Source organism: Petroclostridium sp. X23 (assembly GCF_030013905.1).
Classification (GTDB): Bacteria; Bacillota; Clostridia; order SK-Y3; family SK-Y3; genus X23.
Genome location: NZ_CP124862.1, coordinates 4,325,357 through 4,440,699, shown reverse-complemented (window position 1 = coordinate 4,440,699; position 115,343 = coordinate 4,325,357). Strand labels below are relative to the sequence as shown.

104 protein-coding genes, 2 pseudogenes and 1 riboswitch (2 of these 107 running past the window's edge) are annotated in these 115,343 nt (G+C 37.6%); of the genes and pseudogenes, 17 read left to right on the top strand and 89 right to left on the bottom strand.

The annotated features are described in order from the left end of the window. The 14 genes from QKW49_RS20795 to QKW49_RS20730 form a co-directional block, all read right to left on the bottom strand. Positions 1-878, bottom strand: the 5' portion of a protein-coding gene (locus QKW49_RS20795) for a TAXI family TRAP transporter solute-binding subunit (protein WP_282864555.1). 166 nt of this gene lie to the left of the window's left edge; the window shows 878 of its 1,044 coding nt (coding positions 1-878); its start codon is at positions 876-878; its stop codon lies beyond the left edge, outside the window. A 26-nt stretch (positions 879-904) separates the two neighbouring features. Continuing rightward, a complete protein-coding gene (locus QKW49_RS20790) occupies positions 905-1,621 on the bottom strand; it encodes a GntR family transcriptional regulator (protein WP_282864554.1) in 717 nt (238 codons plus the stop codon). 15 nt (positions 1,622-1,636) lie between these two features. Then, positions 1,637-3,127: an argininosuccinate lyase gene (argH, locus tag QKW49_RS20785; protein WP_282864553.1), complete on the bottom strand. Its 1,491-nt coding sequence runs from the start codon at positions 3,125-3,127 to the stop codon at positions 1,637-1,639. A 62-nt stretch (positions 3,128-3,189) separates the two neighbouring features. Next, the gene (locus QKW49_RS20780; protein ID WP_282864552.1) at positions 3,190-4,260 is read right to left on the bottom strand and encodes an NAD/NADP-dependent octopine/nopaline dehydrogenase family protein; all 1,071 of its coding nucleotides are present in this window, start codon (positions 4,258-4,260) and stop codon (positions 3,190-3,192) included. A gap of 1,279 nt (positions 4,261-5,539) precedes the next feature. Then, positions 5,540-6,199 carry an ABC-2 transporter permease gene (locus tag QKW49_RS20775; protein ID WP_282864551.1) on the bottom strand — a complete coding sequence of 220 codons (660 nt, stop codon included), beginning with the start codon at positions 6,197-6,199 and terminating at the stop codon, positions 5,540-5,542. Beyond that, the gene (locus QKW49_RS20770) at positions 6,192-7,061 is read right to left on the bottom strand and encodes an ABC transporter ATP-binding protein (RefSeq protein ID WP_282864550.1); all 870 of its coding nucleotides are present in this window, start codon (positions 7,059-7,061) and stop codon (positions 6,192-6,194) included. Before QKW49_RS20770 ends, QKW49_RS20775 begins: the two co-directional genes overlap by 8 nt. Positions 7,062-7,063: 2 nt before the next feature. Next, the gene (locus QKW49_RS20765) at positions 7,064-7,438 is read right to left on the bottom strand and encodes a GntR family transcriptional regulator (RefSeq protein ID WP_282864549.1); all 375 of its coding nucleotides are present in this window, start codon (positions 7,436-7,438) and stop codon (positions 7,064-7,066) included. Positions 7,439-7,578: 140 nt separating this feature from the next. After that, positions 7,579-7,995: a bacteriohemerythrin gene (locus QKW49_RS20760; RefSeq protein WP_282864548.1), complete on the bottom strand. Its 417-nt coding sequence runs from the start codon at positions 7,993-7,995 to the stop codon at positions 7,579-7,581. 26 nt (positions 7,996-8,021) lie between these two features. Next, on the bottom strand, positions 8,022-11,255 hold the full coding sequence (locus QKW49_RS20755; RefSeq protein WP_282864547.1) for an SNF2 helicase associated domain-containing protein: 3,234 nt from the start codon (positions 11,253-11,255) through the stop codon (positions 8,022-8,024). A 383-nt stretch (positions 11,256-11,638) separates the two neighbouring features. Then, positions 11,639-12,424 (bottom strand): SDR family oxidoreductase, encoded by a 786-nt coding sequence (locus QKW49_RS20750; RefSeq protein WP_282864546.1) that lies wholly within the window; start codon positions 12,422-12,424, stop codon positions 11,639-11,641. A 158-nt stretch (positions 12,425-12,582) separates the two neighbouring features. Next, positions 12,583-13,557 carry a transketolase C-terminal domain-containing protein gene (locus QKW49_RS20745; RefSeq protein ID WP_282864545.1) on the bottom strand — a complete coding sequence of 325 codons (975 nt, stop codon included), beginning with the start codon at positions 13,555-13,557 and terminating at the stop codon, positions 12,583-12,585. A gap of 2 nt (positions 13,558-13,559) precedes the next feature. Beyond that, positions 13,560-14,429: a transketolase gene (locus QKW49_RS20740; protein WP_282864543.1), complete on the bottom strand. Its 870-nt coding sequence runs from the start codon at positions 14,427-14,429 to the stop codon at positions 13,560-13,562. 32 nt (positions 14,430-14,461) lie between these two features. Next, a complete protein-coding gene (locus QKW49_RS20735; protein ID WP_282864542.1) occupies positions 14,462-15,520 on the bottom strand; it encodes an alcohol dehydrogenase catalytic domain-containing protein in 1,059 nt (352 codons plus the stop codon). Positions 15,521-15,569: 49 nt separating this feature from the next. After that, complete coding sequence (locus tag QKW49_RS20730) at positions 15,570-17,003, bottom strand: MFS transporter (protein ID WP_282864541.1); 1,434 nt, start codon at positions 17,001-17,003, stop codon at positions 15,570-15,572. Between the two features lie 372 nt (positions 17,004-17,375). Between QKW49_RS20730 and QKW49_RS20725 the strand changes: the two genes are divergently transcribed. Beyond that, positions 17,376-18,263 carry an AraC family transcriptional regulator gene (locus QKW49_RS20725; protein WP_282864540.1) on the top strand — a complete coding sequence of 296 codons (888 nt, stop codon included), beginning with the start codon at positions 17,376-17,378 and terminating at the stop codon, positions 18,261-18,263. A gap of 41 nt (positions 18,264-18,304) precedes the next feature. Here QKW49_RS20725 and nadC read toward each other — a convergent pair whose 3' ends face one another. Genes nadC through nadA form a run of 3 tightly spaced genes read right to left on the bottom strand, consistent with a single transcriptional unit; the run spans position 18,305 to position 21,658 of the window. Next, the gene (gene nadC / locus QKW49_RS20720; RefSeq protein WP_282864539.1) at positions 18,305-19,138 is read right to left on the bottom strand and encodes a carboxylating nicotinate-nucleotide diphosphorylase; all 834 of its coding nucleotides are present in this window, start codon (positions 19,136-19,138) and stop codon (positions 18,305-18,307) included. Then, positions 19,132-20,691, bottom strand: coding sequence for an L-aspartate oxidase (nadB, locus tag QKW49_RS20715; RefSeq protein WP_282864538.1), 1,560 nt, complete (start codon positions 20,689-20,691; stop codon positions 19,132-19,134). Before nadB ends, nadC begins: the two co-directional genes overlap by 7 nt. 13 nt (positions 20,692-20,704) lie before the next feature. Then, the gene (gene nadA, locus QKW49_RS20710) at positions 20,705-21,658 is read right to left on the bottom strand and encodes a quinolinate synthase NadA (RefSeq protein WP_282868202.1); all 954 of its coding nucleotides are present in this window, start codon (positions 21,656-21,658) and stop codon (positions 20,705-20,707) included. Positions 21,659-21,802: 144 nt separating this feature from the next. Here nadA and QKW49_RS20705 point away from each other — a divergent pair, with 144 nt between their 5' ends. Continuing rightward, entirely contained in the window at positions 21,803-21,994 is a 192-nt protein-coding gene (locus QKW49_RS20705) for a hypothetical protein (RefSeq protein ID WP_282864537.1), read from the top strand. 41 nt (positions 21,995-22,035) lie between these two features. Then, positions 22,036-23,259 (top strand): alcohol dehydrogenase catalytic domain-containing protein, encoded by a 1,224-nt coding sequence (locus QKW49_RS20700; RefSeq protein ID WP_282864536.1) that lies wholly within the window; start codon positions 22,036-22,038, stop codon positions 23,257-23,259. 73 nt (positions 23,260-23,332) lie between these two features. On the opposite strand, the gene thiT is transcribed toward QKW49_RS20700, so the two are convergent. Next, the gene (gene thiT / locus QKW49_RS20695) at positions 23,333-23,980 is read right to left on the bottom strand and encodes an energy-coupled thiamine transporter ThiT (RefSeq protein ID WP_282864535.1); all 648 of its coding nucleotides are present in this window, start codon (positions 23,978-23,980) and stop codon (positions 23,333-23,335) included. 232 nt (positions 23,981-24,212) lie between these two features. Beyond that, entirely contained in the window at positions 24,213-25,373 is a 1,161-nt protein-coding gene (locus QKW49_RS20690; RefSeq protein WP_282864534.1) for an SAM-dependent methyltransferase, read from the bottom strand. Positions 25,374-25,607: 234 nt separating this feature from the next. Here QKW49_RS20690 and QKW49_RS20685 point away from each other — a divergent pair, with 234 nt between their 5' ends. Next, positions 25,608-27,233 (top strand): diguanylate cyclase, encoded by a 1,626-nt coding sequence (locus QKW49_RS20685; protein WP_282864533.1) that lies wholly within the window; start codon positions 25,608-25,610, stop codon positions 27,231-27,233. 37 nt (positions 27,234-27,270) lie between these two features. Here QKW49_RS20685 and QKW49_RS20680 read toward each other — a convergent pair whose 3' ends face one another. The 21 genes from QKW49_RS20680 to QKW49_RS20580 form a co-directional block, all read right to left on the bottom strand. Continuing rightward, positions 27,271-27,705, bottom strand: a complete 435-nt coding sequence (locus QKW49_RS20680) for an Hsp20/alpha crystallin family protein (protein WP_282864532.1) — start codon at positions 27,703-27,705, stop codon at positions 27,271-27,273. A 189-nt stretch (positions 27,706-27,894) separates the two neighbouring features. Further along, positions 27,895-28,815 (bottom strand): AEC family transporter, encoded by a 921-nt coding sequence (locus QKW49_RS20675; protein WP_282864531.1) that lies wholly within the window; start codon positions 28,813-28,815, stop codon positions 27,895-27,897. Between the two features lie 90 nt (positions 28,816-28,905). Next, entirely contained in the window at positions 28,906-30,165 is a 1,260-nt protein-coding gene (gene purD / locus QKW49_RS20670) for a phosphoribosylamine--glycine ligase (protein ID WP_282864530.1), read from the bottom strand. Between the two features lie 433 nt (positions 30,166-30,598). Beyond that, entirely contained in the window at positions 30,599-32,143 is a 1,545-nt protein-coding gene (gene purH, locus QKW49_RS20665; RefSeq protein WP_282864529.1) for a bifunctional phosphoribosylaminoimidazolecarboxamide formyltransferase/IMP cyclohydrolase, read from the bottom strand. Between the two features lie 181 nt (positions 32,144-32,324). Further along, on the bottom strand, positions 32,325-32,948 hold the full coding sequence (gene purN, locus QKW49_RS20660) for a phosphoribosylglycinamide formyltransferase (RefSeq protein WP_282864528.1): 624 nt from the start codon (positions 32,946-32,948) through the stop codon (positions 32,325-32,327). Next, the gene (gene purM / locus QKW49_RS20655; RefSeq protein WP_282864527.1) at positions 32,942-33,979 is read right to left on the bottom strand and encodes a phosphoribosylformylglycinamidine cyclo-ligase; all 1,038 of its coding nucleotides are present in this window, start codon (positions 33,977-33,979) and stop codon (positions 32,942-32,944) included. The genes purN and purM overlap by 7 nt, the downstream gene beginning before the upstream one ends. After that, positions 33,976-35,418 carry an amidophosphoribosyltransferase gene (gene purF / locus QKW49_RS20650; protein WP_282864526.1) on the bottom strand — a complete coding sequence of 481 codons (1,443 nt, stop codon included), beginning with the start codon at positions 35,416-35,418 and terminating at the stop codon, positions 33,976-33,978. Before purF ends, purM begins: the two co-directional genes overlap by 4 nt. A gap of 118 nt (positions 35,419-35,536) precedes the next feature. Further along, the gene (purC, locus tag QKW49_RS20645; protein ID WP_282864525.1) at positions 35,537-36,244 is read right to left on the bottom strand and encodes a phosphoribosylaminoimidazolesuccinocarboxamide synthase; all 708 of its coding nucleotides are present in this window, start codon (positions 36,242-36,244) and stop codon (positions 35,537-35,539) included. After that, complete coding sequence (gene purE, locus QKW49_RS20640; RefSeq protein ID WP_282864524.1) at positions 36,241-36,753, bottom strand: 5-(carboxyamino)imidazole ribonucleotide mutase; 513 nt, start codon at positions 36,751-36,753, stop codon at positions 36,241-36,243. The genes purC and purE overlap by 4 nt, the downstream gene beginning before the upstream one ends. A gap of 219 nt (positions 36,754-36,972) precedes the next feature. Beyond that, positions 36,973-38,385 (bottom strand): NCS2 family permease, encoded by a 1,413-nt coding sequence (locus QKW49_RS20635; protein WP_282864523.1) that lies wholly within the window; start codon positions 38,383-38,385, stop codon positions 36,973-36,975. 307 nt (positions 38,386-38,692) lie between these two features. Further along, a riboswitch (purine riboswitch) is annotated at positions 38,693-38,794 on the bottom strand. A 98-nt stretch (positions 38,795-38,892) separates the two neighbouring features. Continuing rightward, positions 38,893-39,864 (bottom strand): ABC transporter permease, encoded by a 972-nt coding sequence (locus tag QKW49_RS20630; protein WP_282864522.1) that lies wholly within the window; start codon positions 39,862-39,864, stop codon positions 38,893-38,895. Between the two features lie 131 nt (positions 39,865-39,995). Continuing rightward, complete coding sequence (locus QKW49_RS20625) at positions 39,996-40,820, bottom strand: N-acyl homoserine lactonase family protein (RefSeq protein ID WP_282864521.1); 825 nt, start codon at positions 40,818-40,820, stop codon at positions 39,996-39,998. Between the two features lie 4 nt (positions 40,821-40,824). Continuing rightward, on the bottom strand, positions 40,825-41,787 hold the full coding sequence (locus QKW49_RS20620; RefSeq protein WP_282864520.1) for an ABC transporter permease: 963 nt from the start codon (positions 41,785-41,787) through the stop codon (positions 40,825-40,827). Further along, on the bottom strand, positions 41,784-43,295 hold the full coding sequence (locus QKW49_RS20615; RefSeq protein WP_282864519.1) for a sugar ABC transporter ATP-binding protein: 1,512 nt from the start codon (positions 43,293-43,295) through the stop codon (positions 41,784-41,786). The genes QKW49_RS20620 and QKW49_RS20615 overlap by 4 nt, the downstream gene beginning before the upstream one ends. 61 nt (positions 43,296-43,356) lie before the next feature. Beyond that, on the bottom strand, positions 43,357-44,454 hold the full coding sequence (locus tag QKW49_RS20610) for an ABC transporter substrate-binding protein (RefSeq protein ID WP_282864518.1): 1,098 nt from the start codon (positions 44,452-44,454) through the stop codon (positions 43,357-43,359). A gap of 196 nt (positions 44,455-44,650) precedes the next feature. Further along, the gene (locus QKW49_RS20605; RefSeq protein ID WP_282864517.1) at positions 44,651-45,586 is read right to left on the bottom strand and encodes a phosphoglycerate dehydrogenase; all 936 of its coding nucleotides are present in this window, start codon (positions 45,584-45,586) and stop codon (positions 44,651-44,653) included. Positions 45,587-45,635: 49 nt separating this feature from the next. Further along, the gene (locus QKW49_RS20600; protein ID WP_282864516.1) at positions 45,636-47,093 is read right to left on the bottom strand and encodes an FGGY family carbohydrate kinase; all 1,458 of its coding nucleotides are present in this window, start codon (positions 47,091-47,093) and stop codon (positions 45,636-45,638) included. Between the two features lie 255 nt (positions 47,094-47,348). Further along, positions 47,349-48,023, bottom strand: coding sequence for a GntR family transcriptional regulator (locus tag QKW49_RS20595; RefSeq protein WP_282864515.1), 675 nt, complete (start codon positions 48,021-48,023; stop codon positions 47,349-47,351). A 536-nt stretch (positions 48,024-48,559) separates the two neighbouring features. Continuing rightward, entirely contained in the window at positions 48,560-50,095 is a 1,536-nt protein-coding gene (gene guaA / locus QKW49_RS20590) for a glutamine-hydrolyzing GMP synthase (RefSeq protein WP_282864514.1), read from the bottom strand. A gap of 108 nt (positions 50,096-50,203) precedes the next feature. Beyond that, on the bottom strand, positions 50,204-51,937 hold the full coding sequence (locus QKW49_RS20585; RefSeq protein ID WP_282864513.1) for a B12-binding domain-containing radical SAM protein: 1,734 nt from the start codon (positions 51,935-51,937) through the stop codon (positions 50,204-50,206). A gap of 131 nt (positions 51,938-52,068) precedes the next feature. Further along, complete coding sequence (locus QKW49_RS20580; protein ID WP_282864512.1) at positions 52,069-53,139, bottom strand: branched-chain amino acid aminotransferase; 1,071 nt, start codon at positions 53,137-53,139, stop codon at positions 52,069-52,071. Positions 53,140-53,601: 462 nt separating this feature from the next. Here QKW49_RS20580 and QKW49_RS20575 point away from each other — a divergent pair, with 462 nt between their 5' ends. Beyond that, on the top strand, positions 53,602-55,461 hold the full coding sequence (locus QKW49_RS20575) for an IS1634 family transposase (protein WP_282864511.1): 1,860 nt from the start codon (positions 53,602-53,604) through the stop codon (positions 55,459-55,461). Between the two features lie 371 nt (positions 55,462-55,832). Then, positions 55,833-57,665, top strand: a complete 1,833-nt coding sequence (gene pepF, locus QKW49_RS20570; RefSeq protein WP_282864510.1) for an oligoendopeptidase F — start codon at positions 55,833-55,835, stop codon at positions 57,663-57,665. A 320-nt stretch (positions 57,666-57,985) separates the two neighbouring features. On the opposite strand, the gene QKW49_RS20565 is transcribed toward pepF, so the two are convergent. The 17 genes from QKW49_RS20565 to QKW49_RS20485 form a co-directional block, all read right to left on the bottom strand. Continuing rightward, positions 57,986-58,204 (bottom strand): zinc-ribbon domain-containing protein, encoded by a 219-nt coding sequence (locus tag QKW49_RS20565; RefSeq protein WP_282864509.1) that lies wholly within the window; start codon positions 58,202-58,204, stop codon positions 57,986-57,988. A 172-nt stretch (positions 58,205-58,376) separates the two neighbouring features. Then, on the bottom strand, positions 58,377-58,667 hold the full coding sequence (gene yhbY / locus QKW49_RS20560) for a ribosome assembly RNA-binding protein YhbY (RefSeq protein ID WP_282864508.1): 291 nt from the start codon (positions 58,665-58,667) through the stop codon (positions 58,377-58,379). A 101-nt stretch (positions 58,668-58,768) separates the two neighbouring features. Beyond that, positions 58,769-58,954, bottom strand: a complete 186-nt coding sequence (locus QKW49_RS20555) for a hypothetical protein (protein WP_282864507.1) — start codon at positions 58,952-58,954, stop codon at positions 58,769-58,771. Positions 58,955-59,051: 97 nt separating this feature from the next. Next, entirely contained in the window at positions 59,052-60,329 is a 1,278-nt protein-coding gene (obgE, locus tag QKW49_RS20550) for a GTPase ObgE (RefSeq protein ID WP_282864506.1), read from the bottom strand. Positions 60,330-60,511: 182 nt separating this feature from the next. After that, on the bottom strand, positions 60,512-60,808 hold the full coding sequence (gene rpmA, locus QKW49_RS20545; RefSeq protein ID WP_282864505.1) for a 50S ribosomal protein L27: 297 nt from the start codon (positions 60,806-60,808) through the stop codon (positions 60,512-60,514). Positions 60,809-60,810: 2 nt separating this feature from the next. Then, on the bottom strand, positions 60,811-61,155 hold the full coding sequence (locus QKW49_RS20540; protein WP_282864504.1) for a ribosomal-processing cysteine protease Prp: 345 nt from the start codon (positions 61,153-61,155) through the stop codon (positions 60,811-60,813). 11 nt (positions 61,156-61,166) lie between these two features. Further along, positions 61,167-61,478, bottom strand: coding sequence for a 50S ribosomal protein L21 (gene rplU, locus QKW49_RS20535; protein ID WP_282864502.1), 312 nt, complete (start codon positions 61,476-61,478; stop codon positions 61,167-61,169). An 84-nt stretch (positions 61,479-61,562) separates the two neighbouring features. Beyond that, positions 61,563-63,068: an Rne/Rng family ribonuclease gene (locus QKW49_RS20530; protein ID WP_282864501.1), complete on the bottom strand. Its 1,506-nt coding sequence runs from the start codon at positions 63,066-63,068 to the stop codon at positions 61,563-61,565. 37 nt (positions 63,069-63,105) lie between these two features. After that, positions 63,106-63,771 carry a TIGR03936 family radical SAM-associated protein gene (locus QKW49_RS20525; protein ID WP_282868201.1) on the bottom strand — a complete coding sequence of 222 codons (666 nt, stop codon included), beginning with the start codon at positions 63,769-63,771 and terminating at the stop codon, positions 63,106-63,108. A 1-nt stretch (position 63,772) separates the two neighbouring features. After that, positions 63,773-65,614, bottom strand: coding sequence for a TIGR03960 family B12-binding radical SAM protein (locus tag QKW49_RS20520; RefSeq protein ID WP_282864500.1), 1,842 nt, complete (start codon positions 65,612-65,614; stop codon positions 63,773-63,775). A gap of 71 nt (positions 65,615-65,685) precedes the next feature. Then, positions 65,686-66,471: a site-2 protease family protein gene (locus tag QKW49_RS20515; protein ID WP_349239050.1), complete on the bottom strand. Its 786-nt coding sequence runs from the start codon at positions 66,469-66,471 to the stop codon at positions 65,686-65,688. Between the two features lie 117 nt (positions 66,472-66,588). Beyond that, entirely contained in the window at positions 66,589-67,488 is a 900-nt protein-coding gene (locus QKW49_RS20510; RefSeq protein ID WP_282864498.1) for a M23 family metallopeptidase, read from the bottom strand. Positions 67,489-68,031: 543 nt separating this feature from the next. Beyond that, positions 68,032-70,167: a heavy metal translocating P-type ATPase gene (locus QKW49_RS20505; protein WP_349239049.1), complete on the bottom strand. Its 2,136-nt coding sequence runs from the start codon at positions 70,165-70,167 to the stop codon at positions 68,032-68,034. Between the two features lie 6 nt (positions 70,168-70,173). Then, positions 70,174-70,536, bottom strand: coding sequence for a metalloregulator ArsR/SmtB family transcription factor (locus QKW49_RS20500; protein WP_282864496.1), 363 nt, complete (start codon positions 70,534-70,536; stop codon positions 70,174-70,176). A gap of 196 nt (positions 70,537-70,732) precedes the next feature. Further along, positions 70,733-70,993 (bottom strand): hypothetical protein, encoded by a 261-nt coding sequence (locus QKW49_RS20495; RefSeq protein WP_282864495.1) that lies wholly within the window; start codon positions 70,991-70,993, stop codon positions 70,733-70,735. 76 nt (positions 70,994-71,069) lie between these two features. After that, on the bottom strand, positions 71,070-73,745 hold the full coding sequence (locus tag QKW49_RS20490; RefSeq protein ID WP_282864494.1) for an EAL domain-containing protein: 2,676 nt from the start codon (positions 73,743-73,745) through the stop codon (positions 71,070-71,072). Between the two features lie 265 nt (positions 73,746-74,010). Continuing rightward, the gene (locus QKW49_RS20485) at positions 74,011-74,769 is read right to left on the bottom strand and encodes a FadR/GntR family transcriptional regulator (RefSeq protein WP_282864493.1); all 759 of its coding nucleotides are present in this window, start codon (positions 74,767-74,769) and stop codon (positions 74,011-74,013) included. Positions 74,770-75,369: 600 nt separating this feature from the next. On the opposite strand from QKW49_RS20485, the gene QKW49_RS20480 reads away from it, so the two are divergent. Next, entirely contained in the window at positions 75,370-76,149 is a 780-nt protein-coding gene (locus QKW49_RS20480) for a FadR/GntR family transcriptional regulator (protein WP_282864492.1), read from the top strand. A gap of 197 nt (positions 76,150-76,346) precedes the next feature. Here the strand turns inward: QKW49_RS20480 and QKW49_RS20475 are convergent, their stop codons facing one another. From QKW49_RS20475 to QKW49_RS20460, 4 genes and pseudogenes are all read right to left on the bottom strand, one after another. Next, complete coding sequence (locus QKW49_RS20475; protein WP_282864491.1) at positions 76,347-76,757, bottom strand: VOC family protein; 411 nt, start codon at positions 76,755-76,757, stop codon at positions 76,347-76,349. Then, positions 76,750-77,079: a sodium ion-translocating decarboxylase subunit beta gene (locus QKW49_RS20470; protein ID WP_282864490.1), complete on the bottom strand. Its 330-nt coding sequence runs from the start codon at positions 77,077-77,079 to the stop codon at positions 76,750-76,752. Before QKW49_RS20470 ends, QKW49_RS20475 begins: the two co-directional genes overlap by 8 nt. A gap of 106 nt (positions 77,080-77,185) precedes the next feature. Continuing rightward, positions 77,186-77,290: pseudogene (locus tag QKW49_RS20465) on the bottom strand (pyridoxamine 5'-phosphate oxidase); the annotation flags it as partial. A gap of 49 nt (positions 77,291-77,339) precedes the next feature. Then, the gene (locus tag QKW49_RS20460) at positions 77,340-77,825 is read right to left on the bottom strand and encodes a hypothetical protein (protein ID WP_282864489.1); all 486 of its coding nucleotides are present in this window, start codon (positions 77,823-77,825) and stop codon (positions 77,340-77,342) included. A gap of 803 nt (positions 77,826-78,628) precedes the next feature. On the opposite strand from QKW49_RS20460, the pseudogene QKW49_RS20455 reads away from it, so the two are divergent. After that, positions 78,629-79,252 (top strand): annotated as a pseudogene (locus tag QKW49_RS20455) (ABC transporter ATP-binding protein); the annotation flags it as partial. 207 nt (positions 79,253-79,459) lie between these two features. Here QKW49_RS20455 and QKW49_RS20450 read toward each other — a convergent pair. Both QKW49_RS20450 and QKW49_RS20445 read right to left on the bottom strand, forming a co-directional pair. Then, the gene (locus tag QKW49_RS20450) at positions 79,460-80,209 is read right to left on the bottom strand and encodes a peptidylprolyl isomerase (RefSeq protein ID WP_282864488.1); all 750 of its coding nucleotides are present in this window, start codon (positions 80,207-80,209) and stop codon (positions 79,460-79,462) included. Positions 80,210-80,281: 72 nt separating this feature from the next. Beyond that, a complete protein-coding gene (locus QKW49_RS20445; protein WP_282864487.1) occupies positions 80,282-82,120 on the bottom strand; it encodes a WG repeat-containing protein in 1,839 nt (612 codons plus the stop codon). Positions 82,121-82,441: 321 nt separating this feature from the next. Here QKW49_RS20445 and QKW49_RS20440 point away from each other — a divergent pair, with 321 nt between their 5' ends. Beyond that, a complete protein-coding gene (locus QKW49_RS20440) occupies positions 82,442-82,771 on the top strand; it encodes a hypothetical protein (RefSeq protein ID WP_282864486.1) in 330 nt (109 codons plus the stop codon). A 7-nt stretch (positions 82,772-82,778) separates the two neighbouring features. Here the strand turns inward: QKW49_RS20440 and QKW49_RS20435 are convergent, their stop codons facing one another. Continuing rightward, the gene (locus QKW49_RS20435) at positions 82,779-83,033 is read right to left on the bottom strand and encodes an aspartyl-phosphate phosphatase Spo0E family protein (RefSeq protein WP_282864485.1); all 255 of its coding nucleotides are present in this window, start codon (positions 83,031-83,033) and stop codon (positions 82,779-82,781) included. 202 nt (positions 83,034-83,235) lie between these two features. Between QKW49_RS20435 and QKW49_RS20430 the strand changes: the two genes are divergently transcribed. Further along, positions 83,236-83,598: a helix-turn-helix transcriptional regulator gene (locus QKW49_RS20430; protein ID WP_282864484.1), complete on the top strand. Its 363-nt coding sequence runs from the start codon at positions 83,236-83,238 to the stop codon at positions 83,596-83,598. A gap of 12 nt (positions 83,599-83,610) precedes the next feature. On the opposite strand, the gene QKW49_RS20425 is transcribed toward QKW49_RS20430, so the two are convergent. The 11 genes from QKW49_RS20425 to QKW49_RS20375 form a co-directional block, all read right to left on the bottom strand. Beyond that, positions 83,611-84,810 carry an MFS transporter gene (locus QKW49_RS20425; RefSeq protein ID WP_282864483.1) on the bottom strand — a complete coding sequence of 400 codons (1,200 nt, stop codon included), beginning with the start codon at positions 84,808-84,810 and terminating at the stop codon, positions 83,611-83,613. Positions 84,811-85,105: 295 nt separating this feature from the next. Next, positions 85,106-85,486, bottom strand: a complete 381-nt coding sequence (locus QKW49_RS20420; protein ID WP_282864482.1) for a hypothetical protein — start codon at positions 85,484-85,486, stop codon at positions 85,106-85,108. A 251-nt stretch (positions 85,487-85,737) separates the two neighbouring features. After that, positions 85,738-86,820, bottom strand: a complete 1,083-nt coding sequence (locus QKW49_RS20415; protein WP_282864481.1) for a PIN/TRAM domain-containing protein — start codon at positions 86,818-86,820, stop codon at positions 85,738-85,740. A 67-nt stretch (positions 86,821-86,887) separates the two neighbouring features. Next, complete coding sequence (locus tag QKW49_RS20410; protein ID WP_282864480.1) at positions 86,888-87,376, bottom strand: CarD family transcriptional regulator; 489 nt, start codon at positions 87,374-87,376, stop codon at positions 86,888-86,890. A 261-nt stretch (positions 87,377-87,637) separates the two neighbouring features. Continuing rightward, the gene (gene hydF, locus QKW49_RS20405) at positions 87,638-88,864 is read right to left on the bottom strand and encodes a [FeFe] hydrogenase H-cluster maturation GTPase HydF (protein ID WP_282868200.1); all 1,227 of its coding nucleotides are present in this window, start codon (positions 88,862-88,864) and stop codon (positions 87,638-87,640) included. A 23-nt stretch (positions 88,865-88,887) separates the two neighbouring features. Then, entirely contained in the window at positions 88,888-90,285 is a 1,398-nt protein-coding gene (locus tag QKW49_RS20400) for an aspartate ammonia-lyase (protein ID WP_282864479.1), read from the bottom strand. Between the two features lie 84 nt (positions 90,286-90,369). Further along, entirely contained in the window at positions 90,370-91,380 is a 1,011-nt protein-coding gene (hydE, locus tag QKW49_RS20395; RefSeq protein ID WP_282864478.1) for a [FeFe] hydrogenase H-cluster radical SAM maturase HydE, read from the bottom strand. Positions 91,381-91,485: 105 nt separating this feature from the next. Continuing rightward, positions 91,486-92,844: a [FeFe] hydrogenase H-cluster radical SAM maturase HydG gene (hydG, locus tag QKW49_RS20390; RefSeq protein ID WP_282868199.1), complete on the bottom strand. Its 1,359-nt coding sequence runs from the start codon at positions 92,842-92,844 to the stop codon at positions 91,486-91,488. 264 nt (positions 92,845-93,108) lie between these two features. After that, on the bottom strand, positions 93,109-93,909 hold the full coding sequence (locus QKW49_RS20385; RefSeq protein ID WP_282864477.1) for a hypothetical protein: 801 nt from the start codon (positions 93,907-93,909) through the stop codon (positions 93,109-93,111). Continuing rightward, complete coding sequence (locus tag QKW49_RS20380) at positions 93,909-94,880, bottom strand: hypothetical protein (RefSeq protein WP_282864476.1); 972 nt, start codon at positions 94,878-94,880, stop codon at positions 93,909-93,911. The genes QKW49_RS20385 and QKW49_RS20380 overlap by 1 nt, the downstream gene beginning before the upstream one ends. Before the next feature lie 153 nt (positions 94,881-95,033). Beyond that, positions 95,034-96,098 (bottom strand): GGDEF domain-containing protein, encoded by a 1,065-nt coding sequence (locus tag QKW49_RS20375; protein ID WP_282864475.1) that lies wholly within the window; start codon positions 96,096-96,098, stop codon positions 95,034-95,036. A 463-nt stretch (positions 96,099-96,561) separates the two neighbouring features. Here QKW49_RS20375 and QKW49_RS20370 point away from each other — a divergent pair, with 463 nt between their 5' ends. The 5 genes from QKW49_RS20370 to QKW49_RS20350 are packed head-to-tail and all read left to right on the top strand — an operon-like array spanning position 96,562 to position 99,860. Continuing rightward, positions 96,562-96,888: a (2Fe-2S)-binding protein gene (locus QKW49_RS20370; protein WP_282864474.1), complete on the top strand. Its 327-nt coding sequence runs from the start codon at positions 96,562-96,564 to the stop codon at positions 96,886-96,888. Next, positions 96,875-97,924 (top strand): NAD(P)/FAD-dependent oxidoreductase, encoded by a 1,050-nt coding sequence (locus QKW49_RS20365; RefSeq protein ID WP_282864473.1) that lies wholly within the window; start codon positions 96,875-96,877, stop codon positions 97,922-97,924. Before QKW49_RS20370 ends, QKW49_RS20365 begins: the two co-directional genes overlap by 14 nt. After that, a complete protein-coding gene (locus QKW49_RS20360; RefSeq protein ID WP_282864472.1) occupies positions 97,921-98,418 on the top strand; it encodes a 4Fe-4S binding protein in 498 nt (165 codons plus the stop codon). Before QKW49_RS20365 ends, QKW49_RS20360 begins: the two co-directional genes overlap by 4 nt. A gap of 13 nt (positions 98,419-98,431) precedes the next feature. Continuing rightward, entirely contained in the window at positions 98,432-98,704 is a 273-nt protein-coding gene (locus QKW49_RS20355) for a (2Fe-2S)-binding protein (protein WP_282864471.1), read from the top strand. Beyond that, positions 98,697-99,860 (top strand): FAD-dependent oxidoreductase, encoded by a 1,164-nt coding sequence (locus QKW49_RS20350; RefSeq protein ID WP_282864470.1) that lies wholly within the window; start codon positions 98,697-98,699, stop codon positions 99,858-99,860. The genes QKW49_RS20355 and QKW49_RS20350 overlap by 8 nt, the downstream gene beginning before the upstream one ends. Positions 99,861-99,904: 44 nt before the next feature. Here QKW49_RS20350 and QKW49_RS20345 read toward each other — a convergent pair whose 3' ends face one another. From QKW49_RS20345 to rpoZ, 3 genes are all read right to left on the bottom strand, one after another. After that, positions 99,905-100,093 carry a zinc-ribbon domain-containing protein gene (locus tag QKW49_RS20345; RefSeq protein ID WP_282864469.1) on the bottom strand — a complete coding sequence of 63 codons (189 nt, stop codon included), beginning with the start codon at positions 100,091-100,093 and terminating at the stop codon, positions 99,905-99,907. Positions 100,094-100,328: 235 nt separating this feature from the next. Continuing rightward, on the bottom strand, positions 100,329-100,859 hold the full coding sequence (gene infC, locus QKW49_RS20340) for a translation initiation factor IF-3 (RefSeq protein WP_282864468.1): 531 nt from the start codon (positions 100,857-100,859) through the stop codon (positions 100,329-100,331). Positions 100,860-100,885: 26 nt separating this feature from the next. Next, a complete protein-coding gene (gene rpoZ / locus QKW49_RS20335; RefSeq protein ID WP_282864467.1) occupies positions 100,886-101,113 on the bottom strand; it encodes a DNA-directed RNA polymerase subunit omega in 228 nt (75 codons plus the stop codon). A 539-nt stretch (positions 101,114-101,652) separates the two neighbouring features. On the opposite strand from rpoZ, the gene QKW49_RS20330 reads away from it, so the two are divergent. Then, positions 101,653-102,138 (top strand): hypothetical protein, encoded by a 486-nt coding sequence (locus tag QKW49_RS20330; RefSeq protein WP_282864466.1) that lies wholly within the window; start codon positions 101,653-101,655, stop codon positions 102,136-102,138. Positions 102,139-102,213: 75 nt separating this feature from the next. Here QKW49_RS20330 and QKW49_RS20325 read toward each other — a convergent pair whose 3' ends face one another. The 11 genes from QKW49_RS20325 to QKW49_RS20275 all read right to left on the bottom strand — a co-directional run bounded on the left by QKW49_RS20325 (position 102,214) and on the right by QKW49_RS20275 (position 114,566). Next, the gene (locus tag QKW49_RS20325; protein ID WP_282864465.1) at positions 102,214-102,972 is read right to left on the bottom strand and encodes an amino acid ABC transporter ATP-binding protein; all 759 of its coding nucleotides are present in this window, start codon (positions 102,970-102,972) and stop codon (positions 102,214-102,216) included. A 9-nt stretch (positions 102,973-102,981) separates the two neighbouring features. Beyond that, positions 102,982-103,638 carry an amino acid ABC transporter permease gene (locus tag QKW49_RS20320; protein WP_282864464.1) on the bottom strand — a complete coding sequence of 219 codons (657 nt, stop codon included), beginning with the start codon at positions 103,636-103,638 and terminating at the stop codon, positions 102,982-102,984. A gap of 116 nt (positions 103,639-103,754) precedes the next feature. Beyond that, a complete protein-coding gene (locus tag QKW49_RS20315) occupies positions 103,755-104,531 on the bottom strand; it encodes an amino acid ABC transporter substrate-binding protein (RefSeq protein WP_282864463.1) in 777 nt (258 codons plus the stop codon). 153 nt (positions 104,532-104,684) lie between these two features. Then, entirely contained in the window at positions 104,685-105,986 is a 1,302-nt protein-coding gene (locus QKW49_RS20310; RefSeq protein WP_282864462.1) for a hypothetical protein, read from the bottom strand. A gap of 185 nt (positions 105,987-106,171) precedes the next feature. Beyond that, positions 106,172-106,525, bottom strand: a complete 354-nt coding sequence (locus QKW49_RS20305) for a DUF1667 domain-containing protein (RefSeq protein ID WP_282864461.1) — start codon at positions 106,523-106,525, stop codon at positions 106,172-106,174. Positions 106,526-106,529: 4 nt separating this feature from the next. Beyond that, positions 106,530-107,792, bottom strand: coding sequence for an NAD(P)/FAD-dependent oxidoreductase (locus QKW49_RS20300; RefSeq protein ID WP_282864460.1), 1,263 nt, complete (start codon positions 107,790-107,792; stop codon positions 106,530-106,532). A 15-nt stretch (positions 107,793-107,807) separates the two neighbouring features. Continuing rightward, complete coding sequence (locus QKW49_RS20295; RefSeq protein WP_282864459.1) at positions 107,808-109,247, bottom strand: NAD(P)/FAD-dependent oxidoreductase; 1,440 nt, start codon at positions 109,245-109,247, stop codon at positions 107,808-107,810. A 114-nt stretch (positions 109,248-109,361) separates the two neighbouring features. Beyond that, positions 109,362-110,855, bottom strand: coding sequence for a glycerol kinase GlpK (gene glpK / locus QKW49_RS20290; RefSeq protein WP_282864458.1), 1,494 nt, complete (start codon positions 110,853-110,855; stop codon positions 109,362-109,364). A 77-nt stretch (positions 110,856-110,932) separates the two neighbouring features. Beyond that, the gene (locus tag QKW49_RS20285; RefSeq protein WP_282864457.1) at positions 110,933-112,051 is read right to left on the bottom strand and encodes an ethanolamine utilization protein EutH; all 1,119 of its coding nucleotides are present in this window, start codon (positions 112,049-112,051) and stop codon (positions 110,933-110,935) included. 572 nt (positions 112,052-112,623) lie between these two features. Then, positions 112,624-113,397, bottom strand: coding sequence for a DeoR/GlpR family DNA-binding transcription regulator (locus QKW49_RS20280; RefSeq protein WP_282864456.1), 774 nt, complete (start codon positions 113,395-113,397; stop codon positions 112,624-112,626). Positions 113,398-113,828: 431 nt separating this feature from the next. Beyond that, entirely contained in the window at positions 113,829-114,566 is a 738-nt protein-coding gene (locus QKW49_RS20275) for an RDD family protein (protein WP_282864455.1), read from the bottom strand. Between the two features lie 66 nt (positions 114,567-114,632). Between QKW49_RS20275 and QKW49_RS20270 the strand changes: the two genes are divergently transcribed. Then, a protein-coding gene (locus QKW49_RS20270; RefSeq protein WP_282864454.1) for a stage II sporulation protein M crosses the window boundary here: on the top strand, positions 114,633-115,343 show its 5' portion. The gene runs 240 nt beyond the window's last position; 711 of the gene's 951 nt are visible here — the first part of the coding sequence; the start codon lies at positions 114,633-114,635; its stop codon lies off the right edge, out of view.

Here is a 115,343-nt window from a genome sequence, read left to right as displayed (position 1 = left end):
ACTAAATCATAAACGATATCATCGGTAATATCCTTATCGCAGACTGACATGTTCCAGAATGTAATAACGGGAATATCCCCGGTTTGGTGCTTGTATGTTTTATCCGGAACAACACCCTGTGACCAGTAGGGGTATTCTTTTAGTATTTTTCCCATGTCTTCCTGGGAAAGAGGGATATACTCCACTTCATGTGTTGTTTCCAGGTCGAGCAGCCAGGGTGCCGGAAGACCCGTCACACCAAAATTGGCATCAACGGTACCATCTTTGAGTGCATTTATCTGTGCATCAGAAGGAAGGCTGCTGATAGATTTTGGTTTTATACCCAATACATCCAAAACAGCTCTGCCGGCTAGTTCACTCGTTGCCCCCGGAGCTCCTACACTAATATTTTTACCTTCAAAATCATATACACTTTTAATGCCTTTGTCTTTTAGGGTATATATGTAAAGAACACTGCTATACATGGGAAACATCGCACGAATCTCTTGATATTTTTCACCTTGTGCCCATCCCTCACCTGCAAAAGCTTCTCCTGCAAGCCATGTGGTAGCATACCCTAACTCCATCTCGCCCTTTTCGATAAGTTGGATATTGGTATTCGGACCTCCGGTAACTTCTACACCTACTTCAACATTGTTGACTTTATTGTTGATAATTTTTGACCATCCGCCACCCAGTACATAGTAGGTTCCTCCTGCACTGGAAGTTCCAAGCAGCATGCGTGTCAATTGTCTTGAAGATTTACTTGTATCATCAGCAGCGGGTTTCTGTGATTCATTACTAGGGGAATTATTACTAGGTGATTGAGTATTTGCATTACATCCCATTAGCGATAAAGTGATAAGCAACACCAGAGATATCAGCATAAACTTTTTCATTTTCATCCCTCCAAATAATAATAATTTTAATCCATAATCTGTAATTTGCATTTGTCTGATCTAACCAAACTTTTAGTCAATATAACCGGCCTATCCTGGTTGGTATAACAAATTCTAGATAATAGTAATACGGGTAAAGCAGGGGTAGTCCCAAGTATAACAGCTTCATTTACCGTCAGCAGCACAGGTTCAATGAGCGTTTTGGCCCTTATCAGTTTAATCCCGAATTTGTTTTCGATGATATCATATATTCTTCCACTCAACTCTTCCCTTTCCAGACCCGGAAAAAGAGCACTTTCATAATAGGATTTTTCCAGTAAGGCAGGTTCCTTCTCATCCCTAAGATATCTAAGCCTGTAAAGTTCCGTTAACTTGCTACCCGGTGTTAATCCTAAACTTTGAGCAATTGTGGAGGAGCAATCTATATGATTAATCTGTAACAATCTGTGGCTATTGCCCAATTCTTCAGGGAAATAAGATTTAAAAGACTTAATATAATCTCCCATAAAAGACGGCTCTGCCACATAGGTACCCGAACCTTGCTTTCGTATCAGCAGACCTTGGTGGACAAGATCCGATATTGCCTGACGTATTGTAGAGCGGCTAACTTTGAAATAATCGGAAAGTTCAGGCTCTGAAGGAATCTGATGACCCTTTGGCCATTCCTCATTTTCGATTTTTTCACGTATATACTCTTCGATTTGATAATACAAGGCTATACCTCTTTGCTTTAGTTTATTCATATCATTGCAATCTCCTTAATCAATATTTATTTGATTCACCTCCTTATAAAGCTTGTCATATGATTGCTGCAACTTATTAACCAGATCGCGGTATGTTTCTTTATCTTTAACCAACCGGTTTTCTGAATTATCAATCATACGCTGACATTCTTCCGGAGCAGGTGAACCTAGACTTAACTTATTACATACAGAGTTCGTTGCTTCTAGTACATAATTCAAATGCTCCTGAGTCCATAAAAATTTTTGATCAGTATAGTCCTTAACCGCTGCCTGCACCATATCAATGGTGATATCCGTGGCTGGCAATCCTGAATCTATGCAATTTCCTACGACTTCACCCACAATTTGATGTGCTACTCTGAAAGAAACACCCTCCCTTCTAACTAATTCATCCGCTAATTCGGTCACTGTAGAATAATTGCAATTGGCCCGGGATTTCATAGTTTCTTGCCTTATTCTCATTGTCTTTAGTGTAGCATTAAGCAATTCTAAAATTGCTTCCATTTGTGCCGAAGCATCCCAGAATAAACGAATGCTTTCTGCTGCCAAATCTCTGCAGTGTCCATAAGGAATTCCCTTCATGCAAGTAAAAATAGATACATAAGCGCTGAGTAAGTGAGATGTCTTGCTCTTTATATGCTCCAGTGTAATAGGATTCTTTTTCTGCGGCATAATACTACTGCAAACAGCCATGGAATCATCAACTTCTATGAAGCCAAATTCATCCGTGGTCCAGATGTATAAATCATTGGCAAAGCGATTAATTGTAGAGCCGAATGTTGCATAACCGGAGGAAATCTCCAGAAGATAATCCCTCGATGCAACTGCGTCCAAACTATTCTCAATCGGCCCGGAAAACCCTAATAATAGTGAAGTATAGTGCCTGTCAATATTAAACGATGTACCTGCGAATGCGCCACTTCCCAAAGTGCAATAATTTAAACGTTTATATGCGTTCTCCAATCTCTCATAGTCTCTGCCCACAGCTTCAGCAATGGCTGCAAAGTAATGTGCCAGCGTAATGGGTTGGGCCGGCTGCATATGAGTATATCCTGTCAGTACGGTTTCCTTATGATCCGAAGCGAGCTTTAGCAAAGTGCTTCTTAGCTCCAACATCCTAGAATACATTGGTATAATTGAATCTCTGACATTCATACGGCTTATGGTGGAATGCAGATCATTTCTGCTTCGCCCCGTATGAATTTTTCCTCCTACATCCAACCCTACCTGTGAAATAATATACTGTTCGATATTAAAATAATAATCTTCAAGCTGTGGATCCAGCTCAAAGGCCGTATGTCCCTTATTTTGAAGCGTAAGCAATGATGAAGTCAGCTTCTTTGCATCGTTTACAGAGATTATCCCCTGCTTTTTAATCATTAAAACATGCGCAAGATTTACTTTAATCATATTTTTGAAGGATCTCTTACTATCCTCTAAAATGGCTGGTGCAAATAGATATTTGCAAACCACTTCACTAGGTTTAGCTTTTAATCTTTCTCTCACAATTACGTTTCCTCCCATATCATAATTTTCCTGATCCTGTACATTTCTAGTTTTGATCAGTACTAACCCCGAACTATAGTCAGGATTTCCTCAATACTCATTCCGCTAAGGCCCAAACTCTCTAATGTAGATCCCTCAGCAGTAAAATCCCTTTTCCTAACAACATTTGACATTTGGATCAATAAATCTATGATAGGTGTGGGTACACCTAGTTTTTTCCCAAAATCCGACATAGGTACCAGTCCCATTGGAACATCCTCATCAATAAAGCGGTCCGGAGCTTGGCTGGCACTGGCCGGAAGACCTTGTCCCTGGGGAATTGGCGCATAATGCTTGTTTTGATAACAAATCTCATGAAACTCATCATAAGATATTGTCTCTAGTTCCATTGCTTTCATAATTGCCAGACGCTCAGCGTCCATCTCATACTGGATTCTTACAACGGTTGGAGTTCCCCAGCTATGAAAGTCGGAACTCTTGGATTCCGGGGATTCCACTTTACCAAGGTTAAACAAGTAAAATGCCACATGAGTAGCAGGGTTTACGTTGTTAAAGCCTACACTTAAGCTATCTGAAGACAGATATGCTTCGGGAATAGCCTCCTGGACAATCTTAATAAATTCTTGATTTCTGGTTGCAGGCAGAGCCGCAACCGGTAGAGCAACCTTACGAGCTTTAATCCCTGCATGAGCCGGTTCCAACAATCTAGTCGCATATGGGAAACTTGCTGCTTCACCGATTAGTGGAAGTTCTTTTACCCCGCACTTTCTTAACGTGTTGGAAAACAGAATTGAACTGCCAACATACCCCGGCAGAAGAACAACAGTGTGTTCAGGTTTTATGTATGATGCCATTTCAGAAGCTAATGCCTTGTGAAAATTAGAGGTTATAGCAACAAGAAAGACATCTCCTGCACTCATCGCTTCCTCAAGATTATTAGTCGCACATTGAATAGGTGCAAATCCCTGTACAACCGGTCCACTCATCTTGATTCCACCGTTTTTTGCAATTGCCTCAACTGCTTGCAGATTCTTGTCATAAATTGCAGCAACGTTCTTCCCTCTTAGAACAATGTCACCCGCTAATGACTGACCACCATTACCTGCACCAATGATTACAAAACCCTTTTTCACTTTAACTCACTCCATTCACTTGATATTTTAAACAGCTGATTTATTTAAAGATTTGCTTTGGTTTTTATTCCACATTATGCTAATATTTTAAAACTTTTCAAATTTAATAGAATGTATTATACGATTTATATAGATATAGATAAAGAACTCTAAAGTTAAAGTTATCCTGTCTCCAAATTCCAGGTATCCCTTACAATAATAAGCAAGAAAGTTAATATAATGCGAAGAGAAATAAGTGAATAATTTTATTGCATCAACCTCCCTATTCCCCAGAGTTAAATCTGCAAAAAGAGATATGGCACTGGACGGAAGGTCTTATTGCAAAAGCTTCTGTAAGAAAAGATGTGTAAGAACTTTCAAGTTTAATTAAACAGTTCAAGACATATATTCGAGCACATCTTCACGAATCAAGAAAAAATACATGCTCGAAACTATTTTATAGGTAAAAAACTTTCAAGTTGTAAATATAATAACGCTCCAGCAACTGATATTCCAAATCTAAGAGTTTGTATTGCTTGGGTTTAAGGTTGCTTACGCATGATTATATTTTTACTTTTAGAGTTTTTTATCTATAAATAAGGATATATATAGTCATCCGTACATTTAGTTGTTGGTACAACTTATAATTTTATTATAATTTTAACATTAATGGTTTAAAATGTCAATATTAAATTCGCCCCTTTGTACGAGAAAATCATGAATTCATTCCTTAGCAAAATTCTTTTATAATAAGCAAATTTTATTAAAAATATCATTTCATTATGAAATGTACTGCATTTTTTAATGTGCTCTCCAATTTACAGTATTAAAATTTATAGATAGTATAGCAAGAAGCACAGGGTCAATTCTATTGCTTTTGAAATACTTCAAAAGCAATAGAATTGACCCTGTGCTTCCTGTGCTTTCCAAATCAGACTTTTTCACATCCTGCTATAAATACAATCTGCGAAAAAGAAAATAGATATCTACAATACACACTATTACCAACATATACATCTATATACCCGGAACAACCAAACCTAAATTCTTTATTAATAGTGTGCTCATCAGCAATATTACAACCATAGCATGAAAAATGTGATTACCTCTTTTCACTTTGCTCCCTCCTATACTAAGGAACAGCAAAATAATGACTTCCGATTTTTCAACGGTTATTTTTGTGTCATGCGTCGTTGTCAACCTTTGTCATACGTCAGTATTACCAAAGGTCTCCGCCTAGCCTAACGCAAAAATTCCTCGTTGAAAATTTCGGAATTTATTATTTCACTGTTCCTTAGGTCTAAAACTCTCTATTTTTAAAGATCTTGACCGAGATCATGTATGATATAATCAGCAGCAGTGCCGCTACGCCCAAAAATGATAACCCTATGATTCCGTCCGGCTGGTTTGAAAATATCTTTTGTATTTCGATAAACCATACTTTATCTTTGCTCTGATATATAAAACTTACAAATAGATTGATCCCAAAGAAGAATGCAAAAAACAATATAAAGTTCACTATTCTTGATTTCGTGTATCCTACTTTAAAGAATATCGGAAAATATACCGCATTGAGCAAACTGAAAGCTACAATTGCACCTAAAAGACTTTCTACCGTAATAGGGTATGTTTTTAAGGGTATCTTCAATATAATAATCACTTGCGTCATAATGGCATATGCGACCACTCCCATGATTAAAAAAACCAGCGCGGAAATATACTTGGATAAAACGATACGTGATCTCTTTATGGGCAAGCTAGCGAGCATTACATACGAATTATTCTTATCTTCATAAGCACATGAAGTCAGAATGAGCATATAGGTAAAAGCAACGATTCCTACCGGAAACATGACGGGTCCCATCGCCTGAAATGCGATGATGACAAAAAGTATATATGCAAAACTAAACACCATCTGTTTCTTTTGTACAAGTATATCCTTCATCACCAGACTAAACATTTTTGTCCCTCCTTGTATAATACAACATGATATCTTCCAAAGTAGGTTTTTCAATCATCACTTTTTCTCCCAAAGCTTTCTTGGTCTTTTTTCTATCGGTTACCAAGCCTTCAAATCCGAATTGATTTTCCCGGATACCTATAAAGTGCTTCTTCATATCTTCTTCAAGTACTCCTTTAGGTCCTTTTACCAATCCGTAATTATCTAAAAGAACATCTTTCTCCAAACTAAAGACAATTTCTCCGTCGTGGATCATTGTTACATAGTCAGCAATTTTATCCAAGTCTGATGTGATATGTGTGGAAAAGAGAACACCCTTATGATCATCCTGAATAAATTCGGATAATATTTGTAATAATTCACTTCTAATAACAGGGTCCAGTCCGGAAGTAGGCTCATCCATAATCAATAAGTCTGCGTGATGGGATAAGGCAACTGCTAAAGAAAACTTCATCTTCATCCCTTTAGACAAATCCTTTATCTTTTTAGCTGACGGTACATTAAAGTCTCTAATATACCTATTGAATGCGTCATGATCCCACGCCGTGTATAAAGGCGCTATTACGCGTTTCATTTCAGCTACTGTCAATTCCTCATAAAAAAAGTTCTCATCAAGCACAAACCCTATCCGGTTCTTTACCTCTTGTTCATCTTTAATGTGGTCCATTCCGAAGATTTTAATTTCGCCTTTGTTCTTTTTCAATAAATTTAAAATCAATTTTATTGTTGTACTTTTTCCTGCGCCGTTAGGGCCGATAAACCCCATAATATAACCGCATTCTAACGCAATATCGATATCCTTTAATTGGAAATCTTCGAATTGTTTTCTAAGGTTTTTTACTTCTAAAATAGGTGCTGTCATACTCATACCTCCTCATACAATATTCTCAACATTTCATACATCTCTTCCATGGATATTGAGATCGTTTTCGCAGCTGCCACTGCCTCTGCAAGCTTATCTTCTATGATGCGTATCCTGCTATCCTTCAGCAGTTCTTTATTCTGTGCAGCAACATAGGTTCCCTTTCCAGGTACTGTTGTAATATATCCTTCCTTTTCCAACTCGTCATAGGCTCTTTTTGTTGTAATGACGCTTATTTGGAGTTCTTTCGCCAAATTCCTGATAGATGGAAGCATTGCAGCCTCTGACAGTTCTCCATTAATAATTAGATCTTTTATCTGCATGACGATTTGTTCATATATAGGTTTGTCTGAGGAATTTGATATCACAATATTCAATAAAGTTTCCTCCAATCATATATACTGTATATATACTATATATACAGTATATATGATTCATACTTATTTGTCAACAAAAAACGAACGCTTTTATTTTATCGAAAAATAAAAGCGTTCGTTTTTTAAATATATCAGCCAAATTAATGAATACCCTTGGTATTTAAAAAACCCGTATACTGCATGTCCGTTTTAAGGATATGCGCTGCAATCCAATCGGCAACAAACATTAAAACATCCAGTGTAATCTTTTGCTGATTTCCATCTATATCTTTTTTATAAATTTTCATCAACTTTTCTACAAACATCTTGTGCTCAATTTCATGTACTTCTAAATCCTCATATCCATACTTTCTCAATAAGGCTTCTTCATAATCAAAATGATACACCGTATAGTCTTTTAGCTCACCTAATACTTCCATGATTTCATCATAGTGATCATATCCGTCTTGTAAAGATACTATACTGTTCAATCTAGAACCGATTTCAAACAGCTTCTTATGCTGTTGATCAATTTCTTCAATATTACAGCTAAAACCATCCTTCCATTTAAATAACATTTAGACCCCTCCTTATGACTTTATTTTTATATTTCAAACAACGACTGAATCTCCTCCTGTGTCATTTTAGATAACATGGTTTGTCCCGGTTGGATTACCGCGTCAATGATATCTTTTTTCTTCTGCTGTAAGGCATATATCTTTTCTTCAATAGTACCCTGCGTAATCAATTTGATTACCTGCACCACATTTTTCTGTCCTATCCGATAGGCACGATCGGTTGCTTGTTCTTCTACAGCGGGATTCCACCATGGGTCATAGTGAATGACCGTATCTGCTCCGGTAAGATTCAAGCCGGTACCTCCCGCTTTTAGGGATATCAAAAATACCTTTCCGTTTCCTTCATTAAACTCTCTTACCATTTGCGCTCTTATATATGACTTTGTTGATCCATCCAAATAAAAATAATCAATTCCTTCATCCTCCAAATGCTTTCTAATCATCTCCAGCATGGACGTGAATTGTGAAAACAGAAGAACTCTATGCCCCCCGTCCAACGCATCTTCAATAATTTCTTGAAGTAGGAGCATCTTGCCGCTGCCACCGTTATAATCGTCAATAAACAGTGAAGGATGACAGCAGAGCTGTCTCAGCCTGGTAAGCAGCGCCAAAATTTTAATGCGGCTTTTGTCAAATCCGTTAACAGCAATTTCCTTTGCCGCTTCCTCCCTTGCCTGATGAAGATAGGCAAGATACAGCTTCTTCTGCTCCGGTGTCATATCGGCTGCCATTTTGTTTTCAATCTTTTGCGGAAGTTCCTTTAACACATCCTTTTTCATCCTCCTTAGCACAAAAGGAGCAATGTGCCGTTTAAGTTCTTTTAAAGCATGTTTATCTTTATTGCGTATAATCGGGCTTTCATATTTCTTGCTAAACTTACCATGCGAAAACAAATATCCCGGCATTATAAAATCAAAAATCGACCATATCTCTGTAAGGGAGTTTTCAATCGGTGTCCCTGTGAGTGCAAAATATCCTCTTGCGTTAATTTGTTTTACACATTGCGCATTGAAGGTATTCGGATTTTTAATGTGCTGTGCCTCATCCAAAAAACAATATGCAAAATTCAATTCGCCATACATATCTATATCACGGCGTATAAGCGGGTATGATGTAATCACAAAATCGGCATTTTCTATTTCTTTTAACTGTTGATACCTCTCATTCTGCCCTCCGGATATGATTACAATACTCATTTCAGGGGCAAACTTGCGTATCTCTTCCTGCCAGTTATATACAAGGGATGTTGGCGCAATTACCAACGAAGGTCCCAAGTTTTTTTCCTTTTCAGATAATACAAACGCAATCACCTGCAGCGTTTTCCCCAGGCCCATATCATCGGCCAAAATACCTCCCATACCATAAGCAGCAAGGGTTTTAAGCCATTTAAACCCTGTTTTTTGGTAGTCTCTCAAAATATCTTTGACCACTGTCGGTGTTTCACATTCCATCTCCTGTGGCTGAGCAATATTTCGCACCAACTCCTTGAAAGCAAGACTTCTTTCAACATGACCTAAACCGACATCTTTAAGATAGCTGTCAACATAGGTTGCCCGAAATGCCGGAAGGGCTATCGTCTTTGTGCTCAACTCTTTTTCAGAAATATCCAAATATTCTGCCATCTCTGCTATCCGTGCCAATTCCGGTACGTCCAATGGTATAAAAGAACCATCTTTAAGACGATAATACTTCTTCTTTTTATGAACCGATGCAAATATTTGTACTAGCTCTTCAGAAGTAATATCATCATAGTCAAACGAAAATTCAAGCATACTGGTATTAGAATTTAAACGGATGCCTCCCGAAAAAGCACGAGGGTCTTTCACTTTCATCATTTTAAATGCTTCTGAGTAAAATATCTCTCCATATTCCTGAAGTTGTGGAAGAATAGTATAAATAAACTCGAAAACACTGCTTTCATCTTCAAGATAGACCCTTCCCTGCTCTACTTTAAAGTCCATCTGTTCAAAGAAAACCAATACCTTTCTTTCTTTTTCGATATCTCTTAAAAGTATCTTATCTCTGGTTGCGGATATATGCTCTCCCATAAAAGGATTGATGCTAATATCTCCATAACAGAATTCTACTTTTGCTGAAATACCTTCACCATACTTATCAAATAAAATTTTTATCTGAAGCTCTTCCTTGTATATATTTTCTTCTATCGCTTTATCCATTGTCACCTGAGCAATTTTCCCTATAAATGGAAGTAGCTCTGATACAAATCTTTCTTTTTGATTACCTGTAAAAACAATTCCTCGGTCTTTATTTTTTACAAAACCGTTGAGAAAAGGTTGAAAATACATCCGCTGATGTTCAGATACCCGATATATTATATCTTTAAACAAAAAATATTCTGCATCATCGGTAAGCGCAACCAGCTTATCTTTTTCCCTTAGGTCAAGCAGCAGGTTCTCCTTTTGCTGCGTGAGTTCAAATTCCAGAGGCAGATCCTGCTCACAAACAGCTATCTCTTCTTTCATCTTTCCAAATATAATGGCTTTAAAAGAGCAATCTTTTATAATTCTAAAAAATTTTTTAAGCGATGTAGAAGATAAACATGCCTTTTTCCCTTTAAGTGAACTCTGCCACTGATAGGGTGCAGAAGACATTTCGTTCAGCATCTTTTCATGTTTATATGCGTCAATAAGCAGCTCTAATACTTTTTTATCTTGTTGGGAAAAAACGTGTATAACCGGATCAAAAGCAAAGTTCTTACCAAACTCCAATGAAGTATTATTCAAAATACTGCTTAAAAACTGTTGTATATCTCTCACCACATATAGCCGGTCAATTCCTACGCGCAACGAAATAGAGGACAATATGCCATTGTATTCTCTTTCTAATTCATAGGTGATTTCCAATTTCACCTGGGTCTTTACTGCATTTCCTCTAAACTCCTCGAAGAATTGAAAGATTTCATTACTCATATTCTGGTGTCGGACAACATGTAAAACCCTTCTTTGATGATTTTGCTGAGCGGTTTTCAAAACCGCTATAATATGCTTGCAAGCACGTGCATTCTCTTTAAAAGCCGGACACGTACAATGCACATCAAATATTTCACCACCTCGAGAGAAAAAGACACTGATATCGTATTCTTTACTGCCTATAACCGCGGCATTAATGGTCAAGTCTTGCTCATCGAAATGGAAATGGGCTACCCTTTTGCTCATATAATACATGAGTCCTCTATGATACGTTGTAACATTTCCGGCTAGTTTGTGAAGCATCTGATCCGAAATAGAAAATGGAAACATGTAATCCCTCTTTTTTACTTTATTGCCCTTATGATATGATTATAGCAGAAATTTTAAACAATTGATATAAGGGTAAATGAGTAATTAGTAGGGATACACTTTTTACATTTTTTAAGAAATGTTTTCATATTTAAGGGCTATGTCATAGCTCATTCTGACACAGCCCTTGATATAGATAAAAAACTTTAAAGTTATTATTAGCCAATATGTTAATTCTTGTTTCAATATATCTATTTTATTATCGTAGGGGAGGACGACCCTGTCCACCCGCTGTACTATTACCTTGTCTTCGGGCGGACAGAGTCGTCCTCCCCTACGGAATCTTAAGTGTTAGCGTGATATATAACTTGATAAATTACATGTCTACATTTCGCTATCTATAATTACAAAGTAGTTGTAAATCCTCCGTCGATACTTATGGTCCACCCATTCACATAATCAGATGCCTTGCTTGCTAAATAAACCGCCGTACCCATTAGATCTCCCATCTTCCCCCACCGTCCTGCAGAAATCCGGTTTGTGATCTTGTTATAAAACGCCGGATCGTCACGTAATTCCCTATTTACCTCGGTTGCTAAAAATCCCGGGGCAATCGCATTTGTCTGAATGTTGTAGGCACCCAATTCATTGGCAAAAACACGGGTTAAACCAACAATAGCATGTTTCGCAGTCGTATATGGCGGACACTTTTTATCTGCTGTAAAAGAAAGTGCTGAACCGACATTAATAATTTTACCGCTCTTTTTTTTCATCATTTCCTTAGCAGCCCTGTGGCTGAGATAGTACACTGCATTCAAATCAATATCTATGCATTTTTCCCATGCTTCATCAGGATATTCTGTAAAATCTCCAAATACACTAATGCCTGCATTATTCACTAAAATGTCTATCTTCCCATATTCCTTCATGCAGCCGCTCACAACTGCTTCAATATATTCTTTATCCCTCAGATCACCTTGTATAAAGGCCACTTTTCTACCTTCAGCCTCAATGAGTGTTTTTACTTCCGCAATATCGTCTGTCAGATGTGGAATATAAATATCCGCACCTGCCTTGGCAAAAGCAACTGCATAGGCCATTCCCAATCCCTGATTGGCTCCTGTTACTATAGCTGTTTTACCCTTTAAGCTAAAAAAATCCATATTAAAACTATCAAATTCACTTGCCATTATAAATTCACTCCAATCCTTGGATATATTTTATAGTAGGGGCACCCCGTGGTCGTGGAGAGGTGATATTGATTAACAATTCGGACGACCACAGGGCGCTCCTACAAATGCATTTATCTTACACTATCTATATAGGATAATAACTCATCATTCTAAGATCACTTATCTATATTCAGTAGTTCTTCTACAGACTTTGCGATACCTTCCGGATCCATACCGTAGTACTTGTAAACCTCATCGGGATGACCCAGTACTGCAAATTCATCCGGAAGACCGATCCTTTTAAAATTTCCGCCAAATCCGTTTTCACATAGACATTCAGCCACTGCCGCTCCTAAGCCTCCGTTGATGGAATGTTCTTCAACAGTAACAATAGTCCCTGTCTCCTTTGCACATTTTACAATCATTTCTGTATCAAGAGGCTTAATGGTATGCATGTCTATGACACGTGCACTGATGCCATGTCTTTCTTTCAAGATTTTTGCACCCATCATGGACCAATAAACGCTTGAACCTGCTGAGATCAATGTCAAATCATTTCCCGAAATGGTTTCAATTGCTTTTCCGAATTCAATCTCATAATCATTGTCAGCATAAACGTTTGGTGAACCGCCGCGGTCAATTCGAATCACCATCGGACCTTGAAATCCCATAGACTTACGGATCATTTTTGTACACTGGCCTGCGTCAGCAGGAACAACAATGGTTAAATTCGGAATCGCCCTATAAAGAGCCAGATCGGCAATACAGTTATGGGTAGGGCCGCCCCCTGCAGTAACCCCTGCATGTGTACCTATCAAGCGAACATTTACATCATTATACGCAATATCGGTATGAATCTGGTCTGCGCTTCTTAATGAGAGAAACGGACCAAATACCTGAGCAAATACGATCTCACCGGAAAGTGCCAAACCGGCAGATGCCCCTACTTGGTTAGGCTCTGCAATACCGAAGTTAAAACAGCGGTCAGGATATTTCTGAATGAATTTACCAGCGGAAGACGATGGTGCCACATTGTCCGAATATGTAAATACGAAGTCAAGTCCGTCATCTGCCATTCTCATTAACTCTTCACCATAGGCTTCTCTAGCGTTAGATAACATCTGGTCAAAGTCAAATGTAGTTTGTGCCATAATTATCTCACCTTCCTATTCTTTTCGATGGATTCCAATGCTTCATCCAATTGCTCTTTCGCAATACCGCCGCCATGCCATTTCACATTTCCTTCCATAAAGTCAACACCTTTGCCCTTTACGGTATTTGAAATAATAAAAATGGGTTTTCTGCGAACGTACGGGTCAGCAGGTGGTATTGATTGCAGCGCTTCGCAAACTGAATACATGTCATTACCGTCAATTTCAATCACTTTCCATCCGAAAGTAGAGATTCTGGCAGCAAGATCACCATGATCCATCACCTGCTGTGTGGATCCTGTCATTTGAAGCTGGTTTTTATCTATGATGCACACTAAATTCCCTAATTGATAATGCCCTGCCGCTATAATCGCTTCCCAGTTTGTGCCTTCATCCAGTTCTCCATCACCTATCATGACATAAGTTTGCCAGCTCTTTTTTTGCTTTCTTGCACCCAAGGCCAAACCTAGTGCAATAGGTAATCCATGACCAAGAGAACCTGCGGATGCTTCTATGGCCGGACAATATTTTCTATTGCAATGCATACCGAATTCTGCCGTACCCAAGCTTTCAAAGTGTTCTACCATATAATCCATCGTATACATTCCTAAATCGGAAAAAATGGTGTAAAGCGTTTCCGAACAATGTCCTTTAGATAAAACAAAACGATCGCGGTTTTCCATTTTAGGATTTTTAGGATCATAGTTCATATACTTATAGTAGAGCGCTACTGCCATTTCTACCATAGAAAGCTCTCCGCCAAGATGTCCCATTCCGATACGATAGATAAAATTTAAGAGTTTTTTTCGAACATCTACGCATTTGTCTTCCAACTGATGCACTAGATTTATATCTACATTGTATTCATACATACTGAAACCCTCCTTTGATTTTTACTGATTACTTATTCTCCTTCAAATTCATTGCATCTTATAAGTATCTTCGGATACATTCCGGTAATCTGCATATTAAAGGCTTCCTCTGCATCATCAATGCTGTAAACCTTTGATACGAAGTCATCCAACTGAAATCTTGACATAATTTGCATAGCCCTTGGAAATGCGTAAGGCGCCACATAAAATCCTGTCACAGTGATTTCATTGAAGTAACAATATTGATATAAATTAAAGGGCATTTCAAAATCATTGGGATACATGGCACCATAGATCAGCTTTCCACCCCTTGCGGTGATCTGAGGCAGAGCTCCTACAGCTTTTGGAGAACCGGAGCAATCGATGACTACATCAAAGCCTCTTCCATCGGTAATCTCCATGGATGCCTCTACTACATTTTTTTTTATCGGATTAATGACATGATCGGCACCAAACTTTATAGCTAAATCCCTTCTTTCTGCTATCGGCTCAATAAGTGTCAAAGCAGATGCTCCATACATTTTGATAGCCTGCAATCCCAGAAGGCCGATAGGGCCACCTCCGCAAATAGCAACCCTTTGCCCTATCTTCATTTCAACCTTATCCATCATTCTTACGGCAATAGATACAGGCTCCAGCAAACAACCTTTTTTCAAACTTACATTGTCAGGCAACTTATAGATCTGAGATTCATGCCAAACAATATATTCACTCATACCGGGACGATTGTATTCGCCCCCATTTTCACAAAACTGCTGCTGTCCATTTTGGCAGTAATAACAAGTACCGCAGAATTTCAAAAAGTTCCCGCCAACTCTGTCTCCGACTTTCAGCCCTTTTTTTGTGGCTTTTTTACCTAATTCTACGATCACACCGGATACTTCGTGTCCCAAGCCAAACGGTGCCTCCCACCCGAAAATATTCTCAACCAAATGGGGGTCAGAACCGCAAATTGCACAATAAGCAACTTTTATTTTGACATCCTCGTCTCCTAACACCTGCTCAGGGATATCTACCACTTGGACTTTCCCTCGTGTTTCTTCATTAGGATGTCTCAGACTCCCTATTTTCACTACTGAAACTGATTTCATTGAAACGACCTCCTTTTGTATTAAGTCAAATACGGTAATTATTTAATATTTATTCCGTTATCAGCCCATCTCTGACCGCTATATCATGCTGAATCTGAGCAAGTCTTTTTTCATCCAGATCATAAAAAATCGCAAATATAATAATGGTAGCCACCATAACGACAAAGGGTAGAATAGATGACATAAATCTTATGCCGGCTAAAGCAAAATCTGTTTGCGCCTGATTGGGAACATATTTTACATAATCCAAAATCATTGTTGGCAAAACACCGCCGATGGTCATTGAGAATTTTATACCCAGTCCGATTAATGTCATTACAATCGCGGTAAGCCTTCTTCCTGTATTAAAATCTGCATATTCGACAGGGTCAGTAATGATTGACCAGAGTATACCCATTAAAATACCATAACCAAAAGAACCTATCCCGCGTGAGATCATCATCAATGTAATACTTGCAGGAGATAAAAACCAAAGAATAATTGAACCTAACGCACCAAAGGACAAGCCTAATATAACGGTACCTTTTTTCTTAATTTTCCGGGCAAGAAGCGGAACCAGCGGTACACCCAGTACTGAAGGCAATACGTTCATCATAGAGAACCATGCGACCATATCACTTCTCTGTGCAAAGTATGTCATGTAGTACACGCCTGTGGAAGATTGAACGGTGTTAAAACCGTATACGCCCAAGAATAAAAGAAACATGATTACCCCAGGCTTGTTATGTGTCATCTGATAAAATACATCTTTAATCGTAGCTTTCTTTTCATGGGAAGTTACAGGGATTCTTTCTACGATTGTACTGTAAGAATAGATTAGAAGGGCTATCATAATTGCTGCCATCAACATTGTGGTTGCCATATATCCTTGTGCCAATGTCATAAACTTTGTGAAAAAACCACTGACCAGAGGAATAGCCAATGCAACAACAACCCCTCCTGATTGCGCAAACATCATTCTGGTAGATTGAAGTCTGGTTCTTTCATCCGGGTCGGCAGTCATAACAGATGCCGCAGAGATATACGGCTGAATGATAAATGTATACATCATATTTAATAAATTATATGTTACGTATGCCCAGATCAATTTACCCAAATAACTAACATCAGGTACTGTGTATGTGAGAACCGCAATCACTCCGAATGGAACTGATCCATACAATAAATACGTTCTGTATTTTCCGCGTTTGGGATTCAATCTTTCAACAATCGTACCCATCATCGGGTCATTGACGGCATCCCAAACCCTGGATATCAAGAACATCATCGCCACATCGGCGGCAGCCAAACCATAAACATCGGTGTAGTAGAAGGTAATGTACATCATAATACATTGGAAAACCAAATTCATTGCGAAGTCCACCAAGGAATAACCTATTACTTCCTTTTTAGGCAACTTGTAAAACCCAGGTTCCGGTCCTGATTTTTCCCATTGCTGCGACATAGCTGATGCTTGTTGCTTTTGAATAACCACTTCACTCATTGTTTCACTTCCCCTTCTCCTTATTACCTATTCTCTTGTTAATGGGATTTTTGTAAGCTTACATTCGATACCAGCGCTCGGTATTTGGAATAGATTAACAACATTTTAAATGAATCCGGTTTTTTTCTCAATATTTCAAAAAGACATCCTGCTCTTAACATTTGTCCTTCCTATGTATATGTTAACTATTTAACAGTAATTAGCTGGGTATTTTTTTGTATATTTTCTATGAAAAACTTAAAAATCTGTATGGTTGAAAATTTATATGACATGTATTAAAATGAAATGTATAGAATTATCTCTTCGAGTTATCATTTTCCAGCAAATAATCATCATCAAGTTTTATAATCAAATTATTTAGTGGAGGTGTCTATGTACAAGCAATCTGAAAATCCGTTATATAACCCTTTTCTAACTAAGATACCTATGTCAACCTTTGATATTGTTGTAAATTATACAGAATTACTAAATGATACCTGTGTTGAATTCCCTCATAGTCATAATGACTACGAAATATACTACTCTCTAGAAGGTATTTTGAATTTGAAAATAAAGAACACACCGGTGTCACTTCCCGCAGATCATTTTGTATTGATACCGCCCAGCCTGCAGCATGGCTCGATCTATGAACCTAATACACCAAAAAAATACTTTGTCATAGTATTTAACTTTCATCATCATAATAATAAAACGTCTTCCTTTAAATTTGATAGAAACTTTATAAGTACCCTGCAAAATAGTTTAGAGATGGATGATTTCTATGTCGCTAAAGATAAAAATCAATGCAAACATTTAATTCCTCAGATACAAGATGAATTGGAAACCAAAGAATTCGGATGGCAGCACATGATACGCAACCACTATCTCTCATTTATAGTGAATGCCTTCCGCAACATTATTACTTCTCCGGTTTCATATGAAAGTGAATTTTCAGAACTTAATATAGCTATTGAAATCACTAAATTTATGCACAATAACTATCATAAAAATATTTCACTTAAGGATGTGGCGGATGCAATGTATGTGACACCCAGACATGTCAGCCGTATTTTTAATGAATACTTTGGTACTAGCTTTGGTAAGACACTTTCCATTTATCGTTTAAGCTATGCGAAAAATTATTTATGTGATACAGATTATCCTGTTGAGAAAATTGCTACTCTGGTAGGTTTTGCGTCTCCCCAGAGTTTATATAAACTCTTTAAGGAACGAGAAAAAATGACAATAAAGAAATATCGTGATATGCATAATAAGTCCTAAAAGGGCACAAAACTGACAAGGCTGTGAGCCTTGCCAGTTTTTTATTCAAATCTTAAACTAATGTCCATTGCTTTTACGGTATGTGTTAAAGCACCGATAGAGATTAGGTCCACTCCCGTTGCTGCGACTGCCTGCAAATCCTTATCTCCCATGTTCCCGGAAGCTTCCACCAATGCGTGGCCGGCGATTTTTTCGACGGCTGCTTTCATTGCATCCAAATCCATATTATCCAACATGATAATATCGGCTCCTGCCTCAAGTGCTTCATCAATCTGTGCCATACTTTCCACTTCCACTTCGATTTTTAAAGTATGGGGTGCGTTGCTTCTTGCAGCTGTTACCGCATTTGTAATGCTTCCTGCTGCTTTAATATGATTATCCTTTATCAGAATCCCATCGGATAGATTAAACCGGTGATTGGCACCTCCGCCTGTTTTCACCGCATATTTTTCCAATATTCTCAGTCCTGGCGTGGTCTTCCTGGTATCGGTAATCCTCGCTTTAGTATCTTTAATCACCTCAACGGTATGTGCGGTTTTTGTTGCGATGCCGGACAGCCTTTGTAAAAAATTAAGTGCCACTCGTTCTCCTGTCAATATCCCAACAGCAGAACCCTCAATCTTTGCGATAATATCCCCTGCATTCACCCGGCTGCCATCATTCACCTCAAAGGTTAGTGCAATCTCTTTATCCATTTTCTCAAATACTTTCTTTATTACTTCCAAACCACAGACCACACCGGGTTCTTTTGAGATAAATCTTCCTCTAATCCTCTGTTCTGCCGGTATGGTACTTAATGTAGTAATATCCCCTGTCCCTATATCCTCGAATAATGCCTTAGATATAATTTCATCTATCATGTCCATATTTAACATACTTTTATCCCCTCATAACCAATAGTATCATCTCTATAATGAGCGCCAACACTTTCTTTTCTTGCGGCCGCCGCACTTAATATCTGTCTTGCGATCATAGCCATATTCAAAGCTTCCATATGTTTTACCGATGATAACTTTAAGTGCTGCATTTGCATTAAAATCTCATCGATTGTTTTAATGCCTTCCTTAAGTCCTTTTTGGTTTTTTATAATTCCCCCATGATCGCTCATGGTGTTTTTAATCTTATTGATCACCGCATCTATGTCCGTTTCCCTATCCATGTATTGCGTCTCTATTTCTATCGAAGTGAATGATATGCTGCGGCAACCCGACTGATTAATATGCTGCGCACACCTTCTTGCAAAAACCAGACATTCCAACAGCGAATTACTTGCTAGCCGATTTGCGCCATGCACCCCAGTACAGGCAGCTTCACCGCATGCATATACTCCTTGAATGCTGCTCCTGCCGTTCAAATCTGTTTTTATTCCTCCCATAAAATAATGCTGTACCGGACAAACCGGAATAAACTGCGATGATATATCTATCTCTTGTCTTTTGCATTCGCTGTATATGGTAGGGAATCTCTGCATAAGATATTCCTTTGTTTTAGAAGTAATGTCCAGATATACATAAGGTACTTTGCTGCTGCGAATCTCCCGAAATATTTCTCTGGCCACGATATCTCTCGGCGCTAAATCTCCCATGGGATGCCGGGCACGCATAAAGCATTCCCCTTTTTGATTCCGGAGTATGCCGCCTTCGCCTCTCACCGCTTCGGAAATCAAAAAATGCCTGCCATTTTCAGCACCGAAATACAGCGCCGTAGGATGAAATTGGACAAATTCCATACTATCCAGCTCTGCACCCGCCCGCAGTGCGGCTGCAATTCCATCTCCGGTTGCAGCACTGGGATTGGTGGTGTATTTATATACCTGCCCTATGCCGCCGGAACAGATCACGATATTAGGCGAAACATATAAACGGTATTGTCCGTCATAAACGACAATGCCGGCAGCCTTTCCCTGCTGCGTTACAATATCCGCTAAAAACGTATTTTCTTTATAGGTAATATTCTTTTTCTGTGCTACAGCATTGAAAAGCTTCTCTTCTACTTGCTTACCGGTGGAATCTCCTCCACAGTGAAGAATTCTATTTTTGGAGTGTCCTCCCTCACGGGTGGCATGGAAATCCCCCCGGCTATCGGTATCGAACTTCACTCCGGCAGCCACTAAACGCTCTATTTCTTTCGGTCCCTCACTAACAAGATCCTCAACTGCCTGCTTATTGCATATTCCTGCACCGGCATAAAGGGTATCGTTATAATGAAGCTCCAACTTATCCTCTTTCTTAGTCACCGCAGCGATACCGCCCTGGGCCAAATAGGAATTGCACTGCCGTATATTCTCTTTTGATAGTACTATACAGGAAAATCTTTCGTCAATATTAAGCGCCGTATATAGGCCCGCAATTCCGCTTCCTACAATCACAACGTCATAATATTTTCTATCTATCTCTTCTATGTTACAATGGAACGCGTATCTTCTCAACTGTAACCTCTCCTTATACTTGCAGCATTCTGTTCAAACTTCCATAAGCCTTGCGAATGAGCTCTTGCTCCAGCTTTATTTCATAAGACATATTCTCCAATGAATTCAGTACATCTTTCAGCGTTGTTTTCTTCATATTCGGACAGATCAGCTTTTGCGATAATAGGTAAAATTTCTTCTCGGGATAATGCTTCTGCAGCCAGTGCAGCACACCTTGCTCGGTACCAATAATAAATTCTTTATCTTTGGAGCGGGCGGCATAATCAATGATCTGGGCCGTACTCCCCGCAAAATCCGCTTTCCCCACAACATCCGGCGTACATTCCGGATGAATGAGTACCTTGGCATGAGGCAGCATCTTTCTCGCTGCATCCACTTCCTCTGCTTTAACCCTTTTATGCGTAGTGCAATAGCCGTCAAACAAAATAATCTCTTTATCGGGTATCTGCTGTGCTATATAATTACCTAAATTCTCATCGGGAATAAAAATAATCTTATGCTGTGCTAAGGATTGCACTACCTTCACTGCATTGGATGAAGTACAACATACATCACTAACGGCTTTCACTTCAGCAGAAGAGTTTACATAGCAAACTACCGCGGCATCAGGATGCTGCTGCCTTAGTTTTTCCACATCATCTACCGATACCATGTCCGCCATAGGACACCCTGCATCTCTCGCCGGCAGTAAAACGGTCTTCTCCGGACTGAGTACCTTCGCACTTTCAGCCATAAAATGAACACCACAGAACACGATGACATCGCAATCAATCTCTTTTGCCTTTTTGCTTAAAGCAAAAGAATCTCCAACAAAATCAGCAATATCCTGCACTTCAGAGATTTGATAGTTGTGCGCGAGTATAACCGCATTCTTTTGTTTTTTTAATTGTTTTATTCTATCTATAATATTCTCCATATTCGACTCCTCTGTATAATTACATGTCTTTACACCTGTATATTCTACAATATATTTATCATTTTTTCAATGTTAAATTATCCAATAAACGTCTATTTTCCTATATTTCTGTTAAAAATAACATATAAGTTTTCTAAATTATAATGCTATACGATATATCCAAATAATCTTAGGTTAAATAAAGCAGGTGAAAACATGAATGGCAACAAGTTCTATTTTTATGGCTATGAGCACCATCCGCAAGAAAGGGTTTTAGTTTTTGTATCAGATCAGGCAACATCTTTATATGAAGCATTGAAAGAATTTGAAGAATACGAGATAAAGAATAACAAGAACTATAAGATCATTAAAATCCTTGAAGGTGGTGCTGATTCTGAGGATGTTTAGAATGAACTTATTAGAGAATAAACGAACCGGAGGGGTTTTGAATGAAAGCAGTAATATTTAATGCGTCTATTCCGAAATATATCACTACTATGGCTTTAGGATCTATTCATAAGGACTTTTACCATTCACCAATGTCATGTATAACATATAAGGAAGTGAATGCTCCCAGCTTGCCTAATGATCATTGGGTAAAAATCAGGACTCTATACGGCGGCATCTGCGGAAGTGATTTGAATATGATTTTATTACACGATAGCCCTTCGACATCTCCATTTGTATCTTTTCCCTTTGTGATAGGACATGAAAATCTTGGCATTATCGTGGAAAAAGGTAAAGATGTACAGGGATTCGATATTGGTGATAAAGTAGTCGCCGACCCTCTGCTTTCTTGCGATACAAGAGAAGTCTCTGAGCATTGCACCAATTGCAGGACAGGCCACTATTCATTATGTGAAAACATCACCAAACCTCCTATTTCACCCGGTATTAGCATCGGTTTCTGCAAAGACACAGGCGGAAGCTGGGGAGAATACTATGTAGCCCATCAATCTCATCTTTACAAAGTGCCGGATCATATTACCGACAAAGAAGCGGTTATGGTTGACCCCATTTGCTCAGCGCTTCACCCGGTGATGAACAACTTTCCCGGTAATAATGAAAAAATTCTGGTTGTAGGAAGCGGGGTAATCGGTCTTCTGGTGATCGCATGTATTCGTGCACTAGGCAGTAAATGTGATATTACAATAATGGCAAAACATGCCTTTCAGGGAAAATTAGCAAAAAATCTTGGTGCGAACAGGATTATTTATACAAGAAATCAAGACTATTTTGATGAGTTTAAAAATATTACAAATGCTTCATTATACCAACCAATGCTAGGAAAACGTTTTATGATGGGAGGCTTTGATAAGGTTTTTGATTGCGTTGGCTCTTCCTCTTCTATCGATGAATCTCTCAAATTCACCCGTGCAAGAGGAACGATGATACTGGTAGGATTGGCCAGCTATCCAAAAAAAGTGGATTGGACCCCTGTATGGTTTAAAGAACTAAAACTTACCGGTTCTATGTATTATAATACTGAAACTTTCCAAGATGGAAAAACCAAAACCGCATACCGGATCGCATTGGACCTACTGGCAGATAAGAAGCTGGATATTGAAAATATGGTAACGCACACCTTTGATATTGAAAATTACAGACAGGGAATCAAAACAGCATTGGATAAAAGAAATTGCGAAAGTTTGAAAGTAGTATTTAAGTTTTAGAGTAGTGAGGAGTGGATAGTGGGGAGTGGGGAGTTTTTATATTCTCCCCACTCCTGGCTCCTCACTCCCAACTCTAAATCATTGACGTACGTCTTATCCGATTGATAGTTACATTAAATGCCGGAAGCAAACTTACGATGATACATATCAATAAGTCGGCACCGATAATCAATCCGTTGACTGTCAGCGAATACCAGAGAACATTCATACCTTCCGGTGCATAAGAGCCAAAGAAGATGACCCCCGAAATAAAATGCATAAGAAACCTTCCAAAACCGCCTATCAGAGAACCGATGGCAAGGTTTTTCCCATATACTCCGGCTAAACCCATCGCACCAAACGCAAGAGGATAATCCAGAAATAGCTGTGCCCAATGCACTACATAAGGGTCTTGAATGAGCTGAAGAAAACCATAAGCTATACCGGCGGTAATACCTGCGATTGGCCCAAAGGCAGCGGCAAAGAAAAACATAGGCAGCATACTGGCAGGTGTAACACTACCTCCTTGCGGCCAATGGTACAGCCTGATGTAAGACAACACAAAAGACAGCGCAATGCACAATCCCCCATAAACAATCATGCGGGTATTATCTTTATGTATTTTTTGTTGTCTTTTTAATAATACTATTGCAGTACATCCAACAACCAGCACTCCCAAAATAGCAATGGTAATCAGCTTGAACTCTGCAAACTTTTCAAAAACAGTTATTAAATACTGCATAAATGAACCTCCTTTATTATTTAGACATAACATTGATATTATATCATATGTCTATAATTTAGGAACAGCAAAATAATAACTTCCGCTTTTTCAAAGGTTATTTTTGTGTCATGCGTCGTTGTCAACCTTTGCCATACGTCAGTATTGCCAAAGGTCTCCGCCTAGCCTGACGCAAAAATCCCTCGCTGAAAATTTCGGAAGTTATTATTTCACTGTTCCTAAATTAACTTTTTTATAAAATGTACAATCTATCCAAGGCAGGCGCAACATTCAATGCTTTTACCAGTTGATTATATTCTTCTTTTGCGTTTTTGTTGTCTTGCTGGGTTTTAACAGCGCGTATCATAAGGTTTTTCGGTGTTTCCAGCGGTGAGATATATTCAACAATAGATACTTTGTATCCCAGCGACTCCAGTTTGAGTGCACGAAGTCCATCGGTAAGGATATCCGCCATCCTCGCTTTGAGTACACCGTGTTTTATGATGGATTTAAAAGGCTCATAATCATACTGGCTGAGCAGCTCCCTATGACAGCAAGGTACTGCTATGATTACTTTTGCATTCACTCTAATTCCAAGCGCTAATGCCATATCGGTTGCAGTATCACACGCATGAAGGCTGATGACAATATCAATCCTCTTCTCGGGTACATAGTTCTCAATATTTGTCTGATGGAATTCCATATTGACATAACCCAAATTCTTTGCCATCTTTTTTGAAGCCTTAATCACTGTCTCCGAATAGTCAAGACCTATAAAGTGGCAAGATTTTTTAAGAATATTTTTCATATAAAAATTCAGTACAAATGTGAGGTATGATTTTCCGCATCCACAATCCAATACCGTAATACTCTCATAATCAGCTAATTCATCTACAACCCCTTTCATCAATTCCACAAAATGATCAATCTGATTATATTTTCTGATCATATCGTTTTTTACTTTTCCATCTTTGGTTAGGATGCCTATCTCTTTTAATAATTCATCCGCTTGTCCCACTTTAATAATATAGTCTCTGTTCCCAATATGAGATGCAGCTTCTTGCTTATTTATTTCCTCCTTTATATCATCCTCATATTTTATTTTAACCCCTTTCTGTGTACCGTCAATCAAGATATTTGTTCCTCTTTCTTCATAACGAATATGTACTTCATCATACTTTTCCGATTCTTTACAAATCCATTGTGAAAGCTGAGACGGTATGATTGTTTGATTACTACCACTGTAATTGATTTTTAAAACATCTGTATCTTCCAACATCACTCTAGCAGGAAAATCCTTAGTACCTGACCCAAAAATTATGTTAATGTTTTTAAAATACTGCTGATTATCATTAATGCGCTGCTCCAGCCCCATTAAAAACATTTTTAGCTTTGCAATATTTTGCTTATTCATATCCACCCTCCATGCAAATATAAAGTAATGTTTACTTCTTCCATTATTATATACATAAATGTATTAATAACACAATAATACATCTATTTGATAAAAACCGCTTTACTTTTTATGATATTTTATATTAAAATATATAATTGACAGATTCTAATCCTTTACTCAATATTCTTTTCGTATGGCGAAACTAATAAGACTTGGCAATATAGTTTTAGAATAATGTGGGGTGAATCAATAATGAATATAAAAGGCATGCTCTCAACCTGGAATACGCTGGCGTTCAAAGTCCGCGTTTCATTATTATTCATCGCTATCGTTCCTCTCGGGATCTATCTGGTTATCAATAACTGGCTGCTAAGCCATCATTTATTGGAACTTGAAAATAAAAATATTATTTCAAAGACACATCAGGCTCACCGTGTGTTGGATGCAAAGGCATCAGAACTGTCTAAGCTTTCGATGGACTACGGCATATGGACCGATCTCCATGAAAAAGTGATAAACCCAGATCTTCCTTGGATTAAAGAAAATATAACTACTTGGATTCCTGAAAACTTTGGTATGGATTTGGTAGTGATCGCGAATAAAAACCTGGATATTATAAATGCTTTTGGTACACCGCATAAGAAACTGGATCAATTGCTGGAAAAAGAAATTATTGAACATGTATTTACCAATATAGATAACATACCGGATAACGGAGCTCTTTCAGGTTTTAAAATCTTCCAAAACGAACTATACCTTATTTCTCTTTGTCCCATTTTAAGAAATGACTACTCCGGTCCATATGGCGGCATGGTTGTGATAGGAAAAAAAATCACCCCTGCTTTTCTTGAAGAAATATCCTATCAGTATGGATATGAAATGTTTATGTATGACAGCGCTCATATTGTGTCTTCTCGATTTAATCAGACAAAAGCACAAAGAGCTCTTTCTCTTTTTAAGCAAACCAATGAAAACGTACTTCATATGGATAAAGCTACTATCTTTGGTGTAGATGCTATTAACGATATATCCGGGGTTCCGTCGGGCTACCTCTTCATTATGGAACCTAGAGAACTAAATATCATATTGAAGAATAACTTAATAGCTATATTAGGCTGTATCATTATTATACTCCTTTTAACCATAAGAATTAAAAGATCAATTGTAAACCCAATAAAAGATCTTCAACTTCAAATCTCTAAAATGGGAAAAGAAAACACACTTTCTTATGTAAACATTAAAGGTACAAGCGAAATTGTAAGTCTGGCAGATTCTTTCAATAAAATGATCGATAACCTCCACCGTCACAGGCTAGAGAATGAAAATCTTAGAACGCTCTCAATCACTGATGACCTGACATCATTGTATAACCATCGCTTCTTCTATGAATATTTTGATAGACTAACTTCTAACGGATGTAAAAATATTTGTATTTTATTCTGTGATATCGATCATTTTAAATCGGTAAACGACCATAATGGACATGTTATCGGCGATATCCTCCTTAGAGAAGTAGGAAGGATTATTAAGGCAATTGTAGGACATAAAGCTGTGTTTAGGTATGGCGGAGAAGAATTTGTGATTGTGCTCGATGATTACTTTGTTGACAGTGCGTATAAAAAAGCAGAAATCATCCGTTTGGCTGTTAACAACTCTTCTCTTATACAGAAATATTCTTCTTACTTACCAATCACCATCAGCATTGGGATTGCTGCATATCCATCAGATGCGTCAGATATAGATATGCTTATTGACAAAGCCGATACTGCAATGTATTTTGCCAAACAGAATGGTCGGAATCAGTGTCATATCTATAGACCCTTTATGAGTAAAAGCTTTAAATCCGTGCGGTACGCAAAAAAGCGTATAGAAGTATAGAAGGGTATATGGCAACGCCTATACCCTTCTATACTTTTTAGTTTATATCGATTTTATAGCCTTTTTTCTTGGTTTCACCAGTCTTTGGCAAGATAAGCTTAAGGATACCATTGTCAAATGTTGCTTTTACAGCTTCGTTCTTGACACTTTCAACATAGAAGCTTCTGCTGATCTTTCCGGTCCTTCTTTCTTTTCTGATATAATTTTCTCTTTCTTCATTGATTTCTTCGTTATGGTTTGCGGAGATTGTAAGGTAATCATCTTTTAGTTCTACCTCTATAGACTCCTTATTCACACCAGGAAGCTCAGCTTCAACAACATATTCTTTTTCATTCTCCTTAATATCGGCTCTGATGCCTGATGTTGAAGAAAGGAAAAAATCATTACTGAAAAAATTATCCATAAAATCTCTACCAAAGAAGCTGCTCACTAAGTCTCCATGCCTTTTTCTGAAAGGTACTAAATCAAACATGCTTAAAACCTCCTTAAAAATTAATTTTTATTTCTAATACTATTATAGAATAAAGGTCAAAGATAGTCAAAGTCAAATAATTTTGGTTTCTTCTCAATTTTATTTATATCTGTCAGTTATATTTATTTATATTCATCTTTCTACTTACTTGTCACAACTACAAAAAAATAGTCAGAATTTCAATTCTGACTATAGATTAATTAAAAATAAAAATACAGGTATGGTAATGATACAGCATAATGTTGATAAGAACACGCATTTGGAAGCCATTTCCGCGTCTCCTTTATAGTTCTTGGCCATTACAGCGGCTGACGCTTGTACAGGTGCTGATGCCAAAATCGTAAGAATAGACTTTAGCATAGCGTTAACGGGAGTAAAATATAAGAACGTTAAATATAACAAAGGAAAAAGCAAAACCTTTAACAGAGAGATCATTTGCGTATTTCTGTCTCCCAATATTTCTTTTATATGCAAGCCGTATAGATTTGCACCTATTAACATCAGTCCTAACGGAATCGCGGTGCTTCCCATTCCACTTATAGCTTTTTGTAGAATAGCAGGAGGACGAAGATTTAAAAAGAACATCACTAATCCTAGCATAACAGCTATAATGCCGGGATTTATCAAATTTTTCATGCTTGATAAACTGATTTTTTCTTTTTTATAGATGTTAACTCCTATGGTCCATGTGAATAAGTTCTGAACAACTACATAAATAGATGCATACAGCATGCCTACACGCCCAAACAATGCATTGCACAAAGGATACCCCAAAAATGCCACATTCCCGAAAATGAGACAATATCTCATTGCTTTTTTTTGTCCGTCTTGTTCATGCATCGCTTTTATAATATATTTGCTGGCTATTGATGTGAAGGACATAAATAATAACGCCAGCACGGCCATAATACCAATATTTACGGCATGTTCATCTTCATATTGTATCATCATTGCGTTAAATACCAAAAAAGGCCATGCAATATTTACAATAAATTGACTGATATCTTGGATACCGGTCTCTGATATAATATTTTTTTTCCTCGCAAAATATCCTATGAAAATATACATCATTAAAACAATAATCTCAAAAATAATGCTCGTGTAACTCATTTTTCCTCCGAAAAAAATATTTATTATAATACTACCATAACTTACTATAAATAAAAAGCCCGGATACACATCCGGACTATCATTTGTCAATCATTTAATTCCTATATCGGTTCTATAATGAGCGTCTTTAAAGGTAATCTTGCGTACTCCTTCATAAGCAGTTTTTATCGCTTCATTTAAATTGCTGCCCATAGCTGTTACTCCTAATACTCTGCCACCGGCTGTCAAAATTATATTATCTTTCAGCTTGGTACCTGCGTGAAATACCTTCACTCCAGCAATAGCTTCCGCATCTTCCAGTCCTTGAATGGTATATCCATTCTGGTACTTCTGGGGATATCCTCCCGAAGCCATAACAACGCATACTGCCGCATTGTCTTCCCATTCAACATTGATATCTGAAAGTTTTTCATCTATGACAGCATTAAATATTTCTACCAAGTCGGTTTTTAGCCTTGGCAGCACTACCTGCGTCTCCGGGTCGCCAAACCGTGCATTATACTCCAGTACTTTCGGGCCGTCTTGGGTAAGAATAATACCAAAGTATAAAATTCCTTTAAATTTTCTTCCTTCCTGATTCATCGCCTGTACTGTGGGTTTAAAAATATTCTCCATACAATAGTCGGCAAGCTCAGGAGTATAAATCCTGCTGGGGGAGAATGTTCCCATCCCTCCAGTGTTTAATCCCTGATCATTGTCTAGCGCTCTTTTATGGTCTTGTGCACTTACCATCGGAATAATAGTCGTTCCATCTACAAAAGACAATACCGATACTTCTTGTCCTATAAGGAATTCCTCAATAACAATCCTATTGCCGGCTTCTCCAAATGCCTTATCTTCCATAATTTGATGTACCGCATCGACTGCTTCATCGTAGTTTTGCGCAATAATTACACCTTTTCCAAGCGCAAGCCCCTCTGCTTTCACTACAGTAGGATAGGATGTATTCTTTAAATATTTTACCGCATCTTCACTGTTTTCAAATACTTCATAAGCTGCTGTAGGTATGCCGTATTTCTTCATTAAATCTTTTGAGAATACCTTACTTCCCTCGATGATTGCAGCAGCTTTATTAGGTCCGAATACTCTCAAGCCCTTGGCTTCAAATGCGTCTACTATTCCTGCCGCTAAAGGGTCATCAGGGCCAATGATTGTCATATCTATTTTATGATCTTGCGCAAATTTTACCAAGCTATCGAAATCCATCACCTTTATATCAACACATTCGGCGATTTGTGCTATTCCGCCGTTACCGGGAGCACAATAAACCTTATCCACCTGTGGGTTTTGACTGATTTTCCATACAATCGTATGTTCTCTTCCGCCTCCACCAACTACAAGAATTTTCATAATACACCTCCATTATTGTAGTGAATAGTTAAGAGTGAATAGTGAATAATTGAAATCTTTAATCGTACCATTCACTTTGAAATTTAAATAGCCATAATAAAGGGCAGACCCGTGTGCCGCCCCTCATCAATAATATTTTCTACGTTGCGGACGACCAATGGCCGCCTCTACAACATATTCCTCATTTATATAATATATTAGAACCACACTATAGGAAGTTGTGAAAAAGTGCTTAGTTGATCAGTCGCAAAGCATGGGGACGGACCTACAGCTTCCCTAAAAAACAAGCGCAGCAGTAGGTCCGTCCCCACGCTTCACTCCTTCTGCGTGCTAAATTCGACTTTTTCACAACCTCCTATACATTCATCTGCCTTGACCTGTGAACCGTGAACTGACACTACTATTAATTATTCACTATTTACTATTAATTATTTTAGTGTTTAAAGTGTCTCATCCCCGTAAACACCATCGCGATTCCATATTTATTACATGCATCAATAGATTTTTGATCGTTTATGGAACCACCGGGTTGGATAATAGCGGTAATCCCTGCAGCAGCAGCCGCTTCCACGCAATCTGGAAATGGGAAATATGCATCGGATGCCATTACGGATCCTTTCACCTTATCACCGGCATAATTTATAGCCAGATTCGCAGCTGTAATTCTATTGGTTTGGCCTGGGCCGATACCCACCGACATATTGTCCTTCGCAAGGGCAATACCATTGGATTTTGTATGTTTTACAACCTTCCAGGCAAATATTAAGTCCTTCATTTCCTGCTCGGTGGGTTTTTTCTCAGTAATATACTTTAGATCATCCATATTTAATAATTCATTATTGATTTCCTGAACCAATAGGCCTCCTGCAACCTTTTTCATATCAAAGGTGCCTTTAGGAAGTTTGGCGGAGATATCCTTCAGTTCCAATACCCTGATATTCTTTTTCTGCGTCAAGATCTTTACGGCCTCTTCAGAATACGCAGGCGCAATCACGATCTCTACAAATATCTTGTTAATCTCTTCAGCGGTTTTAGCGTCTATTTCTCTATTTGCAGCTACAATGCCACCGTAAATAGATACCGGGTCAGCTTCATAAGCCTTTATATATGCATCGTATATATTTTCCGCACTTCCTACCCCGCATGGATTTGCATGTTTTACCGCAACAACAGTAGGCTCATCGAATTCTTTTAATAAATCCAGCGCACCATTGGTATCATTGATATTATTATAGGATAATTCTTTGCCATGAAGCTGCTTTGCTGATGTAAGACATCCGATGTTATGCCCGACTTCCTTATAGAATACCGCTTGCTGGTGGGGATTCTCTCCATATCGCATATCCTGCACTTTTTCAAAGGTTAAAGACAGGTTTTGCGGGAAAAGTTCTTCCCCTATTTGCTCTCTTAAGTACTTTGCAATGAGCGTGTCATAATGACTGGTGTGCTCAAAAACTTTATACGCCAATTTAAACTTGGTTTTAGGGGATACTTCTTTACTTTCCTTTAACTCATTGATAACAACCGCATAATCGGCCGGGTCTACGATTACTGCGACATCCTGATAGTTTTTTGCTGCCGCTCTGATCATGGTGGGTCCACCGATATCAATGTTTTCAATTGCATCTTCCAGTTCTACATCTCCTTTTAAGATGGTCTGCTTAAAAGGATATAAATTAATTGCCACGACATCTATTGTCTCAACATCCAGTTCTTTGATCTGATTCATATGTTCCGGGTTGCTTCTCATCGCAAGAATTCCCGCATGAATTTTAGGATGAAGCGTTTTTACCCTTCCGTCCAAACATTCAGGAAAGCCGGTAATATCCGATACATTGATTACTTTTATACCGGCGTCTGCGATTGCCTTTGCGGTTCCTCCGGTAGAGATGATTTCATATCCGAGATTATCAAGTTCTTTTGCAAAGTCGATCACTCCGGTTTTATCTGAAACGCTAATTAGTGCTCTTTTTGCCATTTATAGTCCTCCTTTTTCTTATGGATAGCATACATATCGTTAAGACCACTATCAATATAGTTCATGTAGGGGCGGACGACCCTGTCCGCCCGTTAATACTCTAATTTATATTCGGGCGGACAAGGTCGTCCGCCCCTAATGTACAAATATCGTCTAATTGCCCTATAACTATATTAGGCTTTCAACTAATTACCACGTGCCGTCCCTCAACTCTAATCTTTCCTTCACACAAAAGATTAACGGCTTCCGGCAGTATCTTCCATTCCGCCTCTTCCATCACCCTTTTTTGAAGGATTTCGGGTGTATCATCCTGCCTCACCTCTACGGCCTTTTGCAGTATAATCGCTCCTCCGTCCACAACTTCATTCACGAAATGTACTGTTGCACCTGTGACCTTCACACCATATTCCAGTGCTTTTTCATGTACCTTCATTCCATAATATCCATCACCACAAAATGATGGTATCAGAGAAGGATGCACATTAATGATCTTATTTCTATATGCGGCGATAAGCTTTTCTCCTATAATAGAAAGAAACCCTGCCATCACAATAATATCCACTTTTTTCTGCTGCATGTGTTCTAAAAGAGCTTGGTCATATGCTTCTTTACTATCGAATCCTTTTCTTGGAATAACCGCATAGGAGATATCATGCTTTCTCGCGCGTTCAAGGGCATATCCTCCCTCTCTGTTGGAGACAACCGTTACAATGCGGCCATTGCGAATAGTACCTTCTTCAATCGCATCAATGATTGCTTGAAGATTGGTCCCTCCGCCTGAAACCAGGACTCCTATGTTTAGCATATATCCACCCCATTGTCCCCCTCAATGATTTCTCCGATAATAAATGCATTTTCCTGCTTATCTTTTAAATACTTCAGCATTTCATCCGCTTGGGAAGCTTCCACTGCCATAAGCATTCCGATCCCCATGTTAAAAGTATTGTACATATCTCGTTCAGAGATATTTCCTAAATCTTGAAGCAGTTTAAAAATAGGAAGCACTTCCCAACTTCCTTTATTTATTTTTGCTCTTAAACCATCTGGAAGCATTCTTGGGATATTTTCAATAAACCCGCCTCCTGTAATATGAGATACCGCGTTGACCGAGAACTTCTCAATCAAATCCAAAAGCGTTTTTACATAAATACGTGTAGGTTTTAATAATTCTTCCCCAACTGTGCACCCTAAAGCTTCTATATACCTTGCCAGTTTTTTATCATCTTCATTACCATTTAAATTAAAAAGCTTTCTTACCAGTGAGTAACCATTACTGTGTATTCCTGAAGAAGCAAGCCCTATAAGCACATCACCTTTTTTGGTTCTTGAACCGTCAATGATTTTATTCTTATCAACAATGCCCACAGAAAAGCCTGCCAAATCATATTCGCCATCCGGATAGAATCCCGGCATCTCTGCTGTTTCTCCACCGATAAGCGCACATCCTGCCTGCACACATCCGTCGGCTACGCCTTTAACAATCTGCGCTACTTTCTCAGGTCTGTTTTTCCCAACAGCCACATAATCAAGAAAAAAGAGAGGACGTGCACCGGAACAAGCAATATCATTCACGCACATAGCCACACAATCCTGTCCTACAGTATCATGCTTGTCCATGATAAAGGCAATCTTTAGCTTTGTTCCTACGCCGTCAGTTCCTGATACTAATACCGGTCGGTCATAGTTTAATTTTTCTATTTCAAAAAGTCCGCCAAAACCTCCGATATCGGATAATACCCCCGGAATGAAAGTTTTGGAAACATGCTGTTTCATCAATTTAACAGCCTCATATCCCGCCTCAACATCTACACCGGCAGACTTATAACTCTCACTCATGTTTTTTGCCCCCTTTCAAACTCCATCTTGTCAGCCTCGCCAGGTACCTCCATTGGATATTCTCCGGAAAAACAACCGTTGCAAAATCCGCAGTTTGTACCAACAGCTATATGGGATAATCCCTCTATACTCAGGTAACCCAGGCTATCGGCACCCACCATTTTCCGAATTTCCTCCAGAGAATGTACTGAAGCCACTAACTGTTTCCTAGATGGAATATCCGTGCCAAAATAGCATGGCCATTTGAAAGGCGGTGAGCTCACTCTCATATGGACTTCTTTTGCTCCTGCGTCTTTAAGCATTTGAACAATCCTTCCGCTTGTAGTCCCCCTGACAACAGAATCATCCACCATTACAATCCTTTTGCCTTCCACACTTTTCTTTAAAACGTTCAATTTTATTCTGACACCGGTTTCTCTTTGACTTTGATCGGGTTGTATAAACGTTCTCCCGATATAACGGTTTTTCATTAATCCTTCACCATAAGGGATTCCTGATTCTTCTGCATAACCTATCGCCGCCGAAACCCCCGAATCGGGAACGCCGATTACCAAGTCTGCTTCTACCGGATGCTCTTTCGCTAATATCCTTCCTGCCTGCTTCCGCGCTTCATAAACACTTGCGCCTTCCACAACGCTGTCCGGACGTGCAAAATAAATGAATTCAAAAATACACAGATTCGATTTTCCTATGCAATTTGTCTTTATAGAACGCAGGCCGTCCTGGTCAATCAGTACTACTTCTCCCGGTTCAACATCTCTTATAAACTCCGCGCCAACTGAATCAAGCGCGCATGTCTCGGAAGCAAGGACATATGAATTTCCTATCCTTCCAATGCTCAGAGGACGAATACCGTGCGGATCTCTGGCTCCTATCAGTTTGCGAGGGCTCATCACCACCAATGAATAAGAACCTTTTACTCTGGTCATCATACGCGTTACTGCTTCTTCTATAGAACCGCACTTTACTCTTTCACGGGCGATGAGATAGGCGATCACCTCTGAATCAATCGTGGTTTGAAAAATCGCTCCGTTCTTTTCCAGATCTTCTCTAATCTCAGCAGCATTTACCAGATTTCCGTTATGCGCTACAGTTAAAGTCCCTTTAACATATTTTGTTACCAGTGGCTGAGCATTTTCACGCAAGCTGGCACCGGTAGTAGAATACCTTACATGACCTACTGCAATCTGTCCCTTTAAGTGATTGATCACTACATCATTGAATACCTCAGGTACCAGTCCCATATCTTTATGGTGAATAATGGTTCCATCATCATTTACGGCAATCCCGCAGCTTTCCTGTCCGCGATGCTGAAGTGCATATAAACCGTAGTAAGTAAGACGGGCACAATCAAGGCCATCTTTATCATAGATACCAAAAACACCGCATTCTTCATTTAGTTTATCTAATCTCCAATCAAAATCAACACATTTATTCATGGCTTTTTCCCTCTCCAAATAACCTTGTAAGTTGGGAACCCTGGGTTCGGAATTCACATTTTCTCCCCACTCCCCACTCCCCACTCCCCACTATTCACTGTTCACTATTAATTAGAAATCACTCGCCCATCAATCTCTTTAATACTTCTTTATATGCATCCTCAACATTTCCCAAATCTCTTCTGAATCTATCTTTATCTAACTTTTCTTTTGTATTTGAATCCCAGAAACGGCAAGTATCGGGTGAAATTTCATCAGCTAGTATAATATCGCCTTTGTATCTGCCGAACTCCAGTTTAAAATCTATCAATTCTATTCCCAAGTCTTTTAAATAGTTGGACATTATTTCATTTACTTTAAGAGCGATACCGGATATTTTCTTCAATTCCTCTTCAGTAGCAAGTTCCATTGCATAAACATGATAATCATTAATCATCGGGTCACCTAACTCATCATCTTTATAACAGTATTCAAGTACTGTAGATTTCATCTTGGTCCCTTCCGGCAATCCCAATCTTTTTGACAAACTACCTGCAGCAATATTTCTAACGATGACTTCAATGGGTACAATTTCAACTTTTTTTACGATGGTTTCCCTATCATTGACTTCTTCAACAAAATGGGTAGGAACCCCTTCTTTCTCCAACAGTTTGAACATGTGGTTGGAGATTCTATTATTCATTGCTCCCTTATCTTGTATAGTTCCCTTCTTCAAACCGTTAAATGCGGTAGCATCATCCTTATAATCAACGATATACATATCTTCATGGTCTGTCTTATATACCTTTTTCGCTTTTCCTTCATAAAGCATTTCTAGCTTCTTCATATTTTTGAAACCTCCTCTTTAATTTGTGCATTTTTCTCTTCTACTTGCTTCGCCATTTCTATTTTAAAAGCTTTTAGCTTTGTTTTTAAATCTTCGTATCCGATGGAAAGAATCTGTACTGCAAGAATAGCCGCATTGTCTGCCCCATCTATCGCAACGGTGGCTACCGGAATCCCTTTAGGCATTTGTACAATAGAAAGCAGAGAATCCAATCCGTCCATCGTAGACGATTTAATTGGTAAACCTATGACAGGAAGTGTCGTAAATGCTGCTAAAACCCCCGGCAGATGAGCCGCTTTTCCCGCCGCGCCAATAATTACATCGATGCCGTTTGCCTCCGCATTCTTCGCAAATTCTTCCGCCCTATATGGTGTGCGGTGCGCAGAAATTACATTTACATCTACTTCTACATCAAATTGCTTGAGTACTTTTATGCAATTCTTTAAAATAGGGAAATCGGAATCACTTCCCATTACGATCGCTACTTTCGGTTTTTTTCCTGTGAACATATTACATACCTCCTAATGATTTAAATGATATTAAAGTTTTACTAATTGACAATTGGAAATTGACAATTGAGATTTACTTATCAAAACTCCAAATTTTATATTTCTCAACTCTCAATTTTCAATTCTCTATTTAATACTATAAGCGTTATTGCCATGCACTAGATTAAATGAAGTCCGATAATACCATTATCGGACTTCATTTTGTTGTCATCTTATATCCTAGTGCGGTAAGATTGAGAATCTTAATATAAACAATACTGCCAATACATATACGATAGGATGTACTTCTTTTGCTTTTCCTGCAACAATTTTAGTAACAGGATAAACAATCAATCCCAACGCGATCCCGGTTGCAATGCTGTAAGTAAACGGCATCATCACTACCGTTAAAAATGCCGGTAATGCTTCACTCATATCATCAAAGTCGATATTCTTTATAGCACCCATCATCAGCACACCTACCATAATTAACGCAGGAGCTGTAGCGGCACTAGGCACCAAGCCTACCAGCGGAGCGAAGAATAGTGCGACCAGGAACAGAATTCCTGTAACTACAGAAGTCAAACCTGTTTTTCCGCCTTCTGCAATACCTGCACCACTTTCCACATAAGTAGTTACGGTAGATGTTCCAATGCAAGCACCGATTGTTGTAGCAAAAGCATCTGCCATTAATGCTTTTTCCATTCTGGGTAGTCTGCCCTGTTCATCTAAAAGTCCCGCTTTCTGCCCTGTACCAATCAATGTACCAATCGTGTCAAACATATCCACCAAGCTAAATGAAATAACTACGGTTAACGTAGAGAATATCGCCGCAAGAACACCTCTCCCGTCAAGGCCTAATAAGCCGGGGAAATCCAACGTAAAGAAAGTAGGTTTCAAACTCGGAGGCATGGAGAATATTCCGAAGTTAGCCATATTGGTTACTCCAAAAGGAATGCCCACAACAGTAGTCGCAAGAATACCGATAAGAATAGCGCCTCTTACCTTTAAGATGACCAAAACCCCGATAATAACGAGACCGATCAATGCGACAATTGCACTTCTTGTTGCCATCCCATAGGTCAAATTTGTTGCCTTATCATAAAATTCCGTACTGAAATATTTTGAGAAATCTACTAACTGCACCACTGTAGCAGAGTTCTTCATTACAATATTGGCGTTTACCATACCGATCAATGCGATAAATAAACCAATCCCCGCCGTGATCGCATATTTTAAATTCAATGGAATTGCTTTTACAATTGCTTCCCTTAATCCAATCAATGTGATTAAAATAAATAAAATACCTGAAATAAAGACTGCTGCCAATGCTTGGTTAAAGGTATATCCCATTCCCAGCACAATTGTAAATGCAAAAAACGCGTTTAAACCCATTCCCGGTGCTTGTGCAAATGGAAGATTCGCATAGAGCCCCATAATTAATGTACCGATTGCAGCAGCGATACATGTCGCTACAAATACGCTTGCTTTAATATCATCAGCACCCTCAACACCTAAGATATATAAAGGTGTACTTAAAATGTTCGGGTTAACAAAGATGATATAGGCCATTGTGATAAATGTAGTAATACCAGCAATAATTTCTGTTTTAACGCTTGTGTTGTTTTCTTTTAAACCAAAAAATTTGTCCATAGTAAACAACTGACTCCCTTCTTTTTTAGTCTCTGATTTGTGTTTTCCTTATGTAGTTTGTCCCAAAAGTAAACTTTCAACCGGCTACTCTTTCAAGCAGTAATCACCTCCAACCATTATTTCTAATCCGCAGCAGAATAAAAAAAGACAAATAGATCGTCTGAGTGAAATCTATTTGCCCGCTTGCAACAACTTTATCTATATTAAATAGATGTTGTACATTTTTGTTAGATTACATGGTGTTCAATGGTATTTCCCAAATCCACCAAAATAATCCGAACTTTATACGGATTAGCTATGTTTTAGCTACACTGCCAATTTCACTCATAGTCAAACAATTTACGGTTGTTTGGTAGAGACTCTCGAGCCATATTCTCGAAATTATATGAGCTGGTATACTATTAAATTCACAAAAATATAGTACCAAAAGTAATACCATTTGTCAATGTAAAACCAAAAAAACCTGAACTTTTTTTATAATATTCCATTTAATATTCGGTTAACCATCTATCTTTTGTTCTTTTCTCTCCCATATATTAATACCAACAATATTATAATTAATCCTTGAGCGATTTGACGCCCGGATACAGGAATATTTATAATTGTTAATATACTTCCAATAACAGTCATTATAATTGCTCCTGCTATAGTTCCTATATATCCTCCCGAACCGCCTAAAATAGACGTTCCGCCAACAACAACCGCTGCTATGGAATTCATGGAGTAAATATCCCCTGCGTTTAGGAAACTGGTACCGGTATAACCAATTAGCAAAAGTCCGGTTACAGCCGCCATTATCCCTGAGATAGTATATATTATAATTGTGATAAATGGAACATTTATACCCGAATAGCGAGATGCTATTGTATTGACACCGATTGCATAAACAGACCTTCCAAATATCGTAAATTTAAGTATTAGTACTGCAATGATTGCCAATACAATCCATATAAATAGCGTTCCTGAAATCATTCCGCCAATCTTTCCTGTGCTGATAAACTTAACAAACGGAGCTGTATTCCCTTTTGGCGCACCCTTGCTATAAACAAGCGCAATCCCTTGAATCACACTTCCCACGCCTAAAGTCATCACTAAGGGCGGAATTCGTAAGTAATGAATACCAACCCCGTTTATAAGGCCTGCAATAATACCTATTAATAATACAGCTGCAAAAGCCATTAAAATATTACTATCATTACCATCCATAATTTGTGCACTTACGACATTCGCAAGTGTTATTATAGAAGCAACTGACAGATCTATTCCTCCAGTCAGAATCACCAAAGTCTGTCCAATGGAAACAATACCCAGAAACGAGGCTTGTCTCAATACACTTTCCATATGATTTGGAGCAATAAATCCAGGAGAGATTATCTCAGCAACAATAAGCAATCCTATTAAAATAGCATACACAACAATCCCCGACTTCACATTCATACCCCTAAAAGGAATACGATTCCTTTTCGTTTCTAAATGCATGTTACTTTTCCGCCTTTCCAGTTATCATTTAAAGTTCACGCTTCACTCTTTTGTATAACAAATCCTAATTTCTTTACCTCTAGTTTATCAATAATTAGAATTACTTATAGTACCTGCAAAACATAAATCATTTATCCATAAAAATATGGTGCTTGTTTTAGCGTGGAAAATTGTTCCGAATCATGAGGAAATATTATTTTCGCATTGTATTTCTTTTGCAGAGAATAGAGTTTTCTAATACTCTTGTCAAAGCCTAACGTATCATATACAATTCCGGGACGCGTTGCAGGCGGACCATAGTTTTTACTCATATATACCGCATCGGAAGGAAATATAACCGTACCTTCATCAAGGTGCAACACCAACCCCAATAATTCCGGAGTATGTCCCCCGAGAGTGATGATATCGATACCGGAAGCTAAAGACTGGTCTTCATCAATAAAATTAAATGCTAAGCCTTCAAATTCAAAATTCCCTTTAAAATAGCCACCTCCGGCAAAAGGAACCGTTGAGCAGTGAGTCTCTGTAATTCCATATTCATAATCTTTTCTACTTACTAAAATATTCCGGCCTGCCTTCGTGTTGGAGAAAAATCCAAGTCCTCCCGAGTGGTCCCAGTGCATATGCGATAAAACAATCGTTGATATATCGTCAGGTTTCAAACCTAGCTCTGCCAAACGAGCATCCAAAAACTCTTCCCGCTTTGCGTAATATGGAAAAAGCTTCTGAAGTTCCTTAGGCCTCCTATCCTTTTCATCACCGGGACAAGACCCGGTATCATATAAAATATACCCTTGTTCAGGATGTTTGATAAGAACAGAAAAACACGGAACCCTTATCCACTCTGCCATTGGATGTTTATCCTCTAAACTTCCCGGTTTTGGTACTGCAACATTCCATGCATAATCATTTTCAATGTATCCGTGAGAAAGAATTGTAAATTTGATTCCACTCATATTATCATCTCCTTGTTCTTAACGAGCTAATAGCTAGCGCTGCAATTAGTATAACTCCCTGTAAAATATATTGATAAAAGGAAGAAACTCCTATTAGATTTAAGATATTATTAATAATAACAAGAATAAATACGCCGGCAATACTTCCAATAATGCTTCCTTTTCCTCCTGCGAGACTTGTACCTCCGACCACCACAGTAGTAATAGATTTCATAGTAAAATTCAAACCAACTGTAGGATCTCCCGAATACATTTGTGCAGAGAGAAAAATCCCTGATAAGGCACATAATAATCCTGCTAACGTATAAATCAATACTTTTACTTTATCTATTAATATGCCGGTACTGAATGCTGCATTTTCATTGCCCCCAACAGCATATAAAGCGCGTCCGAACCGTGTATTCTTGATGAGCGTCCATACAAGTGCTGTTACTATAATGGCTACTATGAGTGCTACCGGTATGCCCAGAACATCTCCATCCAAAGCCCTGGCGAATCCCACGTTGATCTTCCCGCCCGGACTCGGTAATATTGCTAATGCGACACCACCTAATATAGCAGATGTAGATAATGTCACAATGATCGGCTGAAGCCTGCCCTTAGTAATAATAATTCCATTAATAAAACCTGCACCGGTTCCTGCTATCAATGCAACAACCAACCCTGGTAGGAATCCCAAAGTACCCGCACCCATCAGTACTGCACAAAGAACATTCGATAAACTAATGATTGCTCCCACCGACAAATCAATTCCACTGGTTAAGATAACCAAAGTCTGAGCGTAAGAAGCAAGAATAAATGGCAAAGCTGTTGTCAGCAGATTTACGAAATTTCCAGTACTGAGGAAATCCCTATCCAGAATGCCGGCGATAATTATTAATATAAAAAGAAATACGTATATAAAGATTATTTGTGAGTTTTGATGTATGAATCTTTTGTAGCTATTTTTACTTAATTCAAGTTTCATAGGTTCCCTCCTGACCCAGCTAATCCAACAGCACCTCGCATTATATTTTCTTCATTTATTTCATCTTTGTTTATCTCCGCTGTAATACGACCTTCATACATGACTAGTACTCTATCACTCATTCCTATCACTTCCATAAGGTCACTTGAATACATGATTACGGTAACGCCTTCTGCTGCTAAATTGCGCATTAATTTATAGAATTCTTGCTTTGTTTCAACATCAATCCCTCTAGTAGGTTCATTAAATAATAGAACTTTCGGTTTTATTGCCAGTCCTTTCCCGAGGACAACTTTTTGTTGATTCCCTCCACTTAGATTGACCACTTGCTGTTCCATATCGGGAGTCTTTATAGAAAGACGCTTAATAATATCATCAGCAAATACGTTTTCTTTTTTCCTCTTTATAAACCCTAAAACCTGCCGCAAGTACAAACTTGCAACAGATGCATTTTCTCTCACCGATAAGGTTAATAAAAGTCCTTGTGTTTTTCTATCTTCAGGTATTAGTGCTATTCCTGAACGTATAGCTTGTATAGGATTCTTAATTCGAACCTCTTTGGAGTTAATAAATATCCGCCCACTATTCTTATGTATTACACCTGCCAGACTATTTAGCAGCTCAGTCTGTCCATGTCCTTGCAACCCGGCGATTCCTAGTACTTCTCCCTTTTTTATATCAAAAGATATATCATAAAGTATGTTCTCTACATTTAAATTACTTATTTCAAACACTTTTTCATTAGCATCTGTATCTAATTTAGGCGGGAAAATAGATTTTAAAGGTCTTCCGACCATTAGTTTTATCAGATCTTCCTGGGTTATTTCCTTCATATTGACCGTAGCTACAAAATGACCATCTTTCAATACAGTAGCTCTGTCCCCTATATGAAAAATTTCTTCAAATCGATGAGAAATAAAAATAATGGTCTTCCCATTCTCGATAAGTGTATTTATGATATCATATAGTTTGGTTACCTCTTCTCTTGCAAGCGCCGAAGTAGGTTCATCCAAAATTATTATTTCGGGGTCTCGTACTAATATTTTTAGAATCTCCACCATTTGTTGTTTTGCGATAGGCAGTGTTCCTACCAAGTCGTCTGGGTCAATATCAATTTTATATCTTACTAGCATTTCTTTAGATTTCTGCCGAATCTCTTTGTTGTCGATAGTCCCCCAACGATTACGAGGCTCATTACTTAGAAATATATTTTGAGCTACTGTCATTTCCGGAAGGACTGTAAGTTCTTGATATACCATTGCAATTCCTGCATTCTGTGCCTCCTGGGGATTTCTGAAACTAACAGGGTCCCCCTTAAGAAGAATAGTTCCTGCATCCGGCTTATATAGTCCTGATAATATTTTTAATATCGTACTTTTTCCCGCACCATTTTCCCCCATCAATATGTGAACTTCTCCTTGCCGGCAAGAAAAGTTGACATTCTGCAAAGCTTTTACACCTATAAAACTTTTACTTATATTCTTCAGCTCTAAGATCGGTTTTTCCATTAGTATCCCCCTAAATATAAACTAAAGAGGGACTAACCCCTCTTTAGTCTCTTTTTATTAATCATTTGCTGAATAATGTTTTAACATCTTCTTCAGAAAGTTTTGTTATGTTCCAATAACTATCCGGAAGATCAGGCTTTACGTAATCATCAAGATTATCCTTTGTTACTACAGGCACATCAAGTACTACATTCTTTTCAATCGTCTTACCTTGCAATGCGTCAATGGCAACATCAAGGGCACTTGCACTAAGATATGTAGGGGAAGAAGGAGCGATACTATCAAAACCTTTATCTACATTTGCCTTCCACAGCTTTAGCATACCGTTATTTGCTTCACCTGACATCGGTACCAATGGACGTCCGGCTGCGATAAAAGCATCTATTGCAGCTTGTGTCATAGCTCCTCCTTGAGACCAGACAGCGTCAATTTGCGGGTAGGCTGATAAAAAGTTTTCTACAGCCGCTTTTCCTTTTGCATAGTCCCAGTCAGCATTTGCTTCACCAAGAATTTTTATATCCGGATACTTAGCAAAAATTTCTTTCGCCCCGTTATAACGCATTTCATTTACCGCCGTGCCGGCAGCACCATTAAGTACAATTATATTTCCTTTGCCACTTAATGCATCGGCTAAGAATTGGCCACCTTTTCTACCAAATTCTACTTCATCTATTCCAACTTTTGCTGTAATATTGTCAGTTTCTACATAATTATCAAAGGAAACAACCTTGATTCCTTTGGACATAGCTTCTTCTACCACAGGCGACAATGCGCTAGGAGATGAAGCAGTAATGATGATCGCATCAACTTTTTTAGTAATTAAGTCTTTTACGTCGGCTATTTGTTTTGAAATATCTCCGTTGGAGTTTGTCATGATTACGTCTTTTATAACTCCTTCAGATTTGAATTTTTCTGCTTCTGCTTTAAATTCAGCTTCCATTTGAACTCTCCAAGAGTTTCCAACTGAGAAGTTACTAAAACCTATGGTGTATGACGTTTTTTCACCACTATCTTTTGTTTCTCCAGCAGCAGCTTCTGTGTTATCTTTCACTTCCTCTTTTGAATCCGGCGCAGTACTTGAGCAACCTGTAAAAACAAGAGACACCAATACGATAAGGGTTAAACATAAAATAAGATAATGCTTTACATTTTTAATCATTAAAATTCCTCCTTATTTTGTAATTAATCATTATTTCTAAAATTTGTATAATGAGAAAAAACTTGCTTTAACAAAAGCTAAACATCTCACCTCCCACAGATAAGTTTAATATTTAACTGCTAAAACCTTCTTTAAATATTCTTGATTGATCACCTCCTTAACGCTAAAAAAGATTAAGGTAGAATTTTTGTAACGCTTATAAGTTCAACATTTCTACAAGATTATTTGTGGAATACAAAGCCATTCTCTCCACCGCCTCAGCAGTAAATGCCCCGGCATGAGGTGTTAAAATGAAATTGTCTAAAGTTAAAAGCTTCTCATCAGGAGATGGGGGTTCCTTCGAAAATACATCCTGTGCAGCAAAAGCTATAACTTTTTCTTTCAAAGCTGTATACAAACTTTCTTCGTCAACCAGTTCCCCTCTTGAGGTGTTGATTAAAATTGCGGAAGGCTTCATCATTTTAAGTGTATCAGTATTGATTATATATTTTGTATCGGTTGTAAGCGGTAGATGCATAGACACTATATCTGATAAAGATAATATTTTATCTAAAGAGTCACAAAGGGTGATTCCATATTTTTCAAGAAACTCAAAATCATTATAATAAGGATCGTATATAAGCACCTCCATGCAAAGGCCTTTTGCACGCTTCGCAACTTCTTTCCCTATCTGCCCTCCGCCAATAATACCTATTGTTTTACCTGTCAGCTCTACACCTGCTATTCTTCCCCAGTTACCGTTTCTGACGCCGGCACCTAGTACGGAAACCCTGCGCGCAGCCTCAAAAATAAGAGCAATCGCAAGCTCTGCTACTGAAATATTATTACTGCCTACAGCATTTTTGACTTTAATATTCAGTTTCTCAGCTGCCTCTAAATCAATATTATCCATACCTACTCCATATTTTGATATTGCTTTCAAATCCTTACAGCTTTCCAATACTCTTTTGGGTAAAGGATCAACTCCAATAATAATACCTTGCACATCTTGACTCGCAATGTCTATAATTTCATCTTCAGTTAATGTTCTTCCTGTTTTATTTTCAACGATTTCGCAACCCAGATTTTGCAAAATCGGGTAAGTCTTTTCTTTATAGTTTTTAAATGATTTAGGAGTAATTAGTATTTTCATAATATAAGACCATCCCTCTCTATTTTATCTAAATCTAATTATATAAATTTTAATTGCAAGTTGGCCGCTGCCTGTAATACATTAAATATTTTTCAAATCTTTTTTGAAAAAACTCCTTAGTGCTGTGGTCCGGCTCACATCTATTTTTCATCAGCGGTTTTATATTTTTAACTGTATCAATTTCTCCCAATACTTTTAGTGCCATATATGCGGAGCCAAGCATTGAAGTATGCAAAAGACCATCTACATAAACCGGCAATCCAAAAATAGAAGAAGCCATCGAAAGCCAGAACGGAGATTTCTCAATCCCTCCGGAAATACTTATATACTTTGGTGGCTGTCCTATAATTGGTACGGTTATTTCATAACAATGCTTCAGATTAAATAGCACACCTTCAAGCGCAGCATAATAAAGGTCATAAATATCATGATTTATTTTTAATTCAGTCATCATTGCAGTCTTTGTATCATCCCAACCAGGACAGCGCTCTCCTGCCAGAAACGGGAGGAAAACCGGTGCATCACCTTTCAAAAGTGCACCTTTTGCACCCTCATCCAATTCCTTCAGAGTAATACCGCCATTAAAACCCAAGATCTTCTTACCTATCCAGTCAATGCAGTTACCGGCACCGGCTGTGGCACTTCCAGTTATCCACATTCCCTCTACACCTACATAACACCATGTAGAAGGGTATTCAGCAAGTACAGGTTTTTCAGTTGAAATTCTCATAGCAGCACTAGTTCCCACTGATAAAGTCATAACATTATCGCTAAATCCTCCTACCGCTATCTGGTTCATACAACCATCCGCACCTGTTACAAGTACAGGCGTCCCCTCTTTAATCCCTAGAATATCTGCCGCTTCTTTTGATAAAGGGGCAGCATATTCGGAGTCCACCAGCTTTGGTAGCATTGAAGCATCAATCCCCGCAAGTTTCAGGGCTTCCTCATCCCAATTGAGTGTATGGAGATTTAAAAAGCCTCCCGCAGAGGTAGTGCTTTTTGAAACAGCAAACTCACCTGTAAGTTTTAAAAAGAGGTATTCAGGCATAGATGCTATAAATGAGACATTTCTTAAATTGCTATTTTCCTTTTGGTGCATATATTTCCAAAGAGTATACGTAACATGAATTGGACAACCTGTGCGCTTGTAAAGCGAGGTAAAAAGCGAATTATCCTTCCTATACTTTTCAGTGGTTGATGATGCTGTTGTATCTGCCCATGTACTTAACCTCGATACAGGTTTTTTATCCTTATCAAGCATTACAAGACTGTGACTCCATATACTGCATGTAGCTACCATATCCACATGATCTATTTTTTTTTGCTCTAATAACTGTTTACCCGTTAAAATAGTTTCCATCATTATCTTATCAGCATCATAAATCACGGTATCACCAGCGTCCGGGGAGTAATTTCTAGGTAATATACCTACTATTCCCTCTCCGCTTTTATAAATCATCGCTTTCGCCGATGCGGTAGATGCCTCTAATACAAGAACAACCATCCATTTAACTCCCCTCAACTTATATATTAGACCTATATCTCTTTTCTATCATAATATAGATAAAAATCTCTAAAAGTAAAAATTAGAGCACGGAAGTAGGAATGCTACTTGGGGACAGTTCGTCTGTGGCATATGCTTTTCATGCTACTGAGGAACTGTCCCCAGGTGGCATTCCGGTAAGATTATTTCTAACTTTACAATTAACTATCTATACATTACAACTAGCTTAAATCTATGGCGTAAAAATAACAAACACTAACGCTCTCCCTTTTTCAACATTTGATAAACATTGTTTTTAGCATTCATTACATGTATCTCTATGCGCTCACGAAGTCCCGTTTCATCTTGTGCCGATAAGGCATCATATATCGCCTCATGCTCTTTAACCCCTTCGATCATTCCTGCTTTATCCTGCCTGCCATAGACATAATATGCATATGCATGTGTTCCCAGGCCATTATATATTTCTACTACTCTCTTATTTCCGGAACATTTAACATAAAGCTTATGAAATTCTTGATCTAAATAATAATTTCGGAAGTATTCATTGACATCTGCGACATTTTCAATCATCTTTTTATGCTCATTCAAATTTTCCAAAAACTTTTCTTTAATATTAGAATTATCTCTAAAGTTTTGTATTGCCTGTTTTATATAATGTGTTTCAATCATAAATCTTATATCCATCAACTCTTCTATTTCTTCCCACTGCACTTTTCTCACTTTCATTCCTTTTCGCGGAATACTTTCCACCAGTCTTTCAATGATCAGTCTGTTTAAAGCTTGTTTAATAGGTGTCTCACTGATCCCGTATCTTTCACATAGTTCTCTAAGTATAATCTTCTGCCCAGGAATAAGAACTCTCTCGGTGATGTCCTTTTTTATTGCTTTGTATGCCACATCTACTAATGTTTGAGTTTGATAGTTCATTGTATTCAGTATTAACCACCTTCCTTTCTGTGTATGTTATTTTTTATTTTAACTAAATAAAGTTTTAGATTTAGAATCTATGATAAGTCGTTCATATTTGAACCTAAAATCTTGCCCTACTTTTAAACCGTTTAATACTTTTTTAAAGAAAATTGGTTTCACAGTATTTGTTTATCAAATTCAATTTACTTAGTTAAAGTTTTAGATTTAAAATTTTAAATTGCATTAATATATATTCTATATATATTTAAAAATTCCTGCAAAAAAAAAAAATTTTTGTGTTTTTTTATAGAAAACTTTTAGATATAGATAAAAAACTCTAAAATTATAAATTGGAGCACGGAAGTAGGAATGTTACTTAGGGACGGTTCGTCTGTGGCATATGATTTTCATGCTACTGGGGAACCGTCCCCAGGTGGCATTCCGGTAACATCATTTCTAACTTTAAGGTTTTTTATCTATAAATAGTGATATATTTAAAGGCCTCGTTTTCTTTGTATACAAAGAAAACGAGGCCTTTTTAATCTAATGTCTATTTATTCCCATTCAATGGTCGCAGGCGGTTTGCTGGTAATGTCATACACCAGCCTGTTTACATGTTTGACTTCATTTACAATTCTATTAGAAATTTTCTCTAAAACATCATAAGGAATCCTCGCCCAATCGGCAGTCATGAAATCGGTAGTAGTTACACCTCTTAATGCTATGGTATAGTCATAGGTACGTTCATCTCCCATAACACCAACGCTCTTCATACCGGTTAATACGGCAAAATACTGATGTATATCTCTCTGCAGTCCTGCTAAAGCTATTTCTTCTCTGAAAATCGCATCCGCTTCTTTTAAGATGTCAAGCTTTTCCTTCGTAATATCCCCGATCACCCTGATGGCAAGACCCGGCCCCGGGAAAGGCTGCCTCCACACAATATGTTCAGGTATGCCTAATTCCAATCCAACCTGCCTTACTTCATCTTTGAAAAGATTTCTTAAAGGCTCGATGATTTCTTTAAAGTCCACATAATCAGGAAGTCCCCCAACATTATGGTGGCTTTTAATCACCGCGGCATCTCCAACGCCGCTTTCTATCACGTCAGGATAAATGGTTCCCTGTACTAGATAATCCACGGTGCCTATCTTTTTCGCTTCTTCTTCAAATACTCTGATGAATTCTTCCCCGATGATTTTCCTTTTTGTTTCAGGATCCGAAACACCGGCAAGCTTATTTAAAAAACGCTCTTCTACATTTACACGTGTCAGATTCATATCAAACTGCTGTGTAAATACCTGTTCTACCTCATCACCTTCGTCTTTTCTCAAAAGGCCATGATCAACAAAGATACATGTCAACTGTTTTCCAACAGCTTTATGAATCATTACCGCCGCTACCGAAGAATCTACGCCGCCAGATAGTGCACACAGCACCTTTTTATCACCGACTTTTTCTTTAATCTCACGGATTGACTGTTGCGCAAAAGAAGACATCTTCCAGTCTCCGGCACATTCACATATATTGTATAAGAAGTTTCTGAGTATTTCTTTTCCCTTTGGCGTATGGACAACTTCCGGATGGAACTGCACCCCATAATAATTCTTTTCTTTATGTTCGATTGCTGCTGCCGGACAATTCTCGGTTTTAGCAGTGATAGCAAAACCTTCAGGCGGAACTTCAACATAATTGGTATGACTCATCCAGCAAACTGTGTTTTCTTCAACATTTTCAAATAATTTACTGCTGCAGTTAAGAGAAATATCCGTTTTACCATATTCCCTTTTTGGAGCCTTGGTTACCTTTCCACCTAAAAGATGTCCCATTAACTGTACTCCGTAACAGATGCCAAGCACTGGTATGCCTAGCTCAAATATTTCTTTACTGCACATTGGCGCATTCTCCGCATAAACACTTGCCGGTCCTCCGGTAAATATGATGCCCTTAGGATTCATACTTTTAATTTTGTCTATGGAAACATGATAAGGAAGCACTTCGCAATATACATTGCACTCCCTTACTCTCCTCGCAATCAATTGGTTATATTGTCCACCGAAATCAAGCACTAAAACAATCTCGTTATTCACGTACATACCTCCATCATAATAAATCAGTTCCATTGCTCACAATAATGAATTATTATATATGATAATGTGGAAAAATAAAAGGGTAATTTTTATTTTATTATCCAATTCCTAAAATTGAGATAAAGAATATGTCTTTCCCGTTGCATAGTCAATTAATATCACAGTAGGACTAAATCCCTTGGTGCCCGCTTGTTTATTTAACACATCGAACTTAAATTGTTCAAACCCTACTTCTTTAATGATTTTTTTAGCAGGCATGCCTGCATATTTTGGTAGATATTTTTGAACATTTTGCTCATTTTTCAAAAACTCAAAGCAGCGTTCTCTAAAACCCGGCTTCTCATCCCTATCGCACCAATAAGGAAGCTGCGCCCCTTTTTGGTTCAATATCAGATCAAACTTTAAATATTGGGTAAATATAGGTACATCCTGTTTAATTTTTTTCTCATAGAATTCATACAATATGTCGTACAGCGCTTTGCGGCTGTGAGACATTTTATTCAACCCTTGCTTTTCAAAATAATCTCCTAATACTTCAAAAAAATGAAACGGCGATGAATAATAGTGATTTAGAATATACCGTAAAGATTCTCTAAAGACCCCTGAATTATGATACTTTTCCAGTACATCTTCTGCGTTTTTAAGTTTTAATATTTCTTTATAACTCAGCCATTTACTTTTCAGTATTTCGTAAGGCGGCAACGCCGTATATTTATACTCATATTCAGCAGATTGCGTCCTGATTTTAGAACCTTTCAGCAACTTTAGAAAGCCTAGCTGCAGCACATGGGGCTGTAGCCGATATACATCATCAAAGGATTGCGCAAAAGACCGATAATCTTCTTCCGGCAATCCGGCTATCAGGTCTAAATGAAGATGTATATTCCCAACTGCTCTAATCTTTTCAACATTCGCAGCTAATTTATCAAAGCTCGTTTTTCTATAGATAGCATGGATGGTGTCTAGATTAGTAGACTGAACTCCAATTTCAAACTGTATCAGTGCTTCAGGGATCGTAGACAAAAACTCAATCATGCTGCCATCAAATAAGTCAGCGGCTACTTCACAATGAAAAGATGTTTCTTTATGATGCTCGGCTAAGAACTGAAATATTTCCATGGTTCTTTTCTTATCGCAATTAAAAGTCCGATCTACAAATTTTACTAGCTTTACGCCATTTTTTATAAGAAACAATAAATCCGACTTTACCCGATCTATGGAAAAATACCGTACCCCATGCACGGTAGATGACAAACAGTAGCTGCAATTAAAAGGGCACCCTCTTGAGGTCTCATAATAAATCAGCTTTCCAGATAGTTGCTCCAAGTCTTTTTGATGATACGGACTGGGGATTTCATCCAAATTTTTTATAAGCGACCTGCATTCATTAACAATAATACTATCTGTTTGATTTCTGTATGCGATGCCTTTGATATCTTCCAATAACTCACGGCCGGAACTTAAATATTGCAGCAATTCTTTTAATGTCTCTTCTCCTTCTCCTATCACAATATAATCTACATGTTCATGCGTACGCAGCACATCTTCGGCGTCGTAAGAAACTTCCGGTCCACCGAAAATAATTATACAATCAGGCTGTACCTTTTTGATCCTATCTGCAATCTCTATAATCATGGAGATATTCCATATGTAACATGAAAAGGCAATGATATCAGCAATATTTTTATAGATACCCGCTGTAATAGCATCAAGCTGGTCATTAATAGTGTATTCCTCCACAGCCAACTCATAATTACTGCTTTTACAATGTTTCTCCAGGTATCTTAACGCCAGCGATGAATGGATGTATTTTGCATTCAGTGTTGTTAACAATACTTTCATCCGGTATTTCTCCTTGTTGGAAATTCTCTTTCCTCATAGTATATCACAAATTATGGGTTAACAAACAAAGACAGGTCCAAGACCTGCCTTTGTTTGTTAACATCTGATGTAATGTATTATCTTAGTGATGATTATTTTACTTCTTCCGTCCATCCAAACTCATCTTTAAGTTCTCCATTTTGGATACCGGTAATCGCATCATATAGTCTTTGAGAAACTTCTCCTATTTTACCTTCATTAACAACGATTATATTTCCATCCCAATTAAACTCTCCAATAGGAGAAATGACTGCTGCAGTTCCGGTTCCAAAGGCTTCTTCCAGAATACCCTTGGCATGAGCATCATACAGTTCTTGGATAGAAATTCTTCTTTCGGTTACCTTTAGTCCCCAAGATCTTAAAAGATCAATAGAAGAATCCCTGGTAATTCCCGCCAGGATACTGCCTTCCAATGATGGCGTTATAATTTCGCCATTGATCTTGAAGAATACGTTCATAGTGCCCACTTCTTCAATGTATTTTCTTTCAACACCATCAAGCCACAGTACCTGCGTATAGCCTTTTTTCTTGGCTTCCATCTGTGCTTTTATACTGGACGCATAGTTGCCCGCAGTTTTCGCAAAGCCTATGCCGCCTTTTACCGCTCTCACATATTCGGTTTCGATATAAATTTTAACCGGATCGATACCTTCCGGATAATATGCTCCAACAGGCGATAGAATAATCATAAACATATATGTATTTGAAGGTCTCACCCCAAGAAACGGATCGGTCGCAATGATAAACGGTCTTACATAAAGAGAAGTTCCTTCCGCTTCCGGAATCCAATCCTTATCCAGGTTTACAATCGCCTTCACCGCTTCAACGCAATCATCTACATTTATTTCAGGAATACATAATCTGTCATTGGAAATATTGATTCTTTCCATATTTTTTTTAGGTCTGAATAAAAGAATCCTTCCATCTTTCGCTTTGTACGCCTTCATTCCTTCAAAGATAGCTTGTCCATAATGAAGCATCATTGTTGCGGGGTCTAACTGCAATGGCGCGTAAGGTACGATTCTTGCGTCATGCCATCCCTTTCCTTCGGTATAATCCATAATAAACATATGGTCTGTAAAATATTGTCCAAACCCTAACTTGTTTTGGTCGGGTTTTTGTTTTGGGGTTTTTACTTTTTCAATTTTAATATCTAAAGACATTTTGGCTGGTCCCTCCTATATATAATTCATATCGTTATGCATTTTGATTTTACAGATGCATTTTACCTACATTATATTTTACTTAAAAAAGCATCAAAATACAATCCCATAATGAAATATTGTATATATTTTATACAAAACAAAGAGATGCCAAAGCAGTGTCTTCTTCTTTAAAATAAATTTTTTTGCTAAATCAATAAAATTTTTACAACTAATTTTTGCACACAATTCGACGATCGACTAGTATTCCTTGTAAGTATTTTTTCCATACTCTTATTTCATATTGTACGTACAATTATGATATAATACGGGTTTTCAACACTTCCTTCAATAGAATATAAACTGATAAAGTCAGGAGATGCTCTAAATATAAGGCTATCCTGATTTTTTTGTTGTCAAATTTTGCATTAAATATGTTGTATGGTGTTGTATTTTATGATATAATAGAAGTGGAGGTGTAATATGAAGCTAAACTATGATAGAAAATCCAAAGATCCAACTTACTTTATCCAGATGGGAATCAGAAATGGGAAAAAAACCACAACAAAAAATGTAAAACGAATCGGAAAGCATTCTGAGTTGCTGGTCATCACCCCTGATCCTCTTGCATATGCAAAAAAGCAGGTGGAAGAATTCAACAAAGAGTACCAGGAAGGGAAAATAGACATGAGTTTCAAGGTTGATTATACTGAGAAACTCTCAGCCACCAAAGATATCTCTTCTAGATCCGCTCTCCTAAATGTTGGATATTTTGTTCTGCAAAATATATATCATGACCTCAAACTGTCGGATTTCTTTAAGGATATAAAAAGCAATTCCAAGATCACTTTTGATTGCAATACCATCAATCGTTTCCTTACATTTGCAAGGATTCTGGATCCTAAATCAAAGTTAGGGACCTTTGACAGGCTTGATTCCTATTACGAAATGCCCTCTTTCGAGTACCAGCATATATTGCGTTTCATGGATTTACTGGAAGAACACTACGACAACTATCTAGAGCATTTGTACACCAACAGTGAAAGTATCATCAAGAAAAACACGTCTGTATGCTATTTTGACTGCACCAATTATTACTTTGAGTCAGAAGATGAAGACGATGAATATGTAGATGAAGCCACCGGCGAGATTTTGAAAGGTCTTCGCAGATATGGTCCTTCCAAAGAACATCGACCCAATCCAATTGTTCAGATGGGATTATTCGTGGACGGAAACGGGATTCCTATATCTATGTGCATCAACTCAGGCTCTGACAATGAGCAGAAATGTGCTGTTCCATTGGAACAGAAAATCACAAAAATGTTTAACAATAAGCAATTCATTTATTGTGCAGATGCAGGGCTTGGCTCATTTAATATACGAAAATTCAATTCCATGGGAGGAAGGGCATTTATAGTAACCCAGTCTGTGAAAAAACTTTCCGACAAACTGCAGAAAGCTGTTTTTAATGATTATGATTATCGGCGCATTTCTGATGATTCTCCTATTACCATCAGCCGCATGAAGGAATTCGACAGATTTAACAAAGAAAACCTGCCTCTTTATAACGATACTGTTTATAAAATCATAGATGCAGACAATGCCATAGATGTTGGTCTGTACGAGGAAAAAATATATAAGAATGGTAAGTCCAGAATGGTAAAATCAAAGGCACTTCTGAAACAGAAAATCATCATCACATTTTCAAGAAAAATGATGGAATACCAAAGACATATAAGAAATGCCCAGATTGAACGGGCTAAAAACATCCTCAACAATAAAAATGTAGAGGATGTAAAAAAAGGACCTCATGATGTCACACGTTTTATCAAGAGGACATCTAAAGGTCAAGACGGTGAAAAAGCTTCTGACTACTATGAAATTGACCATTCCATCATTGATAGAGAAGAAAAATACGATGGCTACTATGCAGTCGCCACAAATCTAGAAGATGATGCTAAATCAATACTTGCGGTAAATTCAAAGCGCTATAAAATTGAGGATTGTTTTCGGGTACTGAAAACCAATTTCAATGCCAGACCAGTTTATCACAGAAATCGCAACCGGATTATCGCACACTTCATGGTCTGCTATACTGCTTTACTGATTTATCGGCTGCTTGAAAACAAACTGGATCAGTATGGAACACATTTCACTACAGATAATATTCTTGACACGCTACGAAACATGAATGTTATGAATACACAGGACGCTTTTTATACAGCAACATACACAGGAAGTCAGGTATGTACGGCATTAAACGGAATATTTAACTTAGGATTAGACAAGAAATTCTATCTACCAAAGGAACTAAACAAAAAAATAAAAAAAATTTTCAATTAACTATTCCATACAACATCTTTAAAATAAGAAAAGAGAAGGAAAGTGGCAATTTAAGCGAGGTTCCTTCTCTAAATTTTTGCGTAACTGTCGAAAACGAGATTTTACTTAAAAAAGCATCAAAATACAATCCCATAATGAAATATTGTATATATTTTATACAAAACAAAGAGATGCCAAAGCAGTGTCTTCTTCTTTAAAATAAATTTTTTTGCTAAATCAATAAAATTTTTACAACTAATTTTTGCACACAATTCGACGATCGACTAGTATTCCTTGTAAGTATTTTTTCCATACTCTTATTTCATATTGTACGTACAATTATGATATAATACTATAATAAAACAATTTTACATCTAAGGAGGCTTACGTAGATGACCCAACACATAACAAATAAATTGCCTAAAAGACAAGAAATTGATGCCCAGTATACATGGAAATTGGAAGATATATACGCAAACAATGCCGAATGGGAAAATGATTTTTCCAAGATTAAAGCGCTCATTCCTGAAATAGCACAATATAAAGATAAATTAGGCGATTCAGCTTTAAAGCTGCTTGAAGCTTTAAAGCTCAGTGATCAATTATCAAGCCTTACCGAAAAAATATTTGTCTATGCACGAATGCGCAGAGATGAGGATAATACTAATCCGGTATACCAGGCGCTTACCGATAGAGCAAAAAGTCTTTCTGTCCAAGTATCCGGTGCATTATCTTTCATCATACCGGAAATGATCTCTATTCCTGAAAAACAGCTCGAGCTGTTTTTAGACAATGAACCAAACTTAAAAGTATATCGTCATTATATTAATGAGATTACGCGTCAAAAGAAACATGTTTTATCGCAAAATGAAGAGGAACTTCTTGCCGCTTCGGGAGAAATCTCCGGAACCGCAAAAGATATATTTACAATGCTAAATAATGCGGATATTAAGTTTCCGATGATAAAAAATGACAAGGGCGAGGAAGTAGAACTAACCAAAGGGAATTTTATCCATTATATGGAGAGCAGTGATAGACGTGTACGAGAAGATGCATTTCACGCTCTATACAGCTCATATATTAAACAAAAAAATACATTGGCCGCATCATTAAATGGCAATGTAAAAAAGAATATCTTTTATTCTACCGTTAGAAAATATCCTTCTGCCTTAGAGGCATCACTAGATTCGGATAATGTATCGGTATCTGTATATGATAATTTAATAGATACCATACATGACCATTTACATTTGCTGCATAGATATGTCGCACTACGAAAAAACGTACTGCAAGTAGACCAGCTTCATATGTATGATTTATACACTCCGCTTGTAAAAGAAATGAATAAACATGTTTTTTATAAAGATGCGCTGGATATTACCCTCAAAGCACTTCAACCTTTGGGAGAAGACTATATCAATGCGCTGAAAATGGGTTATGACCACCGTTGGATTGATGTATATGAAAATGAGGGTAAGACCGGCGGAGCTTACTCATGGGGCGCTTACACAACACATCCTTATGTGCTCCTTAATTACCAGGGAACCCTAAATGATGTCTTTACCCTCGCCCATGAAATGGGACACGCGCTGCACTCATACTATACAAATAAATATCAACCATATATCTACTCCCAATACAAAATATTTGTTGCCGAGGTTGCTTCAACTGTAAATGAATCTTTGCTGATGCAGTATCTATTAAGCAATACAGATAATGCTGATGAAAAAGCATATTTGATAAATCACTACTTGGATGAATTCAGAGGAACTGTATTTAGACAGGTCATGTTTGCAGAGTTCGAGAAAATCATTCATCAAAAATCCGAAAGCGGAGAAGCACTGACACCACAGCTCCTTTGCGAGGTGTACCGGCAGTTGAATATAAAATATTTCGGTGATAACATCGTTATTGATACTGATATAGACATGGAATGGTCCAGAATCCCACATTTCTACAATAGTTTCTATGTGTATAAATATGCTACCGGATTCTCTGCCGCTACTTCTCTATCCAGACAGATTTTAGAAGAAGGACAGCCGGCCGTTGATCGGTACCTGCAGTTTTTAAGCAGCGGTGATTCGGATTATCCTATCGAAATCTTGAAAAAAGCAGGCGTAGACCTATCTACATCACAGCCTATCGTGGACGCGTTGAAGGTATTTGAGGAAATGCTGAATGAGATGGAAAAATTAATCATAAATCCTATAGATAAAGTACTCTAAAATTAGAGCACAGAAGTAGGAATGCTACTTGGGGACGGTTCATCTGTGGCATATGCTTTTCATGCTACCGAGGAACCGTCCCCATGTGGCATTCCGGTAAGATTATTTCTAACCTTATAGTTTTTTATCTATAATAATAATGAACGAGTTTTTGTAGGGGCGGATTCCCTATCCGCCCGAATGAGTTATCTCAGTATTCACGGGCAGATATGGAATCTGCCCCTACATATATAGACATTGCATTTACTACTGACAAAAATATATAAACAAAAAAAGCCATCACAACTTTGCATTGCAATAGCTTCTTGTCAGCACTTTAATTAGAATCTGGAAAACGAGCTGCTTCTTCCTCTATTGTTGCTGAAGCCTCCGCTTGGTCTTCTTGCGCCATCATTTCTCTGAGCTTTCTTTGAACTTCTGCATTCTTTACAGCGTACAGGTTCATTGGTAAAGCCTTTTTCTGCGTAAAACTGCTGCTCACCTTCGGTAAAAACAAAAGTTGCGCCACAGTCTTTGCATGTAAGATTTTTATCAGCCATGATGTCAACCTCCTTCTGAATATTTTAGGACTTCCACGAGAGTAAGGTAGTATATGATGGACATCCTCAAGATTCAAGAAGAGAGGTCATATATACTTCGTTCGTCATGTGGTAACCCACAAGGTTATTATATACTGTTTTTGTAAAAAATACAATATATTTTAAAAAATTTTCATGGTAATTCAATCGTTTTCTTCTCTTTTGATTCTTTGTATAATACAAATTTACTGCCGATTACCTGTACTGGATGAGAGTCAGTTAAACGACTCAACTCTTCACACGCTTCCTTTACATCAATTAAAGCATTATTTAGAACATGGACTTTAATTAATTCTCTTGCTTCCAGTACATCATTAATCTGATCGATAAGATTATCATTAATTCCGCTTTTTCCAATCTGGAAAATGGCAGGAATATTGTTCGCAAGGCTTCTTAAATACGCTCGTTGCTTACTTGTCAGCATTTTATCACCTTCTTTCATGTTTATTATATGTAAAATATAAATTAATACTTTCAATAAAAATATAAAAGAGATAGACTAAAAGTCTATCTCGTACCTGCTCATCATACTTCAACTTCTTTTCTTGTCTTTCTTCTATGCAGCTCATAATTCGGATCGCCCTTTTTCCATCCACTCCTACTCTTCTCTACTACAGCGGCATTCTTTTCATTGACCACAAAATCATTCTTCATCAAACAGAAATAAGCGGAATCCCCGGATTTACAATTGCCACAATTTAAGCATGTCATAGTCTAAACTACTGCCCCTCCAGTTCAATATCAATAATTAATATAGTCATATTTTACTACATAGGACAGCTCTTTGTCTATATATTTAAAAAATTTTTTACGGGACATAATCAAATTCTATCTCATAGATTTTTACAGTATCTCCTTCTTGAATTCCCATATCCTCCAGTTCTTGAATAACGCCTTTTTTCTTGAGCGCCCTTTGAAAATACTGAAGAGACTCTATATCATCAAAATTGGTGGAGCCCGCTACCTTTTGTACCCATTTCCCTTCTACAATGTATGCACCATCCTCCACTCGCACTGTAAATGGCTTTTCTTCTTCAGCTTTATAAACTTTTACCTCATCCTGCTCCGCATCAAAAACAATCGGAGGGGGAAGCTCCTTCAATTTGCTGGAAACATACAGCATAAGCTCTCTGACGCCTTTATTGGTAGCAGCCGAGATGCCAAATACCTTATACCCTCTTGCTTCAATACTTTTCTTGAAGCGTTCGAACAACTCCTCAGCTCCCGGTAAATCCATCTTGTTGGCAGCTATAATTTGCTGCTTAGTTGCCAGTTCTGAATTGTATTTTCTTAGTTCCCTATTAATAGTATCAAAATCCAACAGCGGGTCTCGTCCTTCTATCCCTGATACGTCTACCACATGTACAAGAAGTCTTGTCCGTTCAATATGCCTAAGGAACTCGTGGCCCAGCCCTGTACCTTCATGAGCGCCTTCGATCAGCCCGGGTATATCCGCAAGAACAAAGCTATTACCTTCTCCCAGATCAACGACACCTAGATTAGGATTAAGCGTCGTAAAATGATAATTTGCAATTTTAGGACGTGCCCCGGACACTACTGATAAAACCGTCGACTTTCCTACATTGGGAAATCCAATCAGACCTACATCTGCCAGCACTTTTAGTTCTAGAGTAACCTCTCGCTCTTCACCAGGTTCTCCGCTTTTTGCAAACTTCGGCGCTTGTCTTATGGGTGTGGTAAAATGCACGTTCCCCCATCCACCCTTGCCTCCTTTTGCAGCAACAAACTGCTGGCCGGGTTTTACCAAATCCGCAATAACAAGCTCTGTCACAGCATCTTTAACCACCGTTCCCGGAGGTACCTTTATAATCAAGTCCTCTCCTTTTTTACCGAAAGATTTTTCAGCCTTTCCATCTTCTCCATTTTGCGCATGGTATTTTTTCTTATATCTAAAATCCATCAAAGTACTCATTCCGCCGTCTACAACAAATATGATATCTCCGCCCTTACCTCCGTCTCCACCATCAGGCCCGCCCGCCGGAACATATTTCTCCCGGTGAAAGGATACCGAACCATTTCCGCCATTACCGGCTTTTATGTATATTCTTGCATGATCTACAAACATATGCTTCACCTCAGTTTACTTGTGTTGTCTTAACAGTTTTATTATAATCAATTATCTCATTTATTATTTAAATAGCTCGGAGCTTGGAGCTAAGAATTAAAAAATTATTATTAACTCATAATTCCAAAATCCGAGCTAAAAAAAAATCCCAGATGGTAATCTGAGATTTTTTATTAAAGTTATTACTGTGCTACAGCTTCTTCTACAGGATATACACTTACCTGTTTCTTGTCTTTGCCTTTTCTCTCAAATTTCACTTTACCGTTTACAAGGGCAAACAGTGTATCATCGCTGCCTTTACCTACATTATTTCCAGGATGTATCTTAGTACCTCTCTGTCTTACCAGAATATTTCCAGCTAAAACCGACTGACCGTCAGCTCTTTTTACGCCAAGTCTTTTGGATTCACTATCACGGCCGTTTTTTGTACTACCTACACCTTTTTTATGTGCAAATAACTGAATATTTATCTTAAACATCATTACACCTCCTGTTCAAGAATGCGAATGTACTTCCTATATTGTTCTTCAAATTCTCTCAAAGTCAATAACATCGTTTCAAGAATAATATTTGCTTTTTCCCTTAAATCCGCACTTAGCTCTTGCGGCAAAACACATTCCAAATAAGGTTCTTTCATACTCTCCCGTACTTCAAGTCCTACTTGGATATTTAATACGCGTGTTAAACCTAACACAGCGGATTGGGATACACTTGAAACAGCCGCACATACGATATCGCTACCGACTTTTGCATATCCGGAATGTCCGTATATAATATACTTTACGATATTATTTTTCTTATCTTTAAAAACATCTACATGAATCATTGTTCACACTATTAAGCATTGATTTTTTCAATTTGTACTCTTGTATATGGTTGTCTATGCCCTTGTTTCTTTCTATAACCTTTTTTAGGCTTATACTTGAAAATGATAATTTTCTTATCTTTACCATGGGCTAAAACCTTTGCATCTACACTTGCATTCGCTACCAAAGGAGTTCCGAAGCTGATATCATTTTCTTTAGATACCGCCAAAACTTTATCAAATTTTACTTGACTTCCTTCTTCAGCAACAAGTTTTTCAATAAAGAGAACATCTCCTTCTTGAACCTTATACTGTTTTCCACCTGTTTCAATAATCGCGTACATGAACGTGCACCTCCTCAAACCAGTCTCGCCGAATGCAGGTACGGAAACCGTTTAAAACCCCACCCGTGCGGCTACCGCTATATTTTAGCATATAGCATTAGTATTGTCAACGTCTTTTACAATGATATCATCGCATTTCATTTCTTTACAACTTTGTATAGTAATTTTTTTATTAAACATATCTTCAAGCCTTTTTATATTTCGTTCATCTTCTCCTAACAAAAACGGTACTACCGAAGGATGAATTTGTATCTCTATCATTGGGGCCATCGATTGTGTGCACACTTTGTATATTTCATTTTCAGTCAAACGTGCTACTACCTCCGGCGATAATATTTTGCCTCTTCCGGCGCAATAGGGACAATCTATTTTTAATAGCGTAGAAAGACGTTCTCTTACCTTTTTTCTTGTCATCTCTACCAGTCCCAAATGTGTAATTCCAACTACCGTTGTTTTAGTTTTATCCTTCTTCAGATAGTGTTTAAGGGTCTCTATTACTTTATCCCGATGGTCCTTGCCATGCATATCAATAAAATCGATTATAATAATTCCGCCTATATCTCTTAACCTCAACTGCTTCGCAATTTCTTTGGCTGCGTCCAAGTTTGTCTTCAACACGGTATCTTCCAAATCAATCTCTCCTACATATTTTCCCGTATTCACATCGATAGCAGTTAAAGCTTCTGTTTGGTCTATTACAATATGTCCTCCGCACTTCAACCATACCTTTCTTTCCAGTGCCTTGCTTATTTTTCCTTCCACCTGGTAATATTCAAAAATATCATACTTTTTACTAAAGTATTCGACCCTCCCGGTCAACGAAGGTGACAGCATATCAACTAATTCTACTACATTTGAATACTGGCCTTTGTCATTAATAATAAATTTATCGGTATTCCACGTGAATAAGTCTCGCACCGTACGAAAAAGCAGATTAAAGTCCTTATGAATCATTCTGGGTACCCGGCCGGTTTTTTCTTTATTTTTAATCTTACTCCACAATTTTATAAGAAAATTTAAATCCTGTTTGAAATCAGATAATTCTTTTCCTTCTCCTTCAGTGCGAATAATAAGACCCATATTCTTCCGTTTTATATTTGCCGCTATATTTTTCAGCCGTTGTCTTTCTTCTTCACTGTCTATTTTCTTAGATACGCCTATATAGTCTGCGTTAGGAAGCAATACAAGATAGCGGCCGGGCAAAGTAATGTTGGTAGTAACCCGAGGGCCTTTGGTGCCTATTGGCTCTTTAAGAATCTGAACGGTGATTTCCTCACCGTTCCGGATCACATCCGATATACAAGGTTCTTCACCGCATCCACCTTCATGTACGCTGGTTTCAAATTGATCCGCAGACTCATTACCGGTAATAATATCTTTTACATAAAGAAACGCGTTTTTTTCATATCCGATATCTACAAAAGCGGCCTGCATACCTGGCAGGACACTCATCACTTTCCCCCTGTAGATATTTCCTACCATTCCTTGATGTTCCGGGCTTTCAATGTATAATTCAACTAATTCCCGCTCTTCCATGACAGCCACACGTATTTGGTTTTCCCTTACATCTACAACAATCTCATTTGACACATCATATTCCTCCTACTAAACCCTCCTGTCCCATCATCTATATCTCCGCCCCATTTTCATCCATTATTCGTATACGGTGTACTGTGGCATAGTCAACTTCAAACCCTTCAATATATTTTTTCAATGCTTCCAATACAAGTTCGGGTTTCAAATTGGACGAACTGCCCGCACTTAATCTCATGCTAAGTACAACTTGATCTTGCCTTTCTTCTTCAATCGTGAGCTGGAAGATATCACTACGGATATTCACCATTTTAATTCCCTTTTTTCCTTCTTTTTCTATCATCATTTCATCCATTTTTAATACATCATTAATTTTTTCTTCAAGATGAATGCCCAGCTCTCTTTTCAAATCAACGATTACTCTGTAATCTGCCAGTGCGATCATACCCGCAACCTTGCTTGATTGCTTTTCCAACTCCACCGCCTTTAAAATTGTGATCCCTTCGGGGAGTGCCTGATTCAGCTTTTCTTTCAGTTGTTTCGGGTCCATATCTTTTTCCAGCTCGATATCCATATATTCCGCATCACTTGTGACTCCAACCGACAATGGAAGACCGAAGGACATCATAGGATGTGGATTAAAGCCCTGAGAATACGCAATAGGGATCTCAGCTCTCCGGATTGCACGTTGGAAAGTTCTCATAAAATCCAAATGCGAGATGTATTTGACCTGTTCTTCCCGGTTATATTTCAATCTCATTTTACTCAACGCATACACCCCCTCCGAAAATAGTTGCACCACATCCTGTACAATTCTCACGGCAGTGGGGTGTAACCTCACCCTTTAACGCCCTTTCCGACTCTTTTATTAAGAAATTCTTCGTGACTCCTACATCAATATGGTCCCACGGAAGTATCTCATCATAGGCCCGCTTTCTTGATGTATAGAAATACGGGTCTATACCGCACTCTCTAAATGTCTCCATCCATTTTTCAAAATCAAAGTGCTCGTTCCAGCCATCAAACTTGCATCCTTTTTTCTGCGCCTGTATTAATACCTCTGATAATTTTCTATCGCCTCTGGCAAATACGCCTTCTAAAAAGCTCAATTGAGGTTCGTGCCAATTATATGTTATCTGCCGGCTCTTGATTCTACCCTTCAAATGCTCCTGCTTTTCTCTTAACATGTCCATGGTGTCCTGTGCTTCCCACTGAAAAGGAGTAAACGCCTTTGGAACAAAGGATGAAGTACTTACTGTAACATTCACGCCTTTGTTGCGTTTTTCTTTGGGCACGGAGAAATAAGCATCCAATACTTTATATGCAAGTGCTCCAATTCCTTCCACATCTTCCATCGTCTCTGTAGGTAATCCTATCATAAAATAAAGCTTCACATTATTCCATCCGCCCTCAAATGCCAGGGTTACCGATCTGATCAAGTCTTGCTCGGTAACGCCTTTGTTAATCACATCCCTCATTCTTTGGGTTCCTGCTTCCGGCGCAAAAGTCAAACCGCTTTTTCTTATCTTTTGTACTTTTTGCATCAAGTCCAATGAAAACGAATCCACACGCAGAGAAGGAAGTGCCAAATTCGTCTTATTGTGTTCTGTCAATTTAAGCAATTCCGTCGTTAACTCTTCTAACGCTCTATAGTCACTGGTACTCAATGAAGAAAGAGAGATTTCTTCATAACCGGTACTCTTTTGAAGCGCATCGGCGATCTGTACCAGTTTTTCAGAAGTACGCTCCCTTACAGGACGATAAATAATGCCTGCCTGGCAGAAACGACATCCTCTGGTACACCCTCTGAATATCTCCAGCATAATACGATCATGAACAATCTCCATAAAAGGTACGATAATCTTTTCCGGGAAATAGGCATTATCCAAATCTTTAATAATCCTCTTTCGAATTTTTTCCGGATATTGTTCACTTTTTTTCATGAAACTTGCAACGGTTCCATCCTCGTTATATTCCACTTTGTAAAATTGCGGGACATATACACCTTCTATTCCACTGATTTTCTCCAAAAAGTCCATTCTGCCGCTTCCGGACTTTTTACATTGTATATATAGGTCCATCACTTCATTTAATACTTCTTCCCCTTCACCCATCATAAAGAAATCTATAATATCGGCAAGAGGTTCAGGGTTATAAGCACATGGGCCTCCTGCGCATATGATAGGATGTGCTTCTCCCCTGTCTGAAGAACGAAGCGGCACATCTGCCAAGTCAAGCATATTTACAATGTTTGTATAACTCATTTCATATTGTAAAGTAAATCCTATAAAATCAAATTGATGGATGGCATCTCCACTTTCCAAAGCAAATAAAGGAATATTATTTTCCCTCATTTTTTGCTCCATATCCACCCAAGGCGCAAAAACTCTCTCACAATACACATCATTTCTGTCATTTAACATATGGTATAATATCTTCATCCCCAGATGAGACATGCCTACTTCATATAAATCCGGAAAGCAAAAAGCAAATCTCACATCTACCTGTCCGGGATATTTATGTACGCTATTCCATTCGTTTCCGACATATCTTGTTGGCTTTTGTACCTCCATCAGTATTCTATCACTTATCTTTTGTGGCATTTAAGTAAAATCCTCCTTAAAATAACTCTTCTATTATATTAACCAAATTGCACTATTTTAGCAATAGATGCTTATGTACGATTTTTTATTAATATCTCTTCTATACTGACTTGTGCACCAAGTTCTACTAACCCATCTATTACCTGCGCTTCTGTTAAAGTACCTATAATGTTCATTTTGCTATCTATGACGGTAATCAAATAAAAGTAATTGTAGCTGAAATTTTTTAATAATTTTTGTGCAGGAATATCTGAAATCACTACAAGGTTTTTGGCATTAGAAATTCCCGCTTGTAATAATTTCTCCTTACAGTAAATGATTTCTTTCATAACAGCTAAATTGTTATTATTCTTTTCATTGACGATATTAAAAATTAAAAACAATGAAATCATTAATATGGACGCGTTAAGACCTGTAGCATACAATACATAAATGCCCACAATCAAAGAAAGTACACATATAACTTTAGTTAATTTTATTATAAAATTAAAAGCTTTTATAAATCCCCAATGTAATGTCAGTACCGCTTTCAATATTCTTCCCCCATCTAATGGCAAGGCCGGAACAATATTTGCTGTCCCTATCACAAAATTTGCAAAAATAAAAAAAGTTATATCATCTGTATTCCACAAATAATATACTTTTATAATATAAGCTATGAGTATCATAAGTACGTTGGACAAAGGGCCTGCACATGCAATCATTATTTCATGCTCGGGTTTGCTTATGTAGTTATTTTTTATTTTCAATGTAACACCAAACGGCATCACTTTTATCCCATCAATTTCAACTTTCAAATAATATGCCGCCGCCAAATGACACATCTCATGTATCATAACCACAGCGTATAAAACCATTACTTCTCTCAAATGCTGTGTAATAAATCCAGCAACTAGAACTACACCTACCAACGGTTGAATATATAAGTTTTTTTTTAAATATCTAATATATATTTGCACCTCCTTGTTTTACATTCATTCATCAGTCATATTAGGGTCTAAAGGCAAATCAATATACTGCAGGGGATCTAGAACTTTATCTTTTTTCGATATTTCAAAATGCAAGTGTGCTCCTACTGTTATACCCAAATCACCAACTTTAGCAATAACATCGCCGTTTTTTACTTGTTGGCCTTTTTTCACCAACACCTCGTTGCAGTGGGCATAGAAAGTATATATATCATCTTTATGCTTTAACCGTACATACTTGCCATAGTTATCGTTATAACCTACTTCTTCCACTTCTCCATCTATTGCTGCTACAATGTTTTCGCCCTTCTTACCATCTATATCTATACCGGTATGAAATAAGTCTTTCTGAAACAATGGATGGTTGCGCATACCAAATTTTGATGTGACCACACCATTTAACGGTACAACAATCTTTTGATTTATTTTTACAGCTGTGCTCTGTGCTTCCGCAGGGATTTGTTCTTGCGAATCCAAGTCAAGTTTACCTTCAAGATGCCCGTCTTTTTGATCGGCTGTCTGGGTTAAATTATTCTGCAGCGTATTTATATCTGAATCATTTCCTTGCGAAGATGGGTTATTCATTTCCTTAGGTATATCTTCATCCTTGATGCTTACAGAACCACTGCTATCTTTGGTGCCCAGACTATTAGCAAATGTAGCTACGCTTTTATATGTTTTGTTAAAATCTACTGTATAGACTAAAGCAGACTTGATCTGGCCCATTAACTTATCGGTAATAGGTGAATTGATATTATTCATTCCAAAGATCACTAAAAAAATTATGCAACATACAGCAATCTGTTTCATAATATTTTGGACAAAATCTTCTTCTCTCTTGTCTTTTCTATTTTTCCCATATCTATTGTATTTTGGATAACGTTTTTTTCTGTAAGTACTTTCCACTTGCTCCCACCCCCCAATTATTACATTATATTAGCATTGAAATAAAAATATTACTCATGAATTAAAACCATCTTCCTTAAGCAGTCCACATCCTGTGGATAACTCTGTGGATATCTTGTGAACTTGTTGTGGAATACTGCTTGTCCACAATATATTGTATTTAATTCCCATAAAAAAAACCGGAGTATCTCCGGTAGAATATGTTGATTTAGTGGGGAGTGGGGAGTGGATAGTGAGGAGAATATAAAAAATCTCTAGTACTCACTCCTCCTTTATATATAGATAAAAAACTTTAAAGTTATTATTAACTAGTATGTTAATTCTTGTTCCAATATATCTGTTTTATTATCGTAGGGGTGGACGACCCTGTCCACCCGCTGTACTACTACCTTATCTGCGGGCGGACAGAGTCGTCCGCCCCTACGGAATCTTAACTATTAACGTGATATATAAGCTTGCAAATTACATGTCTACAGTTCGCTAGCTATAGATTTCCTCAATGCTAATATTTATAATGAGCTTTATCTGTATTTATGATAAGTTTTATACCTTTACTCGCATTACCCGCATCGCATTCAAGACAGCTAACAGTGCTACACCTACATCTGCAAATACCGCTTCCCACATCGTAGCTAAGCCTCCTGCACCTAAAAGCAATACAATCGCCTTGACTCCAAAAGCAAAGAGTATATTTTGCCATACAATCATTCTGGTTCTCTTGGCAATTTTAATGGCACTTACCAGTTTAGATGGTTCATCCGTCATTAGAATTACATCAGCTGCTTCAATAGCTGCATCAGAGCCTAAGCCGCCCATGGCAACACCAATATCTGCTCTTGCCAATACCGGTGCATCATTGATGCCATCACCTACAAACACCAGTTTTCCTCTAGATGATTTCTCCTGAGCTAACATCTCCAGCCTTTCAACCTTATGTTGGGGAAGAAGTTCCGCATGTACTTCGTCCAATCCCAATTGCTCGGCTATCTTGATTCCTGCTGATTTACTATCCCCTGTCAGCATTACAAGTTTTTTAACACCCATACTTCTAAGGCCATTCAAAGCCTTCGAGGCATCCTCTTTTATTTTATCAGAAATTACTATATATCCGGCATAATTTTTATCAACAGCAATATGGAGTACGGTTCCTACTTCCTCTACATGATCGTATACGATGCCTTCCATATCCATCATCTTATTGTTTCCGACAAGCACTCTTTTACCACGAACAAATACCTTAATCCCATGACCTGATATTTCCTCATATTCTTCAACTTCAGTTTTATTTATTTCTTTACCGTAAGCTTTTAAAATTGATACTGCTATCGGATGGTTGGAATAGCTCTCTGCAAATGCGGCATACTCCAAAAGTGTTTTTTCCGTAATAGATTCTTTCTTAGGCTTAATCAACGTAACTTTAAATACACCTTCTGTTAATGTTCCTGTTTTATCAAATATCACTGTTTCCACATCATTCAGTGCTTCAAGATAGTTACCGCCCTTGATCAATATACCATTTTTGGAAGCCCCCCCAATCCCGCCGAAAAAGCCTAATGGGATAGAAACAACTAAAGCACATGGACACGAAACTACGAGAAAAATCAACGCTCTATATACCCAATCTGAAAATGTGGCCCCTGGCACTATAAGCGGCGGAACTACAGCCAGTGCAAGAGCTACAAATACTACCACCGGTGTATAATATCTTGCGAACTTTGTTATAAAGTTTTCTGTTGGTGCCTTTTTGCTGCTTGCATTTTGTACTAAATCCAATATCCTTGACACGGTGGACTCACTGAAGACTTTAGTTACTTCAATGGTTAGCAATCCATTCTTATTAATAAATCCAGACAATACCTCGCTGCCTGCTTCTACTTCCCGCGGCACCGATTCCCCTGTCAGAGCAGAGGTATCGAGCATAGAATTCCCCTCTATCACCTTACCATCAAGAGGCACCTTCTCACCGGGCTTCACCACAATTAAATCTCCAATTTTCACCTCATCTGGGGAAACCTTTTTAATATCATTTCCATCTCTTAAATTAGCAAAATCCGGCCGAATGTCCATTAGAGCTTTAATAGACTTTCTCGAACGATTGACAGCTACATCCTGAAAGAACTCACCTATTTGATAGAATAGCATTACCGCGACTCCTTCAGGAAACTCTTTGATTGCAAATGCTCCAACGGTTGCTATACACATCAGAAAATTTTCATCAAATATCTGACCTCGTATGATGTTCTTTGCTGCTTTTAATACTACTTCTCCTCCAACCAATACATAACTTGCAAAGTACAAGACAAATTCAGTCCAGAAAGAGAAGCTGAATATTATTGCGATACCAAACAACATTGCTCCCGCTATAAGTCTTGTAATTTCAGCTTTATCATACTCAACCTCATTTCCCATATCTTTCTGTTCATGTTCTTCAATAACCACTACATGTGGCTCAAGCTTTTTTATGATTACATTAGCATTCGATATGATCTCGTCCATTTTACTTGGACTATCGGTTACGATAGATAATTTTTTAGTTACAAAATTTATATTTGCTACTGTTACACCTTCCAGCCCTTTTACCCTTTCTTCAATTTTCGCTGCACAATTTGCGCAATCTAATCCTTCGAGTATTAACTCTTTCTTTAATTCAACGCTCACACTTGTCCCCCTCTCTTTCATTTCCTATTATTCGGTCACATGCGCTAACCCTTGGTCAAATATGTGCTGGATATGATCATCATCCAATGAATAATAGACTACTTTCCCATCCTTTCTATATTTCACCAATCGTGCTTGCTTCAGCACTCTAAGCTGATGTGAAATTGCTGACTGCGTCATACCTAATAGCGCAGCGATATCGCAAACACACATTTCGGATACAAATAACGCATAAAGTATTCTCACTCTCGTCGTATCGCCAAAAACCTTAAAAAGCTCCGCAAGATCATACAGATTTTCTTCATCGGGCATATTTTGTCTGGCTGTATTTACAACATCCTCATGTATGATATTACAATCACAATAATCAATATAATCTTTATTCATCATATGATCATCCTTCCGTATTTATATGTTTAAATACATGAACATATATTCATATATTTATTGCCATTATACACCATTAACCCCATGCCGTCAATAATATGTGAAAATATATTCATGTATTCAATCCAAATATTAAAAAAGATCTGCCATCCTTTAAAGAAGGAAAACAGACCTTTACACGATGATTACCAATCAGCAGCTAATTATTCGCAAAATTCATTACTGCATCACTGATCATTCCATCAATCATATTATATGATAGGAACCAGGGTTTGGACTTTATATCTATTTTTAATGTTTGTTCTGTCTCATTCCAGATAAAGTATCCGTCAAAGCCTTGTCCCGATACACATCCTCTATCAATATTCGGAAGCGTAATTCCATAATTCTTAGCTGTTTCTCTCAAATTTTTAAATGCTTCCTCAGTAACACCATTATAGCTCATACATTCGTTTGACATGAATCTTCCTACCTCTCATCTATGATTTTAATACCTCCTTATATAATATGGTAAGAATCATAAATGGCCACACATTTTATACTTTCCAATGATTTTTTATTACCTCATCCACTAAGTGTTCCGGTACAGGCTTGCCAAGATAATACCCTTGTAAATTATCACACTTGGATTCTAGCAGGTATTCATACTGCTCATAGGTTTCAATTCCTTCAGCGATGGTTTCGATATTGAGGTTGTGTACAAGTGTGATGATGGAACTTGTTAGACTTTGCTGAACACTTTGACAGTCTATCTCGTCGATAAAGGACTTATCAATCTTCAAAAGATTAATGGGAAGTTTTTTTAAATAACTCAAAGAAGAATACCCTGTGCCAAAATCATCAAGTGCTATTCTAATACCCGCTTCCCTCAATTTCTTTAATATGCCTATCGCCTCATCAGCATTATCGATAAAATGATTCTCTGTGATTTCCAACTCAAGCTTACAAAAAGAGATTTCCGAAAGCTTTACTGCATCTAATACCATATTAATAAACTCTTTATGTCTCAGTTGTATAGGTGAAATATTAACAGATATAATAATGCTTTTTTGATACTTATTCTCAATTTTTTTACATAACCTACAAGCTGTATTTAAAACCCATTGTCCTATCTCAACGATTAAACCGGTTTCCTCCGCAATAGGAATAAAATCTGCCGGACTCATAAAACCGGCTTCAGCACTGTTCCATCGGATTAGTGCTTCAAACCCTCGTAATTGACCGGTTTTTGTTTCATATTGAGGCTGATAGTACAATAGAAATTCATTATTTTCCAATGCCTTTCTCAGCATTCTTTCAATGTTTGTTTTACGTACCAGTTCATCCCTCATTTTATTATTAAAAAAGCAATATGTATTTCTACCTAACTCTTTGGCTTTATACATCGCAGTATCTGCATTTCTTAACAATTCTCCCACAGTTTCTCCGTCATGGGGATATATAGAGATCCCAATACTGGCGGTCAACCTGATAGAATGCCCATCAATCTCAAAGGGCTGACAGAAGATTGTATTGATCCGTTCCATTATAGGCAATACATCTACTTGTACTTGTTGATTGATACTTTGAATAATTATACAAAACTCGTCTCCGCTAAGACGCGAAACGGTATCATACTCTCTTACACAAAATTGAATCCTTTTAGAAGCATCAATCAGAAGTTCGTCACCCACCACATGTCCAAGCGTATCATTGACTTTCTTAAAATTATCCAGATCAATAAAGGCTACAGCAATACTCATTCCCATCCTTTTTGCCATAACGATGGCCGTATTCAACCTATCCTTAAGCAGGGTTCGGTTGGCCAAACCCGTTAAAGGGTCATGGTAAGCCATATGCCTTATGAGCTTTTGGTTTTTCCTTATTTCTGTCATATCATGATTGGTACCGGTAACACCTACAATTCTTCTTTTTCCATCAAAAACCGGTGAAAGGGTAATATCATAATGACGTAAAGTTCCATCCTTCATGGTGTATGCATTTTGAAAATAGCACGGAGAAAGCGTATTACATACTTGCACCCGGGCTTCATTACATTTTTTTACATAGTCACTGTCATCAATCACTTGTGAAATCTTCTTACCTATTGCTTCATGTTCTGAAACACCGAAAACCTCGCAAAACATATGGTTTACAGCCGTAAAAACCCCTTCACCGTCATAACTGTAAATAATATCTTTTGAATTATTAACCAGAATCTTATATCTTTCTTTACTCAGCAGAAGCTGTTCTCTATGCGCCTGTATTTCGTCAAGCTGCTGCCGCAGCTCTTCTTCGGATGCCATTATTTCTTCATATAGCGATGATAGTTCTTCATTCTTGGACTTTAATTCTCTTTCATAAACAGTTCTTTCGGTAATATCCCGGATTACTCCTAAAACACTTACCTGCCTCCCATTGCTATCTATCTCCAATTCTGCAACTGAGTGCATATATCTTTCTTCACCATTATCGGGCCGAATAATTCTAAACTCCACATCGTACTTTTCTTTCTGTTCAATCAATAGCTTCAATGCCTGATCTAACGTTGGCCGGTCCTGCGGATGCACTATTGTTTGTACTGTTTTTAACGGAAGAAACGGTGTTTTTCTCTCTAATCCATATAATTTAAAAGCTTCTTCAGAACCCCATATTTGACCTGACATCAAATCTATTTCCCAATTTCCTACATGGGCTATCGCCTGTGCTCTATTAAGCCTACTCTCACTTTTAGCAAGGCGTTTACTGAGCGTATCCAACTCTTCTACTTGAACCCGTAATTCTTCCTCCGAAGCCGTAATCTCTTCATAAAGCTGCGAAAGCTCATCATTTTTTTCGCACAACTCATTTTCTCTTTGTTTGATATTGGATATATCTATAAACACTGTAATAAAATATTCTTTTTGAGGGGAATACGCATTAATTAGATACCAGCGTTTCAGGACATTGGAGTATTGTTCAATGGATGCAGAGATTCCTTTCAAAGCAACTTTTCCGTAAAAATCGATCCAGTTGAATGGATCACTTTTTATATCCGTAATCACTTCGGTGACACGCTTTCCCACAACAAAATCTCGTTTTAATCCTGTAAATGACTCAAATGCTTTGTTCACTTCTATAAACTCATAATCAATAGGATTCCCGGCAGCGTCGATAATGATTTTATGATATGCAAAAGCATTGATCATATTTTCAATAATAGAATCAAAATCACTATGTAAAAAACCCATCATTTCCTCCCTCCCCAAAAAGCATTATTACTTACTAGCATTCATTCAATAAATGAGATGATTTTTCAAATACTGAGTTTGTTTTTATACAAAATTCTATATAGCAATATTTTTCTACAATATTTTACATCTATATCATATATTAAATACGACTATAAATACAAGAGAAATGTAAAAAATAGAAGCCCTATCATACAGCTTCTATTTTCATTCTCATTTCCTGATTATTCATACCTTGTTCTCTCACCAATAAAGAGACGAGCTTATTTTAATCATCAGATACCTCACCAACATCCAAATATAACCTTTCCCATACTTTGATAGATTCTTTAACTTGATTAATCGCTTTATCCAAATCTTTTTCTTTTAACGCATCTAAAATATTCTTATGAGTATATAACGCGTTGAGTCCATCTTTTTGAGTTTTATGGGTCTTTTCAATAGAAGGAGCAAAAAAGTCCAGTATGAATGCATAAATCTTTTCAACCAATATATTTTTAGCTGCTCTTCCTAACGCATAGTGAAATTCCAAGTCACTTTGCGATAAAATATCAGGGTCTTTAACAGAGTTTGCGATTTTCTGCTCCATATCAAGGTAGACGGCTTCAATTTGTTCGATATCGTCTTCATCAGCATTTTTAATAATTAGACGTATCACTTCAAATTCCAGTATCTCACGAAGTTCGATTAATTCTTTCATATCTGATTTAGTTAGAATAAGCCGGAGTAACAGTGGATCAAAAAGCACTTTATTAGGTGACTCTGCAATATACGTACCATCTCCCTGCTTTATCTCAATGATGCCGAATGCAGCTAATATCTTCATAGCCTCACGAATGGAACCTCGACTTACCTGAAGGCTTTTGGATAAGTCTGTCTCATTTGGCAAACGATCACCGGGCAGCAGTGTCTTATTAAGCATCAATCTTTTAATGGTATTAATCACTAAATCAACGGCAGATTCTTTTTTCTGCGGAATAAAAAAGCTGTCATTGTAATTTATAATTGTAAATTTTTCTTCTTTCACCCATAGTCCTCCATTATATACGGTTTCACTATATATCATTTTATGGCGCAATTAAGGATATATTAAAGATTGTATCATCATTTATCATTCTGTTTGCTCTAGATCATTAACATATTGGGAATATACAAAACAATTTACGGGAACTAATAGAATGCTTTCCCATCCCTCCCTTAAATGTTTGGTACACTAATCCGTATATCTATATAATGTAACGATTTAATAATACTAAAAAGATGTCAGGTCTTGCTATACCAGAAATTAATTATGCTCTTCCCATTAGTGATATATTACCTTCAAACAATTAACATCTAATCATATAACATATGATGTTTAGATGTTATCATATCTTTTATCTATTGTCAACAATAAGCATTTTATATATTTTTTTTGTACATATTGCATATTTAAATTGTTTTTAGATAATTATATTCTAATATTTCATCTTAGTCTTTCAAAATAACAAAAAATCAAATATAATATATTAACTAACAGGTTTTCGTGATATACTTATACGGAATATTATTTTTTAACTCACTTAGAATTTAAAACCAAGAATTTTGTTTAATTGGAATATAGAAATTCATCAGAAGGAGGTTCAATATGAACATACTAGATCCGGAATCACCTAATAGTGATAAATCCAACTTATTTACGCCGCAAAAAAAAGAGTCTGCGGTAGATTTAGTAATCAATAATATTAAAAAGCTTTTATTAACCAAGCACTTAATGCCCGGTGACCGTTTACCAAATGAGCTGGAATTGTCCAAAAATCTTCAAGTCAGCCGTGGTTCTATCCGTGAAGCAATGAAGATTCTATCGGCTTTCGGTATAATAGATATACGCCAAGGAGATGGTACGTACATTGCTGAATCTCCTAATAAAGTACTCTTTGATCCTTTATTGTTTAACCTTATTCTAGCTCAATCTGACTTTAATGAATTGATGGAATTGCGAGAAATTATGGAATTTGAAGTAATTCGGCTGATTATTAAAAATGCGGATGAAGATGCGATAAAACTTATTGAAAATGCTTATCTTGACATGGAAACGAAAATTAATAGTTCTGTAAAAGATCCCGTTGTCTTATCGAAGAGCGATTTAGAGTTTCACTACGCTCTTGGAAAAGCTACAAAGAATAAACTCGTTGAAAAGATTTACACATTTATAATGGACTTTTTTATGCCGTCAATTGAAATCACACATGAAGCTCAAAAGACAGGCTTAAGCGCATTACATACCCATAAGAAAATTTTAGATGCATTAATGGAGAGAGACTTAGAAAAAGCAATTGACTCAATCTTTGAATCTATTAAGGTGTGGCAACAATTATATTCACAAGATGGTATTAATAACATTAATAAAAGTACTGACGAAGTCTGAAGTTTTTCTTAGTTATTTTCTAAATTGCTTCTATGATTTTAACTATGCAGCCAACGGGTAGAAAATATTTTCTATCCATTGGCTTGTTAGTTAAAATTTCATCTACACTGAATCTCTCTACCTTCTATCAACAAGGACGTATTTATGTACCGATTCCCACTCACAACCTATTTCAATTATATTATGTCTTCTAAAGTCTATGCAAGAAATTCAAATAGTTCCAACCTTTCACCATTAGGTCCTTCAAAGAAGATACTGAGTACGCCCTTAAATAGCTTATCATGCTTTGCAGGCTGTTCTGTCTCAAACTTAATTCCTTTAGCTTTTAAATCCTCTACCACATCAAGTAAGTTTTGAACCTCTACCGCTAAGTGCTCAACACATCCGTTATTTCCTTTTTTCATATTCTCTTTATCCGAAGGCTCCAAAAGTTCAATAATCATGCCATTCAAATTAATAAATGCAAGCTTTAGCCAGCCATTATCGGGTTGCTCTAATATCGACTCATAGTCTAATTTAAAACCCAGATTTTCAGTATAAAATTTCTTAGACTTCTCAATATCCGAAGTGAATAGTCCGATATGTGCCAATCCTTTAAAGTTATTCATTACGCTGCCTCCTTATATTATTAGTCATAGATGTTGATCTTTTCAACTTATTAATCAAAACTCTAGATACCATTCCACTTACTGTAAGCAATCCAAATATAATGGTAATTAAATATGATGAAGATTTAGTAGTTATAAAAATAGCTGTAGGACCATCTGCCCCTCCTATAATTCCTATTGAACCCGCTGTATTTTTATCCATTACAAATTTATATTTTAAATAAATGGGTAATAGAAAATCAAACGCTGCACTAATAACAGTGATAATAGCACTTGCAATGGTCAGTACGGTAATTATCTTTGATAACCGCTCTTTGATCAATTATTATTCACCTCCATACCGAATACTCAAAGTTTATTACACGAGCAATGCCCGCCTAATATATTTCTGTACTATTCGTATCTTTAGATTGTACCTATTTTAAAGATCATTCAACACTAAAATCTTCTGATTTAAAATTACTGTAGTATCTGCCTGACTGAGCTGTAAATCTTAAGACAAAATAATGTGGATCGGTGACCCCTTTAGCATATAATGCCTGTAACAGAATTTGTTCTTTAGAATATAAATCCATTCTTTTTTTAACTTTGTATCATCATTGTAAAAAACATAGATCCTAATAATAATAATATTAAATATATCTCTATGTAGTCATTCCTAAGTGTAAAAAAGTACTTTGGTCTAAATGCTGCCAATAAGCATTCACTTCTTTTTAATTCTTCAATATTTAGGTATTTTTTAGTAAAAGTTTCTATTCCTTCTTCGCCGAGCAAACACCTTTCACATAATCTTGCTCTTTTTTCATATTTGAACGCATATCTATGCCAGCTTAAGTCCTTATGTAATATAAGTCCTAATAATAGAATTGAAATTATATGAACAAAGATTTTAATAAATAATGTAGCATCTGCAACGGCAGTTACCGTCATTACTATTCCACTTACTCCAAAAGCCCAATTCCTGAGTTGAAAGCACATATTTTGTTGAAAGTGCATTTTAGAAATATTATGTGCCATGAATTGATGCATATTATCCTTATCTATAAGCTTTTTATCAACAATGTTCATATAATAATCTCCTTCCTATTTATACATACCTTATCAGCATTTATCTTTATTGTTGTAGTGCCCTCAATTACAATAAAAAGCGGTGTAATAAATCCATCCATCAGTTACTATCCTCCTAAAAGTTAATTCCAACATATTCTATTTTATAATATATCTCTGACCAAAATAATCATATCATTATTTACAGGTTATAGTAATGAGAATTTTGTCGAAATATATGAATATGCAATAAATTATCCTTTGGTAAAACAAAAAAATCGTCCTACCCGGACGACTTCTTTATATATGAAAGGTCTTACACCTGTATAAAAGATAAAAAAGGAGGAAAAATGAAAAAAGTTTATCAGTTGTCTTGTTAATATATTATCACTTAAATATAGATATTTTATGAACAAAGTGTAAACAAAAGAGACTCAAATCTCTCCAGAGGAATATATCTTACTTAGAGTTATAAACTTTTTCAATGAGCATGATCAGAAATATCTCTAACTCACCAAGTTGGTTGTATTGCTCATACACCACTTGTCACAATCCATATAATGTAATATAATACATATACTTATATCTAAAATCCAAGATTCCTTAAACATGATATAATGTTAAAAACTCTGTCTATTTATCCCTTTCATTTGTGAAGATCTATTCATCTATTATACATAAATTCTTTTAAATAAAAGCCTGTATTTATTTTTTTTCACATATTTCACCTTAGAGAATATACTGATAAGGAGAACTGCTGCCTTTCGTAGTAGATCTATCCATGATCATCTTTCAATTACTTTGAAGTTTATTTTTATCAGGAAATGGAGTTGATAAATATTTTGAAGGATTCAGTTGTAGAAATTAAAAATGTGACAATGAAATACCACACTCTTGAAGGTGAGATAGATGCGATTAGTAACATTAATTTAGATGTTAAAAAAGGCGAGTTCATTAGTATCGTAGGCCCTAGCGGTTGTGGAAAATCCACTTTGCTCTCTATTGTTGCCGGATTACTCAAGCCTTCATCGGGAAAAGTTTTGGTATATGGTGAAAAAATTAGCGGTACCTCTTCACGAGTTGGATACATGCTTCAAAAAGATTATCTCTTTGAATGGAGGACTATTTTTCAAAATACGCTCCTAGGCTTGGAAGTGCAAGGAAAGCTGAATGATGAAACAAAACAATATGCACGTAGGTTACTGAAGACCTACGGCTTGGGAGAATTTGAAAGTCATTATCCCCAGCAGCTTTCAGGTGGAATGAGACAAAGGGCAGCTCTTATTCGAACACTTGCAATACGACCTGACATACTATTATTGGATGAGGCCTTCTCTGCACTGGACTATCAAACACGATTGGCAGTATCAGACGAAGTATATATGATCCTTAAAAAAGAAAATAAAACAGCTGTTATGGTGACTCACGACATTGCAGAAGCTATGTCTGCATAAATGCTACTTCTATGAGTGATGAAATCATAATATAAATGTAGAGTATTATATTTTTTCAAGATTATCAATCGTTCGTTAGTTAATCTTAGACTTTTTTATTAACTGCTTTAGAATTTTATTTTTAATAAGAAGTACTCAACACGCAACCACTGAAAAGGAGCTAAATGATTAATCATTCAGCTCCTGTCTTATTGCTGTGCATTATGCATTTATTTTTATTTCATATTTTCCTTTAAGCTCATCACATTTTTTCACATATGCTTCATTTTGCTTCATCATGGTTAATTGCTGTACTAATTGGCTGCTTACTTCTTCAAAGGAGCTGGTTCTCCCTTCTTTTTTATCTACAAGCTTAATAATATGATAACCAAACTGGGTTTTTACCGGTTTGCTTACTTCTCCCGGTTTCATTTCAAAGGCTGTTTTTTCGAATTCCGGCACCATTTGTCCTTTTGAAAAGAATCCTAAGTCTCCGCCCTTAGCATTAGACGGACATTTAGAATATTTTTCAGCAGCTTCTTCAAAGGAAAGTCCTTCATTCATTTCATCTATTACTTTTTGTGCTTTCACTTCATCTTCTACCAATATGTGACTGGCTTGCACGCTTTCCGGCTTATTAAACTGGTCTTTGTTTTCATTATAATATTCAACGACATCTCTTTCCGGTACATTGATATCATTCAAAAACCTTGTGATGGCATATTCTTTTAACAGATTCTTCTTTAGCCGATCCATTTCCGTTTTATATTTCTCATCTTGATCTAATCCTTTTTCCAAGGCATCAAAATAGAAAAGTTCCTGATTCACTAATTCCTCAAGTAATCTTTGCTTTCCTTCTTCAGTATAAAACTGGGCTGCTCTTTGAGGATCTATGCTTTTCAATAGCATTTCCACATCATTCTGTGTAATCGCTTTGCCATTCACTGTTGCTAATACTTTGTTATCTACCAATATAAACTCTCCTTTGTACTTTAGTTCATCCCATCATACCAAAAAAAACAGGAATTGTCCAATTCAATTCTCCTAATGAAACGATTTCCACAAGCCGCCTTCGGTATCAATGATCTTCATGATTTCCTCATACGGAATAGTAAATGTGGGAAATCCTGCGGCATAGGGTGCAATCTCATAGGGAGTAAAATAAATCTGCAGCTCATTCTCCAATATGATAAACGGTTGATCAGGCTGTATCCCTTTATAATCTTCCATCCACACTCCCATCTCATCACCCTTTTCTTCAATCTGTTGCTTTATAATTGCGCTCAATCTTCCGGTATAGTCACTATCTTCTTTAAATAGATCTTTCAGTTGATAAAACATTCCGTCTTGGATATTTAAGTGAATATACTCTTTCACCGGCATACCGTGCGCCGCTCCAAAAGGATATTCATAACCGATCATTTCAATATTTAACAGGTCTTTCTTGTAAAATTTTATGTTATAATCCGCTTCATAGCTGTAATCAAGATTGTCACTGTTTTTTATATCCCTATACTGCTCTGGAATAAAGATATCCTTTATCTTTTTATTTACTTCATTTTGCACCGACTTACTTTCCATATTATCCAACTGCGGATAATAAATCAATAAATCCTTATTGGGACGGTATTTTTCTTGTTGAACGATTACCCCATTTTCCAGCAAAACATCTATTTCCGGCTCCCATATGAGCTTTCCTTCTTTATCGTAATAAGAGATTCTGCGGTCTACATCTGCTTTAATAAGGTCTTCGACAAAGAACAAATCTCCAATACCTTTGACCACCGGCATACTTTTTTCTTTCTCACCTTTTGCATTAATAAAAAATGTTGAAATATTATCCTGCGCTGATGCCAATCCATTGTAATAGTCATAGATATAATCATATTTAAACTCCGTAAGAAGCTTACCCTTTTCATCCGCCAGTGCATACTTTGAACCTTTCGCCGGATTGTCTGCGTCTACATACACCCCCACTGCCGCACGATTTTCTCCCAATATGCGTATATCACTGTATTCAGGTTTAATGATAAACTCTCCTTTTTTATTAATCAATCCGCTCTTTTTATCATAGTAATTATCCGAAAGGTTGATTACCGCAAGGCCATTTTCAAATTCATCTCCCCAGGAAAATTGAGGAGGGATGATGATTTCCCCTTGCTCATTTATATATCCGGTTTTGCCACCCTCTTTTTCTTCAAAAGCCATTAAACCATCGCTAAAATTCCCCACAAAATAGTAATCATACCCCTTGATCACGTTACCGTTCAAATCGATAAGTGCATACGGCCCACCATCAAGTTTCACCACTGCCTTGCCATCATTAAACGAATTGGCACGCTCATATTTTGGCTCTATTGCAATCTGTCCATTTTTATCAATATACCCATACAGATATTGTCCATTACCGGTTTGCTTACTAAATACCGCTCTTCCGTCTTTCATATCCTGGATATAATCCTGCGATTCAAAAATGACATGCCCTTTTTCATCTATTACTTTATAACTTTTCCCATCCCCTATAACAGCCCTCTCATCATGGTACCAGTTAATAAAATCACATTGAGGCTGTACCACATATTCGCCGGCTTTATTGATAATCCCTTGAAAATCACCCAATGTAATAATGGCCAAGCCGTTGTCCTGAAAATCCTGTCCTGCATCAAAGATAGGCTCAATAACAAAACCGCCGTTACTATCAATATAACCCCACTTGGTTCCGTTTACAGCCATCCTTGATCCCGGGTACAAGCTAACATCTTCTGCATCTTTTTCTATCTCAGCGGGTTTATTATAGCCTGTTGCAGATTTTGAACATGAGACAGTAAAAAACATTACCATCAAAAGCATTGCTGTCCACATCATAAAGAATTTTTTATTCATTTCTCTTCACTCCAAATCATAATCTTCTACACATTATTTATATTCGCCACTAAATCATTATAATCCTTCTATATATAAAGAACTTCAAAGTCATTATTAACCAATATGTTAATTTCTTGTTTCAATATATCTGTTTTATTATCGTAGGGGTGGACGGCCCTGTCCACCCGCTGTACTATTATCCTATCTGCGGGCGGACAGAGTCGTCCGCCCCTACGAAAACTTACATGATATATCACTTGGCAATTTTTAAGTCTTAATTGGTTATCTGTAAATAATATCTACCTGATAATATCATAATAATGCTAGGAGGTGCATTATATGCGATTAATTGCTAGATTGCCTGTTCAGGACCAAGTCGGTTCTCTTGTCGACTCATTAAGAAACATAGGTTTTGACCGAAAAGATATGATTATTAGTGATATCGGAGAAGAACAAAAATGGAATAATCCGGAAACAGCAGCTGAAGAAATGAGTTTTATAAAATCCGAACGTGACGGCCTATGGGAAATAGGAACGTTTGCAGAAGGGATCAAAGGGCTTAAAGGTAAACAAGGAATTGTTGTTGCAGTAGAGACTCCAAAACATGATGCCGATAAAGTTCGAGCAATTATGGAACAATCCGGAGCCGTAGAAATAATACAAGACTAGTCAGGAATCACGGGTTTGGCCCGTGATTTCCTACCCCCTTAGTTTTAGTAAGTTTCATATACTCATGCAGCAAGCCATCCAATTTCCGGCTAATTTCCAACAGTTCTTCAACCATCTCTGACTTCTCTTTAGATTTGGTCATATCAGTTACCTCACTGCGAACCGCTTCAATTTTTTGCTTAACATCTTCTAATTCTTGATTAACAGCCGTTGTTAACTTCTCTTTAGATTCTTTATTATAAAACAAATGATTTTCTTTCATAAAAAACCTCCATAATATATATTAGCATCCATATTATTAAACAAAATGTTTAATTCACAACCAATTATAACGGATAATTGTACTATTAGTCAATAACAAGTCCGGTGTTTAGTCATTTTGTTTAAATAAATATATTATTTCAGATTTTATGTTATATTAAAAATAGAAAAACTAAAGTTATGAAGATTAGGCAGGGATACGTATGACTTTTGGTAAGCGCTTAAGACAATTGAGAGAACAAATGAATATATCTCAGATAGAACTTGCAAAAGAGCTCAAAATCACCAGCCAAGCTGTCTCACAATACGAATTGGATAAACGTATGCCTGATGCGATTATGATTATAAGACTTGCAAACTTTTTTAATGTATCTGCCGATTATCTATTATGCAGGAATAATATACAGCAAGATTATGTAAAAGAAAACACCAATGATTTTCACTTTAATCCACCGGAAAAGCTGAGTGTCAAAGGATTGCCCGAGGAAGATATTAGTAAAATAGAGGAGTATATATCATTACTCAAGCAAAAACATGCATTGAGAAAAACTCCTCCTTCAAAATGATCTTATAAATTTTTATTCCTTATCCAACCGGATATCTCTTCGAAAAACCGATTTCCCAATCGAAAATGAAAGCATATATATCAGAGAGACACCTATGCTTACTATAATTCCCAATTTATATAGTATTATTATTCCATGGTGATCGATAATCCATCCACCCATGTAGCTTCCGATAACCCCTCCTATCCCTAAGAAAAACGCCGAAGCGAAGGTCTGCGCAAAAGATTTGAGATGCTGAGGTGCAAGAGAATCAATGTAATACACTGCACCTGTAAGGAAAAGAGCAAAAGATGGCCCTTGTAAGGCTTGAATCAGCATTACATGATAAGGCTCGGATGCGATGAAAAACAACACCTGTCTTAAGACAAAAAAGACTGTGGAAGCCAAAATCAGCTTTATAGGGTGATACTTTTTGGTTAGATATCCTGAAAACAAGAATATCGGCACTTCACTTAAAGCCGCTATGGCAAAAGAAATACCCAGTTGTCCCTTCGATCCTCCCAGCGTTTCCATTAGCTTAGGCATGAAAATAAACGCACTTCTATGAGGTATAAAAATTATAATGGCAAAAAGCAAAAAAGCAATATAGTAATAATTCTTTATCAAACTTCCGATATTCAAGCGTGCAAGTGATACGGCAGATACCGGTGTATCTACTTTTATCTGTAAGCATATGAGTATGGTCAATACGGCGAAAATCACAAAGGAAGGGAAAATAATATCTATGGAAAATATATCGGCTATTCTTCCAAAAATATAAACCATGGTTGCAAATCCCAGTGACCCCCATAATCTTACGCCTCCATAGAACGCACCCGGTTCTTTTCTGATCGCCAGTATTACCCAGCTATCCAGCAAAGGTGTCATAGAACTCTCAAAAAAGGTAAGCGTAGCCAATATCAAGCCCGTAACAATCACTGAATGAGCTAACGGTAATGTGCTAAATACACAGGCCGATACTGTAAGTAATAGAATAAAAACTTTTTTAATAGACCGTGTTCTATCACTAACCACCCCCCAGATAGGTTGAGCGAACACCAGCACTAATGAATTAACGGACATAATACTCCCAATCACTGTATTGCTATGCCCTTTACTGCTTAAGTATAGTACAATAAATGGATAATACGCTGCTATCATAGAATAAAAAGACAGCTCCAGTAGTGAAAAACGTAATATCCTCGGATTTATATATTTGATTATTCTTCTCATTTTCCCCCCACAAACTAAACTATCTAAAAGATTTTTATACTATTTTAAAAGATATATAGGAGAATGTGAAAAAGTGGAATTTAGCACACAGAAGGAGTGAAGCATGGGGACGGACCTACTGCTGCGCTTGCTCTTTAGGGAAGCTGTAGGTCCGTCCCCATGCTTTGCGACTGACCAATTAAGCATTTCTTTACATTCCCCTATATATTATATACCATCACGCTCCAAATTCTCCAGTGTTTTATTAAAATAAAAGCGTCTATTTAAATAGACGCTTTTATTTTAATCTGATATGCTATTGTTTAAAATCAAACTCAATCTCATGTTTTAAGATTTCTTCGATGCGCTTTTGCACCTTGTCAATATCGAAGTTGGCCTCTTTCTTGATACTTTTTCTAAGCATAGGCCCGATTTGTTGAATATCATCATGTATATCCCTTAATAGTTCCAAAGCAGCAGTCGCTTCCATTACTTCCTTCGGAATTTCTACCATGTTCGCCAGTATGGAGTTTTCTGTCCTGGAAGCGATCATGGGTGCAGTAACATGATCTATAAAAACACGGGTTCTTCTTCCCGGCCCCCGGTCATCCTCGATAGGCTCCAAAGCTACGATCTTATCAGAACGCACAAATTTACCATAACCTAACGGAACTATAATGTTCTCTCTTGTTTCCATGATTATCATCTCTCTTTATGAAGATTTCTTGACAATATTTTTTCCTGATGATTATTTATTATACTTACTCATGCTTAAACGTATTATCCCCATAAAAAATAACATAGAAAAAAGATAAACAAGGGATAGCCGACGTACTCATTCTTAGCACATCAGCCATCCCTTGCTATTCACCAAATAAAAATAATTCAAAATAATACCGAAGCATTCACTAAAAGAAACTGATATTATTTACGATCTGTTCGCTTAAATTATCCGGCTCTTTCAATCTCAAGCTTTGGTTTTGCAAATATCATTCTTCCCGCAGGCGTTTGAAGTATACTTGTTACCAGTACCGAAATCGACTCTCCCATATGTCTTCTACCGCCGTCAACCACAATCATCGTTCCATCATCGAGGTAAGCAATACCTTGTCCATTTTCTTTCCCATCTTTAACGACCAGCACGGTCATTTCTTCTCCCGGTAACACAACCGGCTTTACAGCATTGGCAAGCTCATTGATATTTAAGACCGGTACTCCTTGAAAACTGGCAACTTTATTCAAATTATAATCATTGGTCATTACCTTTCCATTCATTACTTCCGCCAACTTTAGCAGTTTACTATCTACCTCAGCGATATTGTCAAAATCCTTATCAACAATTTCAACCGAAATCTCTAACTCTTTTTGTATAATATTTAATATATCTAGTCCTCTTCTTCCTCGGTTTCGTTTCAGAGCATCGGAGGAATCAGCAATGTGCTGCAGCTCTCTAAGTACAAATCCGGGTATGATCAGCGGGCCTTCAACAAATCCTGTTTTACATATGTCTGCAATTCTCCCATCGATAATCACACTCGTATCCAATATTTTAGGCTGCGAATCAGTGGTCGAACGCTTAATAATCCCTTTTTTCAAAAACGATAGCGTATCACTCAGTTCGTCCTTCTTTTTCATGGCCACACTCATTCCTAGATACCCCAACATAATATTCGCTGTAACTGAAAGTATAGTTCCTATAACAGGGATAGATAAAATAGGTAACGATATTAAATTCGCTATGAGTAAGCCGGCAATAAGACCTAATGAACCGGATAATATCTCCTGAGACGTCTTCTTTTGAAGTGCACCTTCAATGTGTACTACAATATTCCACAATAACGAAAGAACTTTTGCTCCGCTTATGTAAAATAATGATGCTCCCATCAATCCTCCTCCCAAATAAAGTATTACTGTAGAAACAACATGTGAATTGGGATTAATACTTGTCTGCTTGTAAAACAGGTAAATCAAGCTTATACCAATAGCTCCTCCAACTATTGAAAATATACTCTTGACCGCCTTATTTACCATGCATCCCCCACCTCCTTTAAGGCATATATATCATTATACCAGATATCTGTAAAAAATAAACATTTTTTTAAATTTCTGAACCACTGCATAATCCTTCTATCATCTTCTCTATTTCGTTTTGATTCATTCCCTTAGCCAGTACCAATTCACTTACCAGGATTTGCCTCGCACTATTCAACATCTTCCGTTCTCCGGTGGAAAGTCCTTTTTCCTTATCCCTATAAATCAAATTCTTTACTACCTGCGCAACTTCACGTATATTCCCGCTTTTTATCTTTCCCATATTTTCACGATAGCGTTTGTTCCAATTGGTACACATATCGGTTGTACCGCTTCTAAAAATTTCAATGACTCCTTCTGCCTCTTTGTGATCGATTACTTCACGTATTCCGATACTTTCGATACTGGCCATAGGAATCATGACCTTCATATCGCCAATAGGCATCTTCATAATATAATACTTCTGCCGTTTACCCAATATTTCTTTTTCTTCGATTGATTCAATCACACCGGCACCATGCATTGGGTAAACTATTTTATCCCCGATGTTATACATCCACATAATACCTCCTTGTTTAAAGGATAAGCAATTTATTCCATGTACTTATTTTTGACATATTTACTTATAAGTATACTACAAATACATATTACTGTCAAAAAATTATTATTTTAACATCTTATATATTCTTATGTCAACACTTTTATAAAAATATTTATTTTATTGCAAAAAAAAATCAACCTGAGGACAGATGTTGATTTTTATACGTCTTTAGAAAAATTCAACATCTGTCCTCAGGTTGAGTAGCGTCTTTTCTTTTCAAGGCTCATCTAATATCATTCTTGCCATCGGGAAAGGTTCCAATGCACGCGGCAGAATGCCGTGTACGCAGGCAATCAATACGCCGTAATTCACAACAGGTACATTCTGCTCTTTGGCCAGAGATATTCGGTAAAGCATCTCTCTTTGATTAATCATACATCCGCCGCAATGGACAATAAGCTTATATCTTTTTAAATCCTGCGGAAATCCCGTACCGCTGAACCATTCAAAATTAAGCTCTCCTCCAACCATCTGCCGCAGCCACCTTGGAATCTTCACCGTACCGATATCGTCAGATTGACGATGATGCGTGCATGCCTCAGCAATTAATATATTATCCCCGGGAACCAGTGTCTCTATGGCTTTTGCTCCCCTGGACAACTCTATCAAATCCCCCTTGTGCCGTGCCATAAGTATGGAAAACGATGTAAGAGGGATATCCCGCGGGGTATCTGCCGCTACTTTAAGAAATGCCTGCGAATCCGTAATAACAACAGCAGGCTTTTTACTTAAATGCTCTAATGTTTCTTTTAATTCATGCTCTTTCGTCACTACTGCCATTGCATCATGATCAAGAATATCACGGATTACCTGCTGTTGAGGCAGAATCAGTCTTCCCTTCGGCGCTGCCTTATCTATAGGAACCACCAGCACCGCCAAGTCTCCGGGCTTAATCACTCCGCTCAAAAGAGAAATTTCCTTATCTTCGTAAGGCGCCTTTCTTATAAGTGCATTTTTTAATGCATCTAATCCTAAACCAATTGCTGCCGAAACGATTATCAAATCCACTCCTAGCTGTTTTTCCCACTTATCACGCATAACGTCGGATATCTGAATGCGGTCGGCTTTATTGATTACACCTACAACCGGGATGTTTTTTTCTTTAATACGCTGGATAAGCTGCTGTTCAAAATCTGTGACCCCTATTTCACCATCAATAACTATTAGCGACAATTCCGTACGGTTCAGTACTTCATAGGTACGTTCCACTCTCTTTTTTCCCAGTTCACCTTCATCATCTATTCCCGCAGTATCGATCAGTACAATCGGTCCTAACGGTAAGAGCTCCATCGCTTTTGATACCGGATCGGTTGTTGTTCCCGGTACATCCGAAACCAATGCGATAGGCTGATTGGTTAACGCATTGATAAGACTTGACTTTCCCGCATTACGCCTTCCGAATATGGCGATATGAAGGCGGGATGATGTCGGGGTTGTATTCATACTACTCATGGGTTCCCTCCTTTTTATTTCCCTGCAACTCCCGGTTTTGTGAGCTGATATGGGTTGAGTATTTTATCCAGCTCTTGTTCGGTAAAAATTGCCCACTCACGGACTACCTGCCGGATTGTTTTTCCTTCATTTTGGGCTTGCTGTACAATGAGTGTCGCTTTATCATATCCGATATGGGGAATCAACGCAGCAGCATAAGCAAAGCTTTCTTCCACCAGCTGCCTGCACCGTTCTTGATTCGCTGTGATCCCTCTGATACATTTATCTATAAAAATCTCCGCTGCTCTATATAGTAAGTCTAAAGACCGGAAAAGGTTATCCGCAATAAACGGGACCATCGCATTGAGCTCCAGTTCCCCTCCCTGCGCTCCCATGGTAATGGCATAATCATTGGCCATCACTTGATAGGCTGCCTGTCTCACAGCTTCAGGAATCACGGGATTTACTTTTCCCGGCATGATGGAGGAGCCTGCCTGCATTTCGGGCAGTTGTATCTCTGCTAGGCCGGATATCGGCCCTGATGAAAGCAACCGCAAATCATTTGCGGTTTTTGCCAAATTAACCGCTGCAGCTTTTAACATGCCTGAAACTTCTACAAAAACATCATTATTTTGCGTTGGATCCATCAAATACTCAGCCCGTGCCAGACTTAGCCCCGTGATATCTACCAGTTTTTCTGTCACCGCATATATATATCGACGGTCTGCATTGAGACCGGTCCCTACCGCAGTACCACCCATATTGGTTTGACGCAGCCGCTCTTCTGATTTATATATCCGCCAACGGTCTCTGGCAATGGCTTGTGCATATGCCCCGAATTCCTGCCCCAGCATTACCGGAAGTGCATCTTGGAGTTCTGTCCGTCCTATTTTAATGATCCCGGCAAACTCCTCTTCTTTTTGTTGAAGAGCGGTCTGCAGTTCCGAAAATTTTTCACTAACCAGTTTTAACAGCTTTAATGCGGCAATGCGTACTGCCGTTGGAAATACATCATTGGTAGACTGGCTCATATTCACATGATTGAGCGGATGTACAATAGAATAATCTCCTTTTTTTCCACCTAATATCTCTATGGCACGGTTCGCAATCACTTCATTGGCATTCATATTTGCCGATGTTCCTGCGCCGCCTTGCAGCGCGTCGGTTATAAACTGATCATGCCATTGACTGTTCATAATCTCTTCACAAGCAATTACAATGGCATCGGCAATACTGCTGTTCAATTCATTAACTTCTTTATTCGCCAGCGCGGCAGCTTTTTTCACCGCTGCCAAAGCCTTAATTAACTCCTTGTGAATACCCCGGCCGGTCAAATAAAAGTTTTCAGAGCCACGTAAACTATGGATACCGTAATAGGCATCAACAGGAACTAGTTTTTCACCCAACAAATCATGTTCTATCCTATAGTTCATGCCATTCCTCCCCTTTGATGCACTTATTCCCATCATCTCACATTTAAGAATCTAATGCTGTGACCTGTGAACCGTGAACTAATGCTAAAACTTCACGATCCTTCCTGCTTGTTCAATGGTCTTGACTGCATTTTCAAATCCTATTGCTTTCTTATTGCTGTATATTTGATAATCCTTTCTATACTGCTGAGGCGTAAAATTAAGCATAATAACATTGGCACCGGCATTTAATGCCTTCCGTTGCCCGTCGGTTTCAAGGGTCTCAAGTGCTGTAGTAGCAGGAAGAAAAGCTTTCTTACATAATAACCTCGTCATAGCTACAGCTTTTAAAACCATCTGCGTGCTGCCGGCCGGATCATCTTCCAGCGGCGTTCCCAGTGCCGGTACAAAAGGGCCTATCCCGATCATATCCATGTTCATTTTCTTAAACCAAAGGATATCATTAGCAATGTCAAAAGTTGTCTGTTCCGGCAATCCGATAATACAACCGGAACCATTGGTATATCCCAGTTCCTTCAGCCATTTGGAACACTGCACCCTGTATGTCAGCGCATCATCGGGATGTGCCGTTTCGAAAACCTTCTTGTTTGTAGACTCTATCTTCAACAAATATTTATCAACGCCGGCTTCTTTGAAAACCTCATATTCTGATTTTTCTCTTTCCCCTATGCTTAAGGTAATCACCATATCCGTTTCTTCTTTAATCCGTGAAACCAACTTGGTTATCCTTTTTGTAGTCCACCACAGATCTTCTCCTGATTGCAAAATGACCGTATTGATGCCCGAATCTTTTATATTTAAGGCCGTTTCAACAATTTCATCATAGGACAACCGATACCGGCGGACACATGAATCCGCCCTAATTCCACAGTACTTGCAATTTTTCCGGCAGTAATTTGAAAATTCTATGATTCCCCGAAGATACACTTCATCTCCGACTTGCTCTTTCCTTACGCGATTCGCGGCATCAAAAAGCGCAACAACTTCTTGTTCTTCCTCAGCCTCAAGTAATGCAACAAGGTTTTGGATACTTATGTCGGTACCGCTCTCTACATCTTTTAGTATCTTTATAAATTCCTTATTCTCATTTTCCATACGTTCACCTGTTCAATCGTAGTCATATGCAACTACACAGGAGAGTGTGATAAAGTGCTAAATTCGACTTTATTACAGTCTCCTATAGATAGTTAATACTACTGATTAGAAATATAAATCCCTTTGACCCTCTTCTATCAATTTCAGCTTTGCCATGGCAGCTTCCTTCAATTCTGCATCTTCTATTTCTTCCAACGCCTTTTTTATGATTTCTTCTCCTGCCGCTCTATCCTCCGGTGCACCATAATCAATAAGGTTTTCTTTAAATGTCAGTACTGCATTCGGCTGACAAAAAGTATGGATCTCTCCTTCTTTTGCCAACTCCATAAAATTCTCTCCTGTACGGCATCTGCGATAACAGGCAGTACAAAAACTGGGGATATACCCTGAATCGCATATGGTTTTTATCATTTGATTTAATGTTCTATGATCAGTTGTATAAAACTGATCGGACTTTTCTTCTTCATGTCCATATCCTCCCGGACTTGTCTTTGATCCGGCACTTACTTGGGAAACTCCCAAACTAAGCAGTTCATCTCTTAGTGCCGCACCTTCACGTGTTGAAAGGATAATGCCTGTATAGGGTACTGCCAATCTCAAAATAGCTACAAGTTTTTTAAAATCAGAATCACTAACCGGGTAAGGTGCCACCTGTAATGCCGAACCTAATGCCGGGCGCAAACGTGGTACCGATATAGTATGAGGGCCTACGCCAAATTTATTCATTAAGTACTCGGAATGCTGCAGTACAGCCAACACTTCAAATTTGTAATCATATAACCCTAATAACGGTCCGATGCCAAGATCATCTATGCCTGCTTCCAGTGCCCTTTCCATCGCCGTCAAGCGCCAATCGTAATCAGCTTTTTTTCCGGTCGGATGCATCTTCTTATAGGTCTCACGGTGATAAGTTTCTTGAAAAAGCTGATATGTGCCTATTCCTGCTTTCTTTAATTCCTTAAACTCTTCTATTGTTAAGGGTGCGGCATTGACATTAATTCTGCGTATGTCACAGTTCGCATAAACGGCTGCCAGCGCATCGGTAATATGCTTGATATGCGTCTTGTTTTTGTCTTCACCACATACCATCAGGATCCTTTTATGGCCCTGTCTTTCAATTTCTTTGGCCTCATGTACAACTTCATCAACATTCAGTGTTTTTCTGTGCAATTCCTTATTCGCTGCTCTGAATCCACAGTATAAACAGTTATTGTTACACTCGTTACTGGTATAAAGCGGGGCAAATAACACGACTCTTTTCCCATAAATCTGTTCTTTTATATATTTTGCGGCTTGGAAAAGCTCTTCTAACAAACCTTGATCGTGTATGTTTAACAGCTTAGACGTTTCTTCCAGTGTCAGCCCTTTACATGTTCTAGCTTTCACAATAATTTCTTTTAATTCTTCCGTTCCCACATCCTTGCTGCTTTCCAATAATTCTTCAATCTTTTTCTCATTAATCATGCTCATAATTCTCGTCCTCCCATTCTTAATTCTTAATCATCATTTACTCAAAATTCAAACAAAAACGCTCTTTCCGCAGACGCAGAAAGAGCGCATAATATCTTATAGCAATACTATTAACCTCCTTCCCCTCCGAATAAGACCAGCTCCCATACGTCAGGTAGTTGTTTGAATGTCCCTCCGAGATAGAATACTCCAACCCGTCAGGAATATGTACTTGTTAATACTTTAACAAGTACATTATACATCATTATTCACAAAAAATCAAATGCTTTCTATGGATTCTTTCGTAAATTTTTCTTTACTTCGTTTATAAACCAGCAATACCACTAATTTTAAAAAAGCCAATACTACGCCACTGATAAACCACCCTCCCACAAAAGCAACCAGCGGTCCAAAAGCAGATGTGAGGAACTGACTAATCATGATTCCGGCAAGGGTTAATACAAATAGCCCCCGGAAATATCTTTTTCCCAACCGCATGCTGGCTCCAATGGCTTCTATCGGTCCTTTGTTATCTACTACAACAGCTATTGTCCATGCATTGAAATATACACCGTAAATCACGCCTACCAATATAAGTCCCCATCCGGCTGTAAGAATGCCCACGGTAAAAGTGTATAATACCATGATTACTAATATAGGTATAAGTAAAACAAATGTGATAATGTGAAAAATCAAAGTACCTCCAAGGATTCTAATAAAGTGTCTCTTGGCACCATCTATAAACCAAGAAGCTCTGGGCTGAATCCCTTCCACCGCAAGCTTGTATAGCTGTACAGTTCCTGATTCCAGCAAGCAACCTAAAATGGTAAGAATCAGATATGATATCAGACCACCAATAATAAGTGTAATAATCATCCCCATATAATTGCCGGGGCTGTCAGCAATATTTCCTAAATCTCTTCCATGGGCAATAAAATATGTCATCAAAACAATGAATAATAAAATAAAGAACAAAATGTGGATTCCGGCATTGACTAATATCGGAATGAATATTCCTTTATGGTCACCTGCGACTTTCAATCCTTTCTTGCAATCATCCATGATATTATCAAACCACATTATAAAATCGCCTCGCTTTCTGTAACCTCCTCAGATTGGCCAAAATCATCCCTGTAGACTACAAATATTGCGAGTGTAAAAAAAACTTCAAAAATCATCTTTACCAATGAGCTTACTGCAACAGCAATGGTAACAACAGGAATAAGCACCGCAATTATCATCCTTACTATTCCTATGACGTTTTTTAATGTATCTAACGTAAACGGCTCCCCAGTTCCCAGCATATTCTGATGGCCGGAAAACATATCGGAATGAACAGTGGGCGGAAGCTTATCAATATTGCTCACTTTATCAACATTCCGAGTCCATGACAATGTATTTCCACTGCCCCCTCCCAGCTTCATAAATGACCAGTGAATCAATTGCAGTACGGCAAGGGGAAAAAAGTTCCTTTTTGCAAACTTAAAGCTGTCCCCTATAGATGCAAATAAAGTGGAATCATTCATGACCAGCGACACCTTCCACATTGTCAGAAATATGTTAATGGCCATCGGAATCACCGCAAACCCGATGGTTAATGTTACTGCCCCCGCAATAAAGTATACGGGAGATATGACAACCCATGCAGCCAATATTAATAAATCACCAAAAAGAAAATTCAAAAAATACTTTCTTATCCCTTCCCAAAAATCTTTCCGCTCAAGCACAATACCTGCTACGCTTTTTTTATAGAGATTATATAGTCCCGCTTCTACCATCCGAGATAGAAGCACATATGCTGTAATCATTATTAAGAGGCCTATGCCAACCGAAAGAACTTTCAGTGCAAACCGTAAGAATGTTACTTCCCCCGAAAGCAGTTCCAACAAACCTTCTTTCCCAATCCACAAATAAAGTCCAACACCCACGCCAACCATCATGATCGATTTTATGACGATGAGTATTACCTGAGGCCGGTATAACTCCTTGTTTTCTTTATTAATATGAAAAGCTGTTTTAAAACTGTCAAATATAGAATACACGCTTTTCATCCAACTCCACCTTTCTAGCACTATATAGCTTTAATTTTTCAGTCACATCCAATTATACGAAGGTTAAGTTTATTTTGTATGAAAAGCACTGAATATATTTGCAGGAATCAACTATAAAAAAAGGCCTATAAGTATCTATTTAACTTATACGCCTTACATAATAACATACTGATTCCTTCCTTGATCTTTAGCTCTATAGAGGCCGTCATCAACTTTTTTAAAGATTTCCTTGATAACATCATTTTTGCCAACTTGAGTGATCCCCGCACTAATGGTAACAATTTGATCTTCATTGATTTTTATATCATTTATTTTTCCATTCAAATTATCCATGTATTTTTTAACTTCTTCTATACTTCCAGAGAAAATAATCGCGAATTCATCTCCGCCCCACCTCGAAATAAAACCTGCTTCGGATGCAATCTCTGCTGCACTTTTTGCTACCCGGCATATGACTTGGTCACCCATGCTGTGCCCATATGTATCATTAATACTTTTAAAAAAATCAATATCAAATAATATGATATAAATGTCTTTATCAAGATGCTTGTTATCTCTTATAATTTCTTCAAGCTTTAAATCGAATGCCCTCCTATTATAAACCTCTGTTAAACTATCCCTATTCGCCATGAATTCAAGTTTATTATTAGCTTTTTGTAATTCCTTACTATAAATATCAAGCTTTTCTTTTTCTTGCGTGTAAGCATCTGCAAACTGTCTTAATAATAAATAACCGCCTATTAAGGTTAGAGGCATCTGCACCAGCCTATCCAAAAACTGAGCTTTTGCACCATGAACTTTAATGATTTGAGGATAAAAGTATTCTAAGCAGAATAGAATTGTAAAAGTAAACATTAAAAGTATCATCAATATAGCTCTTGTCTTTTCTTGAAATAAAAAAGTGATACAGATCATCACTAAAAAAACATATGCGATCACACTGCTGTTGCTCCCACCGGAATTTATCCATCCATTTGGAACCAATACAAGTATAATGCAGAGTGCATAAAATAATCGAAAATAATCGTTTGAAAGAATTGGCTGCTTAAATCTAACGGCAATTAAAGAAATTATACCTATAAAAAACCACTTTATATTCATCTCAAACGGAAAACCAACCAAAATATTTTCTATGATACAAACTATTGATAGCACCACACCCGTTATTACAATAATCTTAAATATTCTATTCTGTAAGTTACTCGTATTATCCCGCATGTCGCCCACCTTAATATTTTGAATATATCCAATATTTTATTTCCAGACATTATGAAGATACTGATATTACCTGTAAAATCAATTTAAAACTCAGAAGCAGGCTTATTCTTTTAAAGAAATAACTAGGATGTCAAATAATGAGATTATTTCACCAATGGCTGTTTTGCAGCTCAAAATGAGATAAAAAAGTTCTAATAATTTGAAATAGAGCTGCAAATATCTATCTTCTATAACAGCACCAATAGGTTGATAGAACCATATTATAAGTTTATATTTTTCATACTACTTTTATTTTATCATCTTGTCAAGATTAACTTGACGCATTCTTCACCGTTTTACCATATTTCTCATATAATAAATCAATACCGGATATCGGCCATGAATTTACTGCATTTTCGGTTTTCAATGACAAAGTATTAATAGCCATAAAAAGCAATACGTATAAAAAAAGAGGTGATAATCAATGAGAGTCATCAACCACCCCATATTAGAACAAATCCCGGATAATAAAAAAATAACACTATACGTTGATGGCAAAATAATTGAAGCCCTAGAGGGCGACACCATTGCTTCAGCACTTTTAGCATACGGTAAAAAGATATGCAGATATACCTCAAAGCGGCACGCTCCCCGAGGAGTTTTCTGTGCGATCGGAAGATGTAGTGACTGCTTGATGACGGTGGATGGCATTCCTAACATACGCACGTGTATGACGCCCGTTAAAAATGGAATGCAAATAAAAACCCAGCAAGGAAACGGCATATGGGAGGGATTGAATGAAAAACGTTAATCTGGCTGTGATAGGAGCAGGACCTGCGGGACTATCTGCCGCCATTGAAGCAGCTAAATACGGTGTTAAAACGGTTATTATCGATGAAAACCTCTCACCCGGAGGCCAGCTCTTCAAACAGATACATAAATTCTTTGGGTCTAAAGATCAAATGGCCGGTTCAAGAGGCTTTGAAATTGGAGAGATACTTTTGTCTCGTGCAAAAGATAATAATGTTGAAATCATGCTTAATACAATGGCACTTGGTATCGATGAGCATAATACGCTGGCGGTTATAAAGGATGGATTGTATCTTGAAATACATGCGCAAAAGATTATATTGTGCTGTGGTGCCACTGAGAAACCGCTTGCGTTTCCCGGTTGGACCTTGCCAGGCGTCATGGGTGCCGGTGCAGTGCAAACACTGGTGAATATCCATAGGGTCATTCCGGGCAAGAGAATATGGATGATAGGCTCAGGAAACGTCGGACTCATTGTTACATATCATTTGCTGCAAGCAGGGGTTAAAGTACAGGCTATTATTGACGCTGCGCAGGCAATCACCGGATACAGTGTCCATGCGGCAAAAGTTCGGCGGGCCGGAATTCCTTTCATGCTCGGGTATACTGTGAACCGTGCAATTGGTAAAAAAGAGCTGAAAAAAATTGAGCTTATAATGGCAGATGAAAAATTCAATAAAATTCCATCTGCTAAAATGATTGTTGATGCAGACATCTTATGCCTTGCAGTAGGCTTATCACCATCTACTGAACTCGCAAGAATGGCAGGCTGCAAGATAGACTATAATGCTGCATTAGGCGGATATATCCCTGCAGTAAATGAAAGCATGCAAACATCGGTTAAAGATATTTATGCAGCAGGAGATATGATTGGGATAGAAGAAGCCTCTATTGCCATGGAAGAAGGGCGACTAGCAGGATTATCGTGTGCAGTGGAGCTTGGATATTGTACTGACTATAAAACGGCACAAAAGGCATTCTATGATATCCGTACATATCTAAATCAATTAAGATGTCGGGGTGGGCAGATATCATGAAAAAAGAATTAAAACACACCGGATATCCCTCGAATGAAGACCTGGCTTCTGCTCCCGGTATACCTTCTCTTGAATATCTTAATAAAAAAACACTGGCAGTGATTGAATGCTTTGAGCGCATTCCATGTAATCCATGTGAAAAATCTTGCCCTTTTGGTGCTATTACTATCGGAGAGGTTATCAGCAATCTACCCGCTCTTAATCCCGAAAAATGCAAAGGCTGCTGTGCCTGCATTACCCACTGCCCTGGACTTGCAATATTTGTTGTAGATATGAACTTTACACCTATGACCGCCCTGGTAAAAATACCTTATGAGCTCTTCCCTGTTCCTATAGAAGGTGATGAGGTAAAGTGTTTAAATCGAAAGGGTGAAGCCATTACTACAGGAAGGGTACATTCTGTTAAGATTGCGCCCAGCTATAATAAAACATATGTTATAGGTATCGAAATACAAAAAGAATTCGCAATGGAAGTTCGAAATATTCAACTATGAAGGACGTGGCAAAATGCATGATGATTATATTATGTGTAGATGTGAAGAAATTACATTACATGAAATAGAGAATGCGATTGATAATGGTACACTTAGTCTGGATGAGATCAAAAAACTAACCAGAGCCGGCATGGGCCTTTGCCAGGGACGTATATGCAGTACACTTATTATGCGTCTATTGGAACAAAAAGGTTATGCACCGGAGCATTGCCCCGCTCCTCTCAGCCGCCTGCCTGTAAGACCTGTTAAGATATGCGAATACATAGAGGAAGATTTACATGAGTAGGCTTTTCGCTGATGCCGTTATCATAGGTGGAGGAGTTGCCGGAACCGCTATCACATATTACTTGTCAAAAACAGGCCTGAAACCTATCCTTGTTGAACAAAAAAACTTGAATGCAGGTGCTTCAGGCTCTTGCGACGAAGGCGTTATTCTACAATCTAAAAATCCTGGAATTATTTTGGATATGGCAATTAGAAGCGCTGCGCTTTATAAAAATCTTGAGAAAGAATTAAACTATGATATCGGTTATCGTAATGTGGGCGGAATGATTGTAATCAATGATGAAAAATATGTTTCGACCATAGAAAACTTTGTACAAAAGCAGTACGGCCAAGGTCTAAATATATGTATGCTTGATTATGACGATACACACCGACAGCAGCCGGGATTGGCTGAAAACGTGATTGCCAGTGCCTATAATCAAGATGACTGCAGTGTGTACCCTTTCCGCCTTACTTTAGGTTACGTAAGAGCAGCAGAAAAACTTGGCGCCAGATTTCTACCACACAATAAAGTAACAAAACTATCCACAATAAAGGGTAGAATCACCCATGTTATCACCAATCAGCATGAAATATCCACACCAACGGTTATTAACGCTGCAGGGTGCAATGTGAATAATATAAGCGGTATGCTGGAAATAGAACTTCCTGTTTTCCCGGTAAGAGGGCAAATCGTCATAACCGAGCCGGTACCTCATATTGTCCGTCATCAAATCATGGATGCAAGATTTATTGTCGCCAAGCACCAACCGCAATTGTTAGACCAAAACAGTCTTTCAGCTAAATTGCATGTAGGTTTGACCGTCAGCCAAGCACCTACCGGAAATTTGATTATAGGCGGCTGCCGGGAAAAAGTAGGATATGATACGAATATTACTTTCACTGCGGTAAGAGAGATTATTAAAAACGCATCATCTTTCTTTCCGTTCTGCAAAAATGTCTGTATGCTTAGAACCTTTGCCGGATTACGCCCTGCTACCCTTGATAACCTGCCCATATTAAGTAAAACACCTATCAGCGGCTTTTATATTGCTGGAGGGTTAGGGGGAGACGGATTAAGCCTTTCACCTATCGTGGGCAAGATCATGTCTGAGTTAGTGGTCAATGAGAAATGTGATATTGTTGAGATGTCACAGTTGAGTTTGGAAAGATTTTAAATATAAATAGAAACTAAAAAGGAGAGTCTAGACTCTCCTTTTAACTACCATCTTTTACCGAAATTTCCGGATCTGTTATTATTGTTATTCCTTTGCTGCTTTCTTGCTCTTCTGCAGTCAGGACATCTTTGCGGTTCATTTTCAAATCCTTTTTCTTTGTAAAAAGCCTGTTCGTTTTCAGTGAAAATGAATTCTGCATTACAATCTTTACAAGTTATAGTTTTATCTGCCATGTCAATATACCTCCTTAATTTATTTGGATCATATAATTTCTAACTTCTCACTCCAATAAATTAAAGAGAGTTGTATTCAAAAAATAAATCCATGACAATATATATCGACTAACTCTACTATTCTACCACAGTTTTTTAAATTATGCAATATATATTAATATTTATTTTCTTGGATTTTCATCTCATTATTTCAAGCTTTCGGCGTCATACTAGCATATTCTTAAAAATTTGATTGCTATTGTTTTTTTGGATCTAATATCATGATCATGCTTCTGCCTTCAAGCTTTGGCTGCTTTCCAACTGTTGCTACCTCATTAACCGCCTCGGCAAACTTTGCAAGCACTTCTTTTCCTGTGATTGTGTGCTGCATTTCTCTACCTCGAAACCTTATGCTTACTTTAACTTTATTTCCGTCTTCCAAAAACTTATACGCATTTTTAACCTTAAAGTCGAAATCATGTTCTTCAATTTTAGCCGAAACTCTTATTTCTTTAAGTGCAACAATTTTCTGATTTTTTTTGGCTTCTTTCTCTTTCTTTGCTTTTTCAAACAAGCATTTACCATAATCCATGATTTTGCATACAGGCGGTACTGCATTGGGCGCTATTTTTACAAGATCAAGATTCTTCGTATATGCCAGCTTTTGGGCTTCCTTTGACGGCATAATGCCTAGCATACCTCCGTCAGTATCAATAAGCCGCACCTCTTTATCCCTTATATCCTCATTCATTGGCAGTTCATTTTTTCTAATACCAAACACCTCCATTAATATTTTTTGTAATAATTACAAATTTATTTAGCTAAATTACTTTGTAATTTAACAACCCTTTTCATTCTTTTAAATTTCACTTTACCTGCATCAATTTCATTAATCGCAATTGTAACCGGCTTTCCACCATCAACCTTTACAAGGCACTTGGCGCCATCTATCAACTGTCTTGCCCTTTTAGCCGCAAAAATGCAAAGTGTAAATCTATCATCTGTTTTTTCTAACAATGTACTTATTGGTGGGTCAATCATAATATTGACCTCCCTTCTTCTCTATTTGGTTTTAAAAGCTGATACTCGAAAATATTTCGGTGTGTACATCTCATCTTAATCACTTAAATGCATCCCCTTTTCCTGCAATAGCGCAGTAAAAGCCAAAGAGTGGATAGGCCAAGCAATCCACTCTTCGTTACAACCAAGTATTATCAAATTCTAGTTATGACGTACACACAACTAACCTTGAAAACGAGAAGCAAGTACTTCATATTTTTGTCGTTATCTTATTATACCATTATTCCCTCTATATATCAAACAAAATATTAGTAAAATTATGTATTACTATATATTTTTGCTAAATATATTGTTTTATAGTATACTAATAGAGCCAATTGAAAACACTATTGAAGCAAAATAAAATTAGCACATTGGTCCATCTTTATATTTAAATAATAAATGCATTACTACCTTGGGCAAAGGTGACTTTTAACTGCCAGCAGTCTTTTAATTTATTCTCAGTTAAAATTCAACAACTCTTTTTCCAATAACAAACTTTAGAAATGAGGATTCTTTCAGTGAGAAGAAATAATAGTATAAAAAAATCAATATCTATGAAGCGGTTCATCGTAGAGTTTGGCAAGGATTTTTCCGAGCATATGAAAGAACGGCTATTAGAACTCGAAGTCAGATGTGTTTTAACGAGAAAAGAAAATATAAATAGGCTCGATTTAAAACATGTGGAACATATACAATATGATTGTGAAAGTGCGTCTGAAGACGCTTTAAATACTTGTCAAAAAGAACTTTCCTACGGGCAATTCATTATGGTTGAAGGTGAACTGTTTTATTCAGAAAAATCTGAAGAAAGTGAAATAGTTATGCAATCCCCCATTATAAATGCTATATATCATTCTTTAAATACAGAAAACACTAATATAGATTCTTTTGGCAATGCAAAAAGAATCGACGATAGTAACATTGATTATGTTATGGATACTCTATTATCGGCATGCCCGGAAGTTTCGCAATCATACCTTAATATTATGTCCAAATACTTATAAGATAAATTCACAAAGCACTTGCACTAAGCAAGTGCTTTCTTTATGACCAAAAGGTCAATACTAACTTCATCTTAATCATAACATTTTATTCAAAAATGCTTTCGTCCTTGGATGAACAGGATTTAGGAAAATTTCTTCCGGTGCTCCTTGTTCAACAATCTCACCGTTATCCATAAATATGACCCTATCGGCAACTTCACGGGCAAAACCCATTTCATGGGTTACCACCAGCATTGTCATGTGTTCGGCAGCGAGTTCTTTCATCGTATTAAGGACTTCACCTGTCAACTCCGGGTCCAACGCAGAAGTAGGTTCATCAAATAGCATAATATCCGGTTTCATCGCCAAAGCCCTTGCGATAGCGACTCTCTGCTTTTGCCCTCCGGAAATCTGAGACGGATAATTATTCCGTTTATCCAGCAGGCCTACTTTCTTTAACAGCTCTTCCGCAATTGGAACAGCTTGTTCTTTCGATATTTTATCCACAATCATGGGTGCCTCTATGATATTTTCCAAAACCGTTTTATGCGGAAAAAGATTAAAGTTTTGAAATACCATTCCTATTTTTCTACATGCGGCTCTTACTTCACTTTCAGGCTTGTAATGGCTCTTATCCGAAGAGTCTGCCGATACCATCACCTTACCTTGAATAATAATAGCGCCTTTATCTATGATCTCCAAGTGGTTCAGACATCTTAGCAGCGTACTTTTACCCGAACCGGAAGGCCCTATAACGGCAATGACTTCTCCTTTTTCAACTTGCAGTGAAATACCTTTGAGAACCTCCAGGTTATGAAATTTTTTATGAACGTTACTGACTTCAATCATTTTCATATTTTTCTCCTATTCGTAAATGGCATATCTCTGCTCGAGTTTTTTGAAGACAATGGTTAAAACCAGCGTCATCGCAAGATAAACTACTGCCGCAACTACAAAAGGCAGTGTGGTGAAATCCCGAACCGCAGCAATTTTTGCTTCACGGGAAAGCTCAACTAGCGCAATCGCATATACTAGTGCCGTATCCTTAACAAGTGTAATGGTCTCATTGCTCACAGGCGGGAGCACCCTTTTGATTACTTGGGGCAGGATAATTCTTTTCATGGTCTGCCAATAGGTCATACCTAGTACTTTAGAGGCTTCATATTGCCCTTTGTCAATAGATTCTATACCGGCCCGGAATATTTCCGCAAAATACGCTGCATAGTTCAAGGAAAAAGTAGCAACTGCAGCAGTAAACGCGTCAAACCTGAAAAAAGGTCCTATCACCGGCACAAACGGCAAGCCGTAATATACAAAGAGCAACTGCAGCAGCAGCGGCGTTCCCCTCCACAGCCAAACATATATGCTTGTAAAGTCTTTTAGAAATTTGAACTTTGATATTCTCATCAGTGCAATGACCAACCCCAATGGGATGGACAGAAGAATGGTAATAAAAAACAATTGCAGTGTGACCGTCGCACCTTGGAGTATCGGAATGGTAATCTTTATTAAATAATCCATTTAAAAAATCTCTCCTGATCCTTATTTATTTCATTTGTAGTATATTAAAACTATTATAATACAAATATAGGCTGCCGGTCAAAGACCGGCAGCCTATATTTTATAAAAGTCTCAAATTATTTCACAACATCTTCGCCAAACCATGCTTTGGAAATTTCTGCTGAAGCGCCATCTTTTTTCATTTCATTCAATGCGTTTTGCAGTTTATCACGGAATTCGGTATCCTTTAATCTGAAACCGACACCGTATTCTTCAGAACCGAAATGATCTTCTAAAATAGCAAATTTGCCCGGTTTTTTTGCGATATAGAAGCGGCCCACAACTTCATCTACAACCACTGCGTCAATTCTACCGGCTTCCAGATCCATCAAAGCCTGGGTATTATCACCGTATTGTTTAACTTCTTTAAGCGTTTTTAAGGTTGCTTCATCTTTTTCTAAAGCATCTATACTGCTGCTTGCCGATTGAACGCCTACCATCTTATCTTTAAGATCCGCTTTGGTTTTTATTGTAGAACCTTCCGTTACAACAATAATCTGTTTGTTTTCAAGGTAAGGTTCTGAGAATAAGACTTCCTTTTTTCTCTTATCGTTAATGGTCAATCCGTTCCATATTACATCAATTTTTTCTCCGTTTAACTCAAGTACTTTACTATCCCAATCAATCGCTTTAAACTCTACTTCCATGCCCATTCTTTTTGCGGCTTCCTTGGCCATGTCAACGTCAAATCCTACAATTTTACCGCTTTCATCTTTAAACCCCATTGGCGGAAATGCATCATCAAGCCCCACAACAAACTTTTCAGATGTCTTTGGTGCCGCACCTGAGCATCCTGTCAACAATATACCGGTTACTAATATTACCGCTACTGCTAACGCAAAAATTTTTTTCATATGTATACCCCCACTTTTATAATCTACATAACTCTTTTAGCATTATATTTTAGTTAACTAAAATAGTAAAGCAATAAATTTCAAAAATGTATGAATATAGCTTTATCTTTTATGTGTTTTTTACATTATACATCAAATTCCATACATTTTATATCAGGCATTAAAAGAAATAAAATCCCCTTTTTCTACATCTGCGCAAATGATCCAATATCCAAGCGCACCAATCCTATTCCTCTCCCCGTTTTTGGGAACCCAGTATGCATAAGCCTGCAGGTTTAGCAAAGGGTGCGGTTCGGTAGCATATCTTGACGGAACTGCATAAGCGATATGTTTGACGTTACGCTTTTCATCTTCTTTCATACCGAACAGAAAATATCCGTATCGGCGTACAAGACGTATTACATAGGGGTTATACAATGAAAAGGTTATTGCATGGTTTGAGTATAAATTATTTAATATAAATGAGCAATCATTGATAGTCCACCATTTGAAACCCAAATCATTATCGGTATACGGCTGTTTGGCTACTGCGTATCTGGATAAGTGATGATTAAATTTTTGTATTTCATCGGACACAGCTTTATCTTTCTCGACTTTTTTATCTTGGGTATTAAAACTCCGTTCAAAGGCTTTCATGGTTTCCTCAAGATATTTTTGTTCAGCTTCCCAATCGGAAGGAACTGCTGTACTGCTTGTAGCATCGGTTTTTAAATCCTTCTCATGCGTGTTGGCATCCTCATGTTCTTTTTCTTTTATATCATCTTCATCGCTGTCTTTTTTCTCTATCTGTCCTTTATTCCATACAAATCCTACCGGAATTTTGAATGTCTCTTGTTCATCCACAGGCTCATCGATTGATTGCTGCGTTATTTCATCAAGTACTTTATTCATTACTTCATCCGTCACTTCATCCGTTGATTGTTGGGTAATTTCGTCCGCCGCTTTATCTATGGTTGCTTGTTTCACTTCTTTAAGTACTTCTTTACTATCGAAATTACGCGTTTCAGCTTGAGGCTCTGTTTTATTGTCCATAAACACATCTTTCCAATTCCACCGCTGTTTTTCAAATCCCACTAACGGAAAAGCATTTATTCCATTTTCCATTACCGTATTCTTACACTCAATAATAATAGTATCCATCAACTGTATATCCAGTCCCAACCTTTGAACATCCTCCTTGCTAAATTCGCATGAAGCATCTCCACTATCCCCTATAAGATTGATTGCACCTAATGGCAGAGGCTTGGCTTTAGGCCGTGAACCGGATAACAAATAGGCCTTTAGTACATGGTTTTCATCTACTTGGCCAACATTCTGAATATGCACCAATGCTTTTGCTTTATTCTCTTTTGTTTCCAATTTCAAATATCCTGTAGGTTTTCCGTTTTTACCAAATCCAGGATCTTCTTCTTTCATCATAATAAACAATCTATGATAATTTGTACTCTTGCGCAAAAAAATCCCTCCCCATTTAATATTTCTAGTCTTCTATAGTATATATATGAGAAAGGTTGTAAAAATTGAAGTGTTTTTTATATAAAATTAATGTGTTATCCCCGCTGAGTTCTACTCACGGTTCATTTCCGCAAGCAGCAGTTCACCTTTCATTGATTTTTACTCGTTCAGCCATGGAAATCCTCCTATTCTAAGCTTCCTGTGGCAACTATATCTGCATCACTTCCGCAAATATTTTGGATAATGACCTCATATCGTTTAACTTTTCCTGCTACTCTTACTTTTTTAATTTCACTCATACATTCCATTATCAGTTCTTTTGGTATCGGCTTGCTGGAACGAACCGGCAAAAGTATATTATCATCTGCAGCTTTTACAGTTGTTGTTAATATTCTCACCGGATGTGCAAATTCATTTTTCCCGTATTCTATACCCCTATTACAGTTGTAACCCTTTATAGAAGCAATATTTTCTCCTTCACCCTCCACAGAAATATTGCATCCCATAGGGCAAACCGTACAAATGATTTCCTTTAGCATTTAATTATGCCTCCTTTATTACTTCTATAGTAATGCTCTCGCTATTGATTTCTTCCATATTGATTTGAATATTTTCCATTTCACCCGGATTGATAATTTTTGCTTTTTTAGAAGCTATGACTTCACCATTCGATTTAACTACAATTTTAACATCTCTGTCCGGACATAAAACCCTAAAATAAAATTTTACTTTTTCATTTTCTTTAGAAACATTCATCTCATGCGGACAAAGGTATCTGACGTTATTGCCTTTAATTACCTCAACCTTTTTAACAATATCCGGCATTGTTCCAAGTGCGTAGTGAGCTGCGTATTTTCCTGCTGTTATACTTTCTACAGAAACATTGTCCACCAGGTCGTTTACGTGCACCACATTTCCGCATGCAAAAACCGGAGCCGCGGAAGTCTGCATATACTGGTTGACAATAGGTCCGTTTGTTATGTCTGATATTTTGATTTCAGCTTTTTTAGTAAGTTCATTTTCAGGTATCAGGCCGACTGATAATAACAGAGTATCACACTCAATATATTCTTCTGTATCGAATAGAGGTTTTTTGTTTTCATCTACTGCAGCAATATACACACCCTCAATTCGCTCATTGCCTACGATTCTTGTAACGGTATGCGCTAATTTTAACGGTATCCCAAAGTCATCCAAACACTGCACCCTATTTCTGGTTAATCCCGCCAGGAAATCCATAATCTCTACAACAGCCAGTACTTTTGCTCCTTCAAGGGTCATTCTTCTAGCCATAATCATTCCAATGTCTCCAGAGCCCAGAATGACTACTCTTTTCCCAACCATTGCATTTTGACGGTTGATCAGCCTTTGAGCAGAGCCTGCCGTATATACGCCGGATGGCCTGGTCCCCGGAATCATAATATTAGCTCGTGTTCTTTCCCTGCACCCCATTGCTAACACAACGCTTTTAAAATTTACTTTTGTCATTCCACGCTCTGAACTTACACAAATTATTAATTTTTCTTCCGGTAAAACCTCCAGTACCATCGTCTTTAATAAAACTTCAACTCCTGCATCCAGGACTTCATCAATAAATCTCCCGGCGTATTCCGGTCCTGTCAGCTCTTCTTTAAAGTACGCCAGTCCAAATCCAGGATGGATGCACTGCTGAAGTATACCTCCCAGACTGTAGTCTCGTTCAATAATCAGAACTTTACCTGCCCCTTCCTTTTTGGCAGAAACTGCCGCTGAAAGACCAGCAGGCCCCCCACCTATAACAGCCACATCACAATTTATCTCAAACATTTGTCAAACTCCTCTCTACCTCGTTTTCCCTGTAACCATATACGTTCCTTCGTTATTCTTTTTAACTGCTTCTATAGGAATATTTAACTCCCTTGCCAGTATCTCAATCACCTTCGGGCCGCAGAATCCACCCTGACAGCGTCCCATTCCGGCTCGCACCCTGCGCTTTACGCCATCAATACTTTTAGCACCGAGAGGCCTTCTGACTGCATCTACTATTTCACCTTCTGTTATTGTTTCACAGCGACATATGATATTTCCATACAGGTTATTCTCAGAAATAATTCTTTCCTGTTCTTCCAGACTCAGTTCATTGAATTTCACTATACCTTTTCTAGTTTTTATAAAATTTTTCTTGAGCTCAAGAGATAATCCATGCTCTTTCATTAGCTCTGCAACATACTTGCCCGCAGCTAAACTTAGCGTTAATCCGGTAGAACGGATGCCTGATAAATTCACATAACCTTCCAGGTCATCGTACATATTGATATGCAATCCTTCAGGATTTCTGTTTGGCCTTAATCCGCTATATTGGGTAATACTATCCCTTATATTTATATTTGGAACCAATCTTTTAACATCGTTTAAAATACTTTGCAACCCTTCTGTTGTAGTAGATTTATCGAATTTATTGTCCAGATCTTCTGCTGTAGGCCCTACGAGCATATTTCCATGAATTGTCGGACATATTAATTTTCCTTTCGTAATTTTTGTCGGTATCGGAAGAACAATTCTATTCACTTTGCAAGAAGTATTTTTATCTAAAATATAGAATTGGCCTCTTCTAGCCACCATTTTATAATCCGCCTTTCCTACCATGGCGGCAATTTCATCTGAATAAAGTGCTGCTGCATTAATTACATACTTTGTATCAATAATTCCTGAAGTAGTTTCAACAGATTTAATTTTATTGTATTCTGTGCTAATTTCTGTTACTTTTGTGTTTAAGAGAAAGCGAACTCCGTTTTCATGGGCATTTTCCGCCAGTGCCTGAACAAAAATAAACGGGTCAATTATACTTTCCCTCGGAATATATAATCCGCCTTTTACTTCCGGATTCAGGTTTGGTTCCATTTCCAGCAATTGTTCTTTCGTTAAATATTCAACATCATATACTCTATTTTTAAAAGCCTTTTCTTTTATAGAAGGCAAACTTTCATATTGTTCATCATTAATTGCGGGAAGAATTGCTCCCACCTGCTTAAATGGAACATCGAGATCTTTTGTCAACTCAAAATACATTGGATTTGCTGCAACAACAAGTTGTGATTCCAACGTTCCCGGAGTCGCATCATATCCTGTATGAATAATTGCACTATTTGATTTTGATGCATCCCCTCCGATATCCTCATTTTTTTCAACGACTATAACATCAATCATATATTTGGATAGTTCCCTTGCAATAGCACAGCCTACCGCGCCCGCACCAATTACAACCACATCTGTTTTTAACATAATATTTTGACCCCCTAAATATAAAAGTTCCAATCTTTCCAATACTATCGAATTTATTACTATTGCATAAGTACCAAATAAGATTGGAGCTTTTATATATTCAATTATTAATCCTTATTCTTTTGCCCATCCTTTAGAACGTTCTACCGCCCGATGCCACTCGTAGAGCAGTTTTTCCCTGGTCTCACTGCTCATTTTGGGTTCGTAACGCTTATATAGTTTCCATTTGCTTTCAAGCTCATTTAAATCATGAAATTCGCCTATGCCATATGCTGCAAGATAAGCTGCTCCCAGTGCAGTAGTTTCTGTAATGACCGGAACATCTACCGGAATTCCTAAAATATCTGCTTGGAACTGCATCAGAAACTCATCTTTTACAGCTCCCCCATCGACGCGCATTACTTCTATTGGAATGCCTGAATCTTTTCTCATCACCTCCAGATTATCACTTACCTGATATGCTATACTTTCTTCAGTGGCTCTTGCAATATGTTCTCTTGTGGTTCCGCCAGTAATGCCTATCAGTGTTCCTCTTGCATACTGGTCCCAATGCGGAGCTGCAAGACCTGAAAATGCAGGTACAAAATATACTCCGCCGGTATTTTCTACTGATTTTGCCAATTCCCCTATCTGACTGGCTTTTTCTATAATTTTGAGCCCGTCTCTCAGCCACTGGACAGCGGCACCTGTAATATAAACACCGCCATCAAGTGCAAAAGTTGTTTTTTTATTTAGTCCCCAACCTATTGTTGTTAATAATCCATTAGGCGAATATACGGGTTTATCACCTGTATTCATGAGCATGAAGCATCCGGTGCCGTATGTGGTTTTGACTGTACCCGGTTTGAAACATGCTTGCCCGAACAAGGCTGCCTGCTGGTCCACAATAGAACCTGAAATTGGTATTTCAGCTCCAAAAAAATCAAGAGGATCAGTATAGCCGTATATTTCAGCACTTTCGCGAATTTCCGGCAGAATCTTTTTGGGTATGTCAAGTGCTTCCAGTATTTCATCATCCCATTGCCCTGTATGAATATTCAAAAGCATCGTTCTTGACGCAGTAGAATAATCGGTTACATGGACCTTTCCGTGCGTAAGTTTCCAAATCATCCATGAATCAAGGGTTCCCGCAATAATTCTGTCTTTTTCAATTTTTTCCTTTACTCCTTCAACATTGTCGATTATCCATTTTATTTTGGTAGCACTAAAATATGCATCAACTACCACGCCTGTCTTTTCATGTATCATTTCACCATATTTCGAAGATATTTCATCTGCCTGAGAGGCTGTCCTCCTATCCTGCCACACAATTGCGTTATATACAGGAATTCCTGTTGCTTTGTCCCAAAGCATAACAGTTTCGCCCTGGTTGTCAAGTCCAATGCATTTAATATCTGTTATACTGATTTTGGCTTCTTTAGCCGCCATATCAACTGTTTCCAAAATATTATCCCATATTTCTACCGGATCATGCTCTACCCACCCGGGTTTCGGATAATACTGCTTATGCTCCTTATACCCCCTGGCCACACTATCCCAATTTTGATCCAGCAACAATGCCGTAGTACCTGTTGTTCCCTGATCTAACCCCAAATAATACTTCTTCATACAACTTCCTCCTGCTCATAATATATTTTGATGTTAGGATATCATATGTCTTCACTTGATGGGTTAACTCTCCCACTTTAGGCTTTTACAGTAGTTTTTCCTTCGCTGCAATTGCTTTCTTCAACGGTAACTTCTTTTGTCATAAGCATTGCCAGGACTACCGCTAAAACACCTGCTGCCAGCTTTCCTATTACAACCGGAGTTATCATGTCAGGCCTGACCCCTGCGGTGAACCCAAGATGGTCACCTAACGCAGCTGTTGCAGGCACCAGCCATGCTGTATTGATAATCTTGCCTCTGTTGTTCATATCTTTCATCATTTTATAAACCGGAACCGAATTAGCTAATGTAAAAACAAGTCCTGCTGCACTGGTTGCATCCATACCTATTTTTCTGCCTACAGCATTCAATGGTTTATCCAGCACTTTTACTAAAATTGATAAAACAGGAAACGTTCCTAAAAGTACAATTCCAATACTTGCTATAATTTCCATAGCATCCATGATGGGAGCCATTCCGGGGATAATTACTATTTTGGTGATCTGTTGAAATGCGGCAGCAGCTAATCCGACATATATAACGATTGTTATAAACTGACCAAATCTCATCGCTCCCTTTATCATCATATCAGGTATAAATTTAAGTCCTGTTGCAAGTAATACTGAGAGAATAATTACAGGAATTGTATTTTTTAAAATCATTATTAAATCAAATCCTGCAATTATACCTCCTATGATGCTTCCTACAGGTATTGTGGTTAATCCGATCAGCAACCCTTTTGAAAAGTATGGCTTATCTTGCTCTTCAATGAGTCCTAGTCCCACAGGAATTGAGAAAACCAGTGTACAGCCCAGCATAGATGCAACAATAGTACCTGACAAGAGTCCGGCTTGTTCATTTTCAGCTAACTCCATAGCCAGAGGATATCCCCCCATATCATTTGCCAGAATCGAACCAAACATTGCAGGGTCAGCACCAATTGCTGTAAAGATTCGAATAATTGCCGGTCCCAAAACATTTGAAATTACCGGTGCCAAGCATACGATCCCAGCCATTCCCAATGCCAATGGTCCCATTGCATTGAAACCTTCATCAAATTTTTCACCCAGTCCAAATTTGTTACCGATAATCTTATCCATTGCGCCTAAAAGAATTCCAATTGCCATTACCCATAAAATAACCTGATCAAATGTCATTTTCCTTCGCCTCCTTAAAATTTTGATTATTAGCCATGATATGTTCCTGTCTCTAATACCACCTCCAAAATTCCAGAATTTTTAATAACCCATTTCAAGTGAAGAAATAGAAACCTTTCGCGAATAATCGAAAGAAAAACAATTGAGATTAAAATGTAGCATGACCTACAATAGATAGCTTAAATGCTATTGCAAAAAGGGCTGATAATGACACTACTGTACTCTTTTATGTATAAGGTTTATTTCCTTATTTTTTTCTGATAACCGGATCACTAATTTATTATTATGAAATGAATGATAATATTATGACTATATTTTGTAAACATTTTGTGTATTTATCGTTTTTTTAATAATACCAAATAAACTTTTTTGTGTCAACATATGTTTTTCAATGATTTTTTAAAAATATGATTTGAAATCCCTTCCTATATAAAGCCTATTTACTCAAATTACACACAAATCCACATCTTTTTGCAAAAAAATAAAAAAAGTCCGACACCGCTTCTATAGCTAAATGTTAAGAACTTTTTTCAGTCTTCCTTCTTTATATTACTTACTGCTGCAAAACAAACTTATTCTCCAACAACATCCGCAACAAATATTTTAATCCCAAAGCTTCTCAATTTTGCAATCATTTGCTTATCTGTCTGATTATCTGTTACTATTGTATCTATTTTCTGCAGACTGCATACTTTGTTCATCGCGGTTACGCCAAATTTACTATGATCTCCCAGAGCAATCACCTTATTCGTTCTTCCTATGGCATGCCTTCTCAAATTGGTTTCTTCTATATGATAATCTGTAATCCCACCTTCTATTGTTATTCCTCCTATCCCTAAAATTACCTTATCCACATTAAAAAGATCCATGCTGTTCTCAGATAAAAATCCTGATGTAGAAAACTCCCCACCTCTAACATTTCCGCCTAGCAAGATAACATTTATATCCTTATCATCGGCCAGCACCATAGCAATCTGCATTGAATTCGTTATAACCGTTACCTTCTTTTTGCCCTTTAATAATTTCGCAAACTCTAAAGTAGTTGTTCCTATATCTACCTCGATAATATCACCATCATCTATTAGCTCTAATGCTTTTAAAGCTATAGCATACTTTTCATTATAATGCCTGACTTCCCTACTGGAATATTCAGGCTCCAGTCCATACATGGATTTTGACACAGCGCCCCCATAAACCCGTTTTAAATAGCCTTTTTTCTCTAAATACTCAAGATCCCTTCTAATTGTTTCGATAGAAACATTAAAAATTTCAATTAAGTCACTCACTTTTACCATACGCTCATTTGAAATCATCTGAATAATCTTATTTCTTCTATCATGTAACACAAGCAATTCCTCCATAGTTTTTCCGAATTATTTTTTGCTTTTATGCAGCGAAACCTATTCTCAAAACACCTTGTGGAAAACTGTTTTCTTTTGCTTAATCCGTTCCGTTCCAATTGATCTTTGTATCTATATACGTCACACTAAGTATATTACATACTCGTTCAAAAATGTAACACGGGGACGGTTCTCCTGTCACCCAAAACCGTTGTGACATGAAAACCGTCCCCGTGTCACATTTTTTCTTCTACGCCTGACTGTAATGTACTTAGTGTTATTTATATATTTAATTTATTAATTTGTCGCTATTAGATTTATTCCACGCAAATCCAAGTATAATTTCAGATTATCAAAACTTACTTTTGCTTGCAAGGACAATTTTTAAATAAACTAACACCGTTGAATCAAAATTAATGTGTCATTTCCATCAAATCCTACTCTCGATTCATTTCCACAAGCATATGTAAAAATTTCTCTTGATCCATTCTCTCTTCGACGGGAATGTAGAATTTTTCAAAAAAGCGGGCGCATAGCTGCTGTGATAATTCAGCCCTTTTGTGAGGTGTCAACTGATCTTTTCTGCTTAAAAACTCTTTTAACAGATGATATTCCTCACTGCTCAAAGGGTAAGTATTCACCCTTTGTTCTTTAGTCTTTAGATCATCAATCATTGGCATGGGTACCCGTGAAGCATATTCCTTAACAACGATGGTTCCCGCAACATAGTCGCCTACTCTCTTACAATCCTCACTAACAAACATTACAATTATTCCTACTGCATATAAACCCGGAAAAACATCAGCAAAACGGAATAGATTTCTTAGAACCGAAGCCACAAAAGAAACAGGCTGACCGTTATTTTTGATCGTTCTCAGTTTTAATGCTGCTTTCCCCGGTGTCCGCCCTCTCATAATCATTTCGAAAAAGATGAAGTACCCGATATAAACGATAAAGGCAATTAAAATAAGAACTGCCGTATACCAAGATAATACGTTATCGAAAGTATCTTCCAAAGTCATTCCGGCACCTACAAAACTAAATAAGATGATCACAAAGAGACCCGTTTGAATGAGCGTATCCAAAAATAACGCTACAAATCGCGACCCGATCCCGGCAATCTCAAAATGAATGTTTACACCTTCCGGCGTTACAATCTTTATTTTATTTTCCATAAATAATCTCCTTTTTCTTCACAGCGCTAACAATTTCTGTTACAATAATGATCGGAGGGGATCACATTGACAGAAGACCGTTTTATCCGCAGACATTCAAAAACTTGGAAACAGCTTGAAGAATTATTAAGCATGCTGCAAAAAAATAAATCTGATAAAACCGATTTTAATACACTCAAAGATTTGGACAGATTATATCGCCAGATATCCGCCCATCTTTCCTATGCCCAAACCTATTTCCCCGATTCACAAGCATACCAATATCTGAATACACTTGTTGCGCGGGGACATAACCATTTTTATACACGCAAAAAGGGAAGCTTACGATCTATCGCTGCATTTTTTTTGCACGATATTCCTTGTGCCATTATATCAAACTCCCGCTTTTTTATCATTTCATGCTGTATATTTCTTTTAGCGGCATTATTCAGTTTTGCCACTACCTGGATTGATGGTAAAAATGCCTACATATTTCTTCCGGCTCAGTTTATACAAAATATGAATCCGGAAGGGGCGGGGTCGAGCGGATGGGATCATCCGGTAATGTCGGGACTGATTATGTCCAATAACATCTATGTCTCTCTGCTATGTTTTGCATATGGCATTTCACTTGGTATCGGTACGATATATATATTAGCAAAAAACGGATTTTTACTTGGCTCTCTCAGCGCAGTCGCAATGAAGCAAGGAACAGCACTTACCTATTGGTCCCTGATCCTTCCCCACGGGATCATTGAGCTGTGCGCTATCTTTATCAGCGGCGCAGCCGGTCTTAAA

Bases quoted from the DNA above. Each gene is read 5' to 3' on its own strand.
- QKW49_RS20435 (WP_282864485.1), bottom strand. From the start codon at position 83,033: ATGAAAGAAAATCATTTGTTTTATAATAAAGAATCTAAAGAGAAGTTA.
- QKW49_RS20520 (WP_282864500.1), bottom strand. From the start codon at position 65,614: ATGCCACAAAAGATAAGTGATAGAATACTGATGGAGGTACAAAAGCCA.
- QKW49_RS20730 (WP_282864541.1), bottom strand. From the start codon at position 17,003: ATGAGTGAAGTGGTTATTCAAAAGCAACAAGCATCAGCTATGTCGCAG.
- pepF (WP_282864510.1), top strand. From the start codon at position 55,833: ATGACCCAACACATAACAAATAAATTGCCTAAAAGACAAGAAATTGAT.
- QKW49_RS20605 (WP_282864517.1), bottom strand. From the start codon at position 45,586: ATGAAAATACTAATTACTCCTAAATCATTTAAAAACTATAAAGAAAAG.
- QKW49_RS20790 (WP_282864554.1), bottom strand. From the start codon at position 1,621: ATGAATAAACTAAAGCAAAGAGGTATAGCCTTGTATTATCAAATCGAA.
- QKW49_RS20410 (WP_282864480.1), bottom strand. From the start codon at position 87,376: ATGTATAACATCGGGGATAAAATAGTTTACCCAATGCATGGTGCCGGT.
- QKW49_RS20295 (WP_282864459.1), bottom strand. From the start codon at position 109,247: ATGTTAAAAACAGATGTGGTTGTAATTGGTGCGGGCGCGGTAGGCTGT.
- QKW49_RS20685 (WP_282864533.1), top strand. From the start codon at position 25,608: ATGAATATAAAAGGCATGCTCTCAACCTGGAATACGCTGGCGTTCAAA.
- QKW49_RS20360 (WP_282864472.1), top strand. From the start codon at position 97,921: ATGAAAAAAGAATTAAAACACACCGGATATCCCTCGAATGAAGACCTG.
- QKW49_RS20770 (WP_282864550.1), bottom strand. From the start codon at position 7,061: ATGACAGCACCTATTTTAGAAGTAAAAAACCTTAGAAAACAATTCGAA.
- QKW49_RS20305 (WP_282864461.1), bottom strand. From the start codon at position 106,525: ATGCTAAAGGAAATCATTTGTACGGTTTGCCCTATGGGATGCAATATT.
- QKW49_RS20420 (WP_282864482.1), bottom strand. From the start codon at position 85,486: ATGGAAACAAGAGAGAACATTATAGTTCCGTTAGGTTATGGTAAATTT.
- QKW49_RS20625 (WP_282864521.1), bottom strand. From the start codon at position 40,820: ATGAGTGGAATCAAATTTACAATTCTTTCTCACGGATACATTGAAAAT.
- QKW49_RS20475 (WP_282864491.1), bottom strand. From the start codon at position 76,757: ATGAATAACTTTAAAGGATTGGCACATATCGGACTATTCACTTCGGAT.
- QKW49_RS20505 (WP_349239049.1), bottom strand. From the start codon at position 70,167: ATGAAAGAGAGGGGGACAAGTGTGAGCGTTGAATTAAAGAAAGAGTTA.
- QKW49_RS20315 (WP_282864463.1), bottom strand. From the start codon at position 104,531: ATGAAAAAAATTTTTGCGTTAGCAGTAGCGGTAATATTAGTAACCGGT.
- QKW49_RS20370 (WP_282864474.1), top strand. From the start codon at position 96,562: ATGAGAGTCATCAACCACCCCATATTAGAACAAATCCCGGATAATAAA.
- QKW49_RS20690 (WP_282864534.1), bottom strand. From the start codon at position 25,373: ATGAATAAGCAAAATATTGCAAAGCTAAAAATGTTTTTAATGGGGCTG.
- QKW49_RS20425 (WP_282864483.1), bottom strand. From the start codon at position 84,810: ATGAGAAGAATAATCAAATATATAAATCCGAGGATATTACGTTTTTCA.
- QKW49_RS20460 (WP_282864489.1), bottom strand. From the start codon at position 77,825: ATGAACATTGTTGATAAAAAGCTTATAGATAAGGATAATATGCATCAA.
- QKW49_RS20490 (WP_282864494.1), bottom strand. From the start codon at position 73,745: ATGATGGGTTTTTTACATAGTGATTTTGATTCTATTATTGAAAATATG.
- QKW49_RS20565 (WP_282864509.1), bottom strand. From the start codon at position 58,204: ATGGCTGATAAAAATCTTACATGCAAAGACTGTGGCGCAACTTTTGTT.
- QKW49_RS20745 (WP_282864545.1), bottom strand. From the start codon at position 13,557: ATGGCACAAACTACATTTGACTTTGACCAGATGTTATCTAACGCTAGA.
- QKW49_RS20385 (WP_282864477.1), bottom strand. From the start codon at position 93,909: ATGTGGTTTGATAATATCATGGATGATTGCAAGAAAGGATTGAAAGTC.
- QKW49_RS20430 (WP_282864484.1), top strand. From the start codon at position 83,236: ATGACTTTTGGTAAGCGCTTAAGACAATTGAGAGAACAAATGAATATA.
- QKW49_RS20300 (WP_282864460.1), bottom strand. From the start codon at position 107,792: ATGTTTGAGATAAATTGTGATGTGGCTGTTATAGGTGGGGGGCCTGCT.
- QKW49_RS20585 (WP_282864513.1), bottom strand. From the start codon at position 51,937: ATGAAAGTATTGTTAACAACACTGAATGCAAAATACATCCATTCATCG.
- QKW49_RS20620 (WP_282864520.1), bottom strand. From the start codon at position 41,787: ATGAAACTTGAATTAAGTAAAAATAGCTACAAAAGATTCATACATCAA.
- QKW49_RS20515 (WP_349239050.1), bottom strand. From the start codon at position 66,471: ATGGTTTTATACGCTGTGGTTATGATACATGAGATGTGTCATTTGGCG.
- QKW49_RS20615 (WP_282864519.1), bottom strand. From the start codon at position 43,295: ATGGAAAAACCGATCTTAGAGCTGAAGAATATAAGTAAAAGTTTTATA.
- QKW49_RS20700 (WP_282864536.1), top strand. From the start codon at position 22,036: ATGAAAGCAGTAATATTTAATGCGTCTATTCCGAAATATATCACTACT.
- QKW49_RS20675 (WP_282864531.1), bottom strand. From the start codon at position 28,815: ATGAGTTACACGAGCATTATTTTTGAGATTATTGTTTTAATGATGTAT.
- QKW49_RS20540 (WP_282864504.1), bottom strand. From the start codon at position 61,155: ATGATTCATGTAGATGTTTTTAAAGATAAGAAAAATAATATCGTAAAG.
- purD (WP_282864530.1), bottom strand. From the start codon at position 30,165: ATGAAAATTCTTGTAGTTGGTGGAGGCGGAAGAGAACATACGATTGTA.
- QKW49_RS20595 (WP_282864515.1), bottom strand. From the start codon at position 48,023: ATGAACTATCAAACTCAAACATTAGTAGATGTGGCATACAAAGCAATA.
- purN (WP_282864528.1), bottom strand. From the start codon at position 32,948: ATGCTAAACATAGGAGTCCTGGTTTCAGGCGGAGGGACCAATCTTCAA.
- QKW49_RS20400 (WP_282864479.1), bottom strand. From the start codon at position 90,285: ATGAACTATAGGATAGAACATGATTTGTTGGGTGAAAAACTAGTTCCT.
- QKW49_RS20275 (WP_282864455.1), bottom strand. From the start codon at position 114,566: ATGGAAAATAAAATAAAGATTGTAACGCCGGAAGGTGTAAACATTCAT.
- QKW49_RS20325 (WP_282864465.1), bottom strand. From the start codon at position 102,972: ATGAAAATGATTGAAGTCAGTAACGTTCATAAAAAATTTCATAACCTG.
- QKW49_RS20365 (WP_282864473.1), top strand. From the start codon at position 96,875: ATGAAAAACGTTAATCTGGCTGTGATAGGAGCAGGACCTGCGGGACTA.
- QKW49_RS20630 (WP_282864522.1), bottom strand. From the start codon at position 39,864: ATGCATTTAGAAACGAAAAGGAATCGTATTCCTTTTAGGGGTATGAAT.
- thiT (WP_282864535.1), bottom strand. From the start codon at position 23,980: ATGCAGTATTTAATAACTGTTTTTGAAAAGTTTGCAGAGTTCAAGCTG.
- glpK (WP_282864458.1), bottom strand. From the start codon at position 110,855: ATGAAGAAGTATTATTTGGGGTTAGATCAGGGAACAACAGGTACTACG.
- QKW49_RS20445 (WP_282864487.1), bottom strand. From the start codon at position 82,120: ATGAATAAAAAATTCTTTATGATGTGGACAGCAATGCTTTTGATGGTA.
- infC (WP_282864468.1), bottom strand. From the start codon at position 100,859: ATGGAGGTGTTTGGTATTAGAAAAAATGAACTGCCAATGAATGAGGAT.
- purC (WP_282864525.1), bottom strand. From the start codon at position 36,244: ATGAAGAAGCTAGAAATGCTTTATGAAGGAAAAGCGAAAAAGGTATAT.
- QKW49_RS20355 (WP_282864471.1), top strand. From the start codon at position 98,432: ATGCATGATGATTATATTATGTGTAGATGTGAAGAAATTACATTACAT.
- QKW49_RS20635 (WP_282864523.1), bottom strand. From the start codon at position 38,385: ATGGACAAATTTTTTGGTTTAAAAGAAAACAACACAAGCGTTAAAACA.
- hydG (WP_282868199.1), bottom strand. From the start codon at position 92,844: ATGATTAATGAGAAAAAGATTGAAGAATTATTGGAAAGCAGCAAGGAT.
- QKW49_RS20610 (WP_282864518.1), bottom strand. From the start codon at position 44,454: ATGATTAAAAATGTAAAGCATTATCTTATTTTATGTTTAACCCTTATC.
- QKW49_RS20740 (WP_282864543.1), bottom strand. From the start codon at position 14,429: ATGTATGAATACAATGTAGATATAAATCTAGTGCATCAGTTGGAAGAC.
- purM (WP_282864527.1), bottom strand. From the start codon at position 33,979: ATGAGTGAGAGTTATAAGTCTGCCGGTGTAGATGTTGAGGCGGGATAT.
- QKW49_RS20320 (WP_282864464.1), bottom strand. From the start codon at position 103,638: ATGGATTATTTAATAAAGATTACCATTCCGATACTCCAAGGTGCGACG.
- QKW49_RS20380 (WP_282864476.1), bottom strand. From the start codon at position 94,880: ATGAAAAGCGTGTATTCTATATTTGACAGTTTTAAAACAGCTTTTCAT.
- QKW49_RS20375 (WP_282864475.1), bottom strand. From the start codon at position 96,098: ATGCGGGATAATACGAGTAACTTACAGAATAGAATATTTAAGATTATT.
- purE (WP_282864524.1), bottom strand. From the start codon at position 36,753: ATGTTCACAGGAAAAAAACCGAAAGTAGCGATCGTAATGGGAAGTGAT.
- nadC (WP_282864539.1), bottom strand. From the start codon at position 19,138: ATGTTAAATATGGACATGATAGATGAAATTATATCTAAGGCATTATTC.
- QKW49_RS20705 (WP_282864537.1), top strand. From the start codon at position 21,803: ATGAATGGCAACAAGTTCTATTTTTATGGCTATGAGCACCATCCGCAA.
- QKW49_RS20725 (WP_282864540.1), top strand. From the start codon at position 17,376: ATGTACAAGCAATCTGAAAATCCGTTATATAACCCTTTTCTAACTAAG.
- purF (WP_282864526.1), bottom strand. From the start codon at position 35,418: ATGAATAAATGTGTTGATTTTGATTGGAGATTAGATAAACTAAATGAA.
- obgE (WP_282864506.1), bottom strand. From the start codon at position 60,329: ATGTTTGTAGATCATGCAAGAATATACATAAAAGCCGGTAATGGCGGA.
- QKW49_RS20525 (WP_282868201.1), bottom strand. From the start codon at position 63,771: ATGAGATTGAAATATAACCGGGAAGAACAGGTCAAATACATCTCGCAT.
- QKW49_RS20500 (WP_282864496.1), bottom strand. From the start codon at position 70,536: ATGATGAATAAAGATTATATTGATTATTGTGATTGTAATATCATACAT.
- rpmA (WP_282864505.1), bottom strand. From the start codon at position 60,808: ATGTTTAAGATAAATATTCAGTTATTTGCACATAAAAAAGGTGTAGGT.
- QKW49_RS20345 (WP_282864469.1), bottom strand. From the start codon at position 100,093: ATGGCAGATAAAACTATAACTTGTAAAGATTGTAATGCAGAATTCATT.
- QKW49_RS20580 (WP_282864512.1), bottom strand. From the start codon at position 53,139: ATGTCTTTAGATATTAAAATTGAAAAAGTAAAAACCCCAAAACAAAAA.
- purH (WP_282864529.1), bottom strand. From the start codon at position 32,143: ATGGCAAAAAGAGCACTAATTAGCGTTTCAGATAAAACCGGAGTGATC.
- QKW49_RS20775 (WP_282864551.1), bottom strand. From the start codon at position 6,199: ATGTTTAGTCTGGTGATGAAGGATATACTTGTACAAAAGAAACAGATG.
- yhbY (WP_282864508.1), bottom strand. From the start codon at position 58,667: ATGCTGACAAGTAAGCAACGAGCGTATTTAAGAAGCCTTGCGAACAAT.
- QKW49_RS20575 (WP_282864511.1), top strand. From the start codon at position 53,602: ATGAAGCTAAACTATGATAGAAAATCCAAAGATCCAACTTACTTTATC.
- rpoZ (WP_282864467.1), bottom strand. From the start codon at position 101,113: ATGATTGACCCACCAATAAGTACATTGTTAGAAAAAACAGATGATAGA.
- hydF (WP_282868200.1), bottom strand. From the start codon at position 88,864: ATGAATACAACCCCGACATCATCCCGCCTTCATATCGCCATATTCGGA.
- hydE (WP_282864478.1), bottom strand. From the start codon at position 91,380: ATGGAAAATGAGAATAAGGAATTTATAAAGATACTAAAAGATGTAGAG.
- QKW49_RS20680 (WP_282864532.1), bottom strand. From the start codon at position 27,705: ATGTTTGATTTAGTACCTTTCAGAAAAAGGCATGGAGACTTAGTGAGC.
- QKW49_RS20415 (WP_282864481.1), bottom strand. From the start codon at position 86,820: ATGGTAAATAAGGCGGTCAAGAGTATATTTTCAATAGTTGGAGGAGCT.
- QKW49_RS20350 (WP_282864470.1), top strand. From the start codon at position 98,697: ATGAGTAGGCTTTTCGCTGATGCCGTTATCATAGGTGGAGGAGTTGCC.
- QKW49_RS20760 (WP_282864548.1), bottom strand. From the start codon at position 7,995: ATGTTATTTAAATGGAAGGATGGTTTTAGCTGTAATATTGAAGAAATT.
- QKW49_RS20600 (WP_282864516.1), bottom strand. From the start codon at position 47,093: ATGGTTGTTCTTGTATTAGAGGCATCTACCGCATCGGCGAAAGCGATG.
- QKW49_RS20285 (WP_282864457.1), bottom strand. From the start codon at position 112,051: ATGACATTTGATCAGGTTATTTTATGGGTAATGGCAATTGGAATTCTT.
- QKW49_RS20440 (WP_282864486.1), top strand. From the start codon at position 82,442: ATGCGATTAATTGCTAGATTGCCTGTTCAGGACCAAGTCGGTTCTCTT.
- QKW49_RS20495 (WP_282864495.1), bottom strand. From the start codon at position 70,993: ATGTCAAACGAATGTATGAGCTATAATGGTGTTACTGAGGAAGCATTT.
- rplU (WP_282864502.1), bottom strand. From the start codon at position 61,478: ATGTACGCGATTATTGAAACAGGTGGAAAACAGTATAAGGTTCAAGAA.
- QKW49_RS20735 (WP_282864542.1), bottom strand. From the start codon at position 15,520: ATGAAATCAGTTTCAGTAGTGAAAATAGGGAGTCTGAGACATCCTAAT.
- QKW49_RS20755 (WP_282864547.1), bottom strand. From the start codon at position 11,255: ATGTTTCCATTTTCTATTTCGGATCAGATGCTTCACAAACTAGCCGGA.
- QKW49_RS20555 (WP_282864507.1), bottom strand. From the start codon at position 58,954: ATGACATGCTTAAATTGTGGCAATTGTAAATCCGGGGATTCCGCTTAT.
- QKW49_RS20750 (WP_282864546.1), bottom strand. From the start codon at position 12,424: ATGGCAAGTGAATTTGATAGTTTTAATATGGATTTTTTTAGCTTAAAG.
- QKW49_RS20480 (WP_282864492.1), top strand. From the start codon at position 75,370: ATGAACATACTAGATCCGGAATCACCTAATAGTGATAAATCCAACTTA.